Source organism: Kitasatospora sp. Root107 (genome assembly GCF_001424875.1).
Classification (GTDB): Bacteria; Actinomycetota; Actinomycetes; order Streptomycetales; family Streptomycetaceae; genus Kitasatospora.
In genome coordinates this window covers 1-95,464 of sequence record NZ_LMCT01000004.1, presented here as the reverse complement: position 1 = coordinate 95,464, position 95,464 = coordinate 1, and the positions used below count along the sequence as shown (strand labels likewise).

92 protein-coding genes and 3 pseudogenes are annotated in these 95,464 nt (G+C 71.5%); 51 read left to right on the top strand and 44 right to left on the bottom strand.

Annotation, left to right across the window (positions count from 1 at the left end):
• Nucleotides 1-37: 37 nt before the first annotated feature.
• A complete protein-coding gene (locus ASC99_RS05590) occupies nucleotides 38-229 on the bottom strand; it encodes a ferredoxin (RefSeq protein ID WP_057228920.1) in 192 nt (63 codons plus the stop codon).
• A gap of 6 nt (nucleotides 230-235) precedes the next feature.
• Nucleotides 236-1,468, bottom strand: coding sequence for a cytochrome P450 (locus ASC99_RS05585; RefSeq protein WP_057228918.1), 1,233 nt, complete (start codon nucleotides 1,466-1,468; stop codon nucleotides 236-238).
• A gap of 283 nt (nucleotides 1,469-1,751) precedes the next feature.
• On the opposite strand from ASC99_RS05585, the gene ASC99_RS05580 reads away from it, so the two are divergent.
• Nucleotides 1,752-2,414, top strand: a complete 663-nt coding sequence (locus ASC99_RS05580) for an HAD family hydrolase (RefSeq protein WP_057228916.1) — start codon at nucleotides 1,752-1,754, stop codon at nucleotides 2,412-2,414.
• On the opposite strand, the gene ASC99_RS05575 is transcribed toward ASC99_RS05580, so the two are convergent.
• The 3 genes from ASC99_RS05575 to ASC99_RS05565 form a co-directional block, all read right to left on the bottom strand.
• A complete protein-coding gene (locus ASC99_RS05575) occupies nucleotides 2,383-3,054 on the bottom strand; it encodes a hypothetical protein (protein ID WP_157531386.1) in 672 nt (223 codons plus the stop codon). The genes ASC99_RS05580 and ASC99_RS05575 overlap by 32 nt on opposite strands.
• 119 nt (nucleotides 3,055-3,173) lie before the next feature.
• Nucleotides 3,174-3,524: a VOC family protein gene (locus ASC99_RS05570; protein WP_057228912.1), complete on the bottom strand. Its 351-nt coding sequence runs from the start codon at nucleotides 3,522-3,524 to the stop codon at nucleotides 3,174-3,176.
• 178 nt (nucleotides 3,525-3,702) lie between these two features.
• Nucleotides 3,703-4,110 (bottom strand): MarR family winged helix-turn-helix transcriptional regulator, encoded by a 408-nt coding sequence (locus tag ASC99_RS05565; RefSeq protein ID WP_369824176.1) that lies wholly within the window; start codon nucleotides 4,108-4,110, stop codon nucleotides 3,703-3,705.
• Between the two features lie 157 nt (nucleotides 4,111-4,267).
• Between ASC99_RS05565 and ASC99_RS05560 the strand changes: the two genes are divergently transcribed.
• The gene (locus ASC99_RS05560; RefSeq protein WP_057228909.1) at nucleotides 4,268-4,642 is read left to right on the top strand and encodes a cupin domain-containing protein; all 375 of its coding nucleotides are present in this window, start codon (nucleotides 4,268-4,270) and stop codon (nucleotides 4,640-4,642) included.
• A 22-nt stretch (nucleotides 4,643-4,664) separates the two neighbouring features.
• Here the strand turns inward: ASC99_RS05560 and ASC99_RS05555 are convergent.
• Nucleotides 4,665-5,436 (bottom strand): annotated as a pseudogene (locus ASC99_RS05555) (SGNH/GDSL hydrolase family protein).
• 102 nt (nucleotides 5,437-5,538) lie between these two features.
• Between ASC99_RS05555 and ASC99_RS05550 the strand changes: the two are divergent.
• Nucleotides 5,539-6,351 carry a GNAT family N-acetyltransferase gene (locus ASC99_RS05550; RefSeq protein WP_057229233.1) on the top strand — a complete coding sequence of 271 codons (813 nt, stop codon included), beginning with the start codon at nucleotides 5,539-5,541 and terminating at the stop codon, nucleotides 6,349-6,351.
• A gap of 74 nt (nucleotides 6,352-6,425) precedes the next feature.
• Here ASC99_RS05550 and ASC99_RS05545 read toward each other — a convergent pair whose 3' ends face one another.
• The 3 genes and pseudogenes from ASC99_RS05545 to ASC99_RS05535 all read right to left on the bottom strand — a co-directional run.
• A complete protein-coding gene (locus tag ASC99_RS05545; RefSeq protein WP_057228907.1) occupies nucleotides 6,426-8,000 on the bottom strand; it encodes a S8 family peptidase in 1,575 nt (524 codons plus the stop codon).
• A gap of 279 nt (nucleotides 8,001-8,279) precedes the next feature.
• The gene (locus ASC99_RS05540; RefSeq protein ID WP_057228905.1) at nucleotides 8,280-8,735 is read right to left on the bottom strand and encodes a DUF3291 domain-containing protein; all 456 of its coding nucleotides are present in this window, start codon (nucleotides 8,733-8,735) and stop codon (nucleotides 8,280-8,282) included.
• Between the two features lie 79 nt (nucleotides 8,736-8,814).
• Nucleotides 8,815-9,177 (bottom strand): annotated as a pseudogene (locus ASC99_RS05535) (winged helix-turn-helix transcriptional regulator); the annotation flags it as partial.
• A gap of 86 nt (nucleotides 9,178-9,263) precedes the next feature.
• On the opposite strand from ASC99_RS05535, the gene ASC99_RS05530 reads away from it, so the two are divergent.
• Nucleotides 9,264-10,475, top strand: a complete 1,212-nt coding sequence (locus ASC99_RS05530; protein ID WP_057228904.1) for a pyridoxal phosphate-dependent aminotransferase — start codon at nucleotides 9,264-9,266, stop codon at nucleotides 10,473-10,475.
• Between the two features lie 53 nt (nucleotides 10,476-10,528).
• Nucleotides 10,529-11,116 (top strand): GNAT family N-acetyltransferase, encoded by a 588-nt coding sequence (locus ASC99_RS05525; protein WP_057228902.1) that lies wholly within the window; start codon nucleotides 10,529-10,531, stop codon nucleotides 11,114-11,116.
• Nucleotides 11,117-11,123: 7 nt separating this feature from the next.
• On the opposite strand, the gene ASC99_RS05520 is transcribed toward ASC99_RS05525, so the two are convergent.
• The 5 genes from ASC99_RS05520 to ASC99_RS05505 all read right to left on the bottom strand — a co-directional run bounded on the left by ASC99_RS05520 (nucleotide 11,124) and on the right by ASC99_RS05505 (nucleotide 13,546).
• Nucleotides 11,124-11,819, bottom strand: coding sequence for a GNAT family N-acetyltransferase (locus ASC99_RS05520; protein ID WP_057228900.1), 696 nt, complete (start codon nucleotides 11,817-11,819; stop codon nucleotides 11,124-11,126).
• A gap of 91 nt (nucleotides 11,820-11,910) precedes the next feature.
• The gene (locus ASC99_RS38270; protein WP_157531385.1) at nucleotides 11,911-12,084 is read right to left on the bottom strand and encodes a hypothetical protein; all 174 of its coding nucleotides are present in this window, start codon (nucleotides 12,082-12,084) and stop codon (nucleotides 11,911-11,913) included.
• Between the two features lie 86 nt (nucleotides 12,085-12,170).
• The gene (locus ASC99_RS05515; RefSeq protein WP_057228898.1) at nucleotides 12,171-12,512 is read right to left on the bottom strand and encodes an SHOCT domain-containing protein; all 342 of its coding nucleotides are present in this window, start codon (nucleotides 12,510-12,512) and stop codon (nucleotides 12,171-12,173) included.
• 5 nt (nucleotides 12,513-12,517) lie between these two features.
• Nucleotides 12,518-12,961 carry a DUF6325 family protein gene (locus tag ASC99_RS05510; RefSeq protein WP_063856985.1) on the bottom strand — a complete coding sequence of 148 codons (444 nt, stop codon included), beginning with the start codon at nucleotides 12,959-12,961 and terminating at the stop codon, nucleotides 12,518-12,520.
• Nucleotides 12,962-13,054: 93 nt separating this feature from the next.
• Nucleotides 13,055-13,546 carry a GNAT family N-acetyltransferase gene (locus tag ASC99_RS05505; protein ID WP_057229227.1) on the bottom strand — a complete coding sequence of 164 codons (492 nt, stop codon included), beginning with the start codon at nucleotides 13,544-13,546 and terminating at the stop codon, nucleotides 13,055-13,057.
• Between the two features lie 67 nt (nucleotides 13,547-13,613).
• Between ASC99_RS05505 and ASC99_RS36910 the strand changes: the two genes are divergently transcribed.
• Together ASC99_RS36910 and ASC99_RS05500 are read left to right on the top strand one after the other, a co-directional pair.
• A complete protein-coding gene (locus ASC99_RS36910; RefSeq protein ID WP_082598102.1) occupies nucleotides 13,614-13,754 on the top strand; it encodes a hypothetical protein in 141 nt (46 codons plus the stop codon).
• A gap of 75 nt (nucleotides 13,755-13,829) precedes the next feature.
• On the top strand, nucleotides 13,830-14,315 hold the full coding sequence (locus ASC99_RS05500) for a peroxiredoxin (protein WP_057228896.1): 486 nt from the start codon (nucleotides 13,830-13,832) through the stop codon (nucleotides 14,313-14,315).
• Between the two features lies 1 nt (nucleotide 14,316).
• Here ASC99_RS05500 and ASC99_RS39630 read toward each other — a convergent pair whose 3' ends face one another.
• From ASC99_RS39630 to ASC99_RS05490, 3 genes are all read right to left on the bottom strand, one after another.
• A complete protein-coding gene (locus ASC99_RS39630) occupies nucleotides 14,317-14,454 on the bottom strand; it encodes a hypothetical protein (RefSeq protein WP_200948279.1) in 138 nt (45 codons plus the stop codon).
• An 87-nt stretch (nucleotides 14,455-14,541) separates the two neighbouring features.
• Nucleotides 14,542-15,300 carry a GNAT family N-acetyltransferase gene (locus ASC99_RS05495; protein ID WP_057228894.1) on the bottom strand — a complete coding sequence of 253 codons (759 nt, stop codon included), beginning with the start codon at nucleotides 15,298-15,300 and terminating at the stop codon, nucleotides 14,542-14,544.
• A 23-nt stretch (nucleotides 15,301-15,323) separates the two neighbouring features.
• Nucleotides 15,324-17,657 (bottom strand): glycoside hydrolase N-terminal domain-containing protein, encoded by a 2,334-nt coding sequence (locus tag ASC99_RS05490; protein ID WP_057228892.1) that lies wholly within the window; start codon nucleotides 17,655-17,657, stop codon nucleotides 15,324-15,326.
• A 412-nt stretch (nucleotides 17,658-18,069) separates the two neighbouring features.
• On the opposite strand from ASC99_RS05490, the gene ASC99_RS05485 reads away from it, so the two are divergent.
• The 4 genes from ASC99_RS05485 (at nucleotide 18,070) to ASC99_RS05475 (ending at nucleotide 20,736) form a co-directional block, all read left to right on the top strand.
• The gene (locus ASC99_RS05485) at nucleotides 18,070-18,543 is read left to right on the top strand and encodes a Dps family protein (RefSeq protein WP_057228890.1); all 474 of its coding nucleotides are present in this window, start codon (nucleotides 18,070-18,072) and stop codon (nucleotides 18,541-18,543) included.
• A gap of 144 nt (nucleotides 18,544-18,687) precedes the next feature.
• Nucleotides 18,688-19,680 carry a hypothetical protein gene (locus ASC99_RS36905; RefSeq protein ID WP_057228888.1) on the top strand — a complete coding sequence of 331 codons (993 nt, stop codon included), beginning with the start codon at nucleotides 18,688-18,690 and terminating at the stop codon, nucleotides 19,678-19,680.
• Nucleotides 19,681-19,857: 177 nt separating this feature from the next.
• Nucleotides 19,858-19,989 (top strand): hypothetical protein, encoded by a 132-nt coding sequence (locus ASC99_RS41650; protein ID WP_255359220.1) that lies wholly within the window; start codon nucleotides 19,858-19,860, stop codon nucleotides 19,987-19,989.
• Nucleotides 19,990-19,992: 3 nt separating this feature from the next.
• Nucleotides 19,993-20,736 (top strand): hypothetical protein, encoded by a 744-nt coding sequence (locus tag ASC99_RS05475; RefSeq protein ID WP_057228886.1) that lies wholly within the window; start codon nucleotides 19,993-19,995, stop codon nucleotides 20,734-20,736.
• A 28-nt stretch (nucleotides 20,737-20,764) separates the two neighbouring features.
• Here ASC99_RS05475 and ASC99_RS05470 read toward each other — a convergent pair whose 3' ends face one another.
• The gene (locus tag ASC99_RS05470) at nucleotides 20,765-21,529 is read right to left on the bottom strand and encodes an aminotransferase class IV (RefSeq protein ID WP_057229225.1); all 765 of its coding nucleotides are present in this window, start codon (nucleotides 21,527-21,529) and stop codon (nucleotides 20,765-20,767) included.
• A gap of 36 nt (nucleotides 21,530-21,565) precedes the next feature.
• Entirely contained in the window at nucleotides 21,566-21,964 is a 399-nt protein-coding gene (locus ASC99_RS05465) for a hypothetical protein (protein ID WP_057228884.1), read from the bottom strand.
• A gap of 163 nt (nucleotides 21,965-22,127) precedes the next feature.
• On the opposite strand from ASC99_RS05465, the gene ASC99_RS05460 reads away from it, so the two are divergent.
• A complete protein-coding gene (locus ASC99_RS05460; RefSeq protein WP_057228882.1) occupies nucleotides 22,128-22,562 on the top strand; it encodes a CBS domain-containing protein in 435 nt (144 codons plus the stop codon).
• 6 nt (nucleotides 22,563-22,568) lie between these two features.
• On the opposite strand, the gene ASC99_RS05455 is transcribed toward ASC99_RS05460, so the two are convergent.
• Both ASC99_RS05455 and ASC99_RS05450 read right to left on the bottom strand, forming a co-directional pair.
• Nucleotides 22,569-23,096 carry an HAD domain-containing protein gene (locus ASC99_RS05455; protein ID WP_057228880.1) on the bottom strand — a complete coding sequence of 176 codons (528 nt, stop codon included), beginning with the start codon at nucleotides 23,094-23,096 and terminating at the stop codon, nucleotides 22,569-22,571.
• Nucleotides 23,093-24,748 carry an FAD-binding dehydrogenase gene (locus ASC99_RS05450; protein ID WP_057228878.1) on the bottom strand — a complete coding sequence of 552 codons (1,656 nt, stop codon included), beginning with the start codon at nucleotides 24,746-24,748 and terminating at the stop codon, nucleotides 23,093-23,095. The genes ASC99_RS05455 and ASC99_RS05450 overlap by 4 nt, the downstream gene beginning before the upstream one ends.
• A 345-nt stretch (nucleotides 24,749-25,093) precedes the next feature.
• On the opposite strand from ASC99_RS05450, the gene ASC99_RS05445 reads away from it, so the two are divergent.
• The gene (locus tag ASC99_RS05445; protein ID WP_057228876.1) at nucleotides 25,094-26,014 is read left to right on the top strand and encodes an SGNH/GDSL hydrolase family protein; all 921 of its coding nucleotides are present in this window, start codon (nucleotides 25,094-25,096) and stop codon (nucleotides 26,012-26,014) included.
• Between the two features lie 72 nt (nucleotides 26,015-26,086).
• Here the strand turns inward: ASC99_RS05445 and ASC99_RS05440 are convergent, their stop codons facing one another.
• A complete protein-coding gene (locus ASC99_RS05440) occupies nucleotides 26,087-28,510 on the bottom strand; it encodes an endonuclease/exonuclease/phosphatase family protein (RefSeq protein WP_082598100.1) in 2,424 nt (807 codons plus the stop codon).
• Between the two features lie 274 nt (nucleotides 28,511-28,784).
• A complete protein-coding gene (locus ASC99_RS05435; protein WP_057229221.1) occupies nucleotides 28,785-29,885 on the bottom strand; it encodes a HoxN/HupN/NixA family nickel/cobalt transporter in 1,101 nt (366 codons plus the stop codon).
• A gap of 227 nt (nucleotides 29,886-30,112) precedes the next feature.
• Between ASC99_RS05435 and ASC99_RS05430 the strand changes: the two genes are divergently transcribed.
• The 5 genes from ASC99_RS05430 to ASC99_RS42020 all read left to right on the top strand — a co-directional run bounded on the left by ASC99_RS05430 (nucleotide 30,113) and on the right by ASC99_RS42020 (nucleotide 35,352).
• Nucleotides 30,113-31,600: a peptide MFS transporter gene (locus tag ASC99_RS05430; protein ID WP_082598099.1), complete on the top strand. Its 1,488-nt coding sequence runs from the start codon at nucleotides 30,113-30,115 to the stop codon at nucleotides 31,598-31,600.
• A 57-nt stretch (nucleotides 31,601-31,657) separates the two neighbouring features.
• Nucleotides 31,658-33,688, top strand: coding sequence for a CocE/NonD family hydrolase (locus ASC99_RS05425; RefSeq protein ID WP_057228873.1), 2,031 nt, complete (start codon nucleotides 31,658-31,660; stop codon nucleotides 33,686-33,688).
• A 25-nt stretch (nucleotides 33,689-33,713) separates the two neighbouring features.
• Nucleotides 33,714-34,070 carry a hypothetical protein gene (locus ASC99_RS05420; RefSeq protein WP_057228871.1) on the top strand — a complete coding sequence of 119 codons (357 nt, stop codon included), beginning with the start codon at nucleotides 33,714-33,716 and terminating at the stop codon, nucleotides 34,068-34,070.
• A complete protein-coding gene (locus tag ASC99_RS38265; protein ID WP_157531384.1) occupies nucleotides 34,022-34,231 on the top strand; it encodes a hypothetical protein in 210 nt (69 codons plus the stop codon). The genes ASC99_RS05420 and ASC99_RS38265 overlap by 49 nt, the downstream gene beginning before the upstream one ends.
• A 476-nt stretch (nucleotides 34,232-34,707) precedes the next feature.
• Entirely contained in the window at nucleotides 34,708-35,352 is a 645-nt protein-coding gene (locus ASC99_RS42020) for a hypothetical protein (RefSeq protein WP_369824172.1), read from the top strand.
• 65 nt (nucleotides 35,353-35,417) lie between these two features.
• On the opposite strand, the gene ASC99_RS05410 is transcribed toward ASC99_RS42020, so the two are convergent.
• From ASC99_RS05410 to ASC99_RS05395, 4 genes are read right to left on the bottom strand one after another with little or no spacing between them, the layout of a single operon-like run.
• Nucleotides 35,418-36,758, bottom strand: coding sequence for a GH1 family beta-glucosidase (locus ASC99_RS05410; protein ID WP_057228870.1), 1,341 nt, complete (start codon nucleotides 36,756-36,758; stop codon nucleotides 35,418-35,420).
• Nucleotides 36,759-36,775: 17 nt separating this feature from the next.
• Entirely contained in the window at nucleotides 36,776-37,618 is an 843-nt protein-coding gene (locus ASC99_RS05405; protein ID WP_057228867.1) for a carbohydrate ABC transporter permease, read from the bottom strand.
• Entirely contained in the window at nucleotides 37,611-38,519 is a 909-nt protein-coding gene (locus ASC99_RS05400) for a carbohydrate ABC transporter permease (RefSeq protein WP_082598098.1), read from the bottom strand. Before ASC99_RS05400 ends, ASC99_RS05405 begins: the two co-directional genes overlap by 8 nt.
• A 1-nt stretch (nucleotide 38,520) precedes the next feature.
• Nucleotides 38,521-39,834 (bottom strand): sugar ABC transporter substrate-binding protein, encoded by a 1,314-nt coding sequence (locus ASC99_RS05395; RefSeq protein ID WP_057228865.1) that lies wholly within the window; start codon nucleotides 39,832-39,834, stop codon nucleotides 38,521-38,523.
• A gap of 146 nt (nucleotides 39,835-39,980) precedes the next feature.
• On the opposite strand from ASC99_RS05395, the gene ASC99_RS05390 reads away from it, so the two are divergent.
• Nucleotides 39,981-41,192, top strand: coding sequence for an ROK family transcriptional regulator (locus ASC99_RS05390; RefSeq protein ID WP_057228862.1), 1,212 nt, complete (start codon nucleotides 39,981-39,983; stop codon nucleotides 41,190-41,192).
• 290 nt (nucleotides 41,193-41,482) lie between these two features.
• A complete protein-coding gene (locus tag ASC99_RS05385; RefSeq protein WP_082598097.1) occupies nucleotides 41,483-44,044 on the top strand; it encodes a discoidin domain-containing protein in 2,562 nt (853 codons plus the stop codon).
• 42 nt (nucleotides 44,045-44,086) lie between these two features.
• Here the strand turns inward: ASC99_RS05385 and ASC99_RS05380 are convergent, their stop codons facing one another.
• Entirely contained in the window at nucleotides 44,087-45,427 is a 1,341-nt protein-coding gene (locus ASC99_RS05380; protein ID WP_057228860.1) for an acyltransferase, read from the bottom strand.
• A 130-nt stretch (nucleotides 45,428-45,557) separates the two neighbouring features.
• A complete protein-coding gene (locus tag ASC99_RS05375; protein ID WP_057228858.1) occupies nucleotides 45,558-46,574 on the bottom strand; it encodes a LacI family DNA-binding transcriptional regulator in 1,017 nt (338 codons plus the stop codon).
• Nucleotides 46,575-46,686: 112 nt separating this feature from the next.
• On the opposite strand from ASC99_RS05375, the gene ASC99_RS05370 reads away from it, so the two are divergent.
• Nucleotides 46,687-47,805 carry an esterase family protein gene (locus ASC99_RS05370; RefSeq protein WP_057228856.1) on the top strand — a complete coding sequence of 373 codons (1,119 nt, stop codon included), beginning with the start codon at nucleotides 46,687-46,689 and terminating at the stop codon, nucleotides 47,803-47,805.
• 79 nt (nucleotides 47,806-47,884) lie between these two features.
• The gene (locus ASC99_RS05365; protein ID WP_057228854.1) at nucleotides 47,885-50,152 is read left to right on the top strand and encodes a glycosyltransferase family 39 protein; all 2,268 of its coding nucleotides are present in this window, start codon (nucleotides 47,885-47,887) and stop codon (nucleotides 50,150-50,152) included.
• Between the two features lie 61 nt (nucleotides 50,153-50,213).
• On the opposite strand, the gene ASC99_RS05360 is transcribed toward ASC99_RS05365, so the two are convergent.
• Nucleotides 50,214-50,834: a TetR/AcrR family transcriptional regulator gene (locus tag ASC99_RS05360; protein ID WP_235502446.1), complete on the bottom strand. Its 621-nt coding sequence runs from the start codon at nucleotides 50,832-50,834 to the stop codon at nucleotides 50,214-50,216.
• A 37-nt stretch (nucleotides 50,835-50,871) separates the two neighbouring features.
• On the opposite strand from ASC99_RS05360, the gene ASC99_RS05355 reads away from it, so the two are divergent.
• Entirely contained in the window at nucleotides 50,872-51,198 is a 327-nt protein-coding gene (locus tag ASC99_RS05355) for a rhodanese-like domain-containing protein (RefSeq protein WP_057228852.1), read from the top strand.
• 77 nt (nucleotides 51,199-51,275) lie between these two features.
• Here ASC99_RS05355 and ASC99_RS05350 read toward each other — a convergent pair whose 3' ends face one another.
• On the bottom strand, nucleotides 51,276-52,823 hold the full coding sequence (locus ASC99_RS05350) for an alpha/beta hydrolase (protein ID WP_235502447.1): 1,548 nt from the start codon (nucleotides 52,821-52,823) through the stop codon (nucleotides 51,276-51,278).
• Between the two features lie 225 nt (nucleotides 52,824-53,048).
• Between ASC99_RS05350 and ASC99_RS05345 the strand changes: the two genes are divergently transcribed.
• From ASC99_RS05345 to ASC99_RS05335, 3 genes are all read left to right on the top strand, one after another.
• Entirely contained in the window at nucleotides 53,049-53,795 is a 747-nt protein-coding gene (locus ASC99_RS05345) for an HNH endonuclease family protein (RefSeq protein WP_082598095.1), read from the top strand.
• Between the two features lie 69 nt (nucleotides 53,796-53,864).
• Entirely contained in the window at nucleotides 53,865-54,470 is a 606-nt protein-coding gene (locus ASC99_RS05340) for a helix-turn-helix domain-containing protein (RefSeq protein ID WP_057228848.1), read from the top strand.
• Nucleotides 54,467-55,765 carry an MFS transporter gene (locus ASC99_RS05335; RefSeq protein WP_057228846.1) on the top strand — a complete coding sequence of 433 codons (1,299 nt, stop codon included), beginning with the start codon at nucleotides 54,467-54,469 and terminating at the stop codon, nucleotides 55,763-55,765. Before ASC99_RS05340 ends, ASC99_RS05335 begins: the two co-directional genes overlap by 4 nt.
• Before the next feature lie 94 nt (nucleotides 55,766-55,859).
• Here ASC99_RS05335 and moaA read toward each other — a convergent pair whose 3' ends face one another.
• Entirely contained in the window at nucleotides 55,860-56,855 is a 996-nt protein-coding gene (moaA, locus tag ASC99_RS05330) for a GTP 3',8-cyclase MoaA (protein ID WP_057228844.1), read from the bottom strand.
• Between the two features lie 130 nt (nucleotides 56,856-56,985).
• On the opposite strand from moaA, the gene ASC99_RS05325 reads away from it, so the two are divergent.
• The 5 genes from ASC99_RS05325 to ASC99_RS05305 all read left to right on the top strand — a co-directional run bounded on the left by ASC99_RS05325 (nucleotide 56,986) and on the right by ASC99_RS05305 (nucleotide 61,657).
• Complete coding sequence (locus tag ASC99_RS05325) at nucleotides 56,986-57,630, top strand: NTP transferase domain-containing protein (protein ID WP_057228843.1); 645 nt, start codon at nucleotides 56,986-56,988, stop codon at nucleotides 57,628-57,630.
• 89 nt (nucleotides 57,631-57,719) lie between these two features.
• Nucleotides 57,720-58,580 carry a hypothetical protein gene (locus ASC99_RS05320; RefSeq protein ID WP_057228842.1) on the top strand — a complete coding sequence of 287 codons (861 nt, stop codon included), beginning with the start codon at nucleotides 57,720-57,722 and terminating at the stop codon, nucleotides 58,578-58,580.
• A gap of 151 nt (nucleotides 58,581-58,731) precedes the next feature.
• Entirely contained in the window at nucleotides 58,732-59,517 is a 786-nt protein-coding gene (locus ASC99_RS05315) for a hypothetical protein (RefSeq protein WP_082598094.1), read from the top strand.
• A 115-nt stretch (nucleotides 59,518-59,632) separates the two neighbouring features.
• Nucleotides 59,633-60,442, top strand: a complete 810-nt coding sequence (locus ASC99_RS05310) for a (2Fe-2S)-binding protein (RefSeq protein ID WP_057228840.1) — start codon at nucleotides 59,633-59,635, stop codon at nucleotides 60,440-60,442.
• 171 nt (nucleotides 60,443-60,613) lie between these two features.
• Nucleotides 60,614-61,657 carry a DUF2637 domain-containing protein gene (locus ASC99_RS05305; RefSeq protein ID WP_057228838.1) on the top strand — a complete coding sequence of 348 codons (1,044 nt, stop codon included), beginning with the start codon at nucleotides 60,614-60,616 and terminating at the stop codon, nucleotides 61,655-61,657.
• Between the two features lie 34 nt (nucleotides 61,658-61,691).
• Here the strand turns inward: ASC99_RS05305 and ASC99_RS05300 are convergent, their stop codons facing one another.
• The 4 genes from ASC99_RS05300 to ASC99_RS05285 all read right to left on the bottom strand — a co-directional run bounded on the left by ASC99_RS05300 (nucleotide 61,692) and on the right by ASC99_RS05285 (nucleotide 66,413).
• Nucleotides 61,692-63,914 carry a SpoIIE family protein phosphatase gene (locus ASC99_RS05300; RefSeq protein WP_057228836.1) on the bottom strand — a complete coding sequence of 741 codons (2,223 nt, stop codon included), beginning with the start codon at nucleotides 63,912-63,914 and terminating at the stop codon, nucleotides 61,692-61,694.
• Between the two features lie 309 nt (nucleotides 63,915-64,223).
• The gene (locus ASC99_RS05295) at nucleotides 64,224-64,625 is read right to left on the bottom strand and encodes an ATP-binding protein (protein ID WP_235502448.1); all 402 of its coding nucleotides are present in this window, start codon (nucleotides 64,623-64,625) and stop codon (nucleotides 64,224-64,226) included.
• A 285-nt stretch (nucleotides 64,626-64,910) separates the two neighbouring features.
• On the bottom strand, nucleotides 64,911-65,378 hold the full coding sequence (locus ASC99_RS05290; protein WP_057228834.1) for a MarR family winged helix-turn-helix transcriptional regulator: 468 nt from the start codon (nucleotides 65,376-65,378) through the stop codon (nucleotides 64,911-64,913).
• 69 nt (nucleotides 65,379-65,447) lie between these two features.
• Nucleotides 65,448-66,413 (bottom strand): zinc-binding dehydrogenase, encoded by a 966-nt coding sequence (locus tag ASC99_RS05285; RefSeq protein ID WP_057228832.1) that lies wholly within the window; start codon nucleotides 66,411-66,413, stop codon nucleotides 65,448-65,450.
• A gap of 231 nt (nucleotides 66,414-66,644) precedes the next feature.
• Here ASC99_RS05285 and ureA point away from each other — a divergent pair, with 231 nt between their 5' ends.
• Together ureA and ASC99_RS05275 are read left to right on the top strand one after the other, a co-directional pair.
• Nucleotides 66,645-67,355 (top strand): urease subunit gamma, encoded by a 711-nt coding sequence (gene ureA / locus ASC99_RS05280; RefSeq protein WP_057228830.1) that lies wholly within the window; start codon nucleotides 66,645-66,647, stop codon nucleotides 67,353-67,355.
• A 31-nt stretch (nucleotides 67,356-67,386) separates the two neighbouring features.
• Nucleotides 67,387-68,984 (top strand): annotated as a pseudogene (locus tag ASC99_RS05275) (urease subunit alpha).
• A 31-nt stretch (nucleotides 68,985-69,015) separates the two neighbouring features.
• Here the strand turns inward: ASC99_RS05275 and ASC99_RS05270 are convergent.
• Nucleotides 69,016-69,603, bottom strand: a complete 588-nt coding sequence (locus tag ASC99_RS05270; protein ID WP_057228827.1) for a TetR/AcrR family transcriptional regulator — start codon at nucleotides 69,601-69,603, stop codon at nucleotides 69,016-69,018.
• A gap of 216 nt (nucleotides 69,604-69,819) precedes the next feature.
• On the opposite strand from ASC99_RS05270, the gene ASC99_RS05265 reads away from it, so the two are divergent.
• The 11 genes from ASC99_RS05265 to ASC99_RS05215 all read left to right on the top strand — a co-directional run bounded on the left by ASC99_RS05265 (nucleotide 69,820) and on the right by ASC99_RS05215 (nucleotide 83,950).
• Nucleotides 69,820-70,980, top strand: a complete 1,161-nt coding sequence (locus ASC99_RS05265; protein WP_057228825.1) for an agmatine deiminase family protein — start codon at nucleotides 69,820-69,822, stop codon at nucleotides 70,978-70,980.
• A gap of 39 nt (nucleotides 70,981-71,019) precedes the next feature.
• A complete protein-coding gene (locus ASC99_RS05260; protein ID WP_057228823.1) occupies nucleotides 71,020-72,021 on the top strand; it encodes an agmatine/peptidylarginine deiminase in 1,002 nt (333 codons plus the stop codon).
• A gap of 34 nt (nucleotides 72,022-72,055) precedes the next feature.
• Nucleotides 72,056-73,693: an ABC transporter substrate-binding protein gene (locus ASC99_RS05255; protein WP_057228820.1), complete on the top strand. Its 1,638-nt coding sequence runs from the start codon at nucleotides 72,056-72,058 to the stop codon at nucleotides 73,691-73,693.
• Complete coding sequence (locus ASC99_RS05250) at nucleotides 73,690-74,649, top strand: ABC transporter permease (RefSeq protein ID WP_082598116.1); 960 nt, start codon at nucleotides 73,690-73,692, stop codon at nucleotides 74,647-74,649. Before ASC99_RS05255 ends, ASC99_RS05250 begins: the two co-directional genes overlap by 4 nt.
• The gene (locus tag ASC99_RS05245) at nucleotides 74,646-75,500 is read left to right on the top strand and encodes an ABC transporter permease (protein WP_057228818.1); all 855 of its coding nucleotides are present in this window, start codon (nucleotides 74,646-74,648) and stop codon (nucleotides 75,498-75,500) included. The genes ASC99_RS05250 and ASC99_RS05245 overlap by 4 nt, the downstream gene beginning before the upstream one ends.
• Nucleotides 75,497-76,462, top strand: a complete 966-nt coding sequence (locus ASC99_RS05240) for an ABC transporter ATP-binding protein (RefSeq protein WP_057228816.1) — start codon at nucleotides 75,497-75,499, stop codon at nucleotides 76,460-76,462. The genes ASC99_RS05245 and ASC99_RS05240 overlap by 4 nt, the downstream gene beginning before the upstream one ends.
• A 43-nt stretch (nucleotides 76,463-76,505) precedes the next feature.
• Nucleotides 76,506-77,303: an ABC transporter ATP-binding protein gene (locus ASC99_RS05235; protein ID WP_057228814.1), complete on the top strand. Its 798-nt coding sequence runs from the start codon at nucleotides 76,506-76,508 to the stop codon at nucleotides 77,301-77,303.
• A 119-nt stretch (nucleotides 77,304-77,422) separates the two neighbouring features.
• The gene (locus ASC99_RS05230; protein WP_057228812.1) at nucleotides 77,423-78,616 is read left to right on the top strand and encodes an agmatine deiminase family protein; all 1,194 of its coding nucleotides are present in this window, start codon (nucleotides 77,423-77,425) and stop codon (nucleotides 78,614-78,616) included.
• The gene (locus ASC99_RS05225; RefSeq protein WP_057228810.1) at nucleotides 78,613-80,112 is read left to right on the top strand and encodes a DUF4436 family protein; all 1,500 of its coding nucleotides are present in this window, start codon (nucleotides 78,613-78,615) and stop codon (nucleotides 80,110-80,112) included. Before ASC99_RS05230 ends, ASC99_RS05225 begins: the two co-directional genes overlap by 4 nt.
• A gap of 205 nt (nucleotides 80,113-80,317) precedes the next feature.
• The gene (locus ASC99_RS05220) at nucleotides 80,318-81,538 is read left to right on the top strand and encodes an agmatine/peptidylarginine deiminase (RefSeq protein WP_057228808.1); all 1,221 of its coding nucleotides are present in this window, start codon (nucleotides 80,318-80,320) and stop codon (nucleotides 81,536-81,538) included.
• 1,332 nt (nucleotides 81,539-82,870) lie between these two features.
• Nucleotides 82,871-83,950 carry a hypothetical protein gene (locus ASC99_RS05215; RefSeq protein ID WP_162257849.1) on the top strand — a complete coding sequence of 360 codons (1,080 nt, stop codon included), beginning with the start codon at nucleotides 82,871-82,873 and terminating at the stop codon, nucleotides 83,948-83,950.
• A 90-nt stretch (nucleotides 83,951-84,040) separates the two neighbouring features.
• Here the strand turns inward: ASC99_RS05215 and ASC99_RS05210 are convergent, their stop codons facing one another.
• Entirely contained in the window at nucleotides 84,041-85,225 is a 1,185-nt protein-coding gene (locus ASC99_RS05210; RefSeq protein WP_057228805.1) for a hypothetical protein, read from the bottom strand.
• A 151-nt stretch (nucleotides 85,226-85,376) separates the two neighbouring features.
• On the opposite strand from ASC99_RS05210, the gene ASC99_RS05205 reads away from it, so the two are divergent.
• Nucleotides 85,377-86,330 (top strand): SMP-30/gluconolactonase/LRE family protein, encoded by a 954-nt coding sequence (locus ASC99_RS05205; protein WP_057229203.1) that lies wholly within the window; start codon nucleotides 85,377-85,379, stop codon nucleotides 86,328-86,330.
• Between the two features lie 60 nt (nucleotides 86,331-86,390).
• On the opposite strand, the gene ASC99_RS05200 is transcribed toward ASC99_RS05205, so the two are convergent.
• From ASC99_RS05200 to ASC99_RS05190, 4 genes are all read right to left on the bottom strand, one after another.
• Complete coding sequence (locus tag ASC99_RS05200) at nucleotides 86,391-88,574, bottom strand: tetratricopeptide repeat protein (protein WP_063856983.1); 2,184 nt, start codon at nucleotides 88,572-88,574, stop codon at nucleotides 86,391-86,393.
• A gap of 17 nt (nucleotides 88,575-88,591) precedes the next feature.
• On the bottom strand, nucleotides 88,592-89,830 hold the full coding sequence (locus tag ASC99_RS05195) for a hypothetical protein (RefSeq protein ID WP_057228803.1): 1,239 nt from the start codon (nucleotides 89,828-89,830) through the stop codon (nucleotides 88,592-88,594).
• Between the two features lie 83 nt (nucleotides 89,831-89,913).
• On the bottom strand, nucleotides 89,914-90,093 hold the full coding sequence (locus ASC99_RS38260) for a hypothetical protein (RefSeq protein WP_157531381.1): 180 nt from the start codon (nucleotides 90,091-90,093) through the stop codon (nucleotides 89,914-89,916).
• Nucleotides 90,094-90,114: 21 nt separating this feature from the next.
• Nucleotides 90,115-90,627 (bottom strand): flavin reductase family protein, encoded by a 513-nt coding sequence (locus ASC99_RS05190; RefSeq protein ID WP_057228801.1) that lies wholly within the window; start codon nucleotides 90,625-90,627, stop codon nucleotides 90,115-90,117.
• Nucleotides 90,628-90,901: 274 nt separating this feature from the next.
• Between ASC99_RS05190 and ASC99_RS05185 the strand changes: the two genes are divergently transcribed.
• The 4 genes from ASC99_RS05185 to ASC99_RS05170 all read left to right on the top strand — a co-directional run bounded on the left by ASC99_RS05185 (nucleotide 90,902) and on the right by ASC99_RS05170 (nucleotide 93,115).
• The gene (locus ASC99_RS05185; RefSeq protein ID WP_057228800.1) at nucleotides 90,902-91,315 is read left to right on the top strand and encodes a helix-turn-helix domain-containing protein; all 414 of its coding nucleotides are present in this window, start codon (nucleotides 90,902-90,904) and stop codon (nucleotides 91,313-91,315) included.
• 151 nt (nucleotides 91,316-91,466) lie between these two features.
• The gene (locus ASC99_RS05180) at nucleotides 91,467-91,877 is read left to right on the top strand and encodes a hypothetical protein (protein ID WP_157531380.1); all 411 of its coding nucleotides are present in this window, start codon (nucleotides 91,467-91,469) and stop codon (nucleotides 91,875-91,877) included.
• Nucleotides 91,874-92,398, top strand: coding sequence for an MAB_1171c family putative transporter (locus ASC99_RS05175; protein WP_057228795.1), 525 nt, complete (start codon nucleotides 91,874-91,876; stop codon nucleotides 92,396-92,398). Before ASC99_RS05180 ends, ASC99_RS05175 begins: the two co-directional genes overlap by 4 nt.
• A gap of 228 nt (nucleotides 92,399-92,626) precedes the next feature.
• Nucleotides 92,627-93,115 carry a PASTA domain-containing protein gene (locus tag ASC99_RS05170; RefSeq protein WP_162257851.1) on the top strand — a complete coding sequence of 163 codons (489 nt, stop codon included), beginning with the start codon at nucleotides 92,627-92,629 and terminating at the stop codon, nucleotides 93,113-93,115.
• Between the two features lie 13 nt (nucleotides 93,116-93,128).
• On the opposite strand, the gene ASC99_RS05165 is transcribed toward ASC99_RS05170, so the two are convergent.
• Both ASC99_RS05165 and ASC99_RS05160 read right to left on the bottom strand, forming a co-directional pair.
• Nucleotides 93,129-93,641 carry a hypothetical protein gene (locus ASC99_RS05165; protein WP_162257850.1) on the bottom strand — a complete coding sequence of 171 codons (513 nt, stop codon included), beginning with the start codon at nucleotides 93,639-93,641 and terminating at the stop codon, nucleotides 93,129-93,131.
• 51 nt (nucleotides 93,642-93,692) lie between these two features.
• The gene (locus ASC99_RS05160; RefSeq protein WP_057228788.1) at nucleotides 93,693-94,433 is read right to left on the bottom strand and encodes a DUF6193 family natural product biosynthesis protein; all 741 of its coding nucleotides are present in this window, start codon (nucleotides 94,431-94,433) and stop codon (nucleotides 93,693-93,695) included.
• A 78-nt stretch (nucleotides 94,434-94,511) separates the two neighbouring features.
• Between ASC99_RS05160 and ASC99_RS38255 the strand changes: the two genes are divergently transcribed.
• Together ASC99_RS38255 and ASC99_RS05155 are read left to right on the top strand one after the other, a co-directional pair.
• Complete coding sequence (locus tag ASC99_RS38255) at nucleotides 94,512-94,670, top strand: hypothetical protein (protein WP_157531379.1); 159 nt, start codon at nucleotides 94,512-94,514, stop codon at nucleotides 94,668-94,670.
• A gap of 88 nt (nucleotides 94,671-94,758) precedes the next feature.
• Nucleotides 94,759-95,283: a hypothetical protein gene (locus tag ASC99_RS05155; protein WP_057228786.1), complete on the top strand. Its 525-nt coding sequence runs from the start codon at nucleotides 94,759-94,761 to the stop codon at nucleotides 95,281-95,283.
• Nucleotides 95,284-95,464: the final 181 nt, after the last annotated feature.

Here is a 95,464-nt window from a genome sequence, read left to right as displayed (position 1 = left end):
GGAGGGCGGCCGCAGCACCCCGGTCGCCGAGCGGGGGTCAGTCCTCGTCGAGGGAGATCGCCGCGACGGGGCAGCGCTCGACGGCCGAGCGGACGGCCGGCACGTGGTCGGTGCCGTCCGTCAGGAGCGTGACGAGACCCTCCTCCTCGTCCTGGGCGAAGACGTCCGGCGCGGTGAAGACGCAGGTTCCCGAGCCGATGCAGCGTTCACGATGGACCGAGAGGGCCATCGGAGGTCACCAGGTGACCGGAAGTGCGTCCAGGCCCTGGATGAGGGTGGCGCGCTTGAACGGGAGCTCCGACGCCGGCACCGCGAGCCGCAGGTTGGGGATGCGGGCGAAGAGGGTGTCGTAGACGATCTTCAGCTCGACCCGGACCAGGCTGGCGCCGGGGCACTGGTGGACGCCGTGGCCGAACGCGGAGTGCAGGCCGATCTCGCGGAAGATGTCCAGCTGGTCGGCGTTCTCGAAGACGGTCTCGTCCCGGTTGGCCGAGGCGGTCAGGTTGATGATGCCCTCGCCCGCCTTGATCTTGACGCCGCCGACCTCGAGATCCTGGGTGGCGACCCGGGAGGGGGCCGAGTCGGCGATGCTGAGGAAGCGCAGCAGCTCCTCGATGGCGTTCCGGGTGAGCTCCGGGTCCGCCTTCATCTGGGCGAGCTGGTCCGGGTGTTCGAGCAGGGCGGCCACGCCGAGCACGATCATGTTGGTGAGGGTGTCGAAGCCGCCGGAGATCAGCATCCGGGCGAGCGCGACGATCTCGCGGTGGTTGAGGTTGCCCTCCTCCTTGTTCTTGAGCACGACCCGCCCGAGCAGGTCGTCCTCGGTCGGGGACTCCTCCTTCGAGGTGACCAGCTTGTCGAGGTAGACGTCCATCTGGTGGATGGCCATCCCGACCTCTTGCGGGGTGACGTCGCTGCGGACCGTGGTCTCGGCGAAGTCGCGGAACTCCGGGATGTCCCCGGCCGGCACGCCGAGCAGCTCGCACAGCACCAACGACGGGACCGGGATGGCGAGTTCGGTCAGCAGGTCGACCGGCCCGCCCTTAGCGAGGATCGCGTCGACGTGCTGGTCCACGATCTCCTGGATGCGCGGGGTGAGGGCCTGCATCCGCTTGAGGGTGAACTCGGGAATGATCTCCCGACGGTGCCGGCCGTGCACGGGCGGGTCCATCGCGACCAGCGGCAGCTCCATGGCCTGCAGGATGTCGTCCGGCACCGGCACCTGGAGCGGGTAGCCGGGGTGCTTGAAGTTCGAGCTCATGGTCGGGTCGGTGAGGACCTGACGCACGTGCTCCTGCCGGCTGACCGCCCACATCTCCTTACCGGACACCGAGAGCGTGACCTTGGAGACCGGCTCCTCGGCGCGCATCACGGCGTACTCGGCCGGCGGCTGGAACGGGCACTTCCGCTCCATCGGGAACTGCGGCGGGTCTTGTCTGAGAGGTGAGGAGGTATCAATTTCGGTCATTTCCGCTCCCGTTGTTCGGGCCCCTGGGACCAGTCGAGCACCTTGGCGAAAGGGAAGATATCTACTCCTCGTGCCCCGCTAACCCCCTAGCGGACCCCTCAGAACGGTGCTTCAAGACCCCAGCCACCGGTACCGTCCCTGGACGCACGACCTCGAACTTGGTAGTGGACATGCCAGATCGTCTGCAGCCGAAAGTACGGGCGGCGCACCGAGCCCTCTTGACGGATCACCGGAGCGCTGAATCCAGTGGCCGACGGCCGGCGCCGGGTGGTAATCAGGCGGGATGACACCGCTCCCCGGTCCCCGCAGGCCGGCCTTCGACGCCGTCCTGTGCGATATCGACGGCGTGATCCGCTTCTTCGACCACACCGAGGTGGCCCGCCTGGAACGCGCCGCAGGCCTGCCCCCGGGCAGCACCGCGGCGGTGGCCTTCGGCCCGCAGACTGCGCTGCCACTGATCCTCGGACAGCTCGCCAAGGAGCAGTGGGCGGACTCGATCGCCGCCGGACTCGCCTCCCGGGCCGGGGCCGCCGAGGCCCGTGCACTGGCAACCGCCTTCACCGGCAGCCCGGTTCGGGCGGACCAGGAGGTGGTCGACCTGCTGCGCAGGGCCCGTACGCACTGCCCCGTCCTGCTGGTCACCAACGCGACCCCGTGGCTGGATGACGACCTCGCCCGGCTCGGCCTCGCCGACCTCGCGGACGACGTGGTCAACAGCGCACTGGTCGGCATCGCGAAGCCGGACCGCCGCATCTACGAGATCGCCGCGGCCCGGGCCGGCACCGCGCCCGGGCGCTGCCTCTTCGTGGACGACCGGCAGGAGAACGTCGAGGCCGCCGAGCAGCTCGGTATGACGGGTGTTCACTTCCGCGGACCGGCCGATCTGCGCGCGGCGCTGGCCCCGATGTCCGGACTCAGCGCTTCAGGTGCAGGTCCCAGATCGTGAGTTCGGCGTCCAGCTCTCCGTAACTGCCCTGCGAGTAGTGGGTCTTGGTGACCTTGAGCAGGCCGATCGGCGAGCTCTCGTCGACCACGCACACCCGGTCACCCGCGACCACGTCCACCTGGTCGTGCGACTGGGTCAGCAGCAGGTTGCGGCAGCCCTGGGCGGTCGGTTCGCCGGCCTCGGTCCACAGGGCGGACGGGCCCTTGATCTCCATGCCGCTGCTGCCGGTGCGCCTTGCGGACGGCCGGAGGAACGAGAGCGTGTCGGAGCTGCCCTTGGTCGGCGGCACCTGGGTCAGGTCGATGCCCTCCATGCCCAGCACCACCTTCCCCGTCCAGCGCACGGCCACCCCGGCGGCGGGTGCCGGAGCCGGCTTCGCGGTGGCACTCGTGGCCGGAGCCGCCGAGCCGTCCGCCGACGCCGGTGCGGGCGCGACCACCGAGCTCGTCGGCGCTGCGGACGGCTGCGAGCTGCCTCCCATGAACGCCGCCACGGCGCTGGCCACTCCGGCGACCGCGCTCACCGCCGCTGCCACCACGCCCCAGACCATCACCGGCGACCGCCGGTGGGCCTCCGGCGGCCCGAAGGCACCAGTCGGCGGACCTGCCGGATCGCCGAAGGAAGGTGGCCGCTGCTCCATGGATTCCCCCGAGTGCTCTGGTGGCCGCGACAGGACTCGCGCGCCGTTGAATCACCGGCACGATAGCAACTTCTGACCATGCGTCGACCCTCGGCCACCCGATAGCGGCCCAGAGTCGGTCAGAGCCCGTACGCGACCGGGTGGGTGGGCTGGTAGAGCGGCAGCTCGAAGCCGCTCGGCAGCGGGATCGCGGTGACCGTGCCCCAGCTCTGCCGGGTCGGCGGTGCCACCGGCCGAACACCGTGCTCGGCCAGCCGGGCGAGCACCGCGTCGAGGTCGTCGCACATCAGGTAGCACTCGCTGTGCGGCGGGGCTTCGGTCGGATGGAAGGCCAGCTCGGCCGGCGGCAGCTTGAAGATCAGCCAACCGCGGCCGGCGTCGACATGGGCGAAGCCGAGCACGTCACGGACGAACGCCCGGTCGGCCTCGGCGTCCGAGCTGTGCAGGATCACGTGTGCGCCACTGAACATGACCCGATGGTAGAAGTCGCGCCGCCGCCCGCCCGCGCGAACCGCCGGAGCGCCACCCAAGCCTTGATCCCGGGCCCGGGGGCGGCCCGGCCCCGGCGTCGCGCGGGCGGCGTGCGACCCGGCGGACGGGCGTGCGCCGGGTGCACCAACCAGCTTCGATCCGTGAACCGACGGTCCGTCACCACACCGGCCGCAACGGCCCCGAGGGTGCCAGCCGAGCCAAATCGTCATGGAGCTGACGGAGCCTCTCGGGCCCCAGGGCGGAGGCCCAGGGGACCACCGCCTCGGCGGCGGCCGCGTCGGCGGCGCGGGTGCACTCCCAGCCGCGGCCGGTGAGTTCGATGAGTTTGGCACGGGCGTCGGTGGGATGCGGATGGCGTTCGACGTAGCCCTTGCGGACCAGTTCCTCCACCATCTGGCTGGCGGCCTGCTTACTGACGCCGAGGTGTTCGGCCAGCTCGTTGACGGTGGCACCGCCCGGGGCGAGCCGGGCGAAGGCGAAGCCGTGGGCCGGGCGCACGTCGTCGAAACCGCGCCGGCGGACGCCCGCGTCGATCTCGTGGACCACGTCGGCGGTCAGGGCCATCAGCAGCGGAGGGATGCTCAGGGCGATGGGATCGGGCTCGCTCATGCGCGAGATTGTGCCACTCATTCATGTCATCCCCTTGACGAAACAGTCAAGTAGCTTGACCATATAGACAAGCAGCTTGACTACCGAAGAGAATCGAAGAGAGCAGAGGCCCTTGCCCGTCATCCGCAGTACCCAGACCACCGTGCACGAGATCCACGGCGCCCGGTTCACCGCCCACGCCAACCCCGCCACCGGCAGCGCCGAGCTCTGCGCCTGGCGGCTGGACGTCCCGGCCGGGACGTCGGGCACCGCACACACCGTCAGCCGCGAGGAGATCGTCCACCTGCTCGCGGGCGCCCCCGACGTCCTGCTGGACGGCGAGCGCAGCACGCTGGCTCCCGGCGACACCGTGATCGTCCCCACCGGATCCAGCTTCTGCATCGACAACCCCGGCGACCTGCCCGCCACCGCATGGGTCACCACCAGCGTCGGCCTCGAGGCCACCCTGGCCGACGGCACGGTCATCGCCCCGCCGTGGGCCAACTGACCGAACGTCGTCGGACGGGCCGTCAGCCCTCGTACGGCAGCAGCTCGGCCCGCTTCGGCGCCCGTCCGTCGCCGGAGGACCTGCCGGTGAGGCGGCGGCCGATCCACGGACCCAGGTGGATCCGCAGCCAGCGCAGGTCGGAGCGCAGCTTTGCGCTCCGACCGCGAGGCTCGGCGGTCGGCAGCGGGGCTCGCCAGTCGAACGTGGCCGGGCGGCCGAGCGCCTCCAGGACGGCGGTGGCCACCCGGCGGTGCCCCTCCGGCGAGAGGTGCAGCCGGTCCTCGTCCCAGAGCCGGCGGTCGTCGAAGCAGGGCGCGGAGTAGAGGTCGACCACCACCAGGTTGGGGTGGGCCTTGGCCAGCCCCTCCACGAACGCCTTCATCCGCAGGATCGGCGGCAGCAGCCGGGCGCTGCCGCCCAGCCGCCTGGTCGGGTCGGTGCTGGTGAACATCACCACGGTGCCGCCGCCCACGAGCAGGCGCTCGGCCGACCGGCCGAGCAGGTCCTCCACCTGGTCCACGTCGCAGCCCGGCCGCAGCACGTCGTTCAGCCCGCCCGCCAGCGTGACCAGCTCGGCGCCCATCGCGGCGGCGGTGTCGATCTGCTCGTCGTGGATCTGGCCGATCAGCTTGCCGCGCACCGCCAGATTGGCGTACCTGTTCGGCGGCCAGCGCCCGGGCGACCCGGTCGGCCCAGCCGAGGAACTGCCCGTCGGGCTGCTGCTCGTCGCACATGCCCTCGGTGAAGGAGTCCCCGACGGCGACATAGCTGCGGTACGTGGTGGCGGTGGTGATGTTGTCCATAGCTCAACAATCGTACGCGCCGCGCTACCCGTCAGTACGGAGAGGTCCGGATATCGGGTGGCGGGCAGCACGCAGGCCTGGTTGCATGCGCGCGTGAACGATCTTCTCGACCGCCTCGAGCGGTACTACGACGCCGTACCCCGCAGCGCCGCCCGCGCCGAAAGCTTCGGGCCGCTCTCGCTCTTCGTCCGGGAGGGCGAGGGCTGGCCTTATTACGCCCGCCCCACACTCGACTGGTCCGGGGCGCCGGTGACGGTCGCGGACGTGGACCTGGTCCGGGCCCGGCAGCGCGAGCTCGGTGTGCCGGAGAGCTTCGAGTGGGTCGCCGAGACCACCCCCGTCCTGCGGGCCGCCGTCGAGGGCTCCGGGCTCTCGGTGCACGAGCACCCGCTGATGGTGCTCGATCCGGCCGCGCCCGCGATGACCCCGCCGGCCGCCGCGGCCCGGGTGGTCGGCGCCGACGACCCGGCGCTGGCCGAGGCACTCGCGGTGGCCTACCTGTCCTTCGGCGAGCCCGGCACCGCGATCGGCACCGCCGGGCCGGACGAACTCGCCGCCATGACCGCCAAGTTGACAGCCGAAGGCACCGCCGCCCGGATCGCCGGACGGATCCGGGACGGCCTCACCGTGGTGGCCGCCGCGTTCGGCCCGGACGGCACCGCACTCTGCGGCGGCCAGCACCAACCGGTCGGCCCGGTCAGCGAACTGGTCGGCATCGGCACCCTGCCGTCGGCCCGCCGCCAGGGCCTCGGGTACGCGGTCACCGCCGCCCTGGTCGCGGACGCCCGAGCGCGCGGGGTCGAGACGGTCTTCCTGTCGGCGGGCGACCAGGACGTGGCCCGGATCTACGCCCGGGTCGGCTTCCGGCCGGTCGGCACCGCACTGATCGCCGAACCCGCCGAGTAGCCGGGCCGGTCGGCACAGCGGGCCGGGGCCGCACCCCTTGGGAGTGCGGCCCCGACCTAATTGCTGACCAGGCGTCAGAACTGCAGCGCCCAGCGGTCGATCTTGCCGATGTCGGCGGCGGCGTTGTCGCTCACCCGCAGCTTCCAGACACCGTTGGCGACCTCGGCGGAGGCGTTCACGGTGAAGGTCCCGATCACGTTGTCGGCGCTGCCGCCGTCACCGTAGTTCTTGATCAGGTAGGTCGAGCCGTCGGGCGCGACCAGGTCCACCTTCAGGTCGCCCTTGTAGGTGTGCTTGATGTCCACCTCGACGCTCAGCGCGGCCGGGGCGTTGCCGATGACACCGCTGACGGTGATCGGCGACTCGACGGTGGTGTTGTCGGCGATCGCGTAGTCACCGGCGTTCTCGAACTTCGGCCCGGTGGGCGGGGTGGTGGTGCCGGAGCCGACGTACAGCAGCTTGTTCGGCGAGCCGGTGCCGGGGCTGGTCACCACGCCGCTGGTGGCGTTGTTCACCAGGGCGGTGGCCACCTGGGCCGGGGTGTCGGTGCGGTGGTCGGCCAGCCAGAGGGCGGCCGCGCCGACCACGTGCGGGGTGGCCATCGAGGTGCCGGAGATGGTGCTGGTGGCGGTGTCACCGCTGTTCCAGGCCGACTTGATGCTGGAGCCGGGCGCGAACAGGTCGACCAGGCTGCCGTAGTTGGAGAAGCTGGACCGCGCGTCGGTGCTGGTGGTCGACCCCACGGTGATGGCCTCGGAGACCCGGGCCGGGGAGTGCGTGCTCGCGTTCTGGTTGTCGTTGCCCGCCGCGACCCCGTAGGTGATGCCGGAGGCGATCGACCTGCGGACGGCGGCGTCGAGCACGTCGTCCACACCACCGCCGAGGCTCATGTTGGCCACGGCCGGCTTGACCGCGTGGGCGGTCACCCAGTCGATGCCCGCGACGACCTGCTCGGTGGTGCCGGAGCCGGAGTTGTCGAGCACCCGGACCGCGACGATCTTCGCCTTCTTGGCCACCCCGTACGAGCTGCCCGCGACCGTACCGGCGACGTGCGTGCCGTGGCCGTAGCCGTCCTGGGCGGTGTTGTCGTTGTCGATCGCGTCGTAGCCGTCGCTGGCCCGGCCGCCGAACTCGCTGTGGCTGATCCGGACTCCGGTGTCGATGATGTAGGCGGTGACGCCCTCACCGGCGGTGTCGGGGTAGCTGTAACTGCTGTTCAGCGGCAGCGCCTTCTGGTCGATCCGGTCCAGGCCCCAGGACGGCGGGCTCGGTTGGGTGGCGTCGACGTGGAAGGTCCGGTTCTGCGAGACCTTGGCGACCGCCGGGTCGGCGGCCAGCCGCTTGGCCTGCGCCTCGGAGAGCTGGGCTGCGAAGCCGTTCAGGGCCGCCGAGTAGGTCCGGGTGATCCGCGCGCCGTACTTCTGCGCCAGAGCCTGCCCGTGGTCCGAACTCGCTGCCGCGACACCCTGGTTGAGCACCACGATGTAGCTGTCCTTGACGGTGCCGGGAGCACCGGCATTGGCGATCACGCCTTCGGCCGGGGCCGAGGCCGCCGCGGGCAGCGCCGAGCCGACGCCGAGGGCCAGCACGGCCGCGATGGCCGCCGTGGCGGCGACCAGGCCGCGTCGGGAGGGACGTATCACTGCCATCAGAGGGTTCCTCCTAGGTGGGGGCGGTACGTGCTCAACTTCCCGGTTGGGTCCGGCACTTGGGGTCCGGTCCGGGCGTGACGACACAGCGGCCCATGCAGGACTGTTCATGCCCATGACAAACAGGAGGCGACATGGGCCCCGTGCTGCATGTCCGGCCGTCAGCGAAAGGTTGACGCACCGACGGCCGGACGCACAAGAGCTGGGAACGATTGTCACGTGCAGGACACAATCGGACGACAGTCAATCGCCGCCCGTACGGGCTGGACTGATGATCCGTCAGATTCGGTCGGGCGCCGGAAAGGTCTCACGGAGTGTGAACACCTCCGCCGACGGCCCCTTCGCCCGCAGCTCGACCAGCTTCCGCTCGGCCTCCGCGACGGTCGGCCGGTGACCGGCCGGCACCCACCAGAGCGCGGTCATCGCCTCACCCGCGCGGGCGAACCACTCCCGGCGGCGGCGCAGCACCGCGATGTGCTCAGGGCTGTAGACGAAGGTCTCCAGCGCGTCCGGGTCCTGCCAGACCGACATGTTGACGATCAGCCAGTCGTCCTCGAAGATCCGCACCGTCCCCTCGGTGGCGGAGTCGGTGAGCCGCCAGACGAAACCCTCGGCGCTCTCGGCGAGCGCGTTGACCGGGTCCAGGGCGGTGACGAAGTCGGCGAGTTCGGGGCCGTCGATCGGGAAGAGCAGCCGGGCGATGTTGATCTGTGCGAGCTGGTGATGGGCCGTCATGGGGCGGACGATAACCCGGACGGCCGATCGGCTCCCGGCAATTTCAGCCCTTGGTCGCCCCCGCCGGGTCACCGGTCACCCAGTGCTCCCGGACGGCGTCGGTCGGCCGGGGTTCACCCAGCGCCTCCAGCCCCCAGCCGCCCAGGGCGTCCACCACCGGACGCAGCGTCAGGCCGCGCTCGGTGAGCTGGTAGACCACCGCGTTGGCGGGGCGTTCCAGCTTGCGGCGCTCCACCACGCCCTCGCCCTCCAGCTGCTTGAGCCGGGTGGCCAGGATGTCGGTCGACACCCCGGGCAGGTCGGCGTGCAGGTCGGTGTAGCGGCGGGGTCCGGCCAGGAGTTCACGGACGATCAGGAGACTCCAGCGCTCCCCCACCGCGTCCAGGGCGCGGGCGACGGCGCAGTACTGGTCGTAGCTTCGGCGTGACATGTGGATCAGCATAGCCAAAAGGTTGGACTTTCCAAGTAGATACTTGGTAGAACAAAGCAACCGAATGATGGCGCGGTGCGACGGTCCAGGAGGCCGCAGTGGAGTTTCGGCAGTCCAGCAAGCTGGCGGGCGTGTGTTACGAGATCCGCGGCCCGGTGGTCGAACAGGCCAACGCGCTCGAGGAGGCCGGGCACAGCGTGCTGCGGCTGAACACCGGAAACCCGGCCCCGTTCGGCTTCGAGGCGCCGGAGGAGATCCTCCAGGACATCATCCGGAACCTCCCCAACGCGCACGGCTACAGCGACTCGCGCGGCATCCTGCCCGCCCGCCGCGCGGTGGTGCAGTACTACCAGCAGCGCGGGGTCGAGGGGGTGACGGTCAATGACGTCTACCTGGGCAACGGGGCCTCCGAGCTGATCCAGATGGCGGTCCAGGCGCTGGTCGACGACGGCGACGAAGTCCTGGTCCCCGCACCGGACTTCCCGCTCTGGACGGCCGTGGTCCGACTGGCCGGCGGCAAGGCGGTGCACTACCTGTGCGACGAGGAGGCGGAGTGGTACCCCGACCTCGACGACATCGCCTCGAAGATCAACCACCGCACCAAGGCCATCGTGGTCATCAACCCGAACAACCCGACCGGCGCGGTCTACCCGAAGGAACTGCTGCTCGGCATCCTCGAACTCGCCCGTCGGCACGGCCTGATGGTGCTCGCCGACGAGATCTACGACAAGATCCTGTACGACGGCGTCGAGCACCACTGCCTCGCCGCGCTCGCCGACGACGTCATCACCCTCACCTTCAACGGCCTCTCCAAGGCGTACCGCGTGGCGGGCTTCCGCAGCGGCTGGCTGGTGGTCTCCGGCCCCAAGCAGCACGCCAAGGACTACCTGGAGGGGCTCACCATGCTCGCGGGCATGCGCCTGTGCCCCAACGTCCCGGCCCAGTACGCGGTGCAGGCCGCCCTCGGCGGCCACCAGTCGATCCAGGACCTCACGCTGCCGAACGGCCGCCTCACCGAACAGCGCGACGTCACCTGGCGGGCGCTCAACGAGATCCCCGGCGTCAGCTGTGTCAAGCCCAAGGGCGCGCTGTACGCCTTCGCCAAGCTGGACCCGGCGGTGCACCGGATCGTCGACGACGAGCGTTTCGTGCTCGACCTGCTGCTCCGCGAGAAGATCCACATCGTCCAGGGCACCGGCTTCAACTGGCCCCGCCCGGACCACTTCCGCTTCGTCACCCTCCCCCGGGCCGACGACCTGGAGACTGCGATCAGCCGGATCGGCCGCTTCCTCACCACCTACCGGCAGTAGGCCCCGGCCAAGATCGCTGGCGGGGCGGCGGAGCTTTCTGACACGATGCCGCGATGACCACTGTCTGGCCTCCGCCTCCCGTCGTTCCCGCAGGCCGGATGGCCGCGAGCGAGCAGCCCGTGTTCGACCTGCCGGGAGGCCTGGAGCTCCGGCCCTGGCAGCCGGACGACGCGGAGAGCCTGCTGGCCGCGAGCCACGATCCGGACATCCGGCAGTGGAACCTCTTCACGCTCGGGACACCGGAGCAGGCGCGCGAGCGGATCGGGCGGATGCACGAACGCTGGCGCGCCGAGCAGGGCGCGATCTGGGCGATCGCCCGCCCCGGCGACGTGGCCATCGGCCTGACCGGCTGGAACGAGATCGACCTCCAGGGCGGCAGCGCCGAGATCCTCTACTGGCTCCTGCCGCCCGCCCGGGGCGGCGGCGTGGCCGTGGCCGCCACCGAGCGGATCAGCCGGTGGGCACTGGACGAGCTCGGCCTGCACCGGCTCGGCCTGCGTCACTCGGTGGCAAACCCGGCCTCCTGCCGGGTGGCGGAGAAGGCCGGCTACCGGCTCGAAGGCACCCTGCGCAGCTCCCAGCTGCACGCCGACGGCTGGCACGACATGCACCTGCACGCCCTGCTCCAGGGCGAACTCTGACCGACCGTCACCCGGCCGGGCCCGGCACCCGGACGCCGGTGAAGGTGATCGCGCGCCGGAACCGGAAGCCCAGCGCCCCGTACAGCCGGATCGCGTTGGTGTTGTCGCCCGCCGCGTGCAGGAACGGGATCTCGCCGCGCTCCCGGATCCCCGCTGCCACCGCCAGGATCAGCCGGGACGCCAGCCCCTCCCCTCGGTACCCGGGGTCGGTGCAGACCGCGCTGATCTCGGTGTGCCCGGGCGGGTGCATCCGCTCGCCCGCCATCGCGATCAGCACCCCGTCCCGGCGGACGCCCAGGTAGCTGCCCATCTCGATGGTCCTGGTCCGGAACGGCCCCGGCCGGGTCCGCTCGACCAGCGCGAGCATCTCCGGCACGTCGGCGGGCCCCAGCCCGACCACCTCGGGGTCCGTCTTGCCGAGCACGTCCTCGCCGGCCAGCTGCACGCCGTCGACGCGGAAGACCGCCGCCCAGTCGGCCGGCGGCACGACCGCCGCGTCGACCGCGAGCAGCACCACCGCGCCGGGCCCGGCCAGCGCGGCCAGGTCCGCCCAGTCCGCCGCCTGCGGCCGGTCCGGCAGTCCGTGAAAGGGCGTCACATCCTCGGGGTACCGCACCGCCTGCCCCCGCCACTCGGCGAACGGCGCGTGCGGCCCGGTCAGCGACGCCACGACCGGGTTGTCCAGCGGATGCGACTCGGACATCAGGTTCCGGCTCCGATCTCCCCCGCCCACTCGGCGCGGCCCGGATCATCGTAACCAGAGCAGCTCCGGCACCACCGGCTGACCAGGCGGTTCAGCTCCGGCGGGAGCGAGTGGCGACGCAGGTCGTGCCGCCCGCCGGGCAGTGCAGCGTGCCACCGCCGACCAGGTGGAGCTCGAGCGGCGCTCCGGGCAGCCCGGCGCCGTCCAGGGCGGCGCGCAGAGTGCCGGCGTCCGGGTCGGGCGGCAGGCCGAGGGCGGCCACCACCGCTCGACTGCGCGGGCATCCACACGGGGCATCGCCGGGGCACCTCCAAGGACACGCCGTCCGGCAGCTGCGCCTCCGGCCGGTCTTCAGGACCCCAGCACGCGCGCCTTCTCGGCGGCGAACTCCTCGTCGGTCAGCAGGCCCTTGGCCTTCAGCTCGGCCAGCGCCGTGAGCTTGCCGATCCGGTCCTCGGCCGGAGCCGGTGCTGCGGCGGGCGGCGCCTGCTGGCTCGAGACCTGCGCGGCCGCCTGCGCGGCGGCCTGGTCGACCATCGCCTGCTGCTGCGCGGCGGCCGTCTGTTCCTGCTGGGCGCTGCGCTCGGCCGCGCCGCGCTGCATCCGCCCGGACACGGCCGTGGCCGTACCGGCCACCACCGCGGTCCTGGCCACCGTCCCGAGCAGGCCGGGTCGTCCCATCCGTCGGCGCATCGCGCTCAGAGCTCCTCGTCCAGTGCGGTGATGGCCGCCACGACCTCGTCGCGCGGAATGCGCTCCAGGAACAGCACCCGGCCGTCGGAGTTGCGCAGCGCGGCCGACAGCCGGGCCGCCCAGGTGTTCTCCCAGACCAACACCAGGGCCGACGACCCGGGCTCCAGCTCGGCCGCCACGGTCTGCAGATCGTCCTCGCTGAGCAGGTCGAACTCGACCTGGGTGGTGCGCTCGAACGCGGCCGCCACCTCGGAGTCGGCGACCTCGACCACCTCGACCGCGCCGTCACGCCCCTTGCGGATGAAGGTGAGGTCGAGGATGCGGATCGTCCCGCTCTTCTGCAGGTCGAGCAGGGCCGGAGCGACTTTGCCGTTGAACCGGTTGCCGTCGAACGCGACCACCGCAACGTCCACCGGACCGACCGTGTCGACTGTGAGACTTCCGGGCACTCCGCACCGTCCTTTTGTTCATGATCTGACGAACTCTCAAATCAGAACATAACGGACAGGCTCTCCTCGGGCGACTCGACCCGCTGCCGCTCACTACAGGCGGCGCTGCCAGGTCTGGCCGACGAGGTCGTGCCCGAAGCTGTGGTGGGGTTCCTCGGCGACGAGTTCGAAGCCTTGCTTACGGTAGATCCGCCGGGCCGACCCTAGGACGTCGTTGGTCCACAGGGTGATCGCCTCGTACCCGGCGGTCCGCGCGAAGTGCAGGCACTCCTCGACCAGCCGGGCTCCCAGACCCAGACCCCGCGCGGCCGGATCGACGAGCAGCAGGCGCAGCTTCGCGGTCCGGTCGTCCGCACGGACGCAGAAGACGCAGCCGGCCCGTTCCCCGTCGACCTCCGCGATCCACGCCGCCTGCGGCCCGGGTTCCGTCTCGTCGGCGTAGTCGGCGACGATCCGGGCGACGAGCGTTTCGAAGCTCGCGTCCCAGCCGAACTCCCGGTCGTAGAACTCGCCGTGCGCCAGCACTGTCCAGCCCAGGTCTCCGGGCCGGCCCAGCGGCCGGACGACCACCTCGCGCTCCGCCATCATGTCCCCACTCACCACCCACACCCGCGACTGACAACGACTGTAACGGGCTGACGGAGCGCCACCAGTGCCGGTGCTCCGCTCCGTCGCCCTGTTCGCCGTCGCCGCCGTCGACGGCTTCCGCCCCACCCGCTCCGACGTCCTCGGCGCGGTGATCTGCCTGGCCGGCGTCGAGGTCATCATGTACGGCCCCGCCGCTGACACCTGATGGGCGTCCTCGGCGCAGCCGCCGGGAGCAAGTACAGTGCCAGAGGCACTGCTTCAGTACGGGAGGGAAAGTTCCATGGCCAAGCCGCCCGAGGTCGGAGCGTCGGCTCCGTCGTTCACGCTGCCCGGCCTCCTGTTGGCCGAGGACCTCGCGGAGCGACGCGAGTACCGGTTGGAAGAGGCCAAGGGCCGTCCGCTGGTGCTGGTGTTCTACCCGGGGGACGACACCCCGGTCTGCACGAAGCAGCTCTGCGAGTACACCTCCGACCTGGACCGCTTCAAGAACCTCGGCGCCACGGTCTGGGGCATCAGCCCGCAGGACCTGGACAGCCACGAACGCTTCGCCCGCAAGCACCGGCTGGCCTTCCCCCTGCTCGCCGACCCGGACCGCGCCGTCGCCCGGGCGTACGGGATCAGCATGCCCGGCCTGGGGCTGCGCCGGTCGGTCTTCATCCTGGACGGCGGCGGCACGGTGACCTGGCGTCACATCGCCCTGGCCGGCCTGACCTTCCAGCACACCGACACCCTGACCGCCCAGTTGGCCACGCTCGCGGAGGGCTGAGTCAGCGCACGTAGGTCTTGAGGATCTCGGTCGGCAACCTGAACCCGACCGGTGACGGCAGGTCGACGCCGTTGCCGTACGCCCGAATCACCGTGGTGCGGTACTGCTCCACCCGGATGCCCTGCCCGATGTGCAGCATGCACTGTCGGAGCAACCCTGGTCGCCTCGTCGACTGAACACATGCCCGGCTCCCACACAAGGCCAGTCGGGCAGGTCGACATGGCGCTCAGGAGCGGGTGAAGGAGTGGCACTCGCCGATCGGCACGAAGCCCCGCCGGGCGTACCACTGGATCGGCCAGTCCTCGGCGTCGGCAACCAGGAAGCACAGTGGCTGTTCGGCAGCCAGGTGCAAGGCGGTGGTGAGCACGGTGTCGCCGTGACCCTGGCCGGTCTGGTCCAGGGCGGTGACCAGGTCCTCGATCTGGGCGATGCCCTCGGCGGGGTCGCGGTAGAGGTCAGCCCAGGCGGCGACCCGGCCGTCGGTGCTGCGTGCGCCGAGGAAGACCACCTCCGGCGCTCCGTTCCGGCGGGCCTCCCGACGGGTGATCAGCTGCTCGACGGCCTCCTCGGAGACCTCCGGCATCCAGTCCCGCAGCCGGGCCCGGTACGGGACCGCCAGTTCGGGGAGGTCCACCGGCGCGGCGAGCACCGACGGAGCCGGCGTCGGGCCCCGGTGGGCCATCACCACCTCGGTCATGTGCTGGTACCCGGCCGCCTCGAAGAGCGGTACGCACGCGGCGCCCGACTCGGCGTCGTAGACGGTCAGTTGGCGGTGCCGGACATGCGCGAGCGCCGCGTCCGCCAGGGTCAGCAGGGCGGCTGGTCCGGCGGCGCTGTCGATGTGCAGCTGATTGTGCTCGTACGACAGGGGGAAGGCCGCGTTCAGAGCCAGGAAGCCCCCCGCCACCTCCCGGACCTCGGTGGCCTGGCGGCGGGCGAAGGCGGTCCGGAAGGCGTTGGCACGCAGCAGCTCACTGGTCGGCATCCGCCGATGGTAGGTCAGGGCGGTCAGCGGTCGAAGCGAATAGTCCGTTCCACCCCGGCTACCAGCAGGTGCCGCACCGGAGCATGCTTGCCCACCGGACCCGATCGCACCGTCACCTCCTGGTCGACCGGACTGCACAGCACCACGGTGACGGCCGCCGGAGACCAGCTCAACGACCGCACCACCGCGCCGAATCGGGTCCGCAGCCCGTACAGGCGCCCGGACGGCAGTGCCTCGGGCAGCGCCGGGAGCAGCACCAGCCGGGCCGGGCCGGTGGCCGTGGCGGGGTGCGAGCGGAGCAGCATTTCGGTCAGCACGGCCGGCAGGGCGTGCGCGACGTCCGCGTTGTACACGTTCCGATCGGGGTAGTGACTGGTCATCAGGGAGCGGAAGTGGAAGCCCCGGAGCAGCAGTTGGGCCAGTTGCCGGCCTGCCAGCAGCGGGTCGTCCAGCCGGGCGGCGGCCAGCGCGCGGTGCAGGTGGCCGTGCCCGGAGTGGTTCTCGTCGCCGCGCAGCAGCAGCGCCGTACGGGCCGCCTCGGCCAAGGCCGGGGTGGTGTCGGGGCTGATCTCGTCCAGCGGCCAGACGGGGTAGAGGTGGCTGACGTGCCGGTGGTCGTAGCTGTCGCCGGACGACGGCCAGGCCCACTCGGCGAGCGCGCCGTCGGCGTTCACCCGGTAGCCCGGGAGCCGGGCGGCGACCGCCCGCCAGTGCGCGCCGGAGGCGGTGGTGTGCCGCTCGGTCAGGTCGGCGGCGGTGAGCAGGGCGTGCCGGGCGGCGGCCAGGTCCATCGTGGCGTTCACCGAGGCGGCGGCCGGGAGTTGGGTGCCGTCGGGGCCGGTCGGATGGTTCTCCGGGGAGTAGGAGGGGACCAGCACGAGCGCACCGGAGGCGTCGGTGCGGGTGAGGAAGTCGGTGTAGAAGTCCGCGACTTCTCCCAGCAGCGGCAGCAACTCCGCACGCAGGAAGTCCAGATCACCCGAGGTCTCCACGTACTCGACCAGCGGTTGCAGCAGCCAGTCCGCACCGGCCGTCCAGAGGTGGTGCGCCCAGCTGTGGTTGAAGTGGTACTGCAGCCCGTTGGTACCGTCGGTGTGCGCAGGCGCGACCACCCCCCGGGTGCCGTAGAGCAGCCGGGCGTTGGTGCGCCAGTCGGCCAGCTGACCCCGGATCAGCGCGGCCAGCGCCATGGTCACCTCGGGCAGGTCGCCGGTGGCCGCGGCGGCGACCTGCAGGTTGAGGTTGGCGTTGGTGGTGAACGCGCCACCCCAGGCGGTGTGCCAGTCACCGGCCCACAGGCCGCAGAGCCGGGGCGGGAGCACGCCGGAGGCGGACAGCAGGTGGTACCGTCCGGCCGCGAACAGCGCTTCCAGCAACGCGGGCTGGAGCGCCGACGGGTCGGCGGCCTGACGCTCCAGCAGCTCGGCGGCGGGCTGCTGCCGGTCGGCCTCCGTCGCGCCGAGGTCCAGCCCGACCCGGTCGTAGGCGGCACCGTGCAGGGCGGCGTGTCGCGCCAGCAGCTCCCCGTGGTCAGCGGGCAACCGGTACATCCCGGTGTCCAGTCGGCTCAACTCGGAAGTCGGGGAGCCGACTTCTCCCCGGGCGGTCCGGGTCAGCACCAGCACCTCCGAAGCGCCGGAGACGTACACCCGGGGTCCGTCGCAGCGCACCGTACCGCCGGTCGCCACGATCCGGGCCGCGCCCCGGTAGCCGTACTCGCTGTCGGGGTATCGGGCGCGCAGGCGCAACAGGGCGGTGTCGCGCGGTAGTTCGGCCGAGCTGGGGATCTCGGCCGGTCGGTACACCGAGCGGACCGCCGCACGCAGGCCGTCCGGGGCACCCGGCAGCCGGCCGTCCAGGCCTATCTCGGCCTCGACCGTGCTCCCCTCGGGGGCGACCAGGCGCTGCACGACCACGTCGTCGGCCCGGGAGACGAAGCACTCGGCCAGCCACTCGCCACCACCCTCCCGCCAGCGGGTGGTCACCACGCCGGTCCGGAAGTCCAGCTCCCGGCGGTACCCGGTGACCTCGCTCCGGCGCGAGCGCACCCAGCCGACGGCGAAGCCCGGGTGGAACGGCTGGACGTACCGAGGCTCCCAGTCGCCGCCGAACCGGCGGACCGCCGCGGCCTGCTCACCCGCGAGCAGCAGATCCTGGACGGCCGCCAGCTCACCGGCCAGCGCGGGCGGCTCGACGCCCGAGGCGGTGTCCGGCAGCACCAGGTCGTGATGGGTGATCACCACCGTCTCGGCATCGGTCCGGCCGTGCACCAGCGCGCCGTGCCGGCCGTTGCCGCTCAGGTAGGCGTCCTCCCAGCGGGTGGCGGGGGCGGTGTCGTGGATGCCATGACGGGACATGAGGCGGGAAGCCTTCCTGGGGTGGTGATCAACATGCACCGTCAAAGCACAGTGTCGAAGCGCTTCAACTTCGCGCCGAGGCTAGGACAGCGAACGGCGACACACAAGGGTTTGCACGAGCTTGATGCTTCAAGTCTTTACGGGACACGGATCGACAGATCGACTCGGAGCGTCGGAGAACGCTCCCCCGACCATGGCCTGGACCAGCTACGACAGCGAAGACCCGCCGGGCGGGCCGGTGGACGGCACCTTGACAGTCCAGGGCATCACTCCGAACTTCGAAGCGCTTCGATCTACAGACCCCGAACGAACTCCCCCGACAGGGCTCGCCAGCGGCGGCGAAATGACTGACTTGTCCGCTTCCCATGCCATGCTGGCCAGCGGAGTCGAACCCAGTCCAGGAGGCAACCCGATGTACGGAATCAAGAGCCCGCTGCCGGACACCGACCGCAAGGTCGTCGGTGAGGCACTGCAGGGGGCGCTGGTCGATCTGATCGATCTCTCCCTGGTGGCAAAGCAGTTGCACTGGAACGTGGTCGGCCCGCGGTTCCGTTCGGTCCACCTCCAGCTGGACGAGGTGGTGGCGCTGGCCCGGCTGCACTCCGACACCGTTGCCGAGCGGGCGGCCGCGATCGGCAGCTCGCCGGACGGCCGGGCCAAGACGGTCGCCGACACCAGCGGGATCTCCACCTCCCCCGAGGGCCAGGTGGTCGACTCGGCCGCCGTCGGCACCCTGGTCGAGGCGCTCGCGGCCGTGATCACCCGGATGCGCGGCCGGATCGACGCCACCGCCGAGGCCGACCCGGTCAGCCAGGACATCCTGATCGGCCTCACCGCCGACCTGGAGAAGTACTCCTGGATGGCCCAGGCGGAGAACACCGCCTGACCTCGTCCGGTCCCTGCTGTCCCCGGCCGCCCACCGCGCTCTTCGGTGGGCGGCTTCGCCATGGCAGGATGATTGACCGAACGTCAACACACGGGGTGCGGGCGAAGGTTCGCAGGCGGACCGGGAGCAGGGGGGCAGGGCCGTATGAGCGGTGACAAGTTCGGGGTCTCGTTGACCGAGCTGGCCGAGATCCAGCGGGACTGGCAGCAGATGAGCGAGCGGATGGCCGAGATGAGCGCCAAGCTCGGCCAGATCAAGAGCACGGTAGCCAAGGCGGTCGCCACCGACCTGATGGCCGCGCCGTTCGCCGGGATCGTCGGCTTCGCCGCGGTGGCCGGCCAGGTGGCCGGCGAGGTCGCGGACATCAACGAGCGCGCCGAGAAGCTCCAGCAGACCAAGGAGAAGCTCACCAAGGCGATCGCCGAGGACGTCCAGAAGCTCCAACAGGTGATCAAGGCCTACCAGGAGGCCGACCGCAAGGCCGAGGAGGATCAGCGCAAGCAGGACAAGGACCGTCAGCAGCCGGACAAGCCGAAGCCCAGCGGCAACGACGACAGTCGCGGCAACGGAAAGGGCAACGGCCACGGCAATGGCCACGGCGGTGACCAGGGCGGCAACGACCACGGCAACGACAGCGGCGACAAGGGCGACGACCCGGACGCGAAGCCGTCGCACGAGGGCAAGATCCCGGTCAAGGACGTCGAGTACAGCGGCCGGGGCTCGTGGAAGAGCGGCGAGGCCGCCGTCCGGGACTACATCAGCCAGACCCTGGACCTGATGGGCATCACCGACCCGAAGGCCCGCGAACAGTGGACCAAGGGCCTGCTCACCATGGCCGGTCGCGAGTCCTCGTACAACTCCCTCCCGCTGGCCAACGGCTGGGACAGCAACGCCACCGGCCCGAAGCAGTCCGACGGCTACCCGGCGAACTCCTCGCGCGGCCCCTGGCAGTGCATCCCGAGCACCTTCGCCGCCTACCACCAGCAGGGGACCTCGACCAACATCTACGACCCGGTGGCCAGTTGCGCGGCCTCGATGAACTACATGATGGACCGTTACAACGTCTCCAAGGATGGCCACGACCTGGCCTCCAAGGTCCAGCAGGCCAACCCCGGCAAGAGCGCCCGCGGCTACTGACGGCGCACACACCAGCAGCCGGGGCGCGGTACCCCGGCTGCTGTGGTCCCGCTCAGGCCCTCCGTCGATCGGGGCCACGGCCGGCGGACCAACCGGTGCCACGAATGCCGGATCGACGGCGAACCGCAGCGGCACCGTCGCACTGCGCGCGGTCTGCGCCGGTGCCAGCATCGACACATGAGATCTGATCAGACCGGGGAGACGGCAGCGGCAGGCCCCGACTGGCGCAAGCGGCTGCTCCTGATCTTCTCCCGGACCCGGCGCGGCCGACCCGCCGAGCCCACCCGGCCGGCCGAGTGCGAGGTCTGACCCGTGGGCACCTGGTACCAGGAGGAGATCCTGGACCCGGGCAAGCAGCCGTTGCTCTTCCTGCTGCTCGGCTTCCTCGGGGCGTTCCTCTTCATCCGGTTCAGCGTGCGGATGATCCGGGCGGAGGTCTCCTGGTGGCCGCAGAACGTCACGCCCGGCGGGCTGCACATCCACCATGTGGTCTTCGGCGTGGTCTTCATGATCATCGGCGGCCTGGGGCTGGCCTCACCGATCGGCGGCAAGCATCCGTGGGCCGAGATCGCGGCGGCGCTCTTCGGTATCGGCACCGCGCTCGTGCTGGACGAGTTCGCACTGATCCTGCATCTGCGGGACGTCTACTGGTCCGAGGAGGGCCGCCTCTCGGTGGACACCGTGGTGCTCGGCGCGGCGGTCTGCGGGTTGCTGTTGCTCGGGGCGGTCCCGTTCGGAGCCGACGAGGCGTCAGCGGACGGCGCACCGGTCTCCGGTTGGACGTACGCGACGACGGTGGCCGTCAACGCGGGTTTCGCCCTCGTCGCGCTCAGCAAGGGCAAGGCGTTCACCGGTCTGCTCGGGATGCTCGTCCCCCTGATCGCCGTGGTCGGCGCGCTCCGGCTGGCCCGCCCCGGGTCCCCGTGGGCGCGGGCCCGCTACCCGGTCGGCAGCCGGAAGGCCGACCGGGCCCGGGTCCGAGAGGAGCGCGAGGGCTGGCAGCGCCGCCTGCGGATCAAGGTCTACAACGCGATCGCCGGAAAGCCCAGCCCGTAACCTCTCGGCCCGTAACCTCCCGCCCGGTTCAGAGCGGCGTACCCGGGAGCCTGGCCCAGGCGGCGGCGAGCTCGGCGAGCACCGGGTGCGCCGGATCGAAGCCGACCTCGTCGACGGTCGCGATCGGACGCACGCCGACGGCCGCGTTGGTGGCGAACGCCGCGTCGTAGGCGGGCAGGTCCCGGAGAGCGACCCGTTCGGTGCGGCCGGGGCCCAGCAACCGCATCGTGGTGCCGGGCAGGTACGCGGCCTGCGGCCAGACCAGCTCACCGCCCCGGATCAGGCCGAGGTTCCAGGTGCCGCCCTCGCTGACGGCGCCGGTGAGGTCGGTGAACAGCGCGTCGTCGTACCCGGCCAGCTGGGCCGACCGGCGGTGGTGCAGGGCCCCGAACAGGCCGACGCTCTTCACCTCGGGCAGGTCCCGGACGTACGGGACCGCGCGGACCCGCAGCGGCGGCAGCTCGGTGCCGCCCGCCGGACGGGTCGTCACCAGGACGGCGGGGGCGGCCTTCCCGGCCAGGCCGGCCAGGTCGAGCGCGGGGTCGAAGACGGTGACCCTCAGCATCAGCGAACCCCCCGGCGGCACCGCCCGGCCCGCGTACTCCCGGACCAGGCCGAGGTCCAGCTCGGTACCGAACAGCGCCAGGCAGTCCTGCCGGAGCCGCTCCAGATGCAGCGTCAGCCCGCGCACCCGGCCGTCGGTCACCCGCATGGTGGTGAAGTGCCCGTAGTTGGTGAGCGCCAGGGCCTGGAGCTCCGCCGGGCGTACCGGCCTGCCGTTCAGTTCCGCCATGCCCGCCAGCATGCCAGGCCCCACGCCCGACGGGTCTCAGCCGGGCAGGCCCTCGCGCACCCGCCGGGAGACCGCGAACTCCTGCAGGTCGAGCGTGCCGGGCGACTCCGCGATGCCAGGACCGCCGGCCTTCACCCAGTCGGTGATCTCGTCCAGCATGTCGTCCGCCAGCACCCAGCCGAGCCAGACCGGCCGCCCACCGGCCGCCCGCCCTTCCGCCGACGGGCTGACCACGACCACGTTGGAGTGGTCGCAGGCGTCCAGGCAGGGCACCGCGCGGACCCGGCCGGACGCGCCGACGCCTTCCTTCAGACGGACCAGTTGCGCCGCGTGGTCGACCTCCGGATGCCGTCGCTCCGTCCCGCAGCAGCACCCCCGGCACACCGTCACCGTCACCGGCGCGGCGGCGGCTTCCTTACGGGCCTTACGAGCCATCAGTTCCCCTCCAACGGGCAGTCGCACTGTTCAGGGGCATGACGCACCCCCGACCGCCGAGGGTATCCGGCGCCGTTCGCTCGCCGTGCGGGCCCTCTCACCGCTGCTTATGGTGACCGAAGTCGCACTCCGGACCTCCCGGGGGCGACTCGGAGGTCAACTCATGATCAAGGCAAGCGACATCATGCACGCCGGTGCCCAGTGCGTCCGGGCCGATCAGACCCTGCTCGACGCCGCCATGATGATGCGGGACATGGGAGTCGGTGCCCTGCCGATCTGCGGCGAGGACCAGATGCTCAAGGGGATCATCACCGACCGCGACATCGTCACCCGATGTATCGCGGAGGGCAAGGACCCGGCCATGATGAAGGCGATGGAGCTGAGCGGCCACCTGCACTGCGTCCGGGCGGACGACAACATGGACGAGGTGCTCAAGAAGATGGAGCAGCACCAGATCCGCCGGATCCCGGTGATCGACAACGACCGGCTGGTCGGCATGATCAGCGAGGCCGACCTGGCGATGGGTCACCGGAACGGCGGCCGGCTGACGGACCAGCAGATCGTCGACTTCATGGACGGCGTCTACGCCAAGCGCTGAGCTCTCTCACACGGGCCACCGGTCACCCGCCGGTGGCCCGTCCGCGCGCGGGCGCAGCCACGCGTCGAGGGTGGCGAAGTCCGCGTCCGTCAGGCCGCACCGCGGGTCGACCCGGTGCAGCGGAGCCTGGCCTCGGTGGTGGGCCTCGACCCAGCTGCGGTCGGCGTCGGTGATCTCGTCGTCGACCCAGGCGAACGGTCGGCCGGCCGCCCGGGCGACCAGCGTCCGGGTCTTCCAGTGCAGGCCGCCGCGTCCGTCGTCCTCGGAAGGCTCCGGCCAGCTGACCACGGGCAGGTCGGGCAGACCGAGCAGTGGGGCGAGGCACTCGTTGGCGTCGGACATCCAGGTCGTGGCCCACACCAACTCGCAGGGCAGCGCCAGCAGCCGGGGCCCGAGCGCGGGGTCGACCCGGTCCAGCAGCGGGTTCGTGCCGGGCTGCCGGTACCCGGTGCCGAAGGTCGGGTAACCGTCGGTCGCCCCGAACGGGATGATCGGCCCGTCGACGTCCAGGAAGAGCAGCGGAACCACGCTCACGCGGTGGCCTTCGCCGCCGCCCGGCCCGCTGCCCGGCCGGAGAAGATGCAGCCGCCGAGGAAGGTGCCCTCCAGCGAGCGGTAGCCGTGCACGCCGCCCCCGCCGAACCCGGCCGCCTCGCCCGCCGCGTAGACGCCGTCGAGCACCGAGCCGTCGGCGCGCAGCACGCGCGAGTCGAGGTCGGTCTCCAGGCCGCCGAGCGACTTGCGGGTGAGGATGTTCAGCCGCACCGCGATCAGCGGCCCGGCCTTCGGGTCGAGCAGGCGGTGCGGGGACGCGGTCCGGATCAGCTTGTCGCCCAGGTAGCGGCGGGCACCGTGAATGGCCGTCACCTGGAGGTCCTTGCTGAACGGGTTGGCCATCTCGCGGTCCCGGGCCTCGATCTCGTGGCGCAGGTCGGCCTCGTCGATCGGCGTGTCCGGGGTCTTCGCGTTCATCCCCCGGACCAGCTCGGTCAGCGAGTCGGCGACCACGAAGTCGACCCCGTGCTTCTTGAACGCCTCGACCGGCCCGGTGGCGCCGGGCAGTGCTCGGCGCAGCACGTCCCGGACCGACTTACCCGTCAGGTCGGGGTTCTGCTCGGACCCGGAGAGCGCGAACTCCTTCTCGATGATCTTCTGGGTGAGCACGAACCAGGTGTGGTCGTGACCGGTCGTCATGATGTGCTCCAGCGTGCCCAGGGTGTCGAACCCGGGGAACAGCGGCACCGGCAGCCGCTTGCCGCGCGCGTCCAGCCAGAGTGAGGACGGGCCGGGCAGGATCCGGATGCCGTGCCTGGCCCAGATCGGGTCCCAGTTCTCGATGCCCTCGGTGTAGTGCCACATCCGGTCGCCGTTGATCAGGTGGCCGCCCGCCGCGCCGGTGATGCCCAGCATCAGGCCGTCCACGTGCGCGGGGACTCCGGAGAGCAGCTTCTCGGGCGGTGTGCCGAGCCGAGCCGGCCAGGCCTTGCGGACCAGCTCGTGGTTGCCGCCGATGCCGCCCGAGGTGACGATCACCGCCTGCGCCCGCAGCTCGAAGGAGCCGGCCACCTCCCGCGAGCTGCCCTCGCCCCGGGCCACCGTGCTGGGCACCAGTACCTCGCCCGTCACAGTGTCGACCGCGCCCGCACTGGCCGACAGCCCGGTCACCCGGTGCCGGAACCGCAGGTCGACCAGCCCCCGCGCGGCGGCGGCCTGCACCCGCCGGGCGAACGGCTCGACCAGGCCGGGACCGGTCCCCCAGGTGATGTGGAACCGCGGCACCGAGTTGCCGGGCCCGCTGGCCAGCAGTCCGCCACGCTCCGCCCAACCGACCACGGGGAAGAACCTGACGCCCTGTCCGTGCAGCCACGAGCGCTTCTCGCCGGCCGCGAAGTCGACGTACGCCTCGGCCCAGCGGCGCGGCCAGGCGTCCTCCGGACGGTCGAAGCCCGCCGTGCCGAGCCAGTCCTGCCAGGCCAGCTCGTGCGAGTCGCGGATCCGCATCCTGCGCTGTTCGGGTGAGTCGACCAGGAACAGACCGCCGAACGACCAGTGCGCCTGGCCCCCGAGCGAGGCGGCGGGCTCCTGGTCGAGCAGGATCACCTTCCGCCCGGCGTCGGTGAGTTCGGCGGTGGCGACCAGGCCCGCCAGCCCGGCTCCGATCACGATGACGTCGGCGTCCAGTGTCACGGGTGATCCTCCAGGGTGAGCAGGCGTGTCCGGATTCTGCGGCCTCCGGCCCACCAGGTCAACCGGCCGGTAACCTCCCCCCGCCGCAGCGCGCTCGCGGAATACCGTCCCGGGCGACCCGCCGGATTCCCGGAACGGGAATTCCTTCCGCTCCGCACCGTAGCGGAATACGTGGCCAAACGATCCGCCATGGAGCGTAATTCCAGGGTCAGTTGACGGATATTCGGTAATTCCGCGGGGCCTCTGGACAGCCTGATTAACCTGCCAGTAACTTACTTGCCAGTAGTAGCCGGCTGATCTGCCCCCACCCACCCGCCGATTCTCTCCACCCCCTCAGGAGGAACCGTGCTCAGCCATGCCCGAAAGCGTCTCCCCGCCCTGCTCGGCGCCCTGTTGGCGACCACCGCCGTCGGTGCGCTGACCGCCCCCACCGCCCAGGCCGGGACCGGCGCGGGCCCGTACGTCGCACTCGGCGACTCGTACGCGGCCGGCGCCCTGGTGCCGAACCAGTCCGGCGGGCTCTGCCTGCGCTCGGACCAGAACTACGGCCACCTGGTGGCCGCCGCACTGCAGAGCACCACGTACACCGACGTCACCTGCTCGGCCGCCAAGGTGAAGCACCTGAACGAGGCCCAGTACGGTCTCTACGAGCCGCAGTTGAACGCCCTCAGGGCGGACACCGCGCTGGTCACCCTGGGCATCGGCGGCAATGACCTCGGGGTCAGCGACCTCGGCGTCGCCGAGCTGATCGCCACCTGCGTCGGCGGGGCCGTGGTCAACCCCTTCGGCACCCCGTGCAAGGACGTCTACGCCGACGGGCACTGGGTCTGGCAGGACTGGCAGTTCCAGTGGGTCTACGGCGAGGACAAGCTGCGCACCCGGATCGCCGCCGCCGAGCCGCAGCTCGCGGACGGTCTGCGCAAGATCCGGGCCAAGTCCCCCAACGCCAAGGTCCTGCTGGTCGGTTACCCCACCGTGGTGCCCTCGAACGGCGCGGCCTGCATCAACCGCCAGCCGGTCACCCCCGGCGACGTCGAGTACCTGCACGGCGTGCTGAGCGACCTGAACGCCATGCTGGCCCGGACCGCCGCCGCGAACGGCGTCACCTACGTGGACACGGCGGGCCCGACCAAGGGGCACGACGCCTGCTCGGACAACCCCTGGATCGAGGGCCTGCTGCCGCAGTCCCCCGCCGCGCCGTTCCACCCGAACGCGGCCGGTGAGCGGGTGATGGCCGACACGGTGCTGCGCACCCTCGGCCACTGACGCCTCCACCGCCCACCGAAACGGTAGTGCCCCGGACCTCAACTGCGGTCCGGGGCACTACCGTTGCTGCCGTTACGGCTTGATGCGGACGATCTGCGGGTCGTGGTCACTCGCCTGCGAGGCGAACTCGCTGTTGATGTGCACCACGTCGTACTCGACGTGCTTCAGCGCCGGGCTGACCAGGCTGTGGTCGAGCACCTGCGAGTTGCCCTGGAAGACGTACGAGTAACGCTCGCTCGCCGGCAGCGAGTTGACCAGGTCCCGGAGCACGCCGTCCTTGGTGAGGGTGGCCAGCGCCGGGGAGAACTGGTAGTCGTTGAAGTCGCCGACCGAGACCACCCGGGCGTTCGGGTCGGCCGCCAGCAGCTTGGCCACGAAGGCCTGCTCGACGGCCGCCTGCTTGGTCCGCTGCTCCTCGGAGCTGCGGGCCGGCTGCTGGAAGCGGCTGTCCAGACCCTGGTCGCCACCCTTGCTGTTGAAGTGGTTGGCGATCACGAAGATCTTCTTGTTGTGGAACTTGAACTCGCCCACCAGCGGCTTGCGGCTGGAGCCCCACGCCTCGTTGCCGGGGTCGATCCGGCCCGGCGAGGCGGTCAGCGAGGCCCACTTGCCGGTGCCGGTGACGTCCACCGCGTCGGTGGCGGTGCCGCCCGGGGTGTCGGTGAAGGTGACCCGGTCCGGGTTGAACAGGAAGACGTTGCGGATGTTGCCGCCGGGCTCGCCGCCGTCCTTGTTGTTCTCCGGGGCGATCGAGCGCCAGTCGTAGGCCGGGCCACCCGCTGCGGCGATCGCGGCGGTGAACTTGGCGATCGTCGAACTCGCATCCACCGTACCGTCGTTGACCGCACCGTTGTTGTCCTGGATTTCCTCCAGGACGATGATGTCGGGCGAACGCAGGTTGGTGACCACACCCTTGGCGAGCTCGGCGAACTTCTCGTCCGGGTCGCTCGGGTCCAGGTTCTCCACGTTGTAGGTGGCGATCGCGACCTCGCTGGGCAGCGCCCGGTCGGTCACCTCTCGCTGCAGGCCGTTGTCCTGCACCGCGCCGAGCGTGGTCGCGGCCAGCGTGTAGCCGCCGAAGCGGTTGTAGTCCAGCGGGCCGTCGGTGATCCCGGCCAGCTGGTCGCCGACGTTCGCGGTCGGGAACGGACGCTCGGTCAGCGGCAGCAGCGACTGGACCATCACCCGGCCGGAGTTGGGCTTGTCGTAGCCGAGGTAGATCGCTCCACCACGGCTGCTGGCGAGGTCCTGCTTGCGGGCCTGCACCCAGAGCTCGCTGTACTGGTCGGTGGCCTGCACGACCCGGACGTCCTCCACCCGGACGTTCATGCCCTCCAGCGACTCGTACCGGTCCAGCGCGTAGTCGGCGGGCGCCAGCGTGCGGCCCTCGATGCTGCCGCCGGCCGCGTCCGGAGCGTACGCCGCCGGGATGCTGTCGCAGTCCAGCACGAACGGCGCGGGCACCGCGTTGCCGGCCGAGAGCACCGTGACGGCGGGTGCGGTCAGCTGGGTGATGGACTGGCCACCCGCGCTGTACGCCGGGTAGTACTCGGCGACCTTGCCGGTCACCAGCACCGAGTCGCCGACCGCCACGGTCGGGGTGCTGCCGGTGTAGACGAACAGGCCCTCGCTGGTGGCCGGGTCGGCGTCCGGGGTCGGGTCCTGGATCCAGAAACCCTTGGAGCCGTAGGTGCGCACACCGGTGACGATGCCGGGAATGCCCGCGATGGTCTTGCCGGTCTTCGGCGACAGCCGGGTGCTGCCCTGGATGTCGTGGATCCGGACGCTGCCCGGCTCGACCGGACCGGTCGGGGTGTCGCCGCCCTCGGGCGCCTCACCGGCGGAGTTGACCGGGGTCGGCACCCCGGCCTTGAGGTCGGCGGCATTGTCGTCGGTGTCGGGCAGGCCCGAAGTACGCGCCACCGAGGCGGTGTTGCTCGCTCCGGTGACCGGGCCCGAACCCTCCCGGACCACGGCGGTGCCGAAGCCGACCAGGTCCTTGATCCGCGGGTCGGCGGCACAGTCGGCGGCGGTCTTGCAGGTCAGCGGGTCGGTGCCCTGGACCAGCGCGATCGTGCCACTGGTGCCGGAGAGCGTCAGGGTGCCGGTGGCGTCCGGAGTGGGCAGCGCCACGGTGCCGCCGGTGCCGGCGGCCGCCGCGATCAGGTAGCGGCCGCCGGGGGCGACCGAGCCGGTCAGCGCGGTGACGCCCCACTTCGAACCGGCACTCGGGGCGCCCGGCAGGTACTGCACGCTGTACCCGGCCAGGCCGAAGGCCGCGCCGCCCTTGTTGGCCAGCTCGATGAAGTCGTTCTTCAGCGTGGCACCGGAGTTGCCACCGCCGCCGTACACCTCGGAGATCACCACGTCGGCCGAGGGCGCGGCGAGGGCACTCGGGAGCGGGGCGAGCACGAGCGAACCCGCCACGGCGACGGGCAGGACGGCCGCACGCAGCAGGCTGCGGCGGGAACGGCGGGGAGCGGTGGACTTGGTCACCGGGCAGAACTCCTCGGTCCAAGCTCGCGACGCGCGTGGGGTCGCCGGGAGCTGAGGGTGGGTCAGGCAGCGCACGACGGCGCACTACCCGCGTAGATCACGTGCCGGGCAGATCCGGCGGGCCCCAAGATACGCGCGTAGAAAATGACCCGACAAGGGGTTGCCCGTTAACAGTTGGATACCGCCGGGAGACGGCTGACCACCCGGTACGGCGGGCAGTGCTCCCGGCCCGGGCCGTGGTGCTCAGACGTGCACGACGCGAGCTGAGTGGGCGTCAGTCCCGGGCGGCGGCCTTCTCCAGGCCGGCCGACCAGCGCTCCTCGACCCGGCCGAGCTTCCAGTACCCGACCGCCCCGGCCCAGGTGAGCACGAACAGGCCGACGATCGCGTACCCGACCATGTCCAGGTCGATCGCACCGATCCAGGCCACCGGGCCCGAGCTGATGTCGAGCTTCTCGCCGAGCAGGCCGACCAGCTCGATGGTGCCGATCACCAGCGCGACCAGCACCGAGAGGCCGGTGACGGTGAGGTTGTAGTAGATCTTGCGGACCGGCTTGGAGAACGCCCACTCGTAGGCGAAGTTCATGAACGAGCCGTCGATCGTGTCCAGCAGGCTCATGCCCGCCGCGAACAGCACCGGCAGCACCAGCAACGCGTACCAGGGCAGCTGGAAGGCGGCCGCGCCGCCGGCCAGCACCAGCAGCGAGACCTCGGTGGCGGTGTCGAAGCCGAGCCCGAAGAGCAGGCCGACGGGGTACATGTGCCAGGGCTTGGTGACGGCCCGGGTGACCCGGCCGAGGATCCGGTTCAGGAAGCCGCGCTTGTCGAGCTGGCGCTCCAGCTCGTCCTCGTCGAACTCGCCCTGACGCATCTTCCGGAACACCTTGAGGATGCCGTTGAAGGCACCCAGGTTGATCAGGCCGATCAGCAGCAGGAACACGCCCGAGACGCCGACCCCGATCAGACCGGTCAGGTCGTGCAGGGTGGAGTCGTCCGACTCGACCTGCCCGGCCAGCGACTGGATGCCGAAGGCCAGCAGCGCGCAGAGGCCGAAGACCACCGAGGAGTGCCCGAGCGAGAACCAGAAGCCGACCGAGAGCGGACGCTGCCCCTGCCCCATCAGCTTGCGGGTGGTGTTGTCGATCGCCGCGATGTGGTCCGCGTCGAAGGCGTGCCGCATCCCCAGCGTGTAGGCGGTCAGCCCCATCCCGACGCCGAAGACCTGTCCGCCGACGTCGTACTGCTCAGGGGCGACCAGCCCGATCAGGGTGAACCACCCGATCACGTGCAGCGCCAGGACGAAACCCCCCATCCCGGCGAGTCGCAGCCACTCCGGACGGGTGAGCCGGTCGCGCAGTCGGCCGGTCGCAGCCATGCGGCAGTCCTCCATGAAGTCGTACGAGATGCCCAGGTCGCCGAGCTGGGCCATCTTTCCCCGTACTGGGTCGCAGTTGCAAGCCATGTGCAACTGCGCCACCCCGGCGCATCGGAGCACTCGGGCCGCCCTGACGGCGCGGCAGCTCACATTCCGTCAGGAAATAGGAGTAAAAGTCATCTATTGTCTGATTCGGTGATCACCGGGACCGACCGAAGGCAGCTCCCTTGCTGAACAGCACAGACATCGAAAGCCAGGACTCCGCCCGACTGGACCACTCCTTCTTCGGTCACCCCCGCGGCCTGCTCACCCTCTCCGGCCTGGAGGTCTGGGAGCGGTTCTCGTTCCTCGGCATGCAGGCCATCCTGGTGCTCTACTTCGCCGACTCGGTCTCGAACGGCGGCCTCGGCATGCTGCAGGGGACCGCCGCCTCGGTGGTCTCCGCCTACGGCACCCTGGTCTACCTGACCTCGGTGGTCGGCGGCTGGGTGGCCGACCGGATGCTCGGCTCCTACCGGGCCGTGCTCTATGGCGGCGTGCTGATCGCCTGCGGGCACTACGCGATGTCGGTGCCCACCGCCACCATGACCTGGGTCGGCCTCGGCCTGATCGTGATCGGCACCGGCTTCCTGAAGCCCAACGCGGCCACCCTGGTCGGCGGGCTCTACTCCACCGACGACGACCGCCGGGACGCGGGCTTCGCCCTCTACTACATGGCGATCAACATCGGTGCCTTCGCCGGCCCGCTGGTCAGCGGCTGGCTCGGCCAGAACAAGGGCTGGCACTGGGGCTTCTCGGCCGCCGCGATCGGGATGACCTTCGGGGTGATCCAGTACGTGCATGGCCGCTCCACGCTGCACCGCGACCGCGGCCCGGTGCACCCGCTCACCGACGCCGAACGCACCCGCTGGGCCGGCCGGGCGGTGGCGGTGGTGCTCCTGGTGGCCGCCGTCGGGGTGCTGCTGCAACTCGTCGGCTGGCTCACCATGGACCGCGCCGTCGACCTGATCACGCTGGTCTCGGTACTGGCCCCGATCGCCTACTTCGCGGTGATGTTCCGCAGCCCCGAGGTGACCCGCGAGGAGCGCGGCCGGCTGCGGCCGTACATGGTCCTCTTCCTCGCCTCGGTGGTCTTCAACCTGGTGCTGTTCTCCTCCTACACCACGCTCGCCCTGCTCGCGGTGGACCACGTGGACAACAGCATCTTCGGCTGGCACTTCCCGTCCAGCTGGTGGACCTCCATCCTGGGCGCGATCGAGGTGCTGCTCGCCCCGGTGATCGCCGCACTCTGGGTACGGCTGGACCACCGCCAGCCGCACGCCTCCCGGAAGATCGCCTACTCGCTGTTCGCGGCCGGCATCTCCTTCCTGATCCTGGTCCCGGCCACGGCGGGCAAGAGCGGCGACTACCAGATCGCCGGGCTCTGGCTGCTCGGCTGCTACCTCTTCATGGGCGGCGGCGACATCCTGCTGGAGACCACCGGCATGTCCGCCACCAGCAAACTGGCGCCCCGTCACTTCGCCAGCCAGACCATGGCGGTCTGGTTCCTCTCGCTCGCCCTCTCCCAGGGCATCGCCGCCCAGCTCACCAAGCTCTACGGCGAGATCGCCGACTCGGTGTACTACGGCGCGCTCGGCCTGTTCGCCGTGGCCGCCGGGATCGCGCTGTACCTCGCGCTCCCCTGGATGCGCCGGACCATGCACCCCGTTCACTAGGTCGTGACCCGCTGATCCGACCTGATCCCACACGGCCACACCCAGGAGGTCCCCGCCATGCAGCACCCCGACAGCTACCCGTACGGGACCACCCGCGAGGACCTCCGCATCCCGCTGGCCGACGGCACCGAGCTGTACGCCCGGATCTGGCGCCCCGTCACCGACCAGCCCGTGCCCGCCCTGCTGGAGTACCTGCCGTACCGGCTCACCGACTGGACGGCGCCGCGCGACGCCCAGCGCCACCCGTGGTATGCGGGCCACGGCTACGCCTCGGTCCGGGTCGACGTCCGGGGCCACGGCAACTCCGGCGGGCTGCCCGGCGACGAGTACTCCGCGCAGGAGCTGGCCGACGGGGTCGCGGTGGTGGAGTGGCTGGCCGCGCAGCCCTGGTGCAGTGGGCGGGTCGGCATGTTCGGGATCTCCTGGGGCGGCTTCAACAGCCTGCAGATCGCGGCGCTGGCACCTCCCGCCTTGCAGGCCGTGGTCACGGTCTGCTCGACCGACGACCGGTACGACAACGACGTGCACTACATGGGCGGTTCGCTGCTCGCCGTCGACATGCACGCCTGGTCCGCCACCATGCTCGCCTTCGTCGGGCGGCCGCCGGACCCGAAGTACGTCGGCGAGGACTGGCGGCGGATCTGGCGCTCCCGCCTCGAAGCCGTCGACCCGTTCATCCACCCCTGGCTCTCGCACCAGACCCGGGACGACTACTGGCGGCACGGCAGCGTCTGCGAGGACTACGGCGCGATCAAGGCCGCCGTGCTCGCCGTCGGCGGCTGGGCCGACCCCTACCGGGACACCGTGCTGCGGCTGGTCGAGCACCTGGACGCGCCGGTCCGCGGCATCATCGGCCCCTGGTCGCACCAGTACCCCGACCGGGGCCTGCCGCCGGGCCCGGCGATCGGCTTCCTGCAGGAGACGCTGCGCTGGTGGGACCACTGGCTCAAGGACGTCGACACGGGGGTGCTGGCGGAGCCCGCGCTGCGCACCTGGATGAACGAGTCGGTGCCGCCCGCGACAGTGTACGCCAACCGGCCCGGACGGTGGGTCGGCGACGAGTCCTGGCCCTCGCCGGACGTCCGCGAGATCCACTACGGCCTGGACGACGTGCTGCGCACGGCCGGCACCTCTTCCCTGGACCGTTTCGTACGGGTCCGCTCCCCCCAGCACACCGGCGTGGACGCCGGGCGGTTCTTCCCGTTCGGCAACGCCTCCGACCTGCCGCCGGATCAGCGCGAGGAGGACGGCCGCTCGGTCTGCTTCGACACCACCCCACTGCCCGAACCGGTCGAGATCCTCGGCAACACCTCGGTCCGCCTCCGGGTGCGCTGCGACACCCGGCGCGGGCAGGTGATCGCCCGGCTCTGCGACGTCGCGCCGGATGGCTCCTCCACCCTGGTCACCCGGGGCGTGCTCAACCTGACCGCCCGTCAGGGCCGTGACCGGGTGGTCGAGTGGACCCCGGGTTCGGTCGAGGAGGTCGAGTTCTCCCTGGTCTCCATCGCCCACGCCTTCCCGGCCGGCCACCGGATCCGGCTCGCCCTCTCCTCCGCCTACTGGCCCTGGATCTGGCCCCAGCCGGATGCCGCCGGCTTCGAGATCGACCCCGGCCACAGCGTGCTCGCCCTGCCGGTCCGTCACCTGGCTGCCGACGCGGGCTCCGCACCGATCACCTTCGAGTCCCCCGAGCAGTCCGTCGGCCTGGACGTCCAGCACACCGAACCACTCACCGCCCGCCCCGAACGCCAGGTCCTGCGCGACGTGGCCACCGGCGAATGGCGCCTCGAGGTCGACCCCAACTACGGCGGCTCCCGCCGCTACCCCGACGGCCTGATCTTCGACGAACAGGCTGTCGAGGCCTACCGCATCCTCACCGACGACCCGCTCTCCGCCACCACCCGCTCCGACTGGACCGTCCGCCTGCAACGCCCCGACCTCGGCTGGGACGTCACCGTCCGCACTCGCTCCGAAATCACCTGCGACGCCACCCACTTCACCACCCGCAGCCGTCTCACGGCTCTGGAGGCCGGCGACGTGATCTTCGAGCGGGACTGGGAGCGGCGCATCCCGCGCACGGCGTCCTGACGACGGTCTGGCAGGCTTCCTGGTCATGACCGCACTGGACGTCCTGACCGAGTTCGGCCGCACCGGCCTGATCGGGCCGGTCGGCTGCCGGGTACCGCTGCCCGAGCTGGCCGCCGCCCTCGGGCCGCCGTGGGTGGGCGATCCGGTCGACAAGCGTTGGCGCTGGCCGCACTGGTTCGGCTACGGCGACCTGCAACTGGTGGTCTGCCGCTGCCGGTTGGTGACCATGGTGATCGTGCCGGCCTGGCACGGCGAGGTGGAGTACCCGGTGGCTGCACCTTCGAGTCGGAGCTGCCGCTCAGCGCAGTGCTCGCCCGGCTGGACGCTCTGGGCGTGTCCTGGACCAGGGACGACCGCATCGACGGCCAGTGCACCGTGCTGACCGAACCGGGCGGCGTGGCCGTCAGCTTCTGCTTCACCACCCGGGACGACTACGACGGCCCACTCCTCGCCGACCCGGTCCTCAACAAGGTGGTCAGCCACGACCCCCACGACTGCCCACCCATCCCGGCCAGCACTCCGGACGACGGCTACGGGGCCTGACCGCCTGACACGTGAGAAAAGGTGTTGGCGCTCGATCGGCCGGGAGCGACAATCGGCTCTTCTGAGTCAGGGGAGCGCAGTTGGCCGATGTCTTCGCGTGTTCGGGGTGCGGGACCGTCCTGACCGCACCGGTGGAGCGGGTGGTGCTGCCCGTTCATGCAAACCACAAATACGGAAACGGGGTTCGTCTCCCAGCCCTGATGGCCACCGGGACGTACGCTGTCGATCCCCAGCCGATAGGGCTGCCTTGGCGACTGTGGGACGAAATCGGGGCGGACGAGGCGGCAGCCCGCGGCGTGTTCGCACCGGTCTACTCGGTCTCTGAGGGTCCGTCGGATTCGGTGGTCCTGGCCCCGGGTGACACCCGTGCGCTGCGATTCATCCTGGAGCGGTGCGACGGGTACTGCTGCGGAGTGGACGGCGGGGACGGGCCCAACCTCGCCTGTGCGCAGTGTGGCCAGGAGGTGGGTTCCCGCATGGACGTCTGCTCGTTCTGGCAGGAGGTGCGGCTCGACCCGCAGGCCGTGCGCCGTGTCGCGGTGGACGGCCCTGCCCCCGCTCCGGCCGACTGGGAGACGGTGCTCGCCGAGGAACGGCTGGCCATGCCGTCGGTGGATCTGACGGGGTGGTGGGGCCCGGAGTCGGACGTCGCGGCCGGCGTGGCGATGGCCCACCTGCTGGTGGCTTCGGGAGGTGCCCCGCTCAGCTTCAAGCCCGGGCCCGTCGCGAATCTGTTCCGTCGCGCGATCGCCGCCTGGCTCCCGCCGGGACCGACGGCGAAGACGGTGGACCTGGCCGGACCGGGGCTACGCTCCCTCGACCCCGCACCCGACATCAGCCTGGTACCGCGCCACCCCCGGACCGGTGAGCCGTGGCAGCCGCCCGACGCTGGGGAGACCGTGCCGCTTTCGGCTGGACTGTGGCTTCAACTCGCCTTCCAAGGCACCTGGTTGCGCGCTCCCGCGACCGGCGGAATGCCCGAAGGGGTGCTTCGGGACGATCCGCTTCCACCGTATTCCAACAGACCGACCGATCCCAACCCGTGGGCGTGTCACTACACCCTCGCCCGGCTGCCCGCCGTCCGGGAGCCCTGGCTGTGGAGGATCTACGTCGGGATGTAGCGTCGCCGCCCGGATGTCGTTCCCCCGCAGTACGCAGAGCGAGGGAACGACATCCGGCCGAGGCACTACCGCGAGCGGTGGTTGCGGATGAGTTCCGCGTAGCGGTGGCCGCTGGTCTTGATGGTGCGTTGCTGGGTCGCGTAGTCGACGTGGACCAGGCCGAAGCGCTTGTCGTAGCCGTACGCCCACTCGAAGTTGTCCAGCAGGGACCAGGCGAAGTAGCCCGCCAGCGGGGCGCCTTGGGCGACGGCCCGGGCACAGGCGGCCAGGTGCTGCTCGAAGTAGGCCGTCCGCTCCGGGTCGTGGATGGCGCCGTCGGCGGTCACGGTGTCCTGGTAGGCGGAGCCGTTCTCGGTGACGTAGATCTTTCCGGCGCCGTAGTCCTCGGTGAGGCGGAGGATCAGCTGTTCCAGGCCCGGGCCGTGCACCTCCCAGTCCATCGCGGTGTGTTCGGCGTTCGGGCCGCGGACCTGGCGGAAGCCGGGGGCCGGGGCGGTCGGGTCGTCGGCGACGAACTGGCGGAAGTAGTAGTTGAGTCCGATCCAGTCCAGCGGGGCGCCGATCAGGTCGAGGTCGCCGTCCTGGATCGGGAGGTCGACGCCGTAGAGCTTGACCATGTCCTCGGGGTAGCCCCGACCGAACACCGGGTCCAGCCACCAGCGGTTGATGTGGCCGTCGGCGCGGACGGCGGCCGCCAGGTCCGCCTCGCCGGAGGAGGCGGCCTCGATCGGGCTGAGGTTGTTGACGATGCCGATCTGCGCGCCGGGGACGGTGGAGCGGAGCACCTGCACAGCCAGGCCGTGGCCCAGATGCAAATGGTACGAGGCCCGGACGGCGGTGGTCAGGTCGGTGATGCCCGGCGCCATCGTGCCGTCCAGGTGGCCGATCCAGGCCGAGCAGAGCGGCTCGTTGAGGGTGGCCCAGTGGGTGATCCGGTCCCCCAGCCGCGCGGCCACCACCTCGGCGTACTCGGCGAACCGCAGGGCGGTGTCGCGGACGGCCCAGCCGCCCCGGTCCTGCTGGGCCTGCGGGAGGTCCCAGTGGTAGAGGGTGGGGAAAGGGGTCATCCCGGCGGCAAGCACGGCGTCGGTGAGGCGGTCGTAGAAGTCCAGCCCTGCCGGGTTGACCACGCCGTCGGCGAGCGGCACCACCCGGGGCCAGGCGATCGAGAACCGGTAGGCGTCCAGGCCGAGTTGGCGGGCCAGGCCGAGGTCCTCGGGCCACCGGTGGTAGTGGTCGCACGCCACGTCGCCGGTGTCGCCGTTGTCGACCTTGCCGGGGATGTGGGAGAAGGTGTCCCAGATCGAGGGCGCCCGGCCGTCCTCGTTCACCGCGCCCTCGATCTGGTAGGCGGCGGTGGCCGCGCCCCAGAGGAAGTCGTCGGGGAGAGCACTGAGATCCATCATCTGCCTTTCGGAGAGGGTCACTTGACGGCCCCGGCGGTGAGCCCGGCGACCAGGTAGCGCTGCAACAGCAGGAATCCGGCGACCACGGGCACGCTGACCACCAGGGACGCGGCCATGACCTGGTTCCAGTACACGTCGTTCTGGGTGGCGTAGCCCTGCAGCCCGACCGAGAGGGTGCGGGTGGTGTCGTTGGTCATCACCGAGGCGAACAGCACCTCGCCCCAGGCGGTCATGAAGGCGTACACGCTGACCGCGACGATCCCGGGGGTGGCGGCCGGCACCACGATCCGCACCAGGGTGCGCAGCGGGCCGCAGCCGTCCACCGCCGCCGCCTCGTCCAAGTCCCTTGGGATGGAGTCGAAGTAGCCGACCAGCATCCAGATCGAGAACGGCAGCGAGAAGGTCAGATAGGTCAGGATCAGCCCGCCCCGGCTGCCGTACAGCGCGACGCCGGTGGCGTTCCCGATGTTCACGAAGATCAGGAAGAGCGGCAGCAGGAACAGGATGCCGGGGAACATCTGGGTGGAAAGCACCGTGACGGTGAACAACTTCCGTCCCCGGAAGCGGTACCGGCTCACGCCGTACGCGGAGAAGATCGCGATCAGCACCGACAGCACGGTCGCACTCACCGACACGATCAGCGAGTTGACGAAGTAGTCGGCCAGCGGGACGGTGCTCCAGATGTCCAGGTACGGACGGAACGTCAGCTCGCTGGGGATCCACCGGAACGGGCCCTGGACGTCCTGCAGCGGCTTGAGCGAGGAACTGACCATCACCAGCACGGGGGTGAGGGTGAAGGCGGTCAGCAAGGTGAGGAAGATCCGGCGGGTCCAGAGGAACGAAGGTGGGGGCTTAAGCATCGGCGTCCCTCCGGCGTGAAGTGAAGAAGAGGTAGATGGCGGTCACCAGGAGCAGGAAGAGCAACAGCAGCACGGACATCGCCGACCCCGCCCCGAAGTTCCAGGTGACGAAGGAGGATTGGTAGATGTGGATGGAGATCAGGTCGGCCTGCTCCGGTGCGGACTTCCCGAACAGCACGTAGGGCGTGTTGAAGTCGTTGAAGGTCCACAGGAAGAGCACCAGCACCAGCACCTGGTTGACCGGCCGGAGCGAGGGCAGGGTGATCTTGCGCAGCTGCTGCCAGACCCCGGCGCCGTCCATCGCCGCCGCCTCGTACAGCTCGCGCGGGATGTTCTGCAGGCCGGCCATCAGGGTGAGGAAGGCGAACGGCCAGGTCTTCCAGACCGCCACCACCACCAGCGCGGTGAAGCTGTTGTCGCCGATCAGCCAGAACGGCTTCTCGTCGAACAGGTACAGCTGGTCCACCAGCAGGTGGTTCACTAGTCCGGTGTCCCGCTGGAACATGAACGACCAGGTGATCACCGCCGCGTACACCGGCAGGGCGTACGGGATCAGGAAGAGCGTCCGGAGCAGCCCGCGGCCCCGGAACGACTCCTGCAGGAAGACCGCCGCCGCCGTCCCCAGCAGCCAGGAGAACCCGACTGCCAGGGCGGTGAACAGGCAGGTGACCCAGAACGAGTTCAGCAGCGACTGGCCGATCGGAGCGGAGAAGTCCACCGACACGCGGTAGTTGTCGAGGCCGGACCACGGAGCGGTCGACCAGTCCCGGATGTAGAACTGGGTGAGCTGCTTGAAGCTCATCACCATGCCGACCACCATCGGGACCAGGTGGATCAGCAACTCCAGGGCGAGCGCCGGGAGTAGGAGCAGGTAGGGCAGGCCAAGTCGCCGTCTGGTCATGTCAGCTGGCCGGCATCTGCTGCTGAGCCTTGGTGAGCTCGGCCTTCACGGAGTCCTCGGTGACCGGCTTGCCGGCGGCCGCTGCGGCCAGCAGGTTCTTCACCGCCGTGCCGACCAGGGTCTCGAACTGGCTCTCGTTGGCGACCTGCGGCAGCGGGGCCGCGCCGGTGGCGAGCACGTTCGACAGCATCTTCAGCTCGGGGGTGGCAAAGGCGGTGTCGGCCTGGGCGTCCTTCACCGGCGGGATCGAGCCGTAGGTCTTGTTGAGCTGGATCTGCTCCTCGTTGCTGGTCATGAACTTCACGAACTGCAGCGCACCGTCGGTGTTCTTGCTGTTCTTGAAGACCGCCAGGTTGATGCCCGCGACCATCGAGGTGACCGCCTTGCTGCCACTCGCACCGGCAGGCAGCGGGATCGGCGCGACCGCGTAGTCGTCGGGGTTCATCCCGTGCGACTTGAGCGAGGCCCCGGCGGCTTGCCACATCAGCATCGCGGCCTTGCCGCTGGCGAAGTCGGTGACCGACTGGTTGGCGGCGTACTCGGCGTTGCCGGGGGCGGCGATCTTGTCCTTGGCGATGAAGTCGACGTACTGCTTGACCGTCGCGACCGCCTCGGGGGTGTCGAAGACGGGCTTGCCCGCGGCGTCGAACCAGTCCGCGCCGTGCTGCTTGCCGAGCGCGAAGGCGTGGTGGACGTTCTCCGAGACGTTGCCGCCCTCGATCGCCAGGCCGTACTTGCCGTCCTTGGTCAGCTTCTGACCGTCCGCCACCAGCTCCTCCCAGGTGGCCGGGGGCTTGCTGATGCCGGCCGCGTCGAACAGCTTCTTGTTGTAGTAGAGGCCGTACGCCATCGAGTACAGCGGCACCGCTGCGGGGGCCTTGCCCGCCGCGCCGGCCGAGGCGATGGTCGCCGGGAGGAACCGGTCCTTGCCGCCGATCTTGCCGAAGGTGGCGTCGTCGAACGGCAGCAGCGCGCCGGTGGCCTGGAGCGAGGCGGACCAGGTGTTGCCGATGTTCAGCACGTCGGGGCCCTGGCCGGAGGCGGTGGCGGCGAGGATCCGGTTCAGCAGGTCGGACCAGGGGACCACCTCCAGCTTCACCTTGATGCCGGTCTGCGCCTCGAACTTTCTCAGCTCGGGTTCGAGGACCTGCTTGTCGTTCTCCAGGCTGGTGCCCTGGTTGCTCGCCCAGTAGGTGAGAGTCTTGGGGCTGCTGTTGTCGCCGCCTCCGGAGGTGGAACCGCCGCCGCAGGCGGTGGCGGTCAGGGTGAGGACGGAAACCAGGGCGGTGGCCGCAGCAAGACGGTTGATGCGCATGACCGTGTCCCTCTCGGACGAGTGGGTGGGGATGGTGGGGTGAAGTCGCCAGCTCTGATGCTTACTTCGGACCGTGATTTAACGTGTGAGAAAAGCTGGCGTCAAGAGTCCGTGCAGCGATAGATTCGGATCAGGAGGGAGACCAGATGGCAGAGCGAGGCAAGCAGACCGTCCGTGACCTGCGACGGGGCAGTCGATCCACCCTGTTGCACCGGCTGTACTTCGAAGGTCCGCTGAGCAGACAGGAGTTGGGCCAGATCAGCGGGCTGAGCGGCGGATCGGTCAGCAACGTGGTGGGCGAACTGATTTCGGACGGCCTGGTCGAGGAGTGCGGGTCGGTCGAGTCGGACGGCGGCCGCCCGCGCATCCTGCTCCAGGTCACCCCGGACCGGGCCCACCTGATCGGGGTGGACGTCGGCGAGACCCAGGTCCGGGTCGCACTGTTCGACCTGGCCCTGACCGAGCTCGCCGCGAGCGACCACCCGCTCTCCGACCACGGCCACGACGTGGACCACGTGGTCGAGTTGATGCTCACCGGCATCGGCGAGGTGCTGAAGCAGACCGGCGTCCAGGAGTCCCAGGTGCTGGGTGTCGGCGTCGGGGTGCCCGGCATCGTCGAGCAGGGTGAACCGGGCCAGGACGGCCTGGGCATCGTGGTGCACAGCCAGACCGTGGACTGGGACGCCGTCCCGCTCGGCCGCCTGCTGCGGGCCGGCACCGACCTGCCGCTCTACGTCGACAACGGCGCCAAGACGCTCGGCCAGGCCGAGATGTGGTTCGGCGCCGGGCAGGGCGCCCGGCACGCGGTGGTCGCACTCTTCGGCTCGGGCGTCGGTGCCTGCGTGATCGCCGATGGAGCCCGGTTCCGGGGCGCCACCAGCAGTGCGGGCGAGTGGGGCCACACCAAGGTGCACGTCGGCGGACGGCTCTGCCGCTGCGGCTCCCGTGGCTGCCTGGAGGCGTACGTCGGCGCAGAGGCGCTGGTCGAGCGCTGGGGCGAGGCGCCGCCCGGCAGCTCGGAGAAGGAGGGCCTGGCGGCCCTGCTGGCCGCCGCCGAACGTGACGAACCGTCAGCCGTCGCGTTGCTCGCCGAGGCCGCCGAGTACTTCGGCGCGGCGATCGCCGACCTGATCAACCTGTTCAACCCCGAACGGATCATCATCGGCGGCTGGGCCGGGCTGCTGCTCGGCCCCCGCCTGCTGCCCGCCGTCCGGGACGCGGCCACCTCGTACGCCCTGCGGTTCCCCCGGGCCCAGACCTCCATCGAGCTCGGCCGGCTCGGCCCCGACGCCGTCACCGTCGGAGCCGCAACGCTCCCGCTCTCGCGCTTCCTCGACTCGGGCGGATCTATTCGCTGATTGCGCACCACCAGGGGCTCGGGGAACTGCGACGCCGACCTCGGAAGACGTTGCAGGTCGAGGGTGGTCAGGCACCTTCGCAGTGACCCACGCGCCAGATCTCCTCGCAGTTCCCCGAGCCCCTGGACAGTGCAACTCGATCGTGTGCCGAATGCTCACCGGCTCCTTGACACCGGGAAGTTGAGCCCTCCACACTCCCCTCGGGGAGCGCTCTCCGAGATACTCCGACGGCGCGTCTGTCCGCCGCTGCGCCTCCCCCACCCCCACCCCACCCAGCGCAGGAGAAGCCCGTGAGGCTCACTTCGGCACGCGGTATTGCCGCGACCACCACCACGCTTGCCCTGCTCTCCGGAGCAGTGCTCGCCCTACCCGGCGCCACCGCCAACGCCGCCGACTCGCTGATCTCGCAGGGGAAGACGGTCACCGCCTCCTCCACCGAGAACGGCGGCACCGGCGCGGCCCTGGCCGTCGACGGCAACAGCGCCACCCGCTGGTCCTCGGCCGCGACCGACCAGCAGTGGCTCCAGGTCGACCTGGGCGCCACCGCCACCATCAGCAAGGTCGTGCTCAACTGGGAAGCTGCGTACGGGAAGTCGTACCAGCTCCAGACCTCGAGCGACGGCACCAGCTGGACCACCGTGTACACCGCCACCAACGGCACCGGCGGCCTGGAGACGATCAACGTCACCGGGTCCGGACGGTACGTCAGGATGAACGGCATCACCCGGGGCACCGGCTACGGCTACTCGCTCTGGGAGTTCCAGGTCTTCGGCAGCACCGGCGCCACACCCCCGTCCTGTGGCACCACCAACGCCGCCCAGGGCAGGCCGACCACCGCCTCCTCGACCGAGAACGGCGGCACCGGCGCGGCCCTGGCCACCGACGGCAACAACGGCACCCGCTGGGCCTCCGCCGCCAGCGACCCGCAGTGGCTCCAGGTCGACCTGGGCTCGGTCCAGCAGATCTGCCACGTGGTGCTCAACTGGGAGGCCGCGTACGGGAAGTCGTACCAGCTCCAGACCTCGAACGACGGCACCGGCTGGACCACGATCCGCACCACCACCAACGGCACGGGCGGCACCGAGAGCCTGGACGTCAGCGGCTCGGGCCGGTACGTCAGGATGAACGGCCTCACCCGGGGCACCGGTTACGGCTACTCGCTCTGGGAGTTCCAGGTGAACACCGGTGGCGGCAGCGTGCCGCCGATACCCGGTGGCGGCGACCTCGGCCCGAACGTGATCGTCTTCGACCCCTCGACGCCGAACATCCAGGCCAAGCTGGACGAGGTCTTCGCCCAGCAGGAGTCGGCCCAGTTCGGTACCGGCCGTTACCAGTTCCTGTTCAAGCCGGGTACGTACAACAACCTGAACGCGCAGATCGGCTTCTACACCTCGATCTCCGGTCTCGGCCTCTCCCCCGACGACACCAACATCAACGGTGACGTCACGGTCGACGCGGGCTGGTTCAACGGCAACGCCACCCAGAACTTCTGGCGCTCGGCCGAGAACCTCGCGCTCAACCCGGTCAACGGCACCGACCGCTGGGCGGTCTCGCAAGCCGCACCGTTCCGCCGGATGCACGTCAGGGGCGGCCTCAACCTGGCGCCCAGCGGCTACGGTTGGGCCAGCGGCGGCTACATCGCGGACAGCAAGGTCGACGGCCAGATCGGCAACTACTCGCAGCAGCAGTGGTACACCCGGGACAGCTCGATCGGCGGCTTCAGCAACGGCGTCTGGAACCAGGTCTTCTCCGGTGTCCAGGGCGCCCCGGCCGGCGGGGCCTTCCCGAACCCGCCGTACACCACGCTGGACACCACCCCGGTCTCCCGGGAGAAGCCCTTCCTCTACCTGGACGGCAACGACTACAAGGTCTTCGTCCCGGCCAAGCGCACCAACGCGAGCGGCGTCTCCTGGGCCGGCACCCCGCAGGGCAGCTCGATCCCGCTGGCCCAGTTCTACGTGGTGAAGCCCGGCGCGACCGCCGCGACCATCAACGCGGCGCTGGCCCAGGGCCTCAACCTGCTCTTCACGCCCGGCGTCTACCACGTCGACCAGACCATCAACGTGACCCGCGCGGACACCGTGGTGCTCGGCCTCGGCCTGGCCACCGTCATCCCGGACAACGGGGTGACGGCGATGAAGGTCGCCGACGTGGACGGGGTCAAGCTGGCGGGCTTCCTGATCGACGCGGGCCCGGTCAACTCGGCCACCCTGCTGGAGGTCGGCCCGGCCAACTCGGCCGCCGACCACGGCGGCAACCCGACCACCGTCCAGGACGTCTTCGTCCGGGTCGGCGGCGCGGGCGCCGGCAAGGCGACCACCGCCGTCGTGGTGAACAGCGACGACGCGATCATCGACCACACCTGGCTGTGGCGCGCCGACCACGGCGAGGGCTGGGGCTGGGAGACCAACCGCTCGGACTACGGCCTGGTCGTGAACGGTGACGACGTGCTGGCCACCGGCCTGTTCGTCGAGCACTTCAACAAGTACGACGTGCAGTGGTACGGCAACAACGGCAAGACCGTCTTCTTCCAGAACGAGAAGTCCTACGACGCGCCCAACCAGGCCGCCGTGCAGAACGGTTCGGTCCAGGGGTACGCGGCCTACAAGGTCGGTGACAACGTCACCACCCACGAGGGCTGGGGCCTGGGCAGCTACTGCTACTACAACGTGGACCCGACCATCCGTCAGGACCACGGTTTCGAGGCGCCGGTCAAGCCGGGCGTGAAGTTCCACGACCTGCTGGTGGTCTCGCTGGGCGGCAACGGCCAGTACAACCACGTGATCAACGACATCGGCGCCCCCACCTCGGGTACGTCCACCACCCCCTCGGTGGTCGTCTCCTTCCCGTAAGGGCCGTGCCGGTGGCCCCGGCGGGGGCCACCGGCAGCGGGTTCAGACCAACTTCCGCATCGCCACCGCGAGCTCCGGCAGCACCTCGGCCGGGTCGCGGTGGCGGTGTACGGCCGCCCGTCCCTCGTCCCCGCGCAGGCGGGCGGCGAGGCGGGCGGGCAGCACCACGGTCAAGAGGTGACCGGAGCCCTCGAAGCCCTCCACCAGCCAGGCCACCCAGGGAAGTTGGACACTGGCACCGGGACTGAAAGCGAGTGGGCGATGACCCTCGAAGGCCACCTCGTACACCCCTGCCTTGCTCCAGCTGGAGAGTGTGAAGGTCTTGTTGGCCGGGTCGAAGCCCAGCGGCACGCAGTCCCGCAGCCGTTCCCGGCCGACCGAGGCCAGGAAGTCCCGGTTGGTCCGCAGGCTGAGGTGTGCGGTGGCGAACTCGTCCACGGCCGAGCGGATTCCGGCGGCCAGCGCGGCCGGCTCCCCCGCCGGGGCGCAGCGCAGCACCACCTCGCCCAGCAGGTTGCCGAGCTGACCGGCCGGGATGCCCAGGTGCCGCCGGACGTTCACCGGCAGCAGCAGGTCACGGGCCTCGGTGTCCTCGTCCAACTGCCGGACGGTGGTGACCACATGGGCCGCGAGCACGTCGTTGGCCGACAGCCGCCGCCCGGTGACGGCGCCGAACTCGTCCTTCATCGCCGCTACTTCGCCGTCGGTGAAATAGACCTGGACGGTCCGGTTGGCGCGCGGCGCGGTACGGAACTCGTGCGCCAGCAGCTCGGCCTCCGCCGGCTCCGGAATCCGGAACCCGAGCCGTCCGGAGTCCTCGGCCGGGAGCACCGCGTCCAGGAAGCTCTCCCGGTCACCGGCGATGCCGACCTCGGGCGGCTCGGCACCCTCGACCGCCGCCGACCAGGCCTGCATCAGCGTCATGAAGCTCTGCACGTCCCCGATCACGTGGTGCCAGGAGCACCCCAACGCCGTTCCGCCGTCGGCCAGTCGGCTGACCTTGACGGTGAACAGCGCTGCCTCGCCGGAGTGCGCCCGGTTGGCCTCGACGTGGTCCACGTAACCGGAGGAGCCGAGCGTCATCCTGCTCATCGCCTCGGGCAGCGTCTCGGCCGCCTCGGCCGTCACCAGCGGCACCCCGGCGTCCGAGCAGACGATCTCCAGTCCGTCCTCGCCCGCCCGTAGCCGCCCGCCGAACAGCGGCGCCCGGCCGAGCGCCTCGGCCAGTCCGGCCGCCAGCCGGTCCCGGTCCAGCTCCTTGTCGTAGAAGAACACGACGGAGACCGGGAGTTCGGCCAGCATCGCGTCGGACACGCCGCAGCGGACCACCGCTCCCGACGCGTGTCCGGCATGGATGGTGCGGCTCTGCGCAGAGCGGATCATCGGGCCTCCCGGTGGCTACCGGAACGATAGTGGACTAGACCGGTGCCACTCATCCTTCGAGAGGTGTACGAATTTCCTTCGCCGGCCGAGCACGCCGAGCAGGCCGCAGTCCGGGCAACCCGGCCACCGGTCAGGCGGATTCGCGGATCACCAGCTCAGGATCGAACAGCACCGATCCTGGCCCGGACAGCGGATCGGCGATCCGGTCCAGCAGGATCCGGGTCATCTCGGCCGCCATCTCCTCCACCGGCTGCCGCACCGTGGTGAGCGGCGGCAGCCCGACCGTGGCGGCGCTGCTGTCGTCGAAGCCGATCACCGCGACGTCCGCCGGCACCCGTCGGCCGTGCTCGGTGAGCACCGCGACCGCGCCGCGCGCCATCAGGTCGTTGGCGGCGAACACCCCGTCCAGGTCCGGGTGTTCGGCCAGCAGCCGCTCCATCGCCCGGGCCCCGCTGGCCTGGCCGAAGTCGCCCTCGACCGCCGGGATGTCGCCGAGCACCGCCCGGGCACCGGCCAGCCGGTCCGCTCCGGCGGAGATCGCGGCCGGACCCGCGATGGTGACGATCCGTCGGCAGCCCCTGGCCCGCAGATGCTCGGCGGCCATCCTGCCGCCCTCGACGTTGCGCAGGTCCACCCAGCTCAGCTGCCCCGGCAGCGGCTCGGCCGGCCGGCCGAACAGCACGGTGGGCAGCCCGGCTTCGAGCAGCCGTCCCGGCAGCGAGTCGTCGGCCCGGGTGGAGACCACCATCGCGCCGTCCGCGTTGCCCTGCCGCAGGTAGGAGAGCACCTGTTCGCGGGCGGCCGGGTCGTCGGCCAGCATCAGCACCGGGTGCACACCGAGCGGGCGCAGCGCACCGATCATCCCGCCCACCACCCGTCCGAAGAACGGGTCAGTGAAGATCTCCTCCTGCCCGGCCGAGCTGGACATCACCAGCGCCACCGCACCCGCCCGCCGGGTCACCAGGGCGCGCGCGGCGGCGTTCGGGACGTACCCGGTGGCGGCCACCGCGTCGCGGACGGTCTGCTGCAACTCGGGGTCGACGTTGCGGATGTTGTTGATGACCCGGGACACCGTGGACCGGGACACACCCGCAGCTCGGGCCACATCCTCCAGCGTGGCGGCCCGCCGGGCCAGGGCTTCGCTCATGTGGCCGTTTATAGCACGGGACCGGCGCGCCGCCCCGGCCCTCTGCCGCCAGCCGGTGCGTGACAGGCGGGGTCTGGCGGACTCTCAGGAATCTCTCATCTACGATCAGCAAGTGCCCAGCCTGACCGGAAACCTGATCCAGCTCGTCGCCGTCCTGCTCGCGACGGCCGCCTTCGTCGCCACCCTGTCGCTCTGGCCGAAACTGGCCGGACCCGGGTGGAAGTCCTGGACCGGCCGGCTCGGCGCCTTCCTGGCCACCCAGGTCACCGTGCTGGTGGCGATGGGCCTGGTGGCCAACTCCTACTTCGGCTTCTACACCAGCTGGAGCGACCTGCTCGGCTCCGACGGCGAGCCCGGCACGGTGGTCGAGCAGCAGCCCGGCAAGCCGGTCGCGGTCCGGGGCGAGCAGAAGGTGTACTCATCGCAGGGCTCGGCCCGCGAGCGCGCGGGTGTGATCCAGCAGGTCGAGATCAAGGGCGCGTCCTCCGGACTCAGCAGCTCCGCGTACGTCTACCTGCCCCCGCAGTACTTCCAACCGGGGTACGCCGAACGGAAGTTCCCGATGGCCCTGGTGCTGGCCGGGTACCCCGGGTCGGCGGAGAAGCTGATCTCGCTGATGGCGTACCCCACCTCCGCGTTGGCCGCGGTCGAGGCCGGGAAGCTGCCGCCGACCGTGCTGGTGATGATGCGTCCGACCGTGGTCGGCAACCGGGACACCGAGTGCATCGACATCCCGAACGGACCGCAGGTGGAGACCTACTTCGCCGAGGACCTGCCGAAGGCGGTGGCGGCCTCCTACCGGGTCTCCGACCAGCCGGAGCAGCGGGCGGTGATCGGCAACTCCACCGGCGGCTACTGCGCGCTCAAGTTCGCGCTGCGCAGGCCGGATTCGTACCGCACCGCGATCTCGCTGTCCGGTTACTACGCCGCGCCGACCGATGTCACCACCGGTGACCTTTTCGGCGGCAACGAGCAGCTGGAGCGGGAGAACGACCTGGTCTGGCGGCTGAAGCACACGCCGCCGCCGACCGTCGCACTGCTGCTGGCCACCAGCTACAACGAGCAGAACTACCCGGCCACCCAGAAGATGGTGGCCGCCTTCAAGGCGCCGACCAGGCTGGCCACCATCACCCTCGACAGCGGCGGCCACAACTTCCACACCTGGACCAGGGAGATCCCGCCCGCGCTGGAGTGGCTCGGCAAGCAGCTGACGCCCGTTCAGCCGGTCTGACGACGCTCCGGTCAATTCCTGACCGTGCTCACAGCTGTGCTTCACGAAAATCTCAGCGGGGCAGCAGAGCGTAGCGCTCATGACCACGACCAGTTCCCCTCCTCCCACCAGTGAACCGTGGCCCGAGGCTGCGAACTACCCGCCGCCGGAGACCCCCGAGCCCCCGGCACGGGCCACGGTCGAACCACTGTTCCCACCCGTCGAGCTCCTGGCAGCCGTCCCCAAGGGCCCGACCTCCTGGGCCGGCCGACTGCGGACGCTGCCCACCCGCGCCTGGCGCGGCCGCCCCGACGACCCGGCCTGGGCCCGCCCCGCACTGCTCGGCCTGCTGGCGGCCACCGCGCTGCTCTACTTCTGGAACCTGAGCTCCTCCGGCTGGGCCAACTCCTTCTACTCGGCCGCGGTCCAGGCCGGTTCGCAGAGCTGGAAGGCGTTCTTCTACGGCTCCTCGGACGCGGCCAACTTCATCACCGTCGACAAGGCGCCGATGTCGCTCTGGCCGATGGCCCTCTCGGTCCGGATCTTCGGCCTCAACTCCTTTGCCCTGCTGGCCCCACAGGTCCTGATGGGCGTGGTCACCGTCGCCACCGTGTACGCCACGGTGCGCCGCCGGTTCTCCCCGCTCGGCGGCCTGGTGGCCGGTGCGGTGCTGGCCCTCACGCCGGTCGCCGCGCTGATGTTCCGGTTCAACAACCCGGACGCGCTGCTGGTGCTGCTGCTCACGCTGGCCGCCTACGGCCTGGTGCGGGCCACCGAGACGGCGAGCGCCCGGTGGATGCTCTTCGTGGGCATGATGCTCGGCTTCGGCTTTCTCACCAAGACCCTGCAGGCCTTCCTGGTGCTGCCCGCCTTCGCCCTGGTGTACCTGCTGGTCGCACCGACCGGGCTCGGCCGACGGGTGCTCCAACTCCTGTACGGCGCCGGGGCGATGATCGCCTCGGCGGGCTGGTGGGTGGCGATCGTCGAGCTCACCCCGGCCTCCGCCCGGCCCTACATCGGCGGTTCGCAGGACAACAGCTTCCTCTCCGTCACCTTCGGCTACAACGGCTTCGGCCGGCTGACCGGCGAGGAGACCGGCAGCGTCGGCGGCGGCGGTGGCCGCGGCGGCCAGGGCGGCGGCTGGGGCGAGACCGGCATCACCCGGCTGTTCGACGGCGACATCGGCGGCCAGATCGCCTGGCTGCTGCCCGCCGCGCTGCTCCTGCTGCTGGTCGGCCTCTGGGCCACCCGCCGGGCCCCGCGCACCGACGGTGCCAGGACCGCCTTCCTGGTCTGGGGCGGCTGGCTGCTCTGCACCGCGCTGACCTTCAGTTACATGTCCGGCATCTTCCACCAGTACTACACGGTGGCGCTGGCCCCGGCGGTGGCCGCGCTGGTCGGCATGGGCGTGGACGGCCTCTGGCGGGCCCGCCGGCGGCTGCCGTACGCGGCGCTGCTCGGCCTCGCCGTCGGCGGCACCGCGGTCTGGGGGTACGTCCTGCTCGGGCGCAGCACCGACTTCGTGCCGTGGCTGCGCTGGGCGGTCCTGATCGGCGGGCTGCTGGCCGCCGTCGCCCTGCTCGCGGGCACCCGGCTGCCCGCCCGGGTGGCCGGACGGATCGGTGCGGCCGCCGGAGTGGTGGCGCTGGCCGCCGCGCTCGGCGGGCCGGCCGCGTACGCGGTGGACACCGTCTCGACCGCGCACACCGGCTCGATCCCGACCGCCGGCCCCCGGGTCGAGGGCGCGATGGGCGGCCCCGGTGGCATGCGGCTCCCCGGCGGCGCCGAGGACGGTCGGATGATGCTCATCCCCGGCGGCGGCCAACTGCCGCCCGGCGCCCGGGCGGTCCCGGGTGGGGCGTTCCCGCAGGGCGGCGGCCAGGGCGGCGCCCAGCCCGGCGGGCAGCTCCCGGCGGGCGGCATCCGCGAGACCGGCGGCCGCGGCGGTATGGGCGGCGGCGCGGGCGGTGGTGGCATGGGCGGCCTGATCAACGGCGCCCAGGTCAGCGACGAGCTGGCGAAGCTCCTGAAGCAGGACGCCGACCAGTACACCTGGATCGCCGCAGCGGTCGGCTCGCAGAACCAGGCGAGCTACCAACTCGCCACCGGTGCACCGGTGATGGCCCTCGGCGGCTTCAACGGCTCCGACCCCTCGCTCACCCTGGACGCGTTCAAGCAGTACGTCCAGCAGGGCAAGGTGCACTACTTCATCGGCGGTGCGGGCGGCATGGGCGGCGCGGAAGGCGGGATGGGCGGCGGCAGCATGGGCGGCTCCAGCCAGTCGTCCGAGATCTCCGCCTGGGTCGCGGCCACCTTCACGGCCCAGACGGTCGGCGGCACCACGGTCTACGACCTGACCACCGGCTGACCCTCCCTCAGCCCACCCCAGCACCGCCCGCCGGAGTTCGCTCCGGCGGGCGGTGCGTCGTTCAGGCCGGCCCCAGCCGGGCTGCCAGCCGGGCCACTGCTTCGCGCACCCGCTCCTCGCCCAACTCCGGGAGCAGCGCGGCGACATGCTCCGCCCCGAGGGCTGCCAGCAGGCTGTGCGCATCGGCCGCCGGGTCGGGCGCACCGGCCAGCAGCAGCGACAGATGCCGGTGCCAGAACCGGTAGGCGCCGATCCGGTACCTGGCGCCCGGCGCGGCGGTCTCGGACATCCGGACCAGGTCCAGGTGCTCGACCAGATAGCCGAGATAGGCGTCGGCGAAGGCGGCCAGCCGCTCGGCGTCCGGCGCGCCCGGCCCGAGCGGCGGCGGCCCGGTCAGGATCGCCTGCTGGAGCTCCCGCTCACGGGCGTCGAGCAGCGCCACCGCCAGCCCCGACCTGTCCCCGAACCGGCGGAACAGCGTGCCCTTGCCGACCCCGGCCGCAGCCGCGACCTGGTCCATCGACACCCCCTGCACCCCGTGCTCGGCGAACAGCCGGGCGGCGGCGTCGAGTACGGCAGCGCGGTTACGCGCTGCGTCGGCCCGCTCCTTGACCGGCGGCGTGCGCAGCAGTTCCAGGGGGATGGCGGAACCGGACTGCGGTCCGGTAATGTCTCCAGTCACAGGCGGACTATAGTCCGATTTCTCTGGAGGCTGCCATATGACCGCACTCATCTCCCGCGAGGACCTCCGGGCGGCGATCGACGCCGGCTCGGTCACCGTGCTCGACACCCTGGGCGGCGAGTACTACGCCGCGCAGCACCTGCCCGGCGCGGTCGCCCTGGTCCGCTCCGACGTGGACGCGCTCGCGCCCCTGCTGCTGCCGGACCGCGACGCTGCGATCGTCACCTACTGCTCCGACCCGGGCTGCCCCAACAGCGGCCAGGTCGCCGACCGCCTCACCGCACTCGGCTACACCAACGTCCGCAAGTACCGCGAGGGCATAGCGGACTGGGCCTCGGCCGGCCTCCCGCTGGCCTCCAGCTGACACCTCGCCCTCCCCGGGACCGGGGCACCGGCCCCGGTCCCGGTCCCGGTCCCGGTCCCGGGGAGGACGAGCCCGCCTCACTGACCTGCGCAGCGAGTTCCCTTCGGCGGCGCCTGACCCGTGGTCAGGAAGGTGTTCACCGCGTCGGTGGTGCAGGTGTTCTTGCCGTAGCCGGTGTGGCCCTCCCCCTCCCGGGTGAGCAGCACGCCGTTGGTCAGCAGGGTGCTGAGCTTCTCCGCCCAGGCGTACGGGGTGGCCGGGTCGCCGGTGGAGCCGACCACCAGGATCGGCTCGGGTCCGGTCGGGCCGATCGGCTTGAGCTGCTCGACGGGGTGGTACGGCCAGGCCCGGCAGTCCGGGTCGAACAGGTCCTCGTCGGCGAAGTGCGCGGAGATCAGCGGGGCCTGATCGTGCAGCTGCTGCTTCGCGGCCTGGAACTGCGCGTCGGTCGGCGGCGCGGCCATCGGGTCGGCACAGAGGATCGCCGCGTAGGCGTCCATCCCGTTGTCGTGGGTGCCGTTCTCCTCCCGGCCGTAGTAGCTGTCGGCCAGTGCGAGCAGGTAGTCGCCCTTGTCCCGGGCCATCGCCCAGCCGATCGAGTTGCGCAGGTTCTCCCAGCGGGACTGGTCGCCGTACAGCCCGGCGAGCACTCCCGTCCAGCCGGACCAGGCGGTCAGCTTGCGGCCGTCGGAGGTGGTCAGCGGTTCGTCCTTGAGGCCGTCGAGGAACTTGGCCAGCTTCTCGGCCGCTTTGGCCGGGTCCTTGCCGAGGGTGCACTGTGCCTGTCCGGCGCAGTCGGCGGCGAAGGCCCGCAGCGACTTCTCGAAGCTGATGCTCTGCAGCACGGTGCTGTCGAAGGTCGTGGTCAGCGGGTCCACGGCACCGTCCAGCACCACCCGGCCGACCTTCTCCGGGAACTGCTCGGCGTAGCGGGTGCCGAGGTAGGTGCCGTAGGAGAAGCCGAGGTAGTTGAGCTTCGGCTCGCCGAGGGCGGCCCGCAGGACGTCGAGGTCCCGCGCGGCGTCGCGGGTGCCGACGTGGGCGAGCAGCTTGCCGGAGTTGGCCGCGCAGCCGTCCGCCAGCGTCTTGCCGCGGCTGCCGTTCCGGGCGTCGGAGGAGTCCCAGGCATCCTGCGCCTTGTCGTCCAGGCAGCGCACCGGAGCGCTCGAGGCGACCCCGCGCGGGTCGAAGCCGACCAGGTCGAAGCGGTCGCGCAGCGGGCCCTCCCGGTAGAGCGAGGAGTGCTGGACATGCCCGACCCCCGAGCTGCCCGGGCCGCCCGGGTTCACCAGCAGCGAGCCCAGCCGCTGGTCGGGCTTGGCGGCCTGACGGCGGGCCAGCGCGATCTCGATCGCCTCGTCGGCGGGAGCCGTGTAGTCCAGCGGAACGCGCAGCTTTCCGCACTGAAACGCGGACTCGTCGACCTTCTCGGTCCCGGCGTCGTCCGCGCAGGCCGCCCAGGCGATCTGCTGGCCGTAGAACGGCTTCAGCGCCGGGTCCGCCTCACCCGTCGGCTTCGGGGTGGGGCTTGGGGTCGCACTGGCCACCGGAGTCGGCGAGCCGGCCGAGTCGGCGGAGGGGGTGGCGGAACTCGTGCACCCGGCCAGCAGTACGGCTGCCACCACGGCCGTGGCACTACCCCGGAACAATCTGACGATCTTTTTATTCACCGCACACGAATATCACCCCCACCCCCGATTCCTCGCATTCGTTTCCCGTCGTCCCGCATCCCGGAGGTGAGCCTCCACGCACCCGCGTGGTGCGCCGTCGCGCCGACTTGACCCCCCGTGAGGCGGCTGCTCTGCTGGTGAACCGTCAGCCACCCGCACCACCACCCGGGGGAGAACTCCGTGCGCGACCGCCGTACCACCCTGATCGCGACCGCCCTTCTCCTGCTGCTCGCACCGGCGTTGGCGGCCTGCAGCAGTGGCGCCAACTCCCAGGACCAGGCCCCCGCCACCGCCCTCGGCAGCAACCCGCTGCAGAACCCGGACGGCACCAAGCCCGGCCTCGGCCCGATCACCTCGCCCGAGGACCGCAAGGCCGCCCGCGACCTGATCGGCAAGGTGGCCACCGGCGAGAGCGGCGGCAAGGCCGGGTACGACCGCGACCAGTTCGGCCCGCCGTGGACGGACAACGTGGACGGCGTGCCGCTCGGCCACAACGACTGCGGCACCCGTGACGACCTGCTCGCCAGGGACGGCAAGTCCCTTGAGCACAAGGACGGTTCGACGTGCGTGGTGACCGGGATGACCATCTACGACCCGTACACCGGCAAGACCGTCCAGTGGAACAAGCAGCAGGCCGGCAAGATCCAGATCGACCACGTGATGGCACTGTCCTACGACTGGCAGATGGGCGCCGCCAAGTGGGACAAGGCCAAGCGGGTCCAGATCGCCAACGACCCGCTCAACCTGATCCCGGCCGACGGCTCGCAGAACGCCTCCAAGGGCGACTCCGGCCCGGCCGAGTGGCTCCCCGCGAACGAGGCGGTGCGCTGCTCCTACGCCGTCCGGTTCGCCCAGGTCTCGCTCAAGTACCAACTCCCGGTCACCCCGGCCGACAAGAAGGTGATGCTCGCCCAGTGCGCCGGCTGATCCGAGCTTTCCCAAAGAAGTTTTGCAAAACTACTTCTGCAAACCCTTCGGCCGCCCTAGGCTCCGGTCATGCCCTCCGAAGACGACCATCGCCTGCTCGACCCCACCCAGGATGCGGCCGCACTGAAGGCCCTCACCCACCCCCTGCGGATCCGCCTGCTCGGCCTGCTGCGGCAGGACGGCCCCGCCACCGCGAGCGAACTCGCCGCCAGGACCAGTGAGTCCTCCGCCTCCACCAGCTACCACCTACGGGTCCTGGCCAAGTACGCGTTCGTCGCCGAGGCCGAGCACCGCGACGGGCGGGAGCGCCGCTGGCAGGCCGTGCACGCCCTGACCTCGTGGAGCAACGAGGCGCTGGCCACCACCCCGGACGGCCGGGCCTCCCTCAGCCTGCTCCGCCGGCGCCAGGTCGAGCACCTGGAGACCTCCCTCGCCCGGCACGAACAGGACATCGCCACCGGGCGGCTCGGGCCCGAGTGGGTGGAGCCGTCCGGGATCAGCGACCTGATGCCCCGTCTGACGCCCGAGTCGCTGGCCGAGCTGTGGCAGACCTTCGAGGAGAAGCTCACCGAGCTGACCGCCCGGGACGAGAACGACCCGCGCGCCGCCCAGGTGGTCGTGCTCGCCGCCGGACTGCCGCTGGCCGCGCACGAGCCCACCACGGACCCGGTGTGACCGCGCCGCAGGCCCTCCGTGCCGCCCGCCGCCGCTATCTGACGGTCAGTTTCCTCTGCTGGCTGCCGGTCGGCCTGACCATCGCTCCCCTGGTCCTGCTGCTCACCGAACGGGGCGTCACGCTGCCCGGCGTCGCGGGCCTGGTCGCCGCCTACTCGCTCACCGCCGCCGCGCTCGAACTGCCCACCGGCGGCCTCTCCGACGTCCTCGGCCGCCGCCCCGTGCTCGCCGCCGCCGGGCTGCTGAGCCTGGTCGCGCTCACCCTCCAGGCACTCGGCACCGCACTCTGGCTGCTCGCCCTCGGGGCGGTCCTCAAGGGCGCGGCCCGCGCGCTGTTCAGCGGCCCGGCCGAATCCTGGTACGTCGACACCGTCCAGGCGGTCTCAGGGCCCGACGCGGAGCTGCGCACCGGCCTGGCCAGGGGCAGCTCGGCGGCCTCCGCCGCACTCGCCCTCGGCACGCTGGTCGGCGGCGGCCTGCCCTGGCTGCTCGGGAGCCGGTCCGGCCTCGACCTCGGCGCGGCCACCGCCGGTCTGGTGCTCCCGCTCTCCGTCCCGCTGCTGCTCGGCGCGGCCATCGAGATCGCCTTCGTCTGCTACGTCCTGACCGCCCTGCCCGAGCCCACCCGACCGCCCGTCACCGTACGCGGCCTGCTCCGGGGCGTCCCGGCCACCGTGCTCGCCGGGCTGCGTCTGGGGGCCCGTGACGGCCTGCTCCGCCGGGTGCTGCTGAGCGCCGGAGCCGCCGGGGCCGCGCTGGCCACGGTCGAACTCCTCACCCCGGGCCGGTCCGCCGCCCTGACCGGCCGGCCCGAGTCGGGCGCGGTGCTGCTCGCCGGGCTCGCCTGCGCCGGTTTCGTCTGCTCGGGTCTCGGCAGCCAACTCGCGCCCACGGTCGCCCGGCTGACGGGCAGCGGCGAGCGGGCAGTCCTGGCGAGCCTGGGCACCGGTGCGGTCGGCCTGCTGCTGCTCGGCGCCACCGTGCCGTACGGGGGCCCGGCCGCCCTGCTGCTCGCCGCCACCGGCTACGGCCTGCTCTACCTCGGACTCGGCGCGGCGGGGCCGAACGAGAGCGACCTGCTGCACCGCCGGGTCACCGACACCGGACGCGCCACCGCCCTCTCCGTCCAGTCCCTGTCCCTGCAACTGACCGGCGCCGCAGCCGGGTTGACCGCCGGCGCCCTGCCCGCCGGGTCGCTGCCCTGGCTGCTCGGGGGCGTGGCCCTGCTGGCCGGGGCCCTGCTCTGGTCGGGCCCGGGCAAGCCCGCGCCCACCCCCGAACCCGCCGCCGCCTGACGCTCCGTCGGAGGCGCCCGCAGTTCAGTCGCCGATCGCGGACCTTCGGCCAGCCCCACTGCAACCCACCCCAACCCCCGCCGGAGGCGACCCCTCAGCCCCCGATCGCGGACATCGGCCGGTCCGGCTGGACGAAGTCGGCCGAGTTGATGTCGTGGCCGGGCCCCTTGCGGGCGATGGTGTTGCGCCAGGCCTGCTCGATGGCGGGATCGTCGGCCTCGCCGCGTAGCAGCGCCCGCAGATCCGACTCCTGGGTGGCGAACAGACAGTTCCGCAGCTGCCCGTCGGCCGTCAGCCTGACCCGGTCGCAGCCGCCGCAGAACGGCCGGGTCACCGAGGCGATCACGCCGACCACGGTGTCCGTCCCGGCGATCCGCCACTCCTCGGCCGGGGCGTTGCCGTGCCGGCCGACCGGGATCAGCTCCCAACGCTCCGTCAGGACCGCCAGCAGCTCGTCGGCGGTGATCATCTTGTCCCGCTCCCATGCTCCCTGGGCGTCCAGCGGCATGGACTCGATGAACCGCATCAGGTACCCGTGCTCGGCGGCGAACTCGACCAGGTCGAGGATCTCGTCCTCGTTCACCCCGCGCACCGGCACCGCGTTGATCTTCACCGGCGCCAGCCCGGCGGCCTGGGCGGCGGCCAGCCCCGCGAACACGTCGGCGATCCGGTCCCGCCGGGTGATCTCGGCGTAGCGCTCGGGCCGCAGGGTGTCCAGGCTGACGTTCACCCGGTGCAGCCCGGCGCTCTTCAGGTCGGCCGCCATCCGGGCCAGGCCGATGCCGTTGGTGGTGAGCGAGACCTCGGGGCCGAGGTCGGTCAGCCGGGCGACCAGGCCGGGCAGGCCGCGCCGGAGCAGCGGTTCGCCGCCGGTCAGCCGGATCGACCTGATGCCCAGTCGGGTGACCGCGATCCGGACCAGCCGGACGATCTCGTCGTCGGTGAGCACCTCGGCCTTGGGGAGCCAGTTCAGCCCCTCGGCCGGCATGCAGTACGTGCAGCGCAGGTTGCAGCGGTCGGTGAGCGAGACCCGCAGATCGGTGTGGACCCGGCCGTACCGGTCCACCAGCGGAGGAGGTGCGGTGTACATCTGTTCAGTACAGGTCCCAGCCCCGGGAAGTTCCAGGGGTGGAAGACCCGGCCGCCACCCCGGCAGCACCGACCACCCTTGTGTGATCACACAACTCCCCCGGCGCCGGACCGGGCGGCAGACTGGTCTCATGGCCGCTCTCCCTTACGTTCCAGCCCTGGTGCTCGCCGCAGGCGGCGGGCGGCGGCTCGGCGGCCGGCCGAAGGCGCTGATCGACTACCTGGACCGCCCCCTGCTGGAACACGCCCTGGCCGTGGTCCGGGCCGGCGGCTGCGACACCACGGTCGCGGTGCTGGGCGCGGCCGCCGAGCAGGTACGGGCCACCGCCGACACCGGCGACTGTCTCCTTGTCGACAATCCTGACTGGACCAGCGGTATGGGCTCCTCGCTCCGCGCCGGACTGGCTGCCCTGCCCGCCGGGGCCGACGCCGTCCTGGTGATGCTGGTCGACACCCCCGGCGTCACCCCCGCCGCCGTCGCCCGACTGCTGGCCGCCCACCGGGCCGGCGCCGAACTGGCCGCCGCGGCCTACGACGGCCGGCGCGGGCACCCCGTACTGATCGCCGCCCGGCACTTCGCCGAGGCGGCCGCCGGTGCGGAGGGCGACGCCGGGGCCCGCGCGCTGCTGGCCGTGCACGCCCCTGACGTGCGCCTGGTCGAGTGCGGGGACGTCGCCGTCCCGGACGACCTGGACACTCCGGCGGACCTGGCCCGCTGGACGGACCGTCAGAACGGTCGGTCGTGCGCCCCTGATGTGCCCCTGGTCTCTCCCTGAGGATTGCCGCAAATCGCGGCGACAGCCCGGCGGATCAGCGACGATGGGTACCGACCCCGGTCAGGCGACCAGAACGGACGGTGCAAGTAATGCCCGGAGTGCCGCTGCCCGACGACTTCAACGAGCAAGGGGCCGAGCGGCCTTACGGCGCGACCGAGATCCGCTGCCCGGCCTGCCGCCGCGAGCACCTGTACGAGCCGCCCAGCCTGCCCTGCCCCTGCGGCGCCCAGTTGCGCGTCCCGCTGCTGCGCGGCGGTGTGCCGGTCCAGATCAGGTTCCGGTCCTGGGAGGACTCCTGGCTGAGCATGCGGTGCCCGCACTGCGGGCGCAACGACCAGTGGCCGCAGCCGGAGTTCACCTGCAACTGCGGGGCCACCGTGCGCCTCCCGGTGGACCGCGCACCCCGGCTGCAGAGCACCGGGCCGCTCAGCCCGGGCCAGTCCCGCCGTCCGCAGGAGCAACGGCCGCACATCGCCCGCCCGTTCACCGGCATCGCGTCCGGCGGCGGGCAGACCGTGCCGCCGCAGAGCACCCACTTGCAGCCCGCCGCCTGGCAGCAGCGGCCGCCGTTCCGGCCGCACCCGGTGCGCACCCAGGAGGACGCGGTGCTGACGGCGGCCCGCTACCTCCAGTGGCTCGGCTTTGACGACCTGGAGCTGACGGAGGATCAGGAGAGTTCGGCCGTCACGCTGTTGGGCACTCGAATGGTGGCCCAGGTGGACGCCGCCGGTACGCCGGCCGACGTCAAGACGGTGGAGTGTCTCTGGCTGCAGACCCTGCACACCGAGGAGATCGCCGCCGCACTGTTCACCCTCTCCGGTTTCACCCAGCAGGCCGTGGTCCGGGGCGAACAACTGCTGGTCGCGCTCTTCCGGCTGGACCCGGCGGGCATACCGCAGCCCGCCAACGGCGCCGCCGAGGCCCTGATGGAGACCGGCTGGACGTTCTGATCCGAGCCACCCCGACTGGTCTGGACCACTCGATGAGGAGCGGATGATTCCGGATCATCTCTCGCTCGTGATCTGGTGCACAAGCTCACCCCCGTGTTGAATTGCCGCCACAGCAGCCCGCTCGCTGGACACCGCACACAAGGAGGTGGCGTTGTCGGAGCACGGTACGGCCCTGGGGGGCAGCAAGACGGACGCGGTGTGGCGACTGCGTTCCCGTGGATGTTGGCAGGAGGCCGCTGAACTGCTCCGCCCGGCTGCCGCAGCCGATCCGTCGGCCGCACTCGGCCGAGCCGAACTCCTCATCGAACAGTGCATGTTCACCGCCGCGCACTGGGAGCAGGCCGAACAGGCCCTGCGCCTCGCCGAGGCCGGTGCGACCACGGCCGACCAGCGGGCAGGCGCGACCTGCGCCCGCGGTTTCCTGGCGTACGTCGCCAGCGTGCTCGGCCCACGCGACCGGCTGGACGAGGCCCAGGCCGCACTCGGCCGCACCTCGGCCCTGCTGCCGCCGGACGCGCCCGGGCGGCCGCTGCTCGACTTCCGCCGGGGCCTGGTCGCGGAGAACCTGCTGCACGACCGCACGGCGGCCTGGATCGCGTACCGCCGGGCGCACGAGGGCGCCGACCGGGTCGGGGACCAACTGCTGCGCTCGTACACCTGGCGCCACCTGGCCTCGCTCTCGCTGGCTGCGGGCGAGCTGGAGCGGGCCAGGGAGGGCTTCCGGGCCTCCCTGACGATCCGTGAGGAGCTCGGCTTCACGGTGGGGGTGGCCCCGGCGCTGGCCGCACTGGCCGAGGTGTCGGAGCCGGCCGAGGCGGTCCGGCTGCGCGCGGAGGCGGCCCGGCTGGTGCAGGCGCTCGGCGGCGTACCGGTCTGGCTCGCGCGCCGCCTGAACCCGGTGCCCGCGCCCGCTCTTCCCCCGGACGGCCGCGCCTGACGGGCAGCCGGGAACGGCATCAGATAAGGTGAGCCTAACCTGACCGGGGAGACCCGCAGGTGCACCTTGCCGTCCCCGGGCTCCGTGGAGCTCCGGTCGTCCCGATCGGGCCAGCATGACCGTGAGCAGCACCGGATCCCGTCGGCCCGTCAGCACAGCTCCGCTGCACGGCAGTTACGCCCGCCAGCACGCGGCGTTCCCGAGCCTGCGGATCCGCACCGGGCCGCTGCACAGCGGCCCGGGCTGGGTCGGCGCCGCGGCACTGGTCCGGGACGCGTCGGTGCTCCGGGAGATGGTGGCCTTCGACGCCGGGCTCGGCCTGGCCGAGTACGGGGAGCCGCTCCGTCCGGACGTGGCCGCCGGGTTCTCACTGCACCGGTACGTCTGGCCGGTCACGCTGGCCTTCACGCTGCCCTGGTTCCTGGAGCGCCGGGTGCCCCGGCTGCCGGTGGACCGGGTGGCGATCAACCGCGCCGCCGGTGAACTCCTCGTCCGTCCGGCCGGGTTCGCCTGCCTGCCGGACGATCCGGCGGCCGGCGCCCCCGGCACCCGGGTGGTCCCGGACGAGCCCGCCCTGCGGGCCGAGCTGCTGGCCGCCCTGACCGAACACCTGACGCCGGTGCTGGCCGCCTTCCGCCCGCTGGTGCGGCGCGGTCCGCGCACCCTCTGGGGCATCGCCACCGACGACGTGATCGAAGGACTCTGGTTCCTGGGCGGCCTGCTCGGCGAGGAGGAGCGGGCCGCCGCCGAGGTGTCCGAGCTGCTGCCAGGGCCGAGTGACGCACCGTTCGTCGGCGGGGCGGACTTCCGCCCGGTGGAGTCGGCGACGGCCACCCGGACCAGGACCAGGGTGAGTTGCTGCCTCTTCTACACCGTGCGACCGGAAGAGGTCTGTCCGACCTGTCCGCGCGTCTGCTCGGAATAGACGAGAAAAAGTTCGAATCAGTTCGGTCATTTCATCGGACCGTACGGATAGAACCGGGTCGGAATTCCCTCTCCTCGGTGCATTGACGGCGAATCAGCCAAATGGACGGCACACATCCGCCATAGTGGTGGCTCGCCATCAAAAGGCAGGAAAGCGAGGCTGGTTCCGGCCATGAAACTGTCCGATATTCCACTGGGCTGGGCCGTCACGGGCGTGACCGGTCTGGTGGTGGTCGCCGTCCTGGTGACCTTCCTGCGGACCAGGGCCGCCGCAGCGGCCGCCGGTTCGGGCGACTCCTGGGAGCGCGCCGAGGAGCGCCGCCGCCGCAAGGAGTCGCTGTACGGGGGTGCCTCGTACACCCTGCTGTTCTGCTGCGCCGGAGTCGCGGCCGCACTCTCCTTCCACGGCCTGGTCGGCTTCGGGGTGCAGAACCTCGGGCTGTCCGGCGGCTGGGAGTACCTGGTCCCGTTCGGCCTCGACGGCGCCGCGATGTTCTGCTCGGTGCTCGCCGTCCGGGAGGCCAGCCACGGTGACGCGGCGCTCGGCTCCCGGTTGCTGGTCTGGTTCTTCGCCGGGGCCTCCGCCTGGTTCAACTGGGTGCACGCGCCCCGGGGGTTGGGCCACGCCGGTGCGCCGCAGTTCTTCGCCGGGATGTCGCTCTCGGCGGCGATCCTGTTCGACCGCGCACTGAAGCAGACCCGCAAGGCCGCGCTGCGCGAGCAGGGCCTGGTGCCCCGCCCGCTGCCGCAGATCCGGATCGTCCGCTGGCTGAGGGCACCTCTGGAGACGTACGCCGCCTGGTCGTTGATGCTGCTCGAGGGCGTCCGCAGCCTGGACGAGGCGGTCGAGGAGGTCAGGGACGACAAGCGGCAGGCCGCGCTGGACCGCGAGCGGCAGCGGCTGGCCAGCCGCCGTGAGCGGGCCGAGATCCGGGCGATCGGGCGGCAGCCCGGCGGGCACTGGCGGCCCCGGTCGGCCGAACGACAGCTCGCCGCCGCGCAGTTGGAGGCGGGCAGCTCGGAGCCTGCGATAGCGGGCGAGACCCTGGCCGAGGAGCGGGCTGCCGAGGAGCAGGCGGTCGAGGGCAGGGCCACCCAGCCGGGGCTGCCGGCCCGCCGGAGCGTCGACCTCACACCCGAGGAGGACACCATGACGCTGCCCCGGCTGGACTCGCTGGAGCAGAAGCTGAAGGACCTTGAGCAGCAGTTCGGCTGACACTCTTTCGGGCCCCGTCAGGCTCCCCGGGAAGCTACTCGGCCCGCTCCGGGCAGAGTTCGAACCACATCCGCTTCCCGGTGCCGCGCGGCTCCACACCCCAGCCGTCGGCCAGCGCCTCCACCAGCATCAGCCCGCGCCCGGAGGAGGCCTGCTCCCCCGGCGTCCGCCGGGTCGGCCAGAGGTCGGACTCGTCCTCCACCTCGACCCGCAGCCTGACCCTGGTCCCGTCGCCGTCCGTCTCGCGGTAGAGCCGCGCGGTGAACATCGCGTCCCGGTCGGTGTGCCGGATCGCGTTGGTGACCAGCTCGGAGGCGAGCAGCTCGGCGGTGTCCACCAGCTCACCGACGCCCCAGCGGCGCAGCGCGTCCCGCAGCTCGCCGCGCAGCTCGGAGATCCGGGCCAGGTCGGCCTGGCCGATCCGGCGGCGCAGCTGCTGGGCTGCCAGGCCGCCCGCCGGGCCGTCCCAGCGGAGCAGCAGCAGCGCTATGTCGTCCTCGCGTTCGGTGGAGTCGGCGGCCTGCGAGGCGATCCGGTCGGCCAGCTCCTCCAGCTGGTCGCGCGGGCCCTCGTCCCGGCCTGGCAGCTCCTGGGAGACCGCGGCGCAGAGCCGGGCGAAGCCGGTGTCCAGGTCCATCTCGCGGGACTCGACCAGGCCGTCGGTGCAGAGCACCACCGTCTCGCCCGGATCCAGGCTGAACCGGGTGACCCGGTACTCCTCGTCCGGCGAGACCCCGAGCGGCAGACCGCCGGCCACCGGCACGATGGTGGCGCTGCCGTCGCCGCGCCGCACCACCGGGTCCAGGTGACCGGCCCGGACGGCGTAGACCACGCCGTAGTCGACGTTCACCTCGGCGTAGGTGCAGGTGGCGAAGTGGTCGGTGTCCAGGTCGGCCAGGAAGCGGGAGGCCCGGGCCATCACCGCGGCGGGCGGGTGACCCTCGGCGGCGTACGCGCGCAGCGCGATCCTGAGCTGGCCCATGATGCCCGCCGCGTGCACGTCGTGGCCCTGCACGTCGCCGATCACCAGGCCGACGTGCCCGCCGGGCAGCGGCACCACGTCGTACCAGTCGCCGCCGATCTGCAGGCCCGAACCGGCCGCCAGGTAGCGCACGGCGGTGGTCACACCCGGCACCGAGGGCACCGTGCGGGGCAGCATCACCCGCTGCAGACCGGCCGCCAGCTCGTGCTCGGCGTCGTGCAGCCGGGCCCGGGCCAGGGACTGGGCGACCAGCCCGCCGAGGGTGGAGAGCAGGGTGCGCTCGTCGGCGTCCAGCTCACGGTCGTCGTCGAAGCTGACCAGGCAGACCCCGATCGGCCGCCCGCTGGCGACCAGCGGCAGGAAGGCCCAGGCGCTGCGCACACCCGTCTCGGCCAGCTGCGGGTAGGCCTCGGGGTAGCGCTCGCGGTACTCCTCGCGGCTGGAGATGAAGACCGGCACGCGGTTGCGGATCGCCTCGGAGGCGGGGTGGGCGGGTGAGACGGGAGTGCGGTCGTACGGCCGCAGGTCGACCTCGTGGTACCCGCTGGCGCCGAGGATCTGCAGCCGGCCGGCCTCCAGCGAGCTGAGCACCAGGCCGTCCGGCGGCAGGCCGGGCAGCGGCAGCTCGGTGAAGACCCGGGCCACGTCCCGGACCGTGACGGCCTCGGAGAGCGCTCGGGCGGCCTCCTTGATGAACCGTGAGCGCTCATGACGCAGCTGGGCCATCGCCCCGGCCCGCTCGCGCTTGTGCAGCTCGACGGTGGCGTCCCAGACGAAGCCGACCATCCGGGACGGCCGCCCGAAGGCGTCCGCCAGGACCCGGCCGCGGAACCGCACCGCGTGCAGGTCGCCGCCCGGGAACACCGTCCGGTAGTAGGCACCGCACTGGCCCAGCTCGGTGACCGCCCGCTCGACCCGGCGGCGGACCACCGGTGCGTCCTCGGGGTGCAGCATCGCCAGGAAGGCCCCCGAGCTACGGTCGAACCGGCCGGGCTGCAGGCCGAGGATGGCGCAGGCGCGCTGGTCGCCCTCCAGGCGGTCGTGGCGGATGTCCCAGTCGAAGGAGCCGATGCCGTTGGCGGCCATCGCCGGCTCGAGCCAGTCGGGGGTGGAGTCGCCGGTACGGGTGGGCAGGCCCCGGGAGACGGCGGGGACGATCCGCCCGCCCGCCAGGCCGGCGGCGGACCGGAGCGAACCGGCGGCCGCCGCACTGCGGGTGGACTGGGCCGGTGGGGTACGGCGTGCGGGCCCCTGCGGCTCGGGCTCTGTCGCCATGCTTCTCCTGCCGCTGCCATGGCCACGCCGTCCGGGCGGACTGCGATGGCCGTGTGCTGAGTGGTGGGCGGTGCGTCGGGCGGTGGTGGTCGGTCGAGGCTCGGTTCTCCCCGCCGCCTTCCCGCGCACACATTCTCACTATCCTGCCGAAAGATTACTAGTACCGCCTCACCAGCGCGGATAGGGCGAGGATTCGGCATCGGCTACACCGGACACTGCCAGGTCAGCACATCGGCGCTTCGTGGGCAATGGTCACGGCTCTTTTCGTGACACCACCACGGCCCGCCAAGGCCCGCCACGGCGCCGTGATCAGGCCGCGCCGAGCTCGAACCAGGTGACCTTCCCGTCGCCGCGCAGCTGGACGCCCCAGTCGTCGGCGAGGGCCTCCACCAGCAGCAGCCCGCGGCCGGAGGTGGCGGTCTCGCTCGGTGTCCGACGGCCGGGCAGCCTGGTGGTGGTGTCCTGCACCTCGATCCGCAGCCGCTGCTCCGGGGTGAGCACCGCGTCCAGCACCGCGCCACGCTCGGTGTGCAGCAGCGCGTTGGTGACCAGCTCTGAGGCCAGCAGCTCGGCGGTGTCCGCGAGTTGGGGCACGCCCCAGTGGTTGAGTGCGGCTCGCAGCCGGCGGCGGACGGCGCCCACCGCGATCAGGTCGGCGGGGGCCAGCGCCGCGTGCAGTCTGCGGTGCAGGGCGCAGCCGGGCTCGTGCACCGGCGGCGTCTCCTCCCCGAAGCCCTTGGGCCGAACCTGGTCGCTGCTCGAAGCCGTCCGCTGCCGCGGAAATCTCGCCTGACCGTCCATCACGTACGCCCCCACCCCTCGTTCGGACAGCCGGCCGCCCTGCGTCCCCCGCCGGCGGCCTGTCCCGATACTGACGACCATCCTCATGCCCAGTGGTGGGGCTACGCAACAGTAGGTACCCGGTCACCTGGGGTGAAGTGGAGCTCAGCGGGCCAGAAGTGATCCTTTTCGGGGTCCCCTGGAGGTTTGGTTCGGCTACGGCCGTTGGAGGGCGGAGACCGCGCGGAGCAGCAGAGCACGGAGCTGTTCGCGCTCGGCCGGGTCGAAGGCGGACCAGAGGGCGGCCTCGACCCCGACCGCGCGGGTGTCCGCCTCGGCGACCAGGGCCCGGCCGGTCTCGCTGAGGCGGGACAGCATCACCTTGCCGTGCACCTCGGACTGCTGACGTTCGATCAGGCCCTTGGCCTCCAGGTTCGCCAGCACCCCGGCCATGGTCTGCGGGGTGACGGCGGCTCCCCGGGCCAGCTGGGCCCCCGAGCGGTCGGGGCGGTCGGCGAGCTGGAGCAGCACGGCGTACTGCGGCACGGTCAGCTCCAGCCCGCGCAGTGCCTCCGCCTTTGCCGCCATCATGGCCTGCTCGGCCTGCTTGATGGCCAGCCCGAGGCGGAGCTGAGCGCCCTGGGGCCCGGCCAGCAGCTCGGCGGGGTCGGTGCTGCTGCTCATCGGCCGGGGCCTCTCGTCGGCGGTGCGCGGGGCCGGTCGAGGGCGTGCGCGGGACCGGTCCAGTATGGGTCAGGCGGTGCGCAGCACGTACTTCGCCTCGGCGGTCCGGCTCTCCAGACGGGCGTGTGCCTCGGCGACGCCGTCCCAGCCGATCTCCCGGACGTCGAGGGTGAGGGTGCCGTCGGCGACCAACCGCAGGCCCTCGGCGAGGTGGGCCCGGAACAGGTCGGGGCGGCGGGCCAGCACGCCGCCCAGGTTGTAGCCGGCCAGCGTGAAGCTGTCGTACCAGACCTGGTTGGCGTCCAGGCTGATGTCCTGGTCGGCGGCGTTGCCGATCACCACGTGGCGGCCGAGCACCGCGAGCAGCGCGCGGGCCTGCGTGCGCGGCTCGCCGCCGACCGAGTCGATGATCACGTCGAAGCCGTGGCCGTCCGTCAGCTCGGGCGTACGGTCGGCCAGTTCGGCGTACGCGAACGCGTGCTGGTACCCGTGGGCGGTGGCCCGGGCGGCGCGCTCGGGGGTGCTCGCGGCGCCGACCACCAGGGCGGCGCCGTACTCCGTGGCGAGCCGGCCGAGCAGGCTGCCGAGGCCGCCGGAGGCGCCGAGCACCAGCACCCGGTCGCCCGCCGTGATCCGGGCCGCGCCGCGCAGGGTGCCGACGGCGGTTGCCGCGTTGCAGGCGGTGGCGGCGGCCAGCAGCGGGTCGAGCCCGTCCAGCGGCAGCGTGGTGACGGCGGGGGCGACCACCCGCTCGGCGTTGCCGCCAAACCCGGTCGGGACAGCAACCACGGCCTCGCCGACCTGAAGCCCCGTCACACCCGCCCCGAGGGCGGCGACGGTGCCGGCGACCTCGATCCCGGGGACGGCGGGCAGGCCGATCGGGAACTGGCCCCGCCGGAACATCACGTCGGCGAAGTGCACCCCGGCGTGGCTGACGTCGATGGCGACCTCGCCAGGACCGGGCAGTGGAGCGGGTATGTCGGCGAGCTCCAGGACCTCGGGGCCGCCGGTGCGGGTGTAGCGGACTGCGCGCATGGGTGCGCTCCTCTCGGTGTACGTTGCCATATTTATATCAGGCCCCTGCCATCTCATCGCCACCGAATACACGGTTGCGACACCCGACGCGCCGAACGGACCGGGACGGACAAGGCTGGACATGGCGGCCCGGCCCGGGTTCAATGGCCGGAGATGTTTGAACGACGTTCTAACTTCCGCGTCGAGTTCCGACTTCTGCACTGACCCACCGGCACGAGCGAGCGAGGCACCGTGCGACTGACCCCCACCGAGCGGGATCGGCTGCTGATCTTCACAGCGGCCGAACTGGCCCGCGCCCGGCGTGCGCGGGGCGTACGCCTCAACATCCCGGAAGCCACCGCGCTGATCGCGGACACCGTCTGCGAGGCGGCCCGGGACGGCCGGCGGCTGGCCGAGGCGATCGAGGCCGGGCGCAGCGTGCTGACCGCCGCCGACGTCCTGCCCGGCGTGCCGGACGTGGTGACGGTGGTCCAGGTGGAGGCCGTCTTCGACGACGGCACCCGGCTCGCGGTGATCAACGACCCGTTCCGCGGCGCCGGTTCACTCGGCGACCACGCCCCCGGCGGAGCGCTGCTGGGCAGCGGCGCGGGCTACGACCCGGTCGAGGAGACCCTGCTGCTCCCGGTGCACAACACCTCGGCGGTACCGATCTCGGTCACCTCGCACTTCCACTTCTTCGAGGCCAACCCGCGCCTGGCCTTCGACCGCTCCGCTGCGTACGGCACCCACCTGGCCGTCCCGGCCGGGTCCTCGGTCCGCTTCGACCCGGGCGCCACCGTCGAGGTCGGCCTGGTGCCGATCGGCGGCGACCGGGTCGCGATCGGCTTCGCGGGCCTGGTGGACGGCCCGCTCGACGCGCCCGGCGCACGGGAGGCAGCGCTCACCAAGGCGCGCGCCACCGGCTACCTGACCAGCTTCGACGACGCGGAGCTCGAAACGTGAACACCGCCCGCCCCTTCCGTGAGGTCGCAGCATGAGCGCCATCACCCCGCACGATTACGTCTCCGTCCACGGCCCCCGGGCCGGTGACCGAATCCGCCTCGGCGACAGCGGCCTGATCATCCGGGTCGAGTCCGACTCCCAGGAGCCGGGCGAGGAGTTCCTCGCCGGGTTCGGCAAGACCGCCCGGGACGGCCTGCACCTCAAGGCCGCCGCCGTCCGGGACACCTGTGACGTGGTGATCAGCAACGTGCTGGTGATCGACGCGGTGCTGGGCATCCGGAAGACCTCGATCGGTCTGATCGACGGCCGGATCGCCTCGATCGGACGGGCCGGCAACCCCGACACCCTGCACGGCGTCGACGTGGTCGTCGGCACCGGCACCACGATCGTCTCCGGCGAGGGCCTGATCGCCACCGCGGGTGCCATCGACACCCACGTCCACCTGCTCTCCCCGCGGATCATGGAGGCCTCGCTGGCCTCGGGTGTCACCACGATCATCGGCCAGGAGTTCGGCCCGGTCTGGGGCGTCGGCGTCAACTCGCCGTGGGCGCTGCGGCACGCGTTCAACTCCTTCGACGCGTGGCCGGTCAACATCGGCTTCCTGGGCCGGGGTTCGTCCTCCGACCCCGCGCCGCTGATCGAAGCCCTCGCCGAGGGCGGGGCCTCCGGCTTCAAGGTGCACGAGGACATGGGCGCCCACACCCGGGCGCTGGACACCGCCCTGCGGGTGGCCGAGGAGTACGACGTGCAGGTCGCCCTGCACACCGACGGCCTCAACGAATGCCTCTCCGTCGAGGACACCCTGCGCGTCCTGGACGGCCGCACCATCCACGCCTTCCACATCGAAGGCTGCGGCGGCGGACACGTCCCCAACGTCCTCAAGATGGCCGGTGTCGAGAACGTCATCGGGTCCTCCACCAACCCCACCCTCCCCTTCGGCCGCGACGCCCTCGGCGAGCACTTCGGCATGATCGTCTCCGCCCACGACCTCAAGGTCGACCTCCCCGGCGACGCCGCCATGGCCCGCGACCGCATCCGCGCCGGCACCATGGGCGCCGAAGACGTCCTGCACGACCTCGGCGTCATCGGCATCACCTCCTCCGACGCCCARGGCATGGGCCGGGCCGGCGAAACCGTCCGCCGCACCTTCGCCATGGCYGGCAAGATGAAGCACGAACTCGGCCCGCCCACGAAGTCGGCTCCATCGAAATCGGCAAACTCGCCGACATCGTCCTCTGGCGCCCCGACCACTTCGGCGCCAAACCGCAGTTGATCCTCAAGGCTGGCTTCCCCGCCTACGGCGTCGTCGGCGACCCCAACGCCTCCACCGACCGCTGCGAACCCCTCGTCCTGGGCCCCCAGTTCGGCTCCCACGGCGCCACCGCCGCCGACATCTCCGTCGCCTTCGTCGCCCGAGCGGCGGTGGACAACGGGGACCTGGTGCCGACTCGGCGCCGCCGGGTCGCGGTGCGGGGCACCCGGGGGATCGGCCCCCGCAACATGATCCGGAACGGCCGGATCGGCCAGGTCGACGTCCAGGCCCGCACCGGCTTGGTGTCGCTGGACGGCGAACCGCTCTGCTCCGAGCCCGCCGACTCCGTCTCGCTGAACCGCCTGTACTTCCTCTGACCAGAGGCCGGGCCCGGCGCTGACCGAACTTTCAGCCCGAGTGCACCCGCTGGAGGTTCCGGAGCTCCGCGTCGATCGCCCCGCCGAGCAGTCGGCGGGCGTGGTCGAGCGGGAGCGAGCCGCTGAGCCAGCGGACGCTGAGCCCTTCGAGCAGGGCCGTCAGGCGCTCGGCCGCTGCGGCATGGGCCGGTGCCGTTCCGCTCGGGTGCGCACGGCCGAGCAGGTACGCGATCTCGTGGACCCACGTGTGGGTAGCTCTTGCCAAGTCCTCCCGCAGGTCCGGGTCGAAGACCGCGCTGGCTCTCAACTCGCCCCAGGCGGTGCTGTTCTCGCGCACCTCGGCGGTGTCCTGGAGCTCCAGCAGCAGGATCTGGGCCAGCTCCGCACGGGGGTCGCCGGCCGCATCGGAGCCGGCCGCGGCGGTGTACCGGTCGGCCCGTTCGCCGATGAACTCCAGGGTCTCCCGGAGGATCCCGGCCCGGTCGGTGAAGTGGTAGTAGATCAAGGAGGCCGACACTCCGGCCTCGGCCGCCAGCTCGGCCACGCGCAGCCCGCGTACGCCGCGTCGGCTGATGACCCGCGTGGCGGCCCTGAGTATTTCTGTTCGACGGTCTGACACGGGCGTTCACTCTACCCGCACGTTCGAGTTCCTGACGAGATATTCAGTGATCTCGCTTCAAGTGACCACTGGTCAGTGCGGGTACGTCGCTGATCTTCACGGTTTCGTGGCTCCGAAGGGCCCGGAAAACCGGTCCGTCGTTCTCCTTGACTGAATTTTCAGTTCGGAGCAGGATGTGGGTCACCCCACACCTCCCGACCCCTCTAGGGAGTCCCCATGAACACGCCCGTCCCCACCCGGCGCAGCCTGCTCAAGCTCGGCGCGGCCGCTCTGCCGCTGGCCACCTTCGGTGCCGCCTTCCCCGCCACGGCCCGGGCCGCCACGGCGCCCTCGGGCGCCACCCTGCGGATGCCGGCCGAGACCGACCGGCATACCCGGACCTACATGGCCTGGCCCGCGCTGCAGTCGGTCTGGGACTACCAGCTCTCGGCGGTGCGCCGGGACATCGCGAACGTCGCGTACGAGATCTCGCGCTACGAACCCGTCGTCCTGCTGGCCCGCCCCGAGCAGGCCGCGGATGCCCGGTATACCTGCGGCTCGGGCGCGTACTTCCCGATCGAGGTCGAGGAGATCGCCAACGACGACCTCTGGATCCGCGACTTCGGTCCCACCTTCGTGGCCGCACCAGGTGCGATCGCCGGTGTGGACACCAACTTCAACGGCTGGGGCAAGACCGGTACGTCGTACTACCAGCCGTTCCGCAACGACGCGGCAGCTGCGGCGACCCTGCTGGGCCGGTACGGGCTGGACCGGATCAAGGCCCCCTTCGTCGGTGAGGGCGGCTCGCTGGAGACCGACGGCGAGGGCACCCTGCTGGCCACGGTGAGCTCGCTGGTCAACCCCAACCGCAACCCGGGGATGTCCCAGGCCCAGGTGGAGTCGGCACTGAAGTCGTCCCTGGGTCTCGACAAGGTGATCTGGGTGCCTGGCCTGGCCGGCCAGGACACCACCGACTGCCACATCGACTGCCTGGCCCGCTTCACCGCTCCCGGCCGGGTCCTGCTGGACCAGCCGGGCCCCGGCACCGACGCCCGCTGGGTCGCGGTCTACCAGGAGGCGAAGCGGGTGCTGGAGAACGCCACCGACGCCCGGGGGCGCCGCCTGCAGATCACCGAACTGCCCGGTCCTGACCGCCAGTTGATCCGGGGGCGTGGCAAGGACTTCCTGTCCAGCTACAGCAACTACTGCACCGTCAACGGCGCCGTCATCGCCCCGCAGTTCGGCGACCGCTACGCAGACGGAGTGGCCTACGCGATCCTCCAGGCCCAGTACCCGGACCGCCGGGTCGTCCAGCTGAACATCGACGCCATCGCGAGCGGCGGGGGCGGCATCCACTGCGCCACGCAGTCCGAGCCCGCCGTGCCGCCCGCTGCCTGAGAACCCGATCCACCGATCACCGATACGAGAAGAGTTGTCATGACGTTCCGCATGCCCGCCGAGTGGACTGAACACGAGGCGTGCCTGATGGCCTGGCCCACCCGGGCCGAGCTCTGGGGTGAGACCTTCGCGGAGGCCAAGCGGGAGTATGCCCAAGTGGCCCGCGCGATCAGCGAGTTCGAGCCGGTGACGATGGTCGCTCGGCCGGGCCAGGGCGAGGAGGCACGCGCCCTGTGCGGGGACGGCGTCGAGGTGGTTGAACTGCCGCTGGACGATTCGTGGTTCCGCGACTCGGGGCCGATCTTCGTGCTCGGCCCCGACGGCGAGCGCGCCGGGGTGGACTTCCGCTTCAACTCCTGGGGCCAGAAGCACCACCCCTGGGACACCGACGACAAGATCGCCGCCCGGCTGCTGGAGCGCCTGGACGTCGAGCGGATCGACTCCCGGATGATCCTCGAGGGCGGCGCCATCACGGTCGACGGCGAGGGCACGCTGATCACCACCGAGCAGTGCCTGCTGCACCCGAACCGCAACCCGGGGATGAGCAAGGAGGAGATCGAGGCCGAGCTGATCGCCAAGCTCGGTGTCAGCACGGTGATCTGGCTCCCGTACGGCGGGCTGCTGGACACCGAGACCGACGGTCACGTGGACGGCGTCTGCGCCTTCGTGGCCCCCGGCAAGGTGGTGGTCCAGCTGCCGAGCGACCCGGCCCACCCCGACTTCGAGCGGATGCGGGCCAACCGCGCGGTGCTGGAGGCGGCCGTCGACGCGCAGGGCCGGCAGCTGGAGATCCTCGACCTGCCGCAGAGCGCCTTCCTCGAGGTCGGCGGTAAGCACACCGAGGTCGGCTACCTCAACTTCTACATCGCCAACGGCGGTGTGGTGGTCCCGGTGGCCGGGCTCCCCGAGGACGAGGGCGCGCTCGCGGTGATCGCCTCCGCGCTGCCCGGCCGCAAGGTCGTGGGCGTGCGCTCCCGGGTGATCGCCTTCGGCGGCGGCGGGGTCCACTGCATCACCCAGCAGGTCCCGTCGGCGGGTTGACCCGTACCCCACCCTCACGGAAGAGAGTCCCCACATGACAGACCCTCAGAGAACCCCGCGCGGCCGGAAGGTCCTGCTGGCCGCCGCCCTCCTGCTCACCGTCACCACCGCCTGCTCGGGTCCGCCGAAGAGTGGCGGCACCGACGCCGAGGCGTACCGGCTGTCCGCCGACACCCCCGCCGGGCAGGCCGGCCTGGACTCCTTCAGCTGGGCCGTCTACGCCGAACCGCCCACGCTGGACTACATCTCCGCGTTCGACTACCCGCAGAACACTGTGCTCTCCAACGTCTGCGAGAGCCTGATGCGGTGGACCCCGCAGCTGACCCTGGCCCCGGGGCTGGCGGAGAAGGCCACCAACCCCGATCCCACCACCTGGGTCTACGACCTGCGCCCGAACGTGCACTTCCACGACGGCGGCGTGCTGACCGCCGACGACGTGGTGTACAGCCTCGGTCGGCAGATGGCGCCGGAAAACGCGGCCGCCTGGGCCCAGCAGTTCCAGAACGTCAGCAGCATCACCAAGACCGGCCCGCTCCAGGTCACCGTCAAACTCACCCAGCCCGACTCGCAGTTCAACCAGTACATGGCCACCGCCGCCGGGGTGGTCGCCTCCCGGGCCGGGGTCGAGGCGGCCGGCCAGGACTACGGCACCAGCGGCAGCCTGGCCTGCACGGGCCCGTTCAAGCTGGGCACCTGGACCAAGGGCCAGTCGATCGAGCTCCAGCGCTTCGACGAGTACTGGGGCAGCAAGGCCAAGTCCGGCAAGGTGGTCTTCCGCTTCCTGACCGACCCCTCGGCCCGGGTGAACGCGATGCTCAGCGGTGAGGCGGACGGCGGCTACCTGATCCCGACCGAGAGCTACGAGCGGCTGCGGACCGGTGGCGTGGGCACGCTCTACTTCGGCGAGGGCCTCAGCACCGTCAACGTCAACGTCACCAACATGGCGGGCGTGCTCGGCGACCTCCGGGTGCGCAAGGCGCTCTCGCTCGCCCTGGACCGCTCCGGCTTCGTCCGCACCGGCCTCGGCGGTGCGGGCCGGGTCACCGGTTCGCTGACCAGCCAGGCCGCCTGGGCCGCCGCGCCCGAGCAGGTCCGCAAGGACGCCTTCGAGGGGCTCACCCCGACCGCGCCCGACATAGACCGGGCCAAGGCACTGATCAAGGAGGCCGGTGCCACCGGCAAGAGCCTCACCGTCGCCACCAGCCCGATCGGTCAGGACGTCTCGGTGCTGGCCACCGCCGTCCAGGCGGCCGGGGCGAAGATCGGACTGGACGTCAAGCTCCGGACCATCGCGCCGAACGCCTTCACCGCGCTGTTCACCGACCCGAAGGCGCGGGAGGGCATCGACCTGTTCCCGGAGACGTACTACGACTCCATCACCGACCCGCTCGACCTGCTGGCCAACTTCAAGACCGGGGCCTACCAGAACTACGCCTCATTCAGCGACCCGGCCTACGACGGCCTGGTGCAGAAGGCGGTCGCCGCGACCGACCCGGCCGAGCGGTTCGCCGTCACCGCCAAGCTCCAGCGGACCGCCGCCGAGCAACTGCTCTGGATCCCGGTCGCCGAGTGGCCCACGGCGGTGTTCCTGAACAAGCGGATCACCGGCGCCCCGACCACCATCTCCTACCTCTACTACCCGTGGGCGGCCGACGTGGGGGCGGCCCGGTGAGTTTCCTGAGATTCGCCGCGCGGCGGCTGGCCGAGATGGCCGCCACCCTGGTCGGTGCCTCGTTCGTGATCTTCGGCGCGATGTACCTCGCGCCCGGCAGTCCGGCCAGCTTCCTGCTGGCCGGGCGGTCCGCCTCCCCGGAGGCACTGGCGGCGGTCAACGCCCAGTACCACCTGGACGAACCGTTCCTGTTGCAGTACCTGCGCTGGGCCGGCCAGATCCTGCACGGCGACTTCGGCCGGTCGATCACCTACCGCACCGACGTCTCCCGGCTGCTCGCCGACCGGCTGCCCGCCACCCTGCTGCTGGTGGCGATGGCGCTGGTCCTGGTCGTCACCCTCGGTTTGCTGCTCGGCTGGATCGGCGCCGTCCGGGGCGGCCGCACCGACGCCACCGTGCTGGTCGGCACCACGGTGGCGGTCGGCACCCCGGCGTTCGTCGCGGCCGTTCTGCTCCAGGGCCTGTTCGCGGTCCGGCTGGGCTGGTTCCCGACCGGCGGCACCGGGGAGGGCTTCGGGTCGATGGTCTGGCACCTGGTGCTGCCCGCCGTGGCCCTCGCGCTCTACCTGACCGGCATGCTGGCCCGGGTCACCAGGGCCGCCATGCTCGACGTGCTCGGGCAGGAGCACGTCACCGTCGCCCGCAGCCGGGGGGTGACGGAGTACCAGGTGATCCGCCGTCACGTGTTCCGCAACGCCCTCGGCACCGTGCTGACCACCGGCGGCCTGATCGTCTCCACCCTGCTGGTCTGCACCGTCCTGGTGGAGACCGCGTTCAGCGTCGGCGGCATCGGCCAGCTGCTCGAACTGTCCACCACCACCAAGGACTTCCCCACCGTGCAGGCCATCTCCCTGATCATGGTCGGGCTGTTCATGGCCGTGAACCTGATCGTCGACCTGCTCCACCCACTGGTCGACCCGCGCATCACGCTCGGCGCGAGAAAGGCCACCGGATGACCGTCACCCTGCTGCACCGGCCCGGCCTGGCCCGGATCCGTACCGCACGCGCCCCACTCCAGTTGCTCTGTCTCGGCTTCGTCGCCCTGGTCGTCCTCGCCGCGCTGCTCGCCCCCTGGCTGGCGCCCGAGGACCCGAACGCCGTCGACCTGGGCAACGCGCTTGCCGGGCCCTCCGCCGAGCACCTGCTCGGGGTGGACGCCTCCGGTCGGGACACCCTCTCCCGCCTGGTCACCGGCGCCCGCACCTCACTGCTCGGCCCGCTCGGCGTGGTCGCCTTCTCCACCCTGGCCGGGGTCGCGATCGGCGTCACCGCCGCCTGGCGCGGCGGCTGGCTGGACTCCGTACTCTCCCGGAGCACCGAACTGGTCTTCGCCTTCCCCGGCATGCTGCTGGCCATCCTGATCGTCTCGGTCTACGGCGAGGGCCTGCTGGCCCCCGTCATCGCGCTCGCCATCGCCTACCTGCCGTACGTCAGCCGGCTCACCCGCTCGCTGGTGCTCGCCGAACGCACCCGCCCCTACGTCGAGGCGTACCAGGTGCAGGGCCACTCCGGCCTGCAGATCTGCCTGCGGCACGTCATCCCCGGGATCGCTCCCGTGGTGCTCGCCCAGTCCACCATCAACTTCGGCTACGCCCTGATCGACCTGGCCGGCCTCTCCTTCCTCGGGCTCGGCGTCCCCGCGCTGACCCCCGACTGGGGCCGGATGGTCTTCGACGGCCAGTCCGCCATCCAGCACGGCTACCCGCTGTCCGCGATCCTGCCCTGCGCCGCGATCGTGCTGACCGTGGTCGCCTTCAACGTGGTCGGCGAACGCTGGGCCGACCAGGTCGCCAGGAGGGACCGATGACCACCCTCGCCATCCAGGCCTACCGCCTGCACCTGCCGAACACCGCCCGGCCCGTCCTCGCCGGGGTCGACCTGACCGTCGAGGCCCGCGAGACGGTCGCCCTGGTCGGCGAGTCCGGCTCCGGCAAGAGCCTCACCTCGCGCAGCGCCCTGGGCCTGCTGCCGACCGGCGCCGGCACCGAAGGCACCGTCCGGGTCAACGGCGACGACGTGCTCACCATGACGGGCGATCAGCTCCGCGCACTGCGTACCGGCACCGCCGCGATGATCTTCCAGGACCCCAGGGCCGCCATCAACCCGCTGCGCAGGCTCGGCGACTTCCTCACGGAGGGTCTGAACGGCCGCCTGGCGGCCGGAGCCGCCACCGAACGCGCCGCCGAGATGCTGGACGCGGTCGGCCTCCCGGCCTCGGTGCTCGGCCGCTACCCGGGCCAGCTGTCCGGCGGAATGCTCCAGCGGGTGATGATCGCGGGTGCCCTGATGGGCGACCCCGCGCTGATCCTCGCCGACGAGCCCACCACCGCACTGGACGTCAGCTCGCAGGCGGAGGTGGTGGCGCTGCTGGACGATCTCCAGGAACGCTTCGGCACCGCGCTGCTCTTCGTCACTCACGACCTGGGCCTGGCCGCCGCCATCAGCGACCGGGTGTACGTGATGTACGCCGGCCGAATCGTCGAGACCGGTCCGGCCGAGGCCCTGTTCAACCGCCCGCGCCACCCCTACACGGCCGCGCTGCTCGCCTCGACCCCGCGCCCGGACGCCCCGGGTGGCCGGCTCGCCGCCATCGAGGGGCGGCCGCCGAGCCTGCGGGAGGCGCTGACGGGCTGTCCGTTCGCGCCGCGCTGCCCGCTCGCGACCTTCCTCTGCACCCAGCAGGAACCCGCGCTGCTGGCGGTCGAGGCCGAATCGGCCCGGCGGGCCGCCTGCCACCACAGCGACCGGACGGGGGCCAATGATGGCTAGTCAGTCCCCGGACAGCGCCGCTCGTTCGAAGGGAGTGCCGCCGATGCGGAAGACCGTCCTGGAGGCCGTCGGCCTGCATCGTGCCTACGGCGGGGTGCAGGCGGTGGACCAGGTCTCCTTCACCCTGGCCGAGGGCGGCGCGCTGGGCATCGTCGGCGAGTCGGGCTCCGGCAAGACCACCACCGCCCGGATCGTGGTCGGGCTGGAACGGGCGGACGCCGGGCGGGTCCTGGTGCACGGTCAGGACCGTACCGAGCACCGGCGCGGCCGGGCCCACCGGCTGGCCAGAGCGCGCCAGGTGCAGATGGTCTTCCAGGACCCGTACCTCTCGCTCGACCCGCGCACCACCGTCGAGGCCGTGCTGCGCGAGACCCTCCGGCTGCACTTCCCCGGGGCGGACCACCCCCGCCGGATCGCCGAACTCCTCGACCAGGTCGGCCTCGGCCCGCGCGAGGCCGGTGCGCTGCCCCGGCAGCTCTCCGGCGGCCAACGCCAGCGGGTCGCGATCGCCCGGGCGCTGGCGGTCGAACCGGCGGTCCTGGTGCTGGACGAGGCGGTGGCCGCGCTGGACGTCTCCGTCCAGGCCCAGATCCTCAACCTGCTCGCCGACATCCGCGAGCAGACCGGGATCGGCTACCTCTTCATCACCCACGACCTCGGCGTGGTCCGCTGTGTCACCGAGGACGTGATCGTGATGCGGCAGGGGCGGATCGTCGAGTCCGGCCGGACCGCTGAGGTGCTCGCGGCGCCCCAGCACCCGTACACCCGGCTGCTGTTGGACTCCGTCCCCCGGCCGGGCTGGGATCCGAAGGCGATCGCCGTCGCCCGGCGGAGCATGTGAGGCAGGGGCCGTGAGCCGCCGATTCGCCCGATCGGCGGCGCGCGGCCTCGCGGGTGCGCTGCCCGGGCGGCCCTACTGTCGGATTCCGGATCCGTGCCCGCGCCACGAGGTGAGCCGCCATGCGAGAACCCGCCCTGTCCCGTCGGGCCGTGCTGAGGTCGGGGTCGGTGCTCGCCGCGCTGGCGATGCTGGAGGGCTGCTCCTCGTCGGCGGAGCCGGAGCCGTCGGTCGGTACCGCATCGGTCGGTACGGCGAGTGCGGCGAGTCCGTCCGCAGCCTCCTCGGCGGTCGCGTTCGCGATGCCGGCCGAGTCGCGTCCGCACACCAGGACGTTCATGGCCTGGCCGGCCCTGGAGGAGGTGTGGGGCGAGCACCTGCCCGCCGTCCGCGAGGACATCGCGCGGGTGGCGCAGGCCGTCGCCCGGTTCGAGCCGGTGGTGCTGATGGCCCGTCCGGAGCAGAGCGCGCAGGCCCGGCAGCTGTGCGGATCGAGCGTGGAGGTGATCGACCTCGCGGTGGACGACCTGTGGGCCCGGGACACCGGCCCGGCCTTCGTCACCGGCCCGGGCGGACCGGCCGGGGTGGACCTGAACTTCAACGGCTGGGGCAACAAGCAGACCCACGGCAACGACAGCCAGGTGGCACGGACGCTGCTGGAGCGGTACGCGATCCGGCGGATCCAGGCACCGATCACGGGGGAGGGCGGTGGAATCGAGGTGGACGGCGAGGGGACCCTGATGGCCACCGAGAGTTCGTGGGTGAACGAGAACCGCAACCCGGGCAAGTCCCGCGACCAGATCGAGGCTTCGCTGAAGGAGCTGTTCGGCGTCCGCAAGGTGATCTGGTTCGCGGGCGTGGCCGGGCAGGACATCACCGACTGCCACATCGACGCGCTGGCCCGGTTCGCCGAGCCGGGCGTGGTGGTCATCCACCGGCCAGGCCCGGACGCACCGCCGGACATCTGGTCCCGCGCCTCCGACCAGGCGCTCCAGGTGCTGCGCGACACCACCGACGCCCAGGGCCGCAAGCTGCGCACGGTCGAGCTGGTCGAACCCGATCTCAGCCAACTCCCGGACCCCGGAAAGGACTTCCTGGCCACCTACCTCAACTACTACGTGGTCAACGGTGCCGTGATCATGCCGCGGTTCGGCGACAAGGCGTCGGACGACCGGGCGGCCGGTGTGCTGGCCGAACTCCACCCGGGACGCCAGGTGGTGCCGGTGGAGATCAACGCCATCGCCTCCGGTGGCGGCGGGATCCACTGCTCCACCCAGCAGCAACCCGAGGCCCCGGCCGCCGCCCCGGCCCGGTGACCGGGGCCCGGCCCGGCCGCAGCCGGGGGTACCTGCTCGTGCTGGTCCTGGTGGCGGCGCTGGTCGCAGCCGGTGTCGGGCTCTATCTCAACGAGCGCGAGAGCCATCGGCAGCCCCGGCAGCTCGGGTCCGAAATCGTGGGCGACGGGGTGGAGTTGGAGATCACCGCGCAGGAGGTGGACGTGGTCGCCCAGGAGGTCACCCTCTACACCGTGCTGGTCCCGCACGGCAGCCTGGCCGCCGCGCCCGGCTCGCTGGCGTTCAGCCGGGCCGTGGAGGTGACGGTCGCCTCGCTGACGGCCAGCACGCTGCGGACGACGGCGGGTCAGGTCGCCACACCGCAACCTGTCACCATCGGCCTGTACGGCGGCACGCCCACGGACTACCCGTTCGACCGGTACCGGCTGTCGGTCGACTGGTCGGCCACCGACCGGGGCGCACCCCTGCCGGTGGCGATCACCTTCACCGACGCCGATCCGTTCTTCACCGCCCGGGCCACCGACGAGTCCGAGGCCGATGGCGAGGCCAGGCTGTCGGCGGTGATCGGCAGGTCGCGCAGCACGTACATCCTGGCCTGGTTCATGATTGCGGCGATGTGGGCGCTGGCGCTGGCGGTGCTCGGCGGTGCGCAGGTGCTGATCCGCAAGCGCCGACCGCTGGTCTGGCCGGCCATGGGGTGGATGGCCGCGACCCTGTTCGCCCTGGTCGGCCTGCGCAACGCGGCGCGAGGTGCGCCGCCGATCGGTTCGGTCATCGACTACGTGGCGTTCTTCTGGGCGGAGGGGATCATCGCGGCGAGCCTGGCGTGCACGGTCGCGTTCGGGCTGCGGTCGAGTACCGGACGGCGGACGACTGACGGCCCGTCACCGTGTGGCGGCTCCTGCGGCGAGCCCGAGGATCAGCGCGCGGACCACGGGCGCCGGGTCGATCTGCGGATCGAGGGACTGGATCGCGGCCAGGCCGTCCGTACCGGCGGCTGCGGCCTCCGGCCTCGGTCCCGGGTCGAAGGCGCCGCCGTGTTCGTCCGCCAGCACCCGGAACAGGGCGACGAAGCACTCCCGCCAGCGCTGGTACTCGGCCGCCAGGCTCTCCCGTACGCGCTGGTCGTTCAGGGCGAACCAGTGCAATGCGGCGTGCAGCCTCGACAGGTCGCCGGCCTCCGGCTGGGACAGCAACTCGACCACCCGCTCGGCCCGTTCGGCGAAGCTGCCGGGCTGGGCGACGGCTTCCTCCATGGGTGTGATCCACTCCGGCCGGATGGCCTCCAGCACGGCCACGATCAGGTCGGTGCGGGTTTGGAAGTGGTAGTGACACATGCCGTGGGTCACCCCGCCCAGGGCAGCGACGTTGCGAGTGGTGAACGGCACCTGGCCGTCCCCAGCGAGCAGTTCGCGCGCGGCTGCGAGCAGCCGGGCCCGGGTCTGCTCGCCCTTGGCCGAGGAACGCGGCTTTCGGGCGCCGGCGGTCGGCGGGGCCGCCGGGGCGGCGGGCTGTAGGTGATCGTCACGCGTGGCCATTCGGGAACTCTAGTGCCGCGCCCGGCACTGGCGAGCCCGGTGGGGGTGACGTGGCATCAGAGGCGTGTCCGCCCCGAGAGGTCGGGGGCGAACTGCTGTCCCAGAGTATTGACCGAGCGCTTGGTCAGTTTTACGTTCAGGGTCAGGCCGTGGAGCGACCACGGTCCACAGCAGGAGGCAGCAGATGAACGATCACAGCGCGCCGCAGGTCCCGTCCGGAAGAGCTCAAGTGCCGCTCGGACGTCGGAAGTTCCTCGCCGCGGCCGGGCTCACGGCAGCCGGCGCAGCCCTCGCTGGGGCGGGCTCCGCTGCGGCCAAGGCGATCGCGCAGCCGACGGCCGCCGGGGCGGTGAGCGCCGCCGGGACCTTCTCGGTGCCGGTCGACACGGTCCAGCACACCCGTACCTGGATGGCCTGGCCGGATGACCCCACCATCTGGACCGGCCGTGCGGGCAGCCGCCGAGGTGGCCCGTCGCTCAGTCAGATCCAGGCCAACATCGCGCTGGTGGCCAACACCATCGCCAAGTACGAGCCCGTGTACCTGTGCGCCAACCCCGCCGCTGCGGCCGCTGCCCGCAAGGCGTGTCCCGGCTCCAACATCACGGTGATCACCACCATCCCGGTCAACGACTGCTGGATGCGCGACAGCGGCCCGGTCTTCCGCACCGACGGACTCGGCGGCCTGGACGCGATCGGCCTCAACTTCAACGGCTGGGGCGGCAACCAGATCTACACCAATGACGGCAAGGTCGCCTCGCGCGTCGCCGCCCTGCTCGGCGTGCCGTTCACGGCGGCGGGCCTGGTGGGGGAGGGCGGCGCCGTCGAGACCGACGGCGCGGGCACCCTGATGGCCACCAGGAGCAGCATCCTGGTCTCCAACCGCAACCCCGGGATGAGCCAGACCCAGGCCGAGAACGCGATGAAGGCCGCGTACGGCGCGAGCAAGGTCATCTGGTTCGCCGGGGTGGCGGGCCAGGACATCACCGGCGACCACGTCGACGCGACCTCGCGCTTCCTCGCCCCCGGCAAGGCGCTGGTCCAGCAGCCGAACGCCACTGACGACCCGTACGACGTCTGGACCAAGGACGAGATCAACCAGTACAACGTGCTGTCCACGGCGACCGACGCCCGCGGCGTTCGGATCCAGGCCACCAAGCTCGGCGGCCCCGACTACTACGCGATCCGGCAGAGCGACCCGGCCTTTGTCGGGTCCTACGCCAACTACTACGTCTGCAACGGCGCGGTGATCGCCTCCCAGTTCGGCGACTACCGGGCCGACGCGGCGGCCAAGACGAAGCTCCAGTCGCTCTTCCCGGGCCGGGTCGTGGTCCAGCTGAACGTCGACTACCTCGGCCTCGGGGGCGGCGGCATCCACTGCGTCACCCAGCAGCAGCCGGTCGCGTAACCGTCCGCTCCGGGCTCCGGCCCCGCCGCCGGGGCCCGGACGGAATCCCCTCGGCGGGTGTGAGTCGGTCACCGTCAAAGCCGGGACGCGCGGGAGCTGATGGCCTTTCCGACCTGATGCGGCGTGCGGCGGCTCTCTGCTCAGCCTCAGCCGGAAGTGGACGGGTATGGCATCACGATCGGCGGCGGCATGGAGTGGCAGCCGTCCCAGGAGGCCAGATGGCCTGGGGGACAGGAGGTCGGTGGCACCGGCAGGGTCGGCAGCGGCCGCGGCGGGACACTGGTCCGTAGATTCCTTACGGAGGGCTTCGCGGAGGGCCTTGCGGTCACCGTCTTGGCACCGGAGGTAGGTGCCGGAGTGGTGGATGGGGGTGTGGCGGACGGGCTGCTGTCCGCCGAAGCTGACGGGCTTTCGGTCGGTGCCGCCGGCTCGGACGGTGTGGGACTCGCCGGGATCGGCTCGGCGGTTGTGGGGCTGGACGCAGGGCTGGGGCCGGCACCGGCCCCGGTTGGAACGCCGCTGTGCGAGTCGGACAGCAGCAGCCCGGCGCCACCGGCCAGGGCCAGCAGGCACAGCCCTCCTGCCGTACCGAGGGCGAGCCTGCGGTGTCGCGCAAGTCTCGTGCCCTGGTGCTCGTCCCTGCTGTCCCGCATTCGGGCCCCCGGCCATGTTCGATCTTCCGTATGGACTGGGCGGATGCTAACAGCGTGGTCGGTGCAGGGCGGCGGCCGGATGGCGCGCTGGGGCGGGCCTGGGCGGGTAGGCCCGCCTGTCCCACGACGGGGCGCCAGGCTGGTGCACAGGTCCTGGGACGCATCCGGGACCACGGCCTCATGCCACCGGGTGGGCCGAATTCCTAACGTGGGAGCACGCGTTGAGCACTCGGCCAGTGACACCGGCAGGTAGCTCACGCGAGCCAGGTCGTCGTTGGCGGCGGCCCGGTGCATGAGCTGGGATCCTCCCGGCCCGTGTGTTCCGACAGCGAAGTACTGGAGGATTCCAGATGGGTTGGAACCAATTCACCCTCTCCTCGAGCGGCAGCTCGGATCAGTCGAGCCGGCTCGCTGCGGTCTCCCGGATCGACGGCAGCATGGAGGTCTGGTGGGTCGCCTCGGACGGCTCCGTCCAGGGGGCGTACTGGTACGAGGGAGCGCCGTGGAAGCGCTATGAACTCGCGCCTGCCGGCAGTGCCTCCGTCAACGGTGGTATCGCGGCCGTCTCCCGGATCCCCGGGAGTATGGAGGTGTGGTTCGTGGGTGCGAACGGTTCGGTGCAGGACCGTTTCTGGTACGAGGGCAGACCCGGATCCCCGGGAGTATGGAGGTGTGGTTCGTGGGTGCGAACGGTTCGGTGCAGGACCGTTTCTGGTACGAGGGCAGTACTTGGCAGGCCTTCGAGCTCGCGCCCCCTGGCAGTGCCTCGGTCACGGGTGGTGTCGCGGCGGTGTCGCGTATCCCCGGGAGTATGGAGGTGTGGTTCGTGGGTGCGAACGGTTCGGTGCAGGACCGTTTCTGGTACGAGGGCAGTACTTGGCAGGCTTTCGAGCTTGCGCCCCCTGGCAGTGCCTCGGTCACGGGTGGTGTCGCGGTGGTGTCGCGTATCCCCGGGAGTATGGAGGTGTGGTTCGTGGGTGCGAACGGTTCGGTGCAGGACCGTTTCTGGTACGAGGGCAGTACCTGGCAGGCCGTCGAGCTCGCACCCGCCGACAGCGCCTCCACCCACACCGGTATCGCCGCCGTCTCCCGGATCCCCGGCAGCATGGAGGTCTGGTACGTCGGCCCCAACGGTTCGGTGCAGGACCGTTTCTGGTACGAGGGCAGTACCTGGCAGGGCTTCGAACTCGCACCTTCCGGCAGCTCCTCCATCACCAGCGGCGTCGCTGCCGTCTCCCGGATCCCCGGCAGTATGGAGGTCTGGTACGTCGGCGGCGATGCGTCTGTCCAGGACCGCTTCTGGTACGACACGTCGAGCAAGAACTTCGACCAGGACGTCACCACCGACATCGCCATCGGAGGTTCGGCGCACGTCGTGATGCGGCAGGACGGCTTCTTCTCGTTCAGTACGCACGCACACGACAGCGGTTTCGACAACATCGACTACACGATCTCCGCCGCCGTGATGGCGTCGGACGGAACCGTGTTCACCTTCCAGCACTCCGGTCACACCGAAGGAACCGTCGCCGGCCTGCCCTTCGGTACCCCGGACCGTAACGACGACTTCACGTTCACCGGCAACAACCCGCAGATCACCGAGAAGTGGGACGGCATCCTCAACGGCACCTTCCAGGCCAACCTACAAGGGACGGACACCCTCGCGGCCGGCGTCACAGGCGCTCTCGGCGACCTGGTGGACGCGATCGTGTCCGCGGCGGGGAAGGCCGCAGCCGAGGCGATCATCAAGCTCGTCTCCTGACCCCCGGCCGATTCCGGCAGTAACCGGCTCCAACCCCCAGGCATCGGCCCGGCTCCCTCCCCAGGAGCCGGGCCGGCTGCTGTCGTACCGTCAGCTACCGACCGCCGTGAGCGCGGCCGCCGCCGTCCGGAGCAGTTCCTCGTCCGTCAGGATGTCCGGGCCCAACCGCTGCTCTCCCGCCAGCACCGCCCGCAGGTGCGGGGCCGCCGGGGCGGCCGGTGCGCCGATCTCGCCCAGGTGGCGGATCGCGTCCAGCGTGGGTGCGTGGGGGCCGAAGTCGGCGGCAGTCAGCACGGCGGTGAGCACCGGCACGGCAGGCGCCGGGTCGCCGGTGATCCGCCACCAGGCGTGTGCGGCGCCGGTCCTGGTCCAGGCGCCGGGCGCGTCCAGCAGCGGGCGCAGCCGGTCCACGAAAGGTGCGGCGAGCGGGCCGAGTTCGGCGAGGTGGCGCAGCACCGGGCGGCCCAGCCCGGCCCGCATCGCGGTGTCGGTCTCCCGGAGCAGCAGCTCCGGTTCGCCGGTGATCCGCCAGTACGCCCAGGCCGCGGCCTGGGTGCCGTGCCAGCGGCGAGGCGTCTTCCACCGCTCGGGGCGGGCGGCCCCGGTGGCGTACTCGGCGAGCAGCCCGGCGGCCGGGGCGGCGGCGGGGCCGATCCGGCCGAGGGTCAGGCAGGCGTCCCTGGCGAGGCCCAACACCGGTAGCAGTAGGGTCACTTCAGGGACTGCGGGAGCACCCACCGGTCCCCAGGTGGCCAGCAGCTTCAGCATCGAACCCGGCGGTCCGTTCCGTAGCTTGTCCAGCGCGGCCGGCAGCAGCTGCTCGGCGGGCAGCGCGAGCAGGTCGGCCGGGTAGCCGAAGTACCGCTCTGTCCGGAGCCGTTCCCGCAGCAGCGGTACGGCCCGCAGGTCGCCCTGGCGGGCCAGCACCCGCAGCACGTTGTCGACCATGCTGGGGCCGTAACGGTCGCACTCCTCCTGGAGATCCAGCACCCGCACCAGCCGGTCCGCGTACGGCGCGACGGCGGTGCCACCCCCACCTATCAGGTGGAGCGCCTGACTGACGGTGAGCCAGTCCCAGTGCGGGGCGTCAAGCAGCCCGACCACCCAGTCCCACACTCCGGGAGGCGGGGTCCGGCGCCGCCGCAGCACGTCCCCCACCGCCTGCATGCCCCAGTACCTGTCGACCTCCCTCAGCGGCTTCTCCACCCGCCGGACACCGTCGATGACGGCTTCCCGGTCCGGGTCGTCCTGCGGTAGCCACGTCTCCAGGGTCATGCCCAGACGCTATCCGTGCGGGGGTGCGGCGAGGCCGGCGGGTGACCGGTCCGCTGGCGGCGCGCCCCCTGAGGGAGTACTCCGTCGTGCCCGCACCACCTCGGCGTGCTGAGCTGAAAGCCCGTCACGAAGGAGACCTCTCGTGCTTCGCCTGACCAGCTTCGCCCGCCCGGCCGGCCTCGCCGCCGCCTCGCTCGCGCTGACCCTGTTCTCGGCTGCTCCGGCCGTGTCCGTCGCGCCGCCGCTGTCGGATCCCCACGTGCTCGCGCATCTCGACCTGGCCGCCGGGCAGATGCCGGAGAACATCGTGCTGGAGCCGGACGGCTCCGCCGACGTGACGTTCATCAGCGCCCGGCAGATCGCCCGGATCGGTCTCGACGGCCACACCGAGATCCTGGGCACATTGCCGGCCCCGGCCGTCCCGGCCACCCCGGTGGTCGGCTTCGCCGCCGTCGCCGGGATCGCCCGGGCGGACGACGGCACGCTGTACGTCAACTACGCCACCGGCACCGACGACCTGACCGGTGTCTGGCGGCTCACCCCGGGTGGCGTGCCGGAACGGATCGCGGCGCTCCCCGCGAACGGCCTGCCCAACGGCCTGACCCTCGATCAGCAGCACGGTGATCTCTACGTCGCCGACGCGGTGCTCGGCACCGTCTGGCGGGTCTCGCTGCAGGACGGGACCCGGACCGCCTGGGCCACCGGCACCGAGCTCCAGCCGACCGGCTTCCTCGGCGCGAACGGCATCCGCAGCCACCACGGCGCCATCTGGGTGTCCAACACCGACCGGGGGACCGTCCTGCGCATCCCGATCTGCCCGGACGGCTCCGCCGGTCCGATCGAGACCCGGGTCACCGGCATCGAGGGGATCGACGACTTCGGCTTCACCGGCCACGGCGACACCCTGCTCGCGGCCCGGAACGCCGCCAACGAGGTGGTGTACGTGACCCCGGGCGGCGGCGCCCCCACGGTGGTGCTCACCCAGCAGGACGGGCTGTCGAACCCGACCTCCGTCGCGCTCTGCGGCGGCGCCGTGTACGTCACCAGCGCGGCCTTCCTCACCCTGCAGGACCCGAACGTCCTGCTGGCCCGGATCGACGCGTAGCCCCGCGAAACCGACCGGACCTCGGCGCCCCCTCCAGCAGGGGCGCCGAGGCCGGAGGGTTCAGGAGAGCAGTTCCCTGGCCTCGTCCGTGAGGGTGAGCTCCGGATCGGCCTCCAGTGCGGCCCGGACGTCGGCGAGCGCCTCGGGTCGGCGGCCCAAGGCCTGTAGTGAGTGGGCGCGTTGGAGCCGGGCCGACGGGTCGTCGGTCTCCGTGACGACGGCGTCGAGCAGGTCGAGGGCCTCGGTGTGGCGTCCCGCGTCCTGGTAGGCGACGGCCAGGTTGAAGCGCAGGCCCGGGTCCTTGCTCAGGTGCACGGCTCGTTCCAGGTCGGCGGCGGCCGCTGCCAGGTCGCCCTCCTCGTAGGCGAGTTCGCCGCGCAGGGCCCAGGCCTGGGCGAGCTCCGGGTCCGCCGCGAGGGCCGCCGAGTACGCCGCGCGGGCCTCCGCGTGTTCGCCCTCCGCTGCGTGTAACTGGCCCTGGACGGTGAGCAGTTGGGCGTTGGCCGGGTCGAGGGCGAGTCCGGCGGTGACGTCCCGGTGGGCGCCCGGCAGGTCGCCGAGGTCGGTGAGCAGGCCGGCCCGGTTGAGGTAGGCGTCGACGAAGGCCGGGTCGAGCTCGATGACGTAGCCGAAGTCCTGCACCGCGCCCTTCACGTCGCCGAGTTCGGCCCGGACGTCGGCACGGTTGTAGTACGCCTCGGGGAAGGGCGGAGAGAGCCGGATCGCCTCGTCGAAGTCGGCCAGCGCCTCGGCCGAGCGGCCGGTGCGCCGCAGCACGATGCCCCGGTCGAAGTAGTACTCGGCGTAGTTGGGGTCGACGCTGATCACCGAGGTGTAGTCGGCCACCGCGTCGTCGTGGCGGCCGAGCCCGCCGTGCACCTGGGCGCGGTTGTAGACCAGCACCGAGCGGTGCAGGGCGTGTTCGCCCGGGTCGAGGATCTCGTCCAGCCGGGCGACGCACTCGTCCAGCAGCGCGAGCGCCGCCTCCGGCCGGCCTTCGCGGACCTCGATCAGGGCAAGCCCGTTGCGGTTGAAGGCCGTTCGGAAGGCCCGTTCCTTGGGATCCGGTGTCCGGGTGGCGAAGGCGATCGCGGTGTTGATCCAGCCACGCGCCACCTGGTGGTCGCGCTGGTCGTCGTCCAGGAAGCGGGTGTAGAGCATCGCCGTGCCGTACGCGCACTGCAGGTGGATCTCCGGATCGGTGCTGACCGCGCGGGCCTGCTCCCAGAGCGGGAGGATCCGGTCGGTCAGGCCGAGCCCGGCGAGGGCGTTGGCCGGCTTGGCGATGAAGGTCCACCAGTGGCGGGGGTGGGTGTCGTGGGTGACCAGGGCGCTTCCGCGCGCCCCGTAGTCCAGGACGGCGTGGTAGAAGCCCATGTCGGTGCAGTAGTTGCTCGCCTCGCGGAGCAGGTCGGCGCCCGCGCCGGACGGGTCGGAACCGTGCTCGGCGTGCCAGAGCAGGGCGCCCAGGCCCAGCGACTGCTGGTCCAGCGCCGCCAGTTCGAGCCGCCGGGCGTCGTGCAGCGCGGCGCGCTCGGCGGGGGTGAGCAGCTCGTACGCCTCGGCCGCGCGCGGGTCCTCGGCCGTGCCGTCGCCGGTCACGTACAGCGCCGCGCGCTCGGCCGCAGTCTCCGGGAGGGGCTCGGCCGGAGCCGTGCCGTGGACGGGTACGCAGTGCGCGGCGAGGGCGGGCTCCAGCGGGGCGGCCGTCTCGCCCGGGGGCTGCTCGAGCGGCTCCGTCCCGGTGTGCGCGACCACCGTGAGGAGCGCCGGGTCCATCCGGCGGACCAGGACGGCGAGGAACTCCTGGTCGGTCGGGTCGGCCCGGTGCAGGTCCTCGACCACCAGGGTGTGCGGCCCTTCGCCCAGCGCGAGCGCGTACTCGGTGAGGAACTCGACCAGGCCGTGCGCGATCCGCAGGGTGCGCAGCCGGGAGTAGTAGCGGGTGCGCTCCTTGGGCACCGCCAGTGAGGTGAGGGTCTCCCTGGAGGCGGGGACGACGCCGCGCAGTTCGGGCGCGGTGCTGAGGATCTCGACGTCGTGCCGCCGGACGGCCTCGGGGCAGCGGGTCAGGGCGTCGGGGACCAGGGCCCGCAGCAGGGAGCCGACGGCGGTGTACGGGCCGCGCAGCCGGCGGTGCGCACTGACCGTCACCAGGACCGGCGGCAGCGCCAGTTGCTCGTGGGCGGCGGCACGGGCGGCGCGGTGCGGCGCCCGGACCCAGTGGTGGCGGGGCTCGGCCATGGCGGTGGTGCCTTTCGTCAGAGAGCGGCTGCGGGAGCTTCGGGAGCTGCGGGACCTTCGGAATCGGACTTCCGGCGGCGCCGGTTCCGGCGGACCATCACGGCGACGGCGCCGAGCTGGAGGACCGCCAGGGCGAAGAACACCGTGGAGTCGATGAACGGGCCGAGCGGCGCGTGCCCGCCGAAGCGGTCCAGCGCACCCGTGACGAACCGGGCCCCGGCGGGGAGCACGCCGAGGGCGAAGACCGTCAGCGAGAAGGCGTAGCCGCCCACGATCAGCCAGGAGTACCAGCGTGCCGCCCGGCGGTCGACGGCGTGCCAGGCCGACTCGTCCAGCAGCGGGCGCCCCCGGCGGCGGCGGACGGTGTTGCGCAGCACACCCATGGCGGTGGTGTGCAGGTCGCGGCAGCCGAGCACGGTGCTGAGCAGCACGTACAGGTCGGTCCGCAGATAGAGGAACGCCTGCCAGGCGATCCGCAGCAGGGTGGCGTAGGCCAGGGCCAGGCAGAGCCGGCCGAACCCGCTGAGCGCGCCGCCGGGGAGGCGGGTGGCCTCGGCGGTCAGGGTGAGGGCGGCGGTCAGCACGGTGTCGGCGAGCACCCCGGCCAGGATCGGCAGGTAGCGCTTGCGCCTGGGCACGGTGACCAGCCCGTCGAGCGAGGTCTCCAGCACGATGTAGATCAGGCGGTGGCCGAACGAGAGTCTGCTGGGCAGGCCGAGCCGGCGTCCGGCAAGGGCATGGAAGGCCTCGTGGACCAGGATCAGCGGGAACTGACAGACGAACAGGACCAGGGCGACCACGCTGAAGTAGGGGCTGAAGAACACGTTCGCGGGGTGCGGCGCCAGCTCGGGCACCCGGACCGTCTCGGCGATCCAGACGGCGATGACCAGCAGGTAGCAGGCCCAGGCAGGCGGGCTGAACAGGGCTCGGCCGAGGCGCTGCCAGCGCACCGGCGGTGGCGGCGGCTCGTCGCCGGTGCGGACGAAGCCGAGCTCGTCCAGACCGGCGAGCAGGTCCGCGATGTCGACGCTCTCGCCGTGGGCCCGCTCGTAGGCGCGGGCTGCCTCACGGGGCGTCAGACCGTCGGCCAGCAGCCGGACCAGCTCCGCCCCGTCGGCGGGGAGCACCGCGTAGGAGTCGGTGTCGACCCGGCCGACGGTGACCTCCTCGCCCTCGTCCAGGTAGACCAGCGGGTGCAGCGCGACCGGACGGTCGAGATCCGGGCCTGCGGGCGCTCGGTCGGTCGAGGGGCTCATCGGTCCTCCCGGAGACTGCTGGGCGGTGTGGTTGACGGGGCCGGCCGCCGGAGCAGCCGACCCCGTCAGAGGGCGTTGAGGCCTCAGGCGTCGCAGCCGCAGCCGTACATGGTCTGGGCCGAGCTGGTCAGGCGGACCGGGCCGGCCTTGCGGATGACGATCTTCTTCATGGTGTGTCCTTCCCTCGGGCTGACAGAAAACGAGCAGATGTGAATCACTTGGCTTCGAAGTTTCATCTCAGCTGTCGCGACGCCCATCAGCATGGAACCGGGGCCACGCTCATGTCAACAGTGGGGGAGACGAGTTGACGATCCGTCAGGTCCGGCGTGGAAGTCGCCGTCGACGAAGAGCAGCGGGGCTCCGGAGGTGGCCCGGTGCTCCAGGACTCGGCCGATCAGGATCAGGTGGTCGCCGGCCGGGACAGTGCGGTCGCGGTGGCAGATCAGGGTCGCGACGGTGCCGTCCAGCCGGGGCAGCCCGTACCGGCCGGCCTCGGCGCGCAGCCCGGCGAAGCGGTCGCCGGGGCCGGCGAAGCGGACGGCGAGGTCGCGCTGGTCGGCGGCGAGCAGGTGGACCGCGAAGTGGTCGGCTCCGGTGAACGCGGCCCGGCTCGTGGAGGACCCCTGCAGGCACCAGAGTACGAGTGGCGGCTCCAGTGAGACCGAGGTGAAGGAGTTCACGGTCAGGCCTGCGGGCCGTCCCCGGTGGCGGGTGGTCACCACCGCGACTCCGGTTGCGTAGCGCCCCAGTACCGCGCGCAGTGGTCGGTCCGCCTCGACCGCCTTGTCGAGGGCCATCCGGCACGCTCCTCCCTGCTGGGGTGTCCAACCAGTCCCAGATGAACGGGACTTGGTGTTGTCATTCATCTCAGACGGAGCCCTCGCAGGTTGGCAGCTCTCCGCCGAGGCGTCAACAGGTCCGGCGGGCACGGCTGGTAGCCGTCGGCCGGTCGAGCGGGGCACGGCCGACCGGGGTGGTTCCGGCCGGTGGCCAACTAGGATGGGACGACGGAGCCGTCGGGCTCCGGCCGCGCTCGCGGCGCAGCGATGGAACGAGCAAGGGAGGTGCGCGGTGCCCCGATCCGGAGCCGCCACGCTCGCCGACCGGATCGACCGGCTCTTCGCGGTGGTGCGAGGCCCCGACCGCGAGCCGTACAGCAACGAGGAGGTCGCCCGGGCCTGCCGTGAGGCCACCGGCGAGTCCTTCTCCGCGACCTATCTCTGGCAGCTCAGAACGGGACGCCGGGACAATCCGACCAAGCGCCACCTCGAGGCGCTGGCGCAGTTCTTCCAGGTGCCCCCGGCCTACTTCTTCGACGACGAGCAGAGCGCCCGGATCGCCGAGGAGCTCCAACTCCTGGGTGCACTGCGGGATGCGGGTGTCCGCGACGTGGCACTGCGGGCCGTCTCGCTCTCGCCCGAGGGGCTCGGGACGATCAGCGACATGATCGAGATCATCGCCCGCAGAGAGGCCGGATCACACTAATCCGAATGACTGTCCATCAGACCTTCACACGCCTAGGATCGCTCTCAGCGCGTCGGGCATCGCTGACCGTGATCGGACCGGGCCTGGGGGTAGGACTGTGCGGTTACACATGGACCGGCGGCGACGGATGCTCTGGCGCCGATGTCGGCGGATGGTGGAGGCTCTCCCGCTGTCGGCACCCTTCGACCCGGAGGAGCTGGTGGCCGCGCTCGCCGAGCGGCGCGGGCGGCCGATCGAGCTGATCCAGCTGCCGGTCCGGGGCCGTACCCCCTGTGGCCTGCTGGTCACCACCGACCGGGCCGACTACATCGGCTACCCGAGCGCCACCACGGCTCTGCACCAGCAACACATCCTGCTGCACGAGTTGGGCCATCTGCTCTCCGGTCACGTGGGAACCGGGGAGCTCAGCGCCGGAGCCGCGCAGGCGCTCCTGCCCAACCTCTCCGACGAGCTGGTGCACCGAGTCCTCGGGCGTACGGTCTACACCGAACTCGAGGAGCAGGAAGCCGAGTTGTTCGCCTCGCTGGCCCTGCACCGCCCTCGACACGGCAGCCGGGTGTGACCGCGGCACCGGTCCGCTGGGTGCGGGCCTGGACGGCGTACCGGCGGATCGGCCCGCTCTGGGCCGCCCTGCACCGCGCGGTGCCCGAGATCGCGCTCTCGACGCCCACCGTCCGGCTCTGCCCGGCCTTTCCGCGCGGAGCGGAGTTCGCGCTGTACCGCCGCATCATCGAGATCCACGACGGCCGGCTCGCGCTGCGCCCCTACGTCCACCCCGGGGTGCACACCTGGGCGGTGGCGACCGCCGGCCGGCAGGGCACGGATGGCAACGCGGCGGCGCGGGCGGAGGCGGCGTGCATCGCGGCTGCGCTGGCCGCCGCCAAGGCGGGGCTGCCGTACCTGGCGGGGCCGCCCGTCCCGTACGCCGCGCACGAGGTGCAGGCCAGCATCGAGGCCGAGACCGCCTGGCTGATCGCCGTGACCGAAGCCTTCACCCGCTCGACCCGCGCGGCCGAGGTCGGGACACACCGTCCCGGCGTGCGGCACGCCGCGCTCTGGCAGCCGGTGATCCGGCACTGCTGACGCCACGTCGGGAGCTCCGCCGTTCCGGGCAATGGGGGTGGGTCGGAGGTCTCTTGCGGACGAAAAGGGACAATCTGCCCCTAGTCTCCGACCATGGCACTCCAACTCGTGCAGGCGATCGTCGAGGTACTGGCCGTCCCGGGGGCTGATGCCTCCGCCACCCCCACCCCGTCCCCGACTCCCGCTCCGGGCGGTGTGGGAATCGGGTCCGCGGCACCGATCTGGGGCATGTTCGCGCTCGCCGCCCTGCTCGCCCTCATGGCCCTCGGTTACCAGGTACGCAAGGGTGCGAACCCGGGCAAATCCGGGATCGTGCGCAGCGCCATCGCGCTCGTCCTGGTGATCGCCCTGGTGGTCCTCGCGGTCGCCAGCCTCTACGACACCACGGACAAAGACATCAAGATGCTGCTGCTCGGTGCCGTCGTCGCGCTGGCATCGGGCGTGAGCGCGTTCTACTTCTCCTCCCGCAGCGCCGAGTCGGCGCGCAAGGACCTGCTCGCGGCTACCACCGGGGTCCCGGTGGTCGTGCCCGAGCTGGTCGGCCTGACGGTTGCTGAGGCGAAGGAGAAAATGAGTACCTCCCACCTGCGGCTGAGGATCCCGTCAGGCGCGGCCGACGCGGACACGATCGCCACCCAGGACCCGTCCGCAGGCCGCATGGTGCCCCTCGTCTCCGAAGTGACCGTCACGATGACTGCGGCCGCGAGCACTTCCTAGCTCTGTGCAGCCTTCAGCCCTGGCTGGACCAGCGCTTCTCATGGGCGGCGGCATGGGGTCCAGCGCCGGTTCCGTCGTTCGGCACCTCGTTGCCGAACGGATCGGCAGACCCGTCCATGAAGCCGGCCGCGTACATCACCGCCTGGGCCACCAACCGGGCCTCGTCGTACTCGAGAGCCTGGATTGAGTGGCGGAGCGGGTCGGTCGAGAGACCGGACAGGTTGGCGGCGGCGATGAGGACACCCTTGCTGGACTCACTGAGACCGTCTTGGAGAGACTCACGACCGGCCTGCCGCGGCTCCCAGAGCGTCTCCAGTGCACGGGCGAAATCCACCACCGCGTACGCGCTGTCCGGGCGTTCCACCATCGGGACGAAGCCGTTGCCGACCAGCCAGTCGCGCAACTCCTCGACCTGGAAGACGAGCCATACGGCCGCCTCCACGGGGATCAGGCAGGAGGTCCCGCGCATCGCGAGCTCGTACAACCGCTCGTGCTCGCCATCCTGGGGCATGACCTCGTTCGACACGTCCTTCTCCATCTTCGTTACGGGGAGCCCGAAGCGGTTGTCCGGGGCCAGTCAGCTGTCGAGGGTGATCGGGCCGAGGCCGGGCGGCAGGTGGTGCACGGCCAGTGCCACCGCCTCGCGCGCTGTGGTGAACAGGCCGAGGTCCGGAGTGATGAAGCCCCTGCCCAGCCCGTACGTGCCGTCGCTGCCCGCGGCCAGGCACGGTCCGACGGGGGTCAGCTCCGGGCGGGTGGTGGTCGAGAAGCGCAGCGCCCAGTGGCTCGTGAACGGGTAGAGGGCGCGCAGCGCCGGCTCGGCGTACGCCGCCTCGATCAGGGCCTGGTACGGCTCCTGCCAGTCGTACTCCAGATCGGCCGCCTCCTGACGCATGCCCAGCCACTCGGATTCCGTCAGTCGCGCGGCATCGTGGTCGGGCACCTCGAACCGGCCGGTCAGGTGCACGAAGGGTGCCGCCCTGCGGATGTTCTCCAGGGCCGCCCCGTCGTGCCATGCCCGGGCAGCCCTGGCGACCTCCGCCAGGTCGTCTGTCAGGCCGTCGACGAGAGGCAGGCCCTGGAACAGGTCCGTGCCCCGAATGGACCAGCGCCGTTCGTGCGACCACGCGCTGATCTCCAGCGGGCCGCGGTGCGCCAGAGTGCTTGGGACGGCCGCGTGGAGCAGCGGAGCGAAGTCCGGGGAGGTGACGGGGACGGCACCGAGGCGGTCCGCCGATGCGACCCGGAGTGCAGCGGCGAGGCTGCCGCAGGCCGCGACCTCGGGGTACAGAACGGAGGGATCAGGAGGGGTAGGCACGGCATGAGTTTCCCCGTGATCTTGGACGCTCGCAACAACTCGATGCTGGGATGGGGATCCTGACGGTAGATTCGCTCGGTGATTGCTGAAGGGTTGCGCCGACTGTACGACCCTGAATACGCCGAGGTCTGGGGTTGCTTCTGCGTGTTCGGCGCTGAACTCCTGGACGTGATCGAAGAGGATGTGCAGCGAGTGCTGCGCCGGGTTATCCGTCGGGACGGGGTGGCTGCCAGGTGATGGACGGGCCGGCAGCGGGTGCGGGCAGGTTGTCGACGATCACGCACTCCCCAGGCCCTCGCCCCGGTGCGGGGCCGGGTCGGCGAGCGTGACTGTGCGCGGGCGGAGCTATCGCTATGTCGGACCGGCCGACTTGAGGAGTCTCGTCCGACCGGGCGGGGACGGTCAGACCATGTGTTCGGCGGCCGACTTCGACGAGTGGGCCTCGGCTCGGACAGCGGAGGAGTTGTCGGAGCCCTTCACATTCGTTGTTGATCAGGCTGGGGTCCTGCGGCTCGCGCCGCGCCGGAGTGAGCACGTGGTGTGTGCCGGTGGAGGCATGGTTCTGAGTGCCGGTGAGATCAGCTTCCGCGAGGAGTCCGGGCGGTGGGCGGTCGACGAGGTCACCAACCAGTCGACCGGCTACTGTCCGGACGTCAGCTCGTGGCCGGCCGTCGCCGAGGCCCTGGACCGGGCCGGGATCGTTCGCCCGTCCGGCTTCACGCACGAGGTGGTGTTCCGCCGGTGCCCGTCCTGCCGGCAGCTCAACATCGTGCGAGAGGAGGACTTCGTCTGCGTCTTCTGCGACGAGGTCCTGCCGCAGGAGTGGAACGTCGACCGGTCCGGACGCTAGTAGTGCTTTGTTAGGTGGTACGCGGGGGCTGGTCAGGTGTGGTGTTCGGCGGTTCTCTACGAGCATGACTCCGGACGAACTGGGCGCGTTACGTGATGAGTTGGAGGCGTTCGCGGCGGAGGTCTTCGCACCGCTGCGGCGCTCGGATCAGCAGGACAAGGGCGCGAGCTACCTGCTACCT

Coding starts and splice junctions, on each gene's coding strand:
- ASC99_RS05590 (WP_057228920.1), bottom strand. CDS start 229: ATGGCCCTCTCGGTCCATCGTGAACGCTGCATCGGCTCGGGAACCTGC.
- ASC99_RS05585 (WP_057228918.1), bottom strand. CDS start 1,468: ATGACCGAAATTGATACCTCCTCACCTCTCAGACAAGACCCGCCGCAG.
- ASC99_RS05580 (WP_057228916.1), top strand. CDS start 1,752: ATGACACCGCTCCCCGGTCCCCGCAGGCCGGCCTTCGACGCCGTCCTG.
- ASC99_RS05575 (WP_157531386.1), bottom strand. CDS start 3,054: ATGGAGCAGCGGCCACCTTCCTTCGGCGATCCGGCAGGTCCGCCGACT.
- ASC99_RS05570 (WP_057228912.1), bottom strand. CDS start 3,524: ATGTTCAGTGGCGCACACGTGATCCTGCACAGCTCGGACGCCGAGGCC.
- ASC99_RS05565 (WP_369824176.1), bottom strand. CDS start 4,110: ATGGCCCTGACCGCCGACGTGGTCCACGAGATCGACGCGGGCGTCCGC.
- ASC99_RS05545 (WP_057228907.1), bottom strand. CDS start 8,000: ATGGCAGTGATACGTCCCTCCCGACGCGGCCTGGTCGCCGCCACGGCG.
- ASC99_RS05540 (WP_057228905.1), bottom strand. CDS start 8,735: ATGACGGCCCATCACCAGCTCGCACAGATCAACATCGCCCGGCTGCTC.
- ASC99_RS05525 (WP_057228902.1), top strand. CDS start 10,529: ATGACCACTGTCTGGCCTCCGCCTCCCGTCGTTCCCGCAGGCCGGATG.
- ASC99_RS05520 (WP_057228900.1), bottom strand. CDS start 11,819: ATGTCCGAGTCGCATCCGCTGGACAACCCGGTCGTGGCGTCGCTGACC.
- ASC99_RS05515 (WP_057228898.1), bottom strand. CDS start 12,512: ATGCGCCGACGGATGGGACGACCCGGCCTGCTCGGGACGGTGGCCAGG.
- ASC99_RS05505 (WP_057229227.1), bottom strand. CDS start 13,546: ATGGCGGAGCGCGAGGTGGTCGTCCGGCCGCTGGGCCGGCCCGGAGAC.
- ASC99_RS05500 (WP_057228896.1), top strand. CDS start 13,830: ATGGCCAAGCCGCCCGAGGTCGGAGCGTCGGCTCCGTCGTTCACGCTG.
- ASC99_RS39630 (WP_200948279.1), bottom strand. CDS start 14,454: ATGCTGCACATCGGGCAGGGCATCCGGGTGGAGCAGTACCGCACCACG.
- ASC99_RS05495 (WP_057228894.1), bottom strand. CDS start 15,300: ATGCCGACCAGTGAGCTGCTGCGTGCCAACGCCTTCCGGACCGCCTTC.
- ASC99_RS05490 (WP_057228892.1), bottom strand. CDS start 17,657: ATGTCCCGTCATGGCATCCACGACACCGCCCCCGCCACCCGCTGGGAG.
- ASC99_RS05485 (WP_057228890.1), top strand. CDS start 18,070: ATGTACGGAATCAAGAGCCCGCTGCCGGACACCGACCGCAAGGTCGTC.
- ASC99_RS36905 (WP_057228888.1), top strand. CDS start 18,688: ATGAGCGGTGACAAGTTCGGGGTCTCGTTGACCGAGCTGGCCGAGATC.
- ASC99_RS41650 (WP_255359220.1), top strand. CDS start 19,858: ATGAGATCTGATCAGACCGGGGAGACGGCAGCGGCAGGCCCCGACTGG.
- ASC99_RS05470 (WP_057229225.1), bottom strand. CDS start 21,529: ATGGCGGAACTGAACGGCAGGCCGGTACGCCCGGCGGAGCTCCAGGCC.
- ASC99_RS05465 (WP_057228884.1), bottom strand. CDS start 21,964: ATGGCTCGTAAGGCCCGTAAGGAAGCCGCCGCCGCGCCGGTGACGGTG.
- ASC99_RS05460 (WP_057228882.1), top strand. CDS start 22,128: ATGATCAAGGCAAGCGACATCATGCACGCCGGTGCCCAGTGCGTCCGG.
- ASC99_RS05435 (WP_057229221.1), bottom strand. CDS start 29,885: ATGGCTGCGACCGGCCGACTGCGCGACCGGCTCACCCGTCCGGAGTGG.
- ASC99_RS05425 (WP_057228873.1), top strand. CDS start 31,658: ATGCAGCACCCCGACAGCTACCCGTACGGGACCACCCGCGAGGACCTC.
- ASC99_RS05420 (WP_057228871.1), top strand. CDS start 33,714: ATGACCGCACTGGACGTCCTGACCGAGTTCGGCCGCACCGGCCTGATC.
- ASC99_RS42020 (WP_369824172.1), top strand. CDS start 34,708: ATGGACGTCTGCTCGTTCTGGCAGGAGGTGCGGCTCGACCCGCAGGCC.
- ASC99_RS05410 (WP_057228870.1), bottom strand. CDS start 36,758: ATGATGGATCTCAGTGCTCTCCCCGACGACTTCCTCTGGGGCGCGGCC.
- ASC99_RS05405 (WP_057228867.1), bottom strand. CDS start 37,618: ATGCTTAAGCCCCCACCTTCGTTCCTCTGGACCCGCCGGATCTTCCTC.
- ASC99_RS05400 (WP_082598098.1), bottom strand. CDS start 38,519: ATGACCAGACGGCGACTTGGCCTGCCCTACCTGCTCCTACTCCCGGCG.
- ASC99_RS05395 (WP_057228865.1), bottom strand. CDS start 39,834: ATGCGCATCAACCGTCTTGCTGCGGCCACCGCCCTGGTTTCCGTCCTC.
- ASC99_RS05390 (WP_057228862.1), top strand. CDS start 39,981: ATGGCAGAGCGAGGCAAGCAGACCGTCCGTGACCTGCGACGGGGCAGT.
- ASC99_RS05380 (WP_057228860.1), bottom strand. CDS start 45,427: ATGATCCGCTCTGCGCAGAGCCGCACCATCCATGCCGGACACGCGTCG.
- ASC99_RS05375 (WP_057228858.1), bottom strand. CDS start 46,574: ATGAGCGAAGCCCTGGCCCGGCGGGCCGCCACGCTGGAGGATGTGGCC.
- ASC99_RS05365 (WP_057228854.1), top strand. CDS start 47,885: ATGACCACGACCAGTTCCCCTCCTCCCACCAGTGAACCGTGGCCCGAG.
- ASC99_RS05355 (WP_057228852.1), top strand. CDS start 50,872: ATGACCGCACTCATCTCCCGCGAGGACCTCCGGGCGGCGATCGACGCC.
- ASC99_RS05340 (WP_057228848.1), top strand. CDS start 53,865: ATGCCCTCCGAAGACGACCATCGCCTGCTCGACCCCACCCAGGATGCG.
- moaA (WP_057228844.1), bottom strand. CDS start 56,855: ATGTACACCGCACCTCCTCCGCTGGTGGACCGGTACGGCCGGGTCCAC.
- ASC99_RS05325 (WP_057228843.1), top strand. CDS start 56,986: ATGGCCGCTCTCCCTTACGTTCCAGCCCTGGTGCTCGCCGCAGGCGGC.
- ASC99_RS05320 (WP_057228842.1), top strand. CDS start 57,720: ATGCCCGGAGTGCCGCTGCCCGACGACTTCAACGAGCAAGGGGCCGAG.
- ASC99_RS05310 (WP_057228840.1), top strand. CDS start 59,633: ATGACCGTGAGCAGCACCGGATCCCGTCGGCCCGTCAGCACAGCTCCG.
- ASC99_RS05305 (WP_057228838.1), top strand. CDS start 60,614: ATGAAACTGTCCGATATTCCACTGGGCTGGGCCGTCACGGGCGTGACC.
- ASC99_RS05300 (WP_057228836.1), bottom strand. CDS start 63,914: ATGGCGACAGAGCCCGAGCCGCAGGGGCCCGCACGCCGTACCCCACCG.
- ASC99_RS05290 (WP_057228834.1), bottom strand. CDS start 65,378: ATGAGCAGCAGCACCGACCCCGCCGAGCTGCTGGCCGGGCCCCAGGGC.
- ASC99_RS05285 (WP_057228832.1), bottom strand. CDS start 66,413: ATGCGCGCAGTCCGCTACACCCGCACCGGCGGCCCCGAGGTCCTGGAG.
- ASC99_RS05265 (WP_057228825.1), top strand. CDS start 69,820: ATGAACACGCCCGTCCCCACCCGGCGCAGCCTGCTCAAGCTCGGCGCG.
- ASC99_RS05260 (WP_057228823.1), top strand. CDS start 71,020: ATGACGTTCCGCATGCCCGCCGAGTGGACTGAACACGAGGCGTGCCTG.
- ASC99_RS05255 (WP_057228820.1), top strand. CDS start 72,056: ATGACAGACCCTCAGAGAACCCCGCGCGGCCGGAAGGTCCTGCTGGCC.
- ASC99_RS05245 (WP_057228818.1), top strand. CDS start 74,646: ATGACCGTCACCCTGCTGCACCGGCCCGGCCTGGCCCGGATCCGTACC.
- ASC99_RS05240 (WP_057228816.1), top strand. CDS start 75,497: ATGACCACCCTCGCCATCCAGGCCTACCGCCTGCACCTGCCGAACACC.
- ASC99_RS05235 (WP_057228814.1), top strand. CDS start 76,506: ATGCGGAAGACCGTCCTGGAGGCCGTCGGCCTGCATCGTGCCTACGGC.
- ASC99_RS05230 (WP_057228812.1), top strand. CDS start 77,423: ATGCGAGAACCCGCCCTGTCCCGTCGGGCCGTGCTGAGGTCGGGGTCG.
- ASC99_RS05220 (WP_057228808.1), top strand. CDS start 80,318: ATGAACGATCACAGCGCGCCGCAGGTCCCGTCCGGAAGAGCTCAAGTG.
- ASC99_RS05210 (WP_057228805.1), bottom strand. CDS start 85,225: ATGACCCTGGAGACGTGGCTACCGCAGGACGACCCGGACCGGGAAGCC.
- ASC99_RS05200 (WP_063856983.1), bottom strand. CDS start 88,574: ATGGCCGAGCCCCGCCACCACTGGGTCCGGGCGCCGCACCGCGCCGCC.
- ASC99_RS05195 (WP_057228803.1), bottom strand. CDS start 89,830: ATGAGCCCCTCGACCGACCGAGCGCCCGCAGGCCCGGATCTCGACCGT.
- ASC99_RS38260 (WP_157531381.1), bottom strand. CDS start 90,093: ATGCTGATGGGCGTCGCGACAGCTGAGATGAAACTTCGAAGCCAAGTG.
- ASC99_RS05190 (WP_057228801.1), bottom strand. CDS start 90,627: ATGGCCCTCGACAAGGCGGTCGAGGCGGACCGACCACTGCGCGCGGTA.
- ASC99_RS05180 (WP_157531380.1), top strand. CDS start 91,467: ATGGTGGAGGCTCTCCCGCTGTCGGCACCCTTCGACCCGGAGGAGCTG.
- ASC99_RS05170 (WP_162257851.1), top strand. CDS start 92,627: ATGTTCGCGCTCGCCGCCCTGCTCGCCCTCATGGCCCTCGGTTACCAG.